General features: G+C 55.7%; 97 protein-coding genes, 2 tRNA genes and 1 pseudogene (1 of these 100 only partly in view). 39 read left to right on the top strand and 61 right to left on the bottom strand.

Features of this window, described 5'->3' with window-relative positions; translation table 11 throughout:
• The 4 genes from fliG to hemW all read left to right on the top strand — a co-directional run.
• A protein-coding gene (fliG, locus tag HG15A2_RS04715; protein ID WP_145058338.1) for a flagellar motor switch protein FliG crosses the window boundary here: on the top strand, window positions 1-978 show its 3' portion. Its footprint begins 12 nt before the window's first position; the window shows 978 of its 990 coding nt (coding positions 13-990); its start codon lies beyond the left edge, outside the window; the stop codon is at window positions 976-978.
• A 143-nt stretch (window positions 979-1121) separates the two neighbouring features.
• Window positions 1122-1194 (top strand) — tRNA-Ala (locus tag HG15A2_RS04720).
• A gap of 62 nt (window positions 1195-1256) precedes the next feature.
• The gene (locus HG15A2_RS04725) at window positions 1257-1442 is read left to right on the top strand and encodes a hypothetical protein (RefSeq protein ID WP_145058340.1); all 186 of its coding nucleotides are present in this window, start codon (window positions 1257-1259) and stop codon (window positions 1440-1442) included.
• An 85-nt stretch (window positions 1443-1527) separates the two neighbouring features.
• Complete coding sequence (gene hemW, locus HG15A2_RS04730; RefSeq protein ID WP_145058342.1) at window positions 1528-2664, top strand: radical SAM family heme chaperone HemW; 1137 nt, start codon at window positions 1528-1530, stop codon at window positions 2662-2664.
• Between the two features lie 139 nt (window positions 2665-2803).
• On the opposite strand, the gene HG15A2_RS04735 is transcribed toward hemW, so the two are convergent.
• Together HG15A2_RS04735 and HG15A2_RS04740 are read right to left on the bottom strand one after the other, a co-directional pair.
• Window positions 2804-3373: a hypothetical protein gene (locus HG15A2_RS04735; protein WP_218932328.1), complete on the bottom strand. Its 570-nt coding sequence runs from the start codon at window positions 3371-3373 to the stop codon at window positions 2804-2806.
• Window positions 3374-3821: 448 nt separating this feature from the next.
• Window positions 3822-4631 carry a uracil-DNA glycosylase gene (locus HG15A2_RS04740; RefSeq protein WP_246117881.1) on the bottom strand — a complete coding sequence of 270 codons (810 nt, stop codon included), beginning with the start codon at window positions 4629-4631 and terminating at the stop codon, window positions 3822-3824.
• Window positions 4632-4874: 243 nt separating this feature from the next.
• On the opposite strand from HG15A2_RS04740, the gene der reads away from it, so the two are divergent.
• Window positions 4875-6275 carry a ribosome biogenesis GTPase Der gene (gene der / locus HG15A2_RS04745; protein ID WP_145058344.1) on the top strand — a complete coding sequence of 467 codons (1401 nt, stop codon included), beginning with the start codon at window positions 4875-4877 and terminating at the stop codon, window positions 6273-6275.
• An 83-nt stretch (window positions 6276-6358) separates the two neighbouring features.
• Here the strand turns inward: der and HG15A2_RS04750 are convergent, their stop codons facing one another.
• Window positions 6359-6538 carry a hypothetical protein gene (locus tag HG15A2_RS04750; RefSeq protein WP_145058346.1) on the bottom strand — a complete coding sequence of 60 codons (180 nt, stop codon included), beginning with the start codon at window positions 6536-6538 and terminating at the stop codon, window positions 6359-6361.
• A gap of 293 nt (window positions 6539-6831) precedes the next feature.
• Here HG15A2_RS04750 and HG15A2_RS04755 point away from each other — a divergent pair.
• Window positions 6832-6905, top strand: a tRNA-Val gene (locus tag HG15A2_RS04755).
• A 517-nt stretch (window positions 6906-7422) separates the two neighbouring features.
• Here HG15A2_RS04755 and HG15A2_RS04760 read toward each other — a convergent pair.
• The 4 genes from HG15A2_RS04760 to HG15A2_RS04775 form a co-directional block, all read right to left on the bottom strand.
• Window positions 7423-7788, bottom strand: a complete 366-nt coding sequence (locus tag HG15A2_RS04760; protein ID WP_145058348.1) for a hypothetical protein — start codon at window positions 7786-7788, stop codon at window positions 7423-7425.
• A 94-nt stretch (window positions 7789-7882) separates the two neighbouring features.
• A complete protein-coding gene (locus tag HG15A2_RS04765; protein ID WP_145063925.1) occupies window positions 7883-8716 on the bottom strand; it encodes a carbohydrate ABC transporter permease in 834 nt (277 codons plus the stop codon).
• 4 nt (window positions 8717-8720) lie between these two features.
• On the bottom strand, window positions 8721-10124 hold the full coding sequence (locus HG15A2_RS04770; RefSeq protein ID WP_218932330.1) for an extracellular solute-binding protein: 1404 nt from the start codon (window positions 10122-10124) through the stop codon (window positions 8721-8723).
• Between the two features lie 107 nt (window positions 10125-10231).
• Complete coding sequence (locus HG15A2_RS04775; RefSeq protein ID WP_246117882.1) at window positions 10232-11170, bottom strand: carbohydrate ABC transporter permease; 939 nt, start codon at window positions 11168-11170, stop codon at window positions 10232-10234.
• 190 nt (window positions 11171-11360) lie between these two features.
• On the opposite strand from HG15A2_RS04775, the gene HG15A2_RS04780 reads away from it, so the two are divergent.
• The gene (locus HG15A2_RS04780) at window positions 11361-13679 is read left to right on the top strand and encodes a penicillin acylase family protein (RefSeq protein ID WP_145058352.1); all 2319 of its coding nucleotides are present in this window, start codon (window positions 11361-11363) and stop codon (window positions 13677-13679) included.
• Between the two features lie 10 nt (window positions 13680-13689).
• On the opposite strand, the gene HG15A2_RS04785 is transcribed toward HG15A2_RS04780, so the two are convergent.
• Window positions 13690-14475: a sugar phosphate isomerase/epimerase family protein gene (locus HG15A2_RS04785; RefSeq protein WP_145058354.1), complete on the bottom strand. Its 786-nt coding sequence runs from the start codon at window positions 14473-14475 to the stop codon at window positions 13690-13692.
• Window positions 14476-14617: 142 nt separating this feature from the next.
• On the opposite strand from HG15A2_RS04785, the gene HG15A2_RS04790 reads away from it, so the two are divergent.
• The 6 genes from HG15A2_RS04790 (at window position 14618) to HG15A2_RS04815 (ending at window position 23876) form a co-directional block, all read left to right on the top strand.
• On the top strand, window positions 14618-17239 hold the full coding sequence (locus tag HG15A2_RS04790; protein ID WP_218932331.1) for a hypothetical protein: 2622 nt from the start codon (window positions 14618-14620) through the stop codon (window positions 17237-17239).
• 252 nt (window positions 17240-17491) lie between these two features.
• A complete protein-coding gene (locus tag HG15A2_RS04795) occupies window positions 17492-18283 on the top strand; it encodes a Nif3-like dinuclear metal center hexameric protein (protein ID WP_145058358.1) in 792 nt (263 codons plus the stop codon).
• Window positions 18284-18416: 133 nt separating this feature from the next.
• On the top strand, window positions 18417-19238 hold the full coding sequence (locus HG15A2_RS04800) for a glycosyltransferase family 2 protein (protein WP_145058360.1): 822 nt from the start codon (window positions 18417-18419) through the stop codon (window positions 19236-19238).
• A gap of 64 nt (window positions 19239-19302) precedes the next feature.
• On the top strand, window positions 19303-20931 hold the full coding sequence (locus tag HG15A2_RS04805; protein WP_145058362.1) for a hypothetical protein: 1629 nt from the start codon (window positions 19303-19305) through the stop codon (window positions 20929-20931).
• Window positions 20932-21193: 262 nt separating this feature from the next.
• Complete coding sequence (locus HG15A2_RS04810; RefSeq protein ID WP_145058364.1) at window positions 21194-22675, top strand: hypothetical protein; 1482 nt, start codon at window positions 21194-21196, stop codon at window positions 22673-22675.
• Between the two features lie 43 nt (window positions 22676-22718).
• Complete coding sequence (locus tag HG15A2_RS04815; RefSeq protein WP_145058367.1) at window positions 22719-23876, top strand: rhomboid family intramembrane serine protease; 1158 nt, start codon at window positions 22719-22721, stop codon at window positions 23874-23876.
• Window positions 23877-24020: 144 nt separating this feature from the next.
• On the opposite strand, the gene HG15A2_RS04820 is transcribed toward HG15A2_RS04815, so the two are convergent.
• From HG15A2_RS04820 to HG15A2_RS04845, 6 genes are all read right to left on the bottom strand, one after another.
• Window positions 24021-24434, bottom strand: coding sequence for an anti-sigma factor (locus HG15A2_RS04820; RefSeq protein WP_145058369.1), 414 nt, complete (start codon window positions 24432-24434; stop codon window positions 24021-24023).
• A 14-nt stretch (window positions 24435-24448) separates the two neighbouring features.
• Window positions 24449-25090 carry an RNA polymerase sigma factor gene (locus HG15A2_RS04825; protein WP_145058371.1) on the bottom strand — a complete coding sequence of 214 codons (642 nt, stop codon included), beginning with the start codon at window positions 25088-25090 and terminating at the stop codon, window positions 24449-24451.
• Window positions 25091-25263: 173 nt separating this feature from the next.
• Window positions 25264-26718, bottom strand: a complete 1455-nt coding sequence (locus tag HG15A2_RS04830) for a hypothetical protein (protein WP_145058373.1) — start codon at window positions 26716-26718, stop codon at window positions 25264-25266.
• Window positions 26718-28937, bottom strand: a complete 2220-nt coding sequence (locus tag HG15A2_RS04835; RefSeq protein ID WP_145058375.1) for a serine/threonine-protein kinase — start codon at window positions 28935-28937, stop codon at window positions 26718-26720. Before HG15A2_RS04835 ends, HG15A2_RS04830 begins: the two co-directional genes overlap by 1 nt.
• 124 nt (window positions 28938-29061) lie before the next feature.
• Window positions 29062-30600 (bottom strand): FHA domain-containing protein, encoded by a 1539-nt coding sequence (locus HG15A2_RS04840; protein ID WP_145058377.1) that lies wholly within the window; start codon window positions 30598-30600, stop codon window positions 29062-29064.
• 203 nt (window positions 30601-30803) lie between these two features.
• The gene (locus HG15A2_RS04845) at window positions 30804-31619 is read right to left on the bottom strand and encodes a hypothetical protein (protein ID WP_145058379.1); all 816 of its coding nucleotides are present in this window, start codon (window positions 31617-31619) and stop codon (window positions 30804-30806) included.
• A 488-nt stretch (window positions 31620-32107) separates the two neighbouring features.
• Here HG15A2_RS04845 and HG15A2_RS04850 point away from each other — a divergent pair, with 488 nt between their 5' ends.
• The 7 genes from HG15A2_RS04850 (at window position 32108) to HG15A2_RS04880 (ending at window position 37906) form a co-directional block, all read left to right on the top strand.
• Entirely contained in the window at window positions 32108-32869 is a 762-nt protein-coding gene (locus HG15A2_RS04850; protein WP_145058381.1) for a hypothetical protein, read from the top strand.
• A 44-nt stretch (window positions 32870-32913) separates the two neighbouring features.
• Entirely contained in the window at window positions 32914-33468 is a 555-nt protein-coding gene (locus tag HG15A2_RS04855; protein WP_145058383.1) for a heavy-metal-associated domain-containing protein, read from the top strand.
• Between the two features lie 44 nt (window positions 33469-33512).
• On the top strand, window positions 33513-34007 hold the full coding sequence (locus HG15A2_RS04860; protein WP_218932332.1) for an SRPBCC family protein: 495 nt from the start codon (window positions 33513-33515) through the stop codon (window positions 34005-34007).
• 461 nt (window positions 34008-34468) lie between these two features.
• A complete protein-coding gene (locus HG15A2_RS04865; protein ID WP_218932333.1) occupies window positions 34469-35461 on the top strand; it encodes a GDP-L-fucose synthase family protein in 993 nt (330 codons plus the stop codon).
• Between the two features lie 82 nt (window positions 35462-35543).
• Window positions 35544-36635, top strand: a complete 1092-nt coding sequence (gene gmd, locus HG15A2_RS04870; protein WP_145058385.1) for a GDP-mannose 4,6-dehydratase — start codon at window positions 35544-35546, stop codon at window positions 36633-36635.
• 25 nt (window positions 36636-36660) lie between these two features.
• Window positions 36661-37473, top strand: coding sequence for an endonuclease/exonuclease/phosphatase family protein (locus HG15A2_RS04875; protein WP_145058387.1), 813 nt, complete (start codon window positions 36661-36663; stop codon window positions 37471-37473).
• 10 nt (window positions 37474-37483) lie between these two features.
• Window positions 37484-37906, top strand: a complete 423-nt coding sequence (locus HG15A2_RS04880; protein WP_145058389.1) for a secondary thiamine-phosphate synthase enzyme YjbQ — start codon at window positions 37484-37486, stop codon at window positions 37904-37906.
• 17 nt (window positions 37907-37923) lie between these two features.
• Here the strand turns inward: HG15A2_RS04880 and HG15A2_RS04885 are convergent, their stop codons facing one another.
• From HG15A2_RS04885 to HG15A2_RS04900, 4 genes are all read right to left on the bottom strand, one after another.
• Window positions 37924-38811 carry an Lnb N-terminal periplasmic domain-containing protein gene (locus HG15A2_RS04885; RefSeq protein WP_246117883.1) on the bottom strand — a complete coding sequence of 296 codons (888 nt, stop codon included), beginning with the start codon at window positions 38809-38811 and terminating at the stop codon, window positions 37924-37926.
• 346 nt (window positions 38812-39157) lie between these two features.
• Window positions 39158-40015, bottom strand: coding sequence for an ATP phosphoribosyltransferase (gene hisG / locus HG15A2_RS04890; protein ID WP_145058391.1), 858 nt, complete (start codon window positions 40013-40015; stop codon window positions 39158-39160).
• Window positions 40016-40070: 55 nt separating this feature from the next.
• Window positions 40071-40508, bottom strand: a complete 438-nt coding sequence (locus HG15A2_RS04895; protein WP_145058393.1) for a GxxExxY protein — start codon at window positions 40506-40508, stop codon at window positions 40071-40073.
• Window positions 40495-40827, bottom strand: coding sequence for a phosphoribosyl-ATP diphosphatase (locus HG15A2_RS04900; RefSeq protein ID WP_145058395.1), 333 nt, complete (start codon window positions 40825-40827; stop codon window positions 40495-40497). Before HG15A2_RS04900 ends, HG15A2_RS04895 begins: the two co-directional genes overlap by 14 nt.
• A gap of 179 nt (window positions 40828-41006) precedes the next feature.
• On the opposite strand from HG15A2_RS04900, the gene miaA reads away from it, so the two are divergent.
• Complete coding sequence (gene miaA, locus HG15A2_RS04905) at window positions 41007-41948, top strand: tRNA (adenosine(37)-N6)-dimethylallyltransferase MiaA (RefSeq protein WP_246117884.1); 942 nt, start codon at window positions 41007-41009, stop codon at window positions 41946-41948.
• Between the two features lies 1 nt (window position 41949).
• Here the strand turns inward: miaA and HG15A2_RS04910 are convergent, their stop codons facing one another.
• The 3 genes from HG15A2_RS04910 to HG15A2_RS04920 form a co-directional block, all read right to left on the bottom strand.
• Window positions 41950-42981, bottom strand: coding sequence for a polyprenyl synthetase family protein (locus HG15A2_RS04910; RefSeq protein ID WP_145058399.1), 1032 nt, complete (start codon window positions 42979-42981; stop codon window positions 41950-41952).
• A gap of 55 nt (window positions 42982-43036) precedes the next feature.
• Entirely contained in the window at window positions 43037-43537 is a 501-nt protein-coding gene (gene moaC / locus HG15A2_RS04915; protein WP_145058401.1) for a cyclic pyranopterin monophosphate synthase MoaC, read from the bottom strand.
• 138 nt (window positions 43538-43675) lie between these two features.
• Window positions 43676-44053 carry a putative signal transducing protein gene (locus HG15A2_RS04920; protein ID WP_145058403.1) on the bottom strand — a complete coding sequence of 126 codons (378 nt, stop codon included), beginning with the start codon at window positions 44051-44053 and terminating at the stop codon, window positions 43676-43678.
• 225 nt (window positions 44054-44278) lie between these two features.
• On the opposite strand from HG15A2_RS04920, the gene HG15A2_RS04925 reads away from it, so the two are divergent.
• The 5 genes from HG15A2_RS04925 to HG15A2_RS04945 all read left to right on the top strand — a co-directional run bounded on the left by HG15A2_RS04925 (window position 44279) and on the right by HG15A2_RS04945 (window position 49176).
• Window positions 44279-44707 carry a TadE/TadG family type IV pilus assembly protein gene (locus HG15A2_RS04925; protein WP_145058405.1) on the top strand — a complete coding sequence of 143 codons (429 nt, stop codon included), beginning with the start codon at window positions 44279-44281 and terminating at the stop codon, window positions 44705-44707.
• Window positions 44708-44750: 43 nt separating this feature from the next.
• Entirely contained in the window at window positions 44751-45899 is a 1149-nt protein-coding gene (locus HG15A2_RS04930; RefSeq protein ID WP_145058407.1) for a vWA domain-containing protein, read from the top strand.
• A gap of 6 nt (window positions 45900-45905) precedes the next feature.
• Window positions 45906-46787 (top strand): TadE/TadG family type IV pilus assembly protein, encoded by an 882-nt coding sequence (locus tag HG15A2_RS04935; protein WP_145058409.1) that lies wholly within the window; start codon window positions 45906-45908, stop codon window positions 46785-46787.
• Window positions 46788-47021: 234 nt separating this feature from the next.
• Window positions 47022-48617, top strand: a complete 1596-nt coding sequence (locus tag HG15A2_RS04940; RefSeq protein WP_145058411.1) for a prenyltransferase/squalene oxidase repeat-containing protein — start codon at window positions 47022-47024, stop codon at window positions 48615-48617.
• A gap of 358 nt (window positions 48618-48975) precedes the next feature.
• A complete protein-coding gene (locus tag HG15A2_RS04945) occupies window positions 48976-49176 on the top strand; it encodes a cold-shock protein (RefSeq protein WP_145058413.1) in 201 nt (66 codons plus the stop codon).
• Window positions 49177-49504: 328 nt separating this feature from the next.
• Here HG15A2_RS04945 and HG15A2_RS04950 read toward each other — a convergent pair whose 3' ends face one another.
• Window positions 49505-50077, bottom strand: coding sequence for a helix-turn-helix domain-containing protein (locus HG15A2_RS04950; protein ID WP_145058415.1), 573 nt, complete (start codon window positions 50075-50077; stop codon window positions 49505-49507).
• Between the two features lie 934 nt (window positions 50078-51011).
• On the opposite strand from HG15A2_RS04950, the gene HG15A2_RS04955 reads away from it, so the two are divergent.
• Window positions 51012-51392: an SMI1/KNR4 family protein gene (locus tag HG15A2_RS04955; protein ID WP_145058417.1), complete on the top strand. Its 381-nt coding sequence runs from the start codon at window positions 51012-51014 to the stop codon at window positions 51390-51392.
• Window positions 51393-51437: 45 nt separating this feature from the next.
• Here HG15A2_RS04955 and smc read toward each other — a convergent pair whose 3' ends face one another.
• The 8 genes and pseudogenes from smc to HG15A2_RS04995 all read right to left on the bottom strand — a co-directional run bounded on the left by smc (window position 51438) and on the right by HG15A2_RS04995 (window position 60716).
• Window positions 51438-55091 (bottom strand): chromosome segregation protein SMC, encoded by a 3654-nt coding sequence (gene smc / locus HG15A2_RS04960; RefSeq protein ID WP_145058419.1) that lies wholly within the window; start codon window positions 55089-55091, stop codon window positions 51438-51440.
• 128 nt (window positions 55092-55219) lie between these two features.
• Window positions 55220-56914 (bottom strand): flagellar basal body P-ring protein FlgI, encoded by a 1695-nt coding sequence (locus tag HG15A2_RS04965; RefSeq protein ID WP_145058421.1) that lies wholly within the window; start codon window positions 56912-56914, stop codon window positions 55220-55222.
• A 135-nt stretch (window positions 56915-57049) separates the two neighbouring features.
• Window positions 57050-57451 carry a hypothetical protein gene (locus HG15A2_RS04970; RefSeq protein WP_145058422.1) on the bottom strand — a complete coding sequence of 134 codons (402 nt, stop codon included), beginning with the start codon at window positions 57449-57451 and terminating at the stop codon, window positions 57050-57052.
• 309 nt (window positions 57452-57760) lie between these two features.
• Window positions 57761-57829 (bottom strand): annotated as a pseudogene (gene yidD, locus HG15A2_RS25045) (membrane protein insertion efficiency factor YidD); the annotation flags it as partial.
• 96 nt (window positions 57830-57925) lie between these two features.
• Window positions 57926-58744: a PEP-CTERM sorting domain-containing protein gene (locus tag HG15A2_RS04980; RefSeq protein ID WP_218932334.1), complete on the bottom strand. Its 819-nt coding sequence runs from the start codon at window positions 58742-58744 to the stop codon at window positions 57926-57928.
• A 262-nt stretch (window positions 58745-59006) separates the two neighbouring features.
• Window positions 59007-59252: a membrane protein insertion efficiency factor YidD gene (gene yidD / locus HG15A2_RS04985; RefSeq protein ID WP_145058426.1), complete on the bottom strand. Its 246-nt coding sequence runs from the start codon at window positions 59250-59252 to the stop codon at window positions 59007-59009.
• Entirely contained in the window at window positions 59249-59602 is a 354-nt protein-coding gene (gene rnpA, locus HG15A2_RS04990; RefSeq protein WP_145058428.1) for a ribonuclease P protein component, read from the bottom strand. The genes yidD (HG15A2_RS04985) and rnpA overlap by 4 nt, the downstream gene beginning before the upstream one ends.
• 118 nt (window positions 59603-59720) lie before the next feature.
• Window positions 59721-60716, bottom strand: a complete 996-nt coding sequence (locus tag HG15A2_RS04995; protein ID WP_145058430.1) for a DnaJ C-terminal domain-containing protein — start codon at window positions 60714-60716, stop codon at window positions 59721-59723.
• 164 nt (window positions 60717-60880) lie between these two features.
• Here HG15A2_RS04995 and HG15A2_RS05000 point away from each other — a divergent pair, with 164 nt between their 5' ends.
• Entirely contained in the window at window positions 60881-62428 is a 1548-nt protein-coding gene (locus HG15A2_RS05000) for a CehA/McbA family metallohydrolase domain-containing protein (protein ID WP_145058432.1), read from the top strand.
• 169 nt (window positions 62429-62597) lie between these two features.
• Window positions 62598-63527, top strand: a complete 930-nt coding sequence (locus tag HG15A2_RS05005) for a lipase family protein (protein WP_145058434.1) — start codon at window positions 62598-62600, stop codon at window positions 63525-63527.
• 372 nt (window positions 63528-63899) lie between these two features.
• Here the strand turns inward: HG15A2_RS05005 and HG15A2_RS25050 are convergent, their stop codons facing one another.
• The 10 genes from HG15A2_RS25050 to HG15A2_RS05055 all read right to left on the bottom strand — a co-directional run bounded on the left by HG15A2_RS25050 (window position 63900) and on the right by HG15A2_RS05055 (window position 71167).
• Complete coding sequence (locus HG15A2_RS25050) at window positions 63900-64325, bottom strand: HAD family hydrolase (RefSeq protein ID WP_246117885.1); 426 nt, start codon at window positions 64323-64325, stop codon at window positions 63900-63902.
• Window positions 64326-64471: 146 nt separating this feature from the next.
• Window positions 64472-66067 (bottom strand): arylsulfatase, encoded by a 1596-nt coding sequence (locus HG15A2_RS05015; protein ID WP_145058436.1) that lies wholly within the window; start codon window positions 66065-66067, stop codon window positions 64472-64474.
• Between the two features lie 203 nt (window positions 66068-66270).
• Window positions 66271-66690 carry a hypothetical protein gene (locus HG15A2_RS05020; RefSeq protein WP_145058438.1) on the bottom strand — a complete coding sequence of 140 codons (420 nt, stop codon included), beginning with the start codon at window positions 66688-66690 and terminating at the stop codon, window positions 66271-66273.
• 166 nt (window positions 66691-66856) lie between these two features.
• The gene (locus HG15A2_RS05025) at window positions 66857-67168 is read right to left on the bottom strand and encodes an immunity 53 family protein (protein WP_145058440.1); all 312 of its coding nucleotides are present in this window, start codon (window positions 67166-67168) and stop codon (window positions 66857-66859) included.
• 26 nt (window positions 67169-67194) lie between these two features.
• Window positions 67195-67965 (bottom strand): DJ-1/PfpI family protein, encoded by a 771-nt coding sequence (locus HG15A2_RS05030; RefSeq protein ID WP_246117886.1) that lies wholly within the window; start codon window positions 67963-67965, stop codon window positions 67195-67197.
• A gap of 148 nt (window positions 67966-68113) precedes the next feature.
• Window positions 68114-68569, bottom strand: coding sequence for a hypothetical protein (locus HG15A2_RS05035; RefSeq protein ID WP_145058444.1), 456 nt, complete (start codon window positions 68567-68569; stop codon window positions 68114-68116).
• A gap of 193 nt (window positions 68570-68762) precedes the next feature.
• Complete coding sequence (locus HG15A2_RS05040) at window positions 68763-69281, bottom strand: GNAT family N-acetyltransferase (protein WP_145058446.1); 519 nt, start codon at window positions 69279-69281, stop codon at window positions 68763-68765.
• Between the two features lie 112 nt (window positions 69282-69393).
• Window positions 69394-69792, bottom strand: coding sequence for a hypothetical protein (locus HG15A2_RS05045; protein WP_145058448.1), 399 nt, complete (start codon window positions 69790-69792; stop codon window positions 69394-69396).
• Window positions 69793-69963: 171 nt separating this feature from the next.
• Window positions 69964-70563: a hypothetical protein gene (locus HG15A2_RS05050; protein WP_145058450.1), complete on the bottom strand. Its 600-nt coding sequence runs from the start codon at window positions 70561-70563 to the stop codon at window positions 69964-69966.
• Window positions 70564-70660: 97 nt separating this feature from the next.
• Window positions 70661-71167: a hypothetical protein gene (locus tag HG15A2_RS05055; RefSeq protein ID WP_145058452.1), complete on the bottom strand. Its 507-nt coding sequence runs from the start codon at window positions 71165-71167 to the stop codon at window positions 70661-70663.
• 188 nt (window positions 71168-71355) lie between these two features.
• Here HG15A2_RS05055 and HG15A2_RS05060 point away from each other — a divergent pair, with 188 nt between their 5' ends.
• Together HG15A2_RS05060 and HG15A2_RS05065 are read left to right on the top strand one after the other, a co-directional pair.
• Window positions 71356-71559, top strand: coding sequence for a phage integrase N-terminal SAM-like domain-containing protein (locus HG15A2_RS05060; RefSeq protein WP_145058454.1), 204 nt, complete (start codon window positions 71356-71358; stop codon window positions 71557-71559).
• A gap of 58 nt (window positions 71560-71617) precedes the next feature.
• Entirely contained in the window at window positions 71618-71887 is a 270-nt protein-coding gene (locus HG15A2_RS05065; protein WP_145058456.1) for a transposase, read from the top strand.
• Here the strand turns inward: HG15A2_RS05065 and ppk1 are convergent.
• The 5 genes from ppk1 to leuS all read right to left on the bottom strand — a co-directional run bounded on the left by ppk1 (window position 71827) and on the right by leuS (window position 79573).
• On the bottom strand, window positions 71827-74013 hold the full coding sequence (ppk1, locus tag HG15A2_RS05070; RefSeq protein WP_145058458.1) for a polyphosphate kinase 1: 2187 nt from the start codon (window positions 74011-74013) through the stop codon (window positions 71827-71829). The two genes, HG15A2_RS05065 and ppk1, sit on opposite strands and share 61 nt — an antisense overlap.
• Before the next feature lie 212 nt (window positions 74014-74225).
• A complete protein-coding gene (locus HG15A2_RS05075) occupies window positions 74226-74549 on the bottom strand; it encodes a Dabb family protein (protein ID WP_145058460.1) in 324 nt (107 codons plus the stop codon).
• Window positions 74550-74603: 54 nt separating this feature from the next.
• Window positions 74604-75344, bottom strand: a complete 741-nt coding sequence (locus HG15A2_RS05080) for a toxin-antitoxin system YwqK family antitoxin (RefSeq protein ID WP_145058462.1) — start codon at window positions 75342-75344, stop codon at window positions 74604-74606.
• Window positions 75345-75607: 263 nt separating this feature from the next.
• Window positions 75608-76897 (bottom strand): glucose-1-phosphate adenylyltransferase, encoded by a 1290-nt coding sequence (locus HG15A2_RS05085; RefSeq protein ID WP_145058465.1) that lies wholly within the window; start codon window positions 76895-76897, stop codon window positions 75608-75610.
• Window positions 76898-76939: 42 nt separating this feature from the next.
• Entirely contained in the window at window positions 76940-79573 is a 2634-nt protein-coding gene (gene leuS, locus HG15A2_RS05090) for a leucine--tRNA ligase (protein ID WP_145058467.1), read from the bottom strand.
• A 251-nt stretch (window positions 79574-79824) separates the two neighbouring features.
• Here leuS and HG15A2_RS05095 point away from each other — a divergent pair, with 251 nt between their 5' ends.
• From HG15A2_RS05095 to HG15A2_RS05105, 3 genes are all read left to right on the top strand, one after another.
• Complete coding sequence (locus HG15A2_RS05095) at window positions 79825-81123, top strand: homoserine dehydrogenase (RefSeq protein ID WP_145058469.1); 1299 nt, start codon at window positions 79825-79827, stop codon at window positions 81121-81123.
• A gap of 229 nt (window positions 81124-81352) precedes the next feature.
• Window positions 81353-82573: a cofactor-independent phosphoglycerate mutase gene (locus HG15A2_RS05100; protein ID WP_145058471.1), complete on the top strand. Its 1221-nt coding sequence runs from the start codon at window positions 81353-81355 to the stop codon at window positions 82571-82573.
• Between the two features lie 143 nt (window positions 82574-82716).
• Window positions 82717-84498: an aspartate kinase gene (locus HG15A2_RS05105; protein WP_145058473.1), complete on the top strand. Its 1782-nt coding sequence runs from the start codon at window positions 82717-82719 to the stop codon at window positions 84496-84498.
• A gap of 69 nt (window positions 84499-84567) precedes the next feature.
• On the opposite strand, the gene HG15A2_RS05110 is transcribed toward HG15A2_RS05105, so the two are convergent.
• The 14 genes from HG15A2_RS05110 to truB form a co-directional block, all read right to left on the bottom strand.
• Window positions 84568-84993, bottom strand: coding sequence for a clan AA aspartic protease (locus HG15A2_RS05110; protein WP_145058475.1), 426 nt, complete (start codon window positions 84991-84993; stop codon window positions 84568-84570).
• A 114-nt stretch (window positions 84994-85107) separates the two neighbouring features.
• Window positions 85108-85512, bottom strand: a complete 405-nt coding sequence (locus HG15A2_RS05115; RefSeq protein WP_145058477.1) for a bifunctional nuclease family protein — start codon at window positions 85510-85512, stop codon at window positions 85108-85110.
• A 226-nt stretch (window positions 85513-85738) separates the two neighbouring features.
• Complete coding sequence (locus HG15A2_RS05120; protein ID WP_246117887.1) at window positions 85739-87403, bottom strand: flotillin family protein; 1665 nt, start codon at window positions 87401-87403, stop codon at window positions 85739-85741.
• Window positions 87404-87516: 113 nt separating this feature from the next.
• Window positions 87517-88209, bottom strand: a complete 693-nt coding sequence (locus tag HG15A2_RS05125; protein WP_145058479.1) for an NfeD family protein — start codon at window positions 88207-88209, stop codon at window positions 87517-87519.
• 281 nt (window positions 88210-88490) lie between these two features.
• Window positions 88491-90863, bottom strand: coding sequence for an SHD1 domain-containing protein (locus HG15A2_RS05130; RefSeq protein WP_145058481.1), 2373 nt, complete (start codon window positions 90861-90863; stop codon window positions 88491-88493).
• A 255-nt stretch (window positions 90864-91118) separates the two neighbouring features.
• Complete coding sequence (locus HG15A2_RS05135) at window positions 91119-94310, bottom strand: valine--tRNA ligase (protein ID WP_145058483.1); 3192 nt, start codon at window positions 94308-94310, stop codon at window positions 91119-91121.
• 195 nt (window positions 94311-94505) lie between these two features.
• A complete protein-coding gene (gene cimA, locus HG15A2_RS05140; RefSeq protein ID WP_145058485.1) occupies window positions 94506-96089 on the bottom strand; it encodes a citramalate synthase in 1584 nt (527 codons plus the stop codon).
• A 632-nt stretch (window positions 96090-96721) separates the two neighbouring features.
• Window positions 96722-96877, bottom strand: coding sequence for a hypothetical protein (locus tag HG15A2_RS23800; RefSeq protein ID WP_218932335.1), 156 nt, complete (start codon window positions 96875-96877; stop codon window positions 96722-96724).
• A 68-nt stretch (window positions 96878-96945) separates the two neighbouring features.
• Entirely contained in the window at window positions 96946-98565 is a 1620-nt protein-coding gene (locus tag HG15A2_RS05150; RefSeq protein ID WP_449186644.1) for a DUF7453 family protein, read from the bottom strand.
• A gap of 326 nt (window positions 98566-98891) precedes the next feature.
• The gene (gene amaB, locus HG15A2_RS05155) at window positions 98892-100427 is read right to left on the bottom strand and encodes an L-piperidine-6-carboxylate dehydrogenase (protein WP_145058488.1); all 1536 of its coding nucleotides are present in this window, start codon (window positions 100425-100427) and stop codon (window positions 98892-98894) included.
• Window positions 100424-101599: a saccharopine dehydrogenase family protein gene (locus HG15A2_RS05160; protein ID WP_145058490.1), complete on the bottom strand. Its 1176-nt coding sequence runs from the start codon at window positions 101597-101599 to the stop codon at window positions 100424-100426. The genes amaB and HG15A2_RS05160 overlap by 4 nt, the downstream gene beginning before the upstream one ends.
• Complete coding sequence (locus HG15A2_RS05165) at window positions 101596-102423, bottom strand: DUF1338 domain-containing protein (RefSeq protein WP_145058492.1); 828 nt, start codon at window positions 102421-102423, stop codon at window positions 101596-101598. The genes HG15A2_RS05160 and HG15A2_RS05165 overlap by 4 nt, the downstream gene beginning before the upstream one ends.
• Window positions 102424-102602: 179 nt before the next feature.
• The gene (locus HG15A2_RS05170; protein WP_145058494.1) at window positions 102603-106277 is read right to left on the bottom strand and encodes a DNA translocase FtsK; all 3675 of its coding nucleotides are present in this window, start codon (window positions 106275-106277) and stop codon (window positions 102603-102605) included.
• A gap of 440 nt (window positions 106278-106717) precedes the next feature.
• Window positions 106718-107644, bottom strand: a complete 927-nt coding sequence (truB, locus tag HG15A2_RS05175; protein ID WP_145058496.1) for a tRNA pseudouridine(55) synthase TruB — start codon at window positions 107642-107644, stop codon at window positions 106718-106720.
• Window positions 107645-107866: 222 nt separating this feature from the next.
• On the opposite strand from truB, the gene rsmG reads away from it, so the two are divergent.
• The 3 genes from rsmG (at window position 107867) to HG15A2_RS05190 (ending at window position 110153) form a co-directional block, all read left to right on the top strand.
• Window positions 107867-108553, top strand: a complete 687-nt coding sequence (gene rsmG, locus HG15A2_RS05180; RefSeq protein ID WP_145058498.1) for a 16S rRNA (guanine(527)-N(7))-methyltransferase RsmG — start codon at window positions 107867-107869, stop codon at window positions 108551-108553.
• A 170-nt stretch (window positions 108554-108723) separates the two neighbouring features.
• Window positions 108724-109083: a DUF3467 domain-containing protein gene (locus HG15A2_RS05185; protein ID WP_145058500.1), complete on the top strand. Its 360-nt coding sequence runs from the start codon at window positions 108724-108726 to the stop codon at window positions 109081-109083.
• A gap of 131 nt (window positions 109084-109214) precedes the next feature.
• The gene (locus HG15A2_RS05190) at window positions 109215-110153 is read left to right on the top strand and encodes a FliH/SctL family protein (protein WP_145058501.1); all 939 of its coding nucleotides are present in this window, start codon (window positions 109215-109217) and stop codon (window positions 110151-110153) included.
• Window positions 110154-110285: 132 nt separating this feature from the next.
• Here HG15A2_RS05190 and HG15A2_RS05195 read toward each other — a convergent pair whose 3' ends face one another.
• Entirely contained in the window at window positions 110286-110636 is a 351-nt protein-coding gene (locus tag HG15A2_RS05195) for a tetratricopeptide repeat protein (protein ID WP_145058503.1), read from the bottom strand.
• A gap of 299 nt (window positions 110637-110935) precedes the next feature.
• Window positions 110936-111694: a hypothetical protein gene (locus HG15A2_RS05200; protein ID WP_145058505.1), complete on the bottom strand. Its 759-nt coding sequence runs from the start codon at window positions 111692-111694 to the stop codon at window positions 110936-110938.
• A gap of 378 nt (window positions 111695-112072) precedes the next feature.
• Between HG15A2_RS05200 and lpxA the strand changes: the two genes are divergently transcribed.
• Window positions 112073-112924, top strand: a complete 852-nt coding sequence (gene lpxA, locus HG15A2_RS05205) for an acyl-ACP--UDP-N-acetylglucosamine O-acyltransferase (protein ID WP_145058507.1) — start codon at window positions 112073-112075, stop codon at window positions 112922-112924.
• Window positions 112925-113162: 238 nt separating this feature from the next.
• Window positions 113163-115121 (top strand): RecQ family ATP-dependent DNA helicase, encoded by a 1959-nt coding sequence (locus HG15A2_RS05210; RefSeq protein ID WP_145058510.1) that lies wholly within the window; start codon window positions 113163-113165, stop codon window positions 115119-115121.
• Window positions 115122-115343: the final 222 nt, after the last annotated feature.

Here is a 115343-nt window from a genome sequence, read left to right on the forward strand (position 1 = left end):
CACCGCGCTGCGATTCTACTGACGACGCTTCCCGATGAGGAAGCTGCGGCGATCATGGCGCGCCTGGAGCCCAAGCAAGTCGAGGACGTTTCGATCGAAATCGCCCGACTGAAGAACGTGTCGGGTGTGGAGCAAGAGCAGGTGATTCGCACTTTTGCCGATTCGAACCCGGCGATGGGCTCCGACTCCGGCGGCATGGATCGTGCTCGCTCGCTGATGACGAAAGCGCTGGGCCAGAACGCTAGTGCGGCAATTGATAATGTGCGGCAATCGATTGAGGCCGTGCCGTTTTCGTTTCTGCGGACGGTCGATAACCAGAACATTCTTACGTATATCATCGACGAGCATCCGCAAACCATTGCGTTGATCCTCTCCCATTTGCCGCCGGCAACCAGCTCGCTAATCCTCGCCGGGTTGGAACCGGAGCGTCAACTCGCGGTCGTGCAGCGCATTGCTAATATGCAGCAGACCAACCCGGACATTATTGCCGAAGTTGAGAAGGGGCTTGAGCGCCGCATGTCGAGCGTCATGAGTCAAAGCTTCGAAAACGCCGGTGGCGTCGACGCTGTGGCTGAAATTCTTAACGTGAGTGATCGATCGACCGAGAAGGCGATCCTCGAGAGCATGTCCCAGGAAGACCCTGATTTGGTCGAAGAGATTCGCCGTCTCATGTTCATCTTCGAAGACATTGGCAAATTCGGCGACAAAGAGATTCAAACGGTGCTCAAACACATCGAGAACTCGCAATGGTCGCTCGCACTCAAGTCGGCCAGCGTGGAGCTGCGAGAGAAGGTCTTCAAGAACATGTCGCAGCGGGCAGCCGACATGTTACGCGAAGAGATGGAGTTCATGGGGGCGGTGAAACTCTCGGCTGTGGAATCGAAGCAGCAGGAAATCGTCGACGTAGTGCGGCGCTTGGAAGATACCGGAGAAATCGAGATCAACACCTCGGGCGAAGCGGAGCAGTTGGTCTCCTAGCGCTGGCTAGTAGCTCGGTGCCTCTGGCTTGTTTGGTGTTTGCGATACCCTACAGACTTCCGTCTACTCAGCCAGGATGGCCGAGCTACTCTCCCTGTGGTAGACACTCTCCATGCAGGGCTTATAATTCGCTTTAACCGCTTGGGGCGGTAGCTCAGTTGGGAGAGCGCTGCGTTCGCAATGCAGAGGTCGGGAGTTCGAATCTCCTTCGCTCCACTAGGCTCATGACAACTAGGTTTCTATCTTCCTTCAATGCGTATTCCTCGGAGACACCACGGATGAACCTCAATCAGTTTTACAACGAAGTTTCCCGCAAAGCTGATACCAAAGGGACTTCGATTACCGTCGCTGAAACCAAGCGGGTACTCTCGGAGATGTTTCTGTTGCTGGCGAAAATGGATGCTGCTGATGCGACCTCCATTCTTGCTAAGGGGCTCGCCTCCGCGAAGAAAAAAGGCAAGTAGGTGCTTATAGTTCCCCGGCTCAAGCCGGCTGGTCGGCGCGAGTTCCTGCTGCTGCAAATGCCGATTCATGCGGAACTGCTAACTCATGGCGCAACCTAGCTCTTGGCCCCGCGCCGCTTACCTGCATATTCCCTTCTGCCGTCATCATTGCGGCTATTGCAATTTCACGGTCGTCGCTGGTCGGGACGACTTGGTGGGGGATTTCCTGCGCGCAGTTGAGTTGGAACTGCAAAGCCTGGAATCGCCACGGGAAGTCGATACGCTCTATTTCGGCGGCGGAACGCCTACGCACCTGCCTGCGGCGCAGTTAGAGCAGCTGTGTGAACTGGCCAAGCGCTGGCATCCACTGGCCGACGGCTACGAGTGGACCGTTGAAGCCAACCCGGGCGATTTGGATGTGGAACGCATTGAGGTGCTCGCTCAGCAAGGTGTCAATCGCGTGAGCCTTGGCGTGCAGTCGCTCAACAATGGGAAGCTGGCGAAGCTCGAACGGGATCACACGGCAGAGGATGTCCGGCGTGTGATCGCTCAACTTGAAGAAGCAGGCATCGGCGTTTCGATTGATCTCATTTTCGCGGCTCCGGGCGAAACATTAGTCCAGTGGCAAGCGGACGTCGAAGCGGCACTTTCTTTCGCTCCCAACCACTTGTCCGTTTACGGACTGACTTACGAACAGGGCACGACGTTTTGGAATCGACGGTTGCGGGGGGATCTCTCGGAAGTCGAGGAGGAGAGCCAGCGAGAGATGTATCTGTGGTCAATCGACCGGCTCGCAGCGGAGGGCATCCTACAGTATGAAGTGTCGAACTTCGCGCGGCCCGGATTCCGCAGTCGCCACAACCAGGTTTATTGGGCAGCGAAAGAATACTACGCCGCCGGTCCAGGCGCTGCCCGTTACGTGGACGGCGCTCGTGAGACGAACCACCGCAGCACGACGGCCTACTTGAAACGCGTGCTTGCCGGCGAATCACCCGTTGCCGAACGAGAAGTCTTGGACGAAGTGCAACGTAACCGGGAGCGAATCGTCCTGGGTTTGCGTCGAAATGAAGGCATCAATCGCGAAAACTACCTAGCAGCCACCGGCCGGTCTCTCGATGAAGTGGCCGGAGTGGAATTGGCGAAGTTCATCGAACTGGGATTGCTAGCCGACGATGGGAACGCCGTGCGGCTCACAAGAGAGGGGCTACTGGTGAGCGACAGCATTTGGCCGGAGTTGCTGTAGATAAGTGCCTCCGACCTTGGTGCTTGCAGTAGATCGTAGGGTATCGCCGAGTGGAGCGAGGCGTACCGTGCACGAGGGCTCGGTATGCCTCGCTCAACTCGGCAGTACCCTACAAGGAACTCAGCCAGGATGGCCAAGCTTACATCGGCGCTCGCGGTAACTCGCGAGGGTAGGGCGGGTCGAGCATTTCAGGCGGCAGCTCGTCCATCTCGTCCGCCCAGACTTGGCGTTCTTCACTACTTGCGTAGTAGGTGAGCCACACCTCGGGGTCGCCGCCAGTGTTCGCACAGTCCCAGTGTAGATAGTTGTTTCTGCGTTGCAGCATCTTCTCTGGCGAGGGAAGAATGTCGCGATAGACCAAGCAGTATAGCTGACGATCGGTCAGGTGGTCGGTAAAGTCGAGCACTACGTGCTTCTCATAGAGCTGACCAATTGTGCGATACAGCACCTGACGAAGCGACTGGTCTTCGAGATCATCCGGATGGGGGAGCTTTAGCTTCGGTTCGAACCAATCACTGATTGGCAAGATTGGTGCTCGTTCCCATTCCAGCATCGACTCAAGAAACTCGTTCTCGCTGGTGGTACTCATCACACCTGCGTTCACGCGGCCGATTGATTCGTCGAAGAGTGGTTCGAGTGCATCACGGAGTTGCGCGTTTCGCAATAAGTGATCGACTTCATCGGAGCGTGGCGAATTTGGGTAAATCATAGCGGCTAAAATTGCTACCTGAGGGTTGCCGGTTTTTGTTGATTCCGGCTTGTGTTTAGTTCTCAATTCGATGGCCTGCCCTAGCCACCGCAGATTCACAACCGCGTAAGTACGTCCGCTACGCGGTGTCAACGTCGGCCCTTCGCTGCCAACATGTCAAACATTCCATGTTGCAAAAAGTCATCGTCAAGATCGACTCTATCAAGCCCACAGCCCGCTGGAAACACTTTTGCGCCCCTTGGAGGCAGAGTTACGGAAATGCCCAAATCAGGATCGTTACGACCGGCAATCTCCACCCAGGCTGCCGCAATACAGCTGGCAATGACGGCAAAGTCGTGGGGAGAGGTCGATGCTTCAGGTCCGAGCTTGCAGGGGAATGCTCCTTGAGCACTCCGACTCTTCTGGCCCGGGGCGCTGAAGCCCCCCGGATTTGATGGTCCCACCTGAGTTACTCCACCGGCGTGCCCATCTCTCGCATTAGCAGCTGCATGTCTTCCCAGCAGTCTTTCTTCGCGCCAGGGTTCCTCAGTAGATATGCCGGGTGATAAGTACACAGCACCTTGATTCCACGATAGTCGTGTAGCTGCCCCCGCAGGCGGCCAATTGAGGTGGTAGTTTCTAAGAGATTCTGAGCAGCAACCGCGCCGAGGCAGCAGATGAATTCAGGTTCGATCAGCTGCAACTGTCGAATGAGGAATTGTCGGCAGTTCTCGGATTCTTGCGGCGCTGGATTCCGATTACCCGGCGGGCGGCATTTCAGAATGTTAAGAATGTAAACATCCTCACGCTCTAGGCCGCAGGCGGAGAGTATTTTCGTGAGTAATTGTCCCGAACGTCCGACGAACGGCTCGCCCTGGGCATCCTCATCGGCACCGGGTGCTTCGCCCAGCAGGCACAGGCGGGCAGCCGGGTTGCCAACCCCGAATACGGTTTGCGTGCGAGTGGTGGCCAAGTCGCCACATAACGTGCAAGCAGCGACCTCCTCGGCGAGTACTGGCAAAGTTGTCGCCCTCGAAATCGCGACTCCGGAGGGTGCAATCGGAACCGATTGCGTTGACGGTAACGCCTGCGGTTTCGCCGCTTGCGGCTTAGCAGGAGTTGGAGCAGGAGTTGGGGCAACCGTTTCCTTGGGTGCCGCTAAGCCGCGAGCGGCTGGATCGGGCACGTACTCGACGTGCGGCAATTGACCAACGCCTGCGGCCGCTAGGGAGGCTAATTGCTGCTCTAGGGCTCGTTTCACGTTCATTGAGTCTGGCATCGAGTCTAGCATCGGGTCCGGGGATGAGTTTTCATGCATAACCCACAGAGTTTAAGCTCCTGGCCCGGGCCAGTCGAGCAAGCGTGCCGGCGAATTCCTCCTTTGGCTTCCCTCCTTGTGGTCCGGGTGACTATGATGGAGTACCCCCCGGAGCTGGTCTTAGCTCTGTCCAGAGCTTGCTAAAGTTCTAACCTTGAGCTTGCAGCTGTCCCTTGAGTTTCAAAGAAGTGTCCGGATTCCCCCATGGCTGTCCCCAAAGTAGTTATCGTCGGTCGCCCTAATGTGGGCAAAAGCAGCCTGTTTAACTGGCTTGCGGGAATACGTGTGGCCATTGTGGAAGATCGTCCTGGAGTGACGCGCGACCGGGTGTCCTACCTAATGGAGCATGATGATCGGTTCTTTGAGATGATCGATACTGGCGGCATGGGTATCGTGGACGAGGATGACCTCACCCAGCACATTGAAGACCAAATCAACACCGCCGTCCACTCGGCCGACATCATCCTGTTCGTGGTGGACGTGAAAGAGGGACTCACGACGCTCGACGAGGAGGTGGGTAGCCGACTACGGAACCTCGACGTCCCTGTGCTCTGCCTTGCCAATAAGGCAGATGCGGAGAAGCACGACGATCTCGCAGCCGACTTCTACCGGCTGGGTCGTGGCAAGATTGTGCCCGTGAGCACCAAGGAGAATCGCAATCGAGGTGTGCTGCTTAATTTGATTGTCGATCGCCTGCCTGCCGAAGAGGCCGACGAGGAGCACGCCGGCGACGAGCCTGAAATGAAAGTGGCCATCGTAGGCCGTCGCAATGTGGGCAAGAGCACGTTTGTGAATACGCTTACGCAGACGAAGCGCATGATCGTGAGCGAAATTCCCGGCACTACGCGTGACAGCGTCGATGTGCGATTCGAACTCGATGGCAAAGCATTCGTGGCGATCGACACACCCGGGCTGCGTCGCAAGGCAAGCCGCGGCGCGTCGATCGACTTCTACGGAGCCCATCGCGCCGAACGCAGTGTCCGCCGGGCCGATGTGGTGTTGTTGTTCCTTGATCCCACCCAGCGCGTGAGCAAGGTTGACAAGCAGCTGTGCGACTACATCAGTAAAGAATACAAGCCCTGCATCTTCGTAGTCAACAAGTGGGACCTGATGGTGGGTTCCATGCCGACGGAAAAGTGGGTTCGTTACCTGTACGACACTTTCCGCACCATGCGCTACGCGCCTATTGCCTTTATCACTGGTGAGACCGGCAAAAATGTGAAGGCACTGCTCAACCACTCCCAAAACTTGTTCAAGCAGTCGCGGCTCCGTGTGCCCACGGGGCAGTTGAACCGCCTACTGCGTGATGCCGTGAGCCGTAATCCACCGCCGATGTACCAGAATCGTCGCCCGAAGATTTACTACGGTACGCAGGTTGGTATCCAGCCGCCCACGATTGTGCTGTTCTGCAACGAGCCGGCAGCCATCCCGCGACCGTACCAGCGCTACTTGCTCGGCGCAGTCCGCGATCAGCTGCACTTCGAGGAAGTGCCCATCAAGCTCTACCTGCGTAAGAGGCAGCAGAGCGACCAGCGTGATGATGTGGCCGTCGAAGACGAGCCCCAGACTGAGGGCACTACTAAGGAAGCTTCAGCAGAGTCGTAGGGCTTTTCGGCATTCAATCCGTGGCGCGAGCCTGGGGTTGAAGCTTATAGCAGCCGACCGATGACAGCAAAGCGGTGAGTGGATTACTCGTAGGAAATTTCGCCTGCCGGATCGGCAGGTGATACCGCGGCAGGCGACACCGCCGCGCTGCGAGCATCTTCCGGCGCAGCACTGTCGTTGCTACCCACGGTAGCAAGCAGTCCGGCCGTCCATGCTGCTAGAAAACAAAGCAGCTCGCCATAAGCGAGTAATTGGCGTCTCATCGTAACAATCGCCCAAAAAAATTTGCTGTCGCGTGCCTTCATTAGGAGCTTTGGCACAACCATGTGCACGGGGGGAGAGAACCGACCTGTAGCTCGCAACGGCATTTCGGCAATAGACCCCAATGATTGAAACGTTTCAATCCCGTTTAGCTGCTATCTCCAGAGATTTATGGGTTCATGAGGAGGACTTTAAGGGGCAATTTCCCGGCTGCTAGCACTACCAGCTACCGCGAAGAGGGGGTATACTGGCGGGTCTGCTGGAGGAATCTTAACGGATCCCTCGGCAGAAGCGAGGGCGATTAGCTCAGTTGGCTAGAGCACCAGCTCGACAAGCTGGGGGTCACAGGTTCGAGCCCTGTATCGCCCACTCAATTAATGAGCCAAGCCTGAATTTCCTGTTGGCGGTAGCGTCTGAGAGTGGCGTTTCGTTTTCCGGTGCCACCAGGAAATATCAGTTTGGCCGCAGTTTTGTTGGGGCAAGCCTGACTTTCCAGATGGCCGCGACGTCCAGTGGCGAAGTGCTACCGAGTGGGGCCATCAGGAAAAACCAGTTTGCCCGCGTTCGCGATGCGGTTGGTTTGCCGTATTGCTCAATCCGTATTCACCCTTTTTGATAGGTCGAATGACGCACGACAAGCGTGCATGACTTAACAACTCAACTTTTGGAGCATTTCCCTTGGGAACAAAAAAATCAGGAAAAGGTCGCCGTAAACAAGGTCGCAAGAAACGGCGCATGCGAGCGAAGATTCGCCATCGCAAGAAATGATAACGTTCCCAGGACGTTGCTTTAATGAGATAGACAACTCAGCCGGGCGGTTCGTAAGAACCGTGCCGGCTGTATTCATGGCTCCGGTGTTTATGCGAGCTGGCTTTGACTTCCGGTGTTAATCAATTTCAGCGTTTGGCGTTCTTGGTCTGCGGCGAGCAATTGTTTTCTCAATGATTTTCCGGATGAACTCAGTAACCTGGGCGCACGCAACCGCTGGGAAAAGCACGACCATCGCAAATCCCACGATCTCCGTCAGTAGTGTTGGCTGCCAGCCTCGATTCACGGCAAGTACCTTATCTGGTGACTGCCACTCAAGCACTAGGTAGGTCACAAGCGTGAATGCCGACGCTACAAGAAATGATCTTATCGAGCGGTTGTTCTCTGGTCGCCTTAATAGTGCGCCGTAGACGGTACCAACTACTGCGCCAGCGAATGCGATGGGTATGTAGTAATATCCTGCGAGTACCAAAGAGACTGTCAACGCGATTAGGCAGCATGCTAATGTAAAGACTGCTAGCGTACTTCGCAGGCTAAATCGCAATGGCTTCTTCGATGGTTTTTTACTTGGCGTGACTCTATCCCTTCAGCCCCGTAGTCGCAATCCCTCGCAAGAACAACCGTTGCGCCAGGAAAAACGCCGCCACAATCGGCAAAGTGAACAGCACTGCTGCCGCCATGAGCAGATGCGTTTGTGTGGAGTGCGAGCTCACGAAGCGCTCCAAGCCATAGGCAAGCGGGAAGTGCTGCGGATCGTTCAGGTACAGCAGGGGCCCGCCGTAGTTGTTCCAGGCGGCGACAAATTGCAGCAGTGCAACAGTTGCCAGTGCCGGACGGGCCAAGGGTAGGGCGATGCGCCAGAGGATGCCTAACTCGCTTGCGCCGTCCATGCGGGCCGCTTCGATCATGTCTTGCGGGATGGTTAAGAAGAACTGCCGCAGTAGAAAAATGTAGAAGGCGTTCCCTAAGAAGGTCGGCGCGATGAGTGCGCCCAAGCTGTCGTAGAGCCCCAACTCACGAATGAGCAGGAATCGCGGAGCCATCGTCACCTGCCAAGGCAGCAGCATTGTGGCGATCAGCACGGCAAACAACAGGTTGCGTCCCGGGAAGCGAAGCCTGGCGAAGGCGTAGGCGGCCAGCGTGCAGGAAAATAGTGTGCCCGCGACGCTGCCCAGACATAGCACGAGCGTGTTCACGAGGTACCGCAAGAACGGCATCGCGCTGACGGCTTCGCGATAATTCTCCCAACGTAGCGGGCTAGGCCACCAGGAATACGGTGCATTGGCTATTTGCTCAGGCGTTTTTAGTGACGTGAGAACCATCCACACCAACGGTATTGCAAACAGCGCCGTTGCGAGCACGACGAGCACCTTGCCCGCGATGTTGCTGGAGGTTTCATGGTTGTCATTCATCGCGTTACTCTTCATGAAGCACCTCCTCAAGCCGCAGTCGAACCCGCTCAGCCGCACCATGCAACACCGCCTCCGGCGTAGCCGTTCCCTCACGAAACATCACGTTTTGAGCCGCCCGTTTCACTTGCTGCAAATAGTAAGCGGCTACCGGCAAGGGCGGGGTAGGATGCTGGTTTTCACTGCTGGCAAGTTCGACAAATACGTTAAGTAGCGGTTCGTCGCGCAGTGCCTGCTGATAGGCGGGCTGGTTGACCACTTCATGCGAAACGGGGATCCAACCGCCATCGGCACACGCCTGCGCGGCCCGTGCTTCATTATCCAGACCAGACCAAAACTTCATAAACTCCCAGGCGCCTTGCGGGCACTTCGAATTCTTGGGCACGATGAAGGAGTTGCCGTTGACCCAGCCGGCGTTTTTAACGCCGCCGGGTGGTGGGGGGAGCGGGACGACGGTGAACTTGTCTTGGGGGGTGTCCTCTTCCCCTTGGACTGCTAAGCCGCCAGCGCCGGTGTCGCGGGCGGCGGCGAGGTCACGGAGCCTCCATTGGCCGTCCATCATGACGGCGTAGCGCCGGTCGGCGAGCATTAGGAATGACGTGCCGGTGAGCGCCTGTTCGCCGGAGCGGAAGGATGATACCACGCTCGGTCCGTAGCGTTGGCTGTAGCCGGCCATCCACTCTAGTGCTGCGACGTTCTTGGGGTCGTCCGCGGTGATCATGCTTCTCGTTTCAGAAGCTGCGGGATTCCAAAACGTGCCGCCAAATACCACGCCCCATGCCCACAGTCGGTCGGGATTGGGTAAGAAACCCATGCGCTGGTATTCCTGTTGCCCCGGTGGAGCAATCGTCTCGGCGATCCGGTCGAGATCCGCAATCGTACGTGGAAGCGGCAGGCTGTGTTCTTCGAGCATTGTCTGGTTGCAATACAAGGCGCGAATGTCGAGCCCGTTGGCCAGTGCGTACAGTTTTCCGTCGTAGCTGCCCAGTTGCTTGGCGGCCGGGAAGAGCCAATCGTTGAGGCGGTCAAGTTCCTCGGGCGTGGCCATTTCACCGAGCGGTAGCAGCACATCGCGATGCGCCCAGTCGGCAATTACAGGCTCGTCGTGATTCAGCAAATCGGGCGGATCGCCGCCGGCTACGCTCAAGAAAAACTTCAAGTCGAGGTTATTCCCCGGCATAGCAATCGCACGCACGCGGTACTGTTGCTGCGACGCGTTGAAGTCGACAACGATCTGCTCGACGATGGGCCGATCTTCCCCGCCCCAGAAGTGCCAGAAGATGACTTCCTCAGGTTGAGATGCAGTTTCGCTGACCGGCTGACAACCGAACAGCAGCAATGAGAGCGTGAACAGCAGGGCAAGGCGACCTCGGGCCTCAGGCTTCGGACTTCGAGGCTCGACAGTTGACATTGCTAGACCTGAAGCCCGAAGCCTGAAGTCTGAGGACTTCACAACTGCCTTCGAGCAAACTTGGTGGCACATTTCTGCTGATTGCCGACTGTCTACTGACCATTTCTTCATTGATGCACCCACTTTCGCGAGGTGCGGAACAACCACCACGTGGCCATCGCCACGATCACAAACAGCAGCCACGCCATCGCTGACGCGTAGCCCATGTCGAGGTCTTTGAATGCGGTGAGAAATAGGTAGAGCGACACCGTCATCGTGGCCCCTGCCGGGTCGCCTTGACCATCGCTCACGAGGTACACATCCGTGAAGGCTTGCACAGATTGAATAAGTCCCATGACCACGTTGAAGAAGATGACCGGCGTGAGCATGGGAAGCGTAACGTGCAAGAACTTGCGCCACGGGCTTGCGCCGTCGATCTCTGCCGCTTCGTACAACGCGCGAGGCACGTCACCGATCGCTGCTAGATAGATGACCAGCAAATTGCCGATGCCCCACACGCTCATCAACACCAAGCCATCTTTGGAACCGAACACACGCCCGCCTGCGTCGGTAGGCCAGCTCGTGGGCCAAGCGGCGGCACTCGTGCCGCGGAACCAATTCTGGGCAGGCAGCTCGAGCGTGGTGAGCGCCTTGTTCACGAGGCCCGCTTGCGGATCGAGCAGCCACATCCACAGCACGGCAGCCGCGACTGTGGGCACGACCGCCGGCAGAAAGCAGAGCGTCCGCATCAGCGTGCGCCCGCGAATAGTCTGGGAGAGCAAGGTGGCCAGCGAGACTCCGACGAGGACCGACAGCAGAACACTAGCGACTGCATAGTAAGCGGTATTGCCCAACGCTTGCCAGAATTGGCCGCCGGTGGAGATGTCCCTCGCAAGCCGGGCATAGTTGCTACCACCTACCCAACGTGGCTGGCCCAGTAGGTCGTACTCACAAAAGCTCCACCACAGCGAAGCAGCAAATGGGTAAAGGGTGAGTGTTAGTAGGCCAAGTACCCACGGCCCGGTCATAGTGAGACCAGCGATTAGTTCTTGGCGTTTTAGTGACATGAATGGGACGTTAGGAATGGAACGTTAGCCGTCGAGCTTGCTCGCCGCGAGGTTGACGGGAGGTAAAGACTTCCGACCTCGGGCTTCGGGCTTCAGGTTAGTTCGGTTAACATAGCACAAATAACAAGCCTGAATCAGCATCTCACCTCCGCGTCGACAAAGGTCGGCGGCTAACTCGTTACTGTGATAAATGGAACCGATTTCGACAAAAGCCGCCAAGTGCGAGTTCACCGCCGTTCGCGACGAACACGGCACGCCGCACGTAACGGCCCCCACGTGGCAAGAGGCGATTTACGCACTAGGTTTCTTGCATGCCACGGATCGACCGACGCAGATTTTCTTTTCACGCACCATTGCCAGTGGCCAAGCGGCCGAACGCATTGCGGACAAGCCGGAACTTGTCGAGACGGACCGCTTTTTTCGTCGAGCCGGTTTGCACCTGGGAATTGAGTCGGACGCGGACTTGCTGCGTCCCGACATCCGCCAGCAGTTGGATTGGTACTGCGAAGGAGTCAACGATGCCCTACAGGACGCCAGCCGTTCGCTGCCGATGCTGGTTACGGGTTTTCACCCTCGGCCTTGGAACCCTAGTTCCGTGCTACTGATTGGCAACCTACTGAGTTTCGCCGGGTTAGCCGTCGGAGAGCAGGAGAACGAGCGGCTGCTCGTGGATCTTGTCCAAACGGGCGTCAAGCCGGAACTCCTACGCGAGCTGTTCGGTCCGTACCTAGATGATGTTGACTTAGAGGTTCTCAAAGAAGTGAACATGGAGCGACGGCTCTCTGACGACGCGCTGGAAATGCTTGTCGATCTCCCTCGCCTCGCAGGCAGCAATGCCTGGGCCGTGAGTCCGCGCCGCAGCGCGACCGACCATGCCCTATTGGCTTCTGACCCCCACCTGGAGATCAATCGCTTGCCGGCCATCTGGTACGAGGTTGCACTCCATTGGGGCAACGAGAAAGAGGGCACAGCACAGTACGCCATGGGTGCGACACTGCCTGGCTGCCCGCTGATGGCTGTGGGGCGCACGGAGAAACTTGCGTGGGGCGTCACGTATTTGCACGCGGACACGAGCGACTTTTTCATCGAGGACTGTCGGCGCAAAGACGGAAGGGGGAAGGCGAAAGGGGGAGAGGATTCCTTGATTGGGTCTCATGGAGAATCCGAGGAGAGCCATCCCGATAAGACTGATCCAAGCGAAATATGGCAGTACCGGCGCACTGACGCCGCGGGCGACGACCAGTGGCACGACTTCCGAGTGCGCGATGAGCCGATTCATCGCAAAGGGGACGAGACGCTCCACTACCAAGTCTTTGAGAACGACCAAGGCACGCTCGGTCGCGATCTCACAGGCGGCGAGCCAGGCAAGTATCTTTCGGCAAGTTGGATTGGCAGTGCCGAGGGGGCCGGCAAGTCGATCGGTTGTTGGCTGGACGTAATTCATTCCGAGAGCACCCGCGAAGCGATGGAAGTCGTGAAGGAGAATCCCCACCCGTCGCTGGTGTGGGTGCTTGCTGACAAACAGGGGCACATCGGACGTCAAGCCAGCGGTTGGCTCCCCCAACGCGCCGCCAGACATACCGGCGTGGTACCTGTTCCGGCCTGGAACGCAGAGAACCACTGGCGTGGCATTCAGCCGAGTGACCACCTGCCGAGCCTCTTCGATCCGCCCGAAGGTTACGTGGTCAGCGCGAACGAAGATCTCAACCGTGCCGGCGAGTGGCACATCAATACGCATCGCCTAGCCGATTATCGCAAGCGGCGTATTGTGGAAGTGCTCCATGAGAATCGTGCCGTCACGGTCGAGGACATGCAAGCGTTGCAGTACGACATTCTTAGTTTGCAGGCGCGAGATCTGCTGCCTGTACTCTTGCCGCACGTGCCTGAAGGAAATCTGAAAGAATCGTTAGTCAATTGGGACCTGCGCTACACGCCTGAGAGTACAGCTGCCACGCGGTTTCAGCATTTGTACCGCCATGTCCTGCTAGAAATCTTCGGCCATGAGACAGGCATCGGCTGGCGACGGATGTTTTATTTGGCAACGCGCATTGGATACTCATCGATGGTCCTAACCGCGATTGACGGCCTGCTCAAACGGCAGGATTCTCTCTGGTGGGACGGTCGAGACAAGCACGAGTTAATCCGTTGCGCTGCAGAAGCGGCCAGTGCGGAAGAAGCTCATCCCTGGGGCGAAGTGAATTCCTTTCACTTTGCCAATCGCTACTTCGAGAAGAGCCGCGTGGGTCGCATGTTAGGGTTCCACACCGACCGTATGCCGATGCCCGGTTGTCAGGCGACTCCGTTCCAAGGTCACTTGATGCAAACTGCGACACGCGAGTCAAGCTTTGCACCTAGCTACCACTTCGTTGCGGAGCTAGGCACCGACGAGGCCTGGACAAATCTGCCGGGTGGAGCGAGCGAAAGCCGTTTTAGCAAATGGTATAAGAATGACATTGAGCGTTGGGCAGCCGGGGAGTATCGCAGATTGAAAGCAATTGCCAGCGAATAATTCCTCTTGCTCAGAGCGATCGCAGGAACTTCACCGCGTTGGTGCAGTCCTCGATTAGATTCTCAGACCCACTTCGCTCGACCGTGATCCAACCCCGATAGTTGTGCTCTTCCATTGCACCAAGTAGCGCCGGCAGATCCGCGCTACCACGGCCCAGTTCGACACTTGTTGAACTTGTCTCGCCGAAGCCGCGTACCGCGTCGTTCGCGAAGACATGGCAAACGTGTTGGCCGACGCTTTTCAGAAACGCACTTGGCGAATCGCCACGAGCGATAAGTGCAGCCGGGTTCAAGTCGAGGCCCAACGTACCTGCAGGCAACGCTTCAAGAAGCGCGGTGAGTTGCTCGATCTCTGCCTCCGGGGCATGAGCAGCTAGGCTGACACCTAGTCGATTTCCATGCACTCCGAGCGTACCAAGCACATCCAACAGTGTCGTGTAGCTGGAATCTTCGCTCTCGGGGATGCTACCCAGCGTGAAGACCATCGTGCGGGCGGAAAGCTCGCTAGCCAGTCGCATCGAGGCTATTGCGGCGTCCATACGGCGTTGGAGATCGTCAGCGTCCGCGTAGCCGCGTCGGGTGGGAAAGGCGACTGATCCAACCCGCAAATTTAGATCATCCAGCATTTTCCGAAATTGACGCAGGCCAGTTTCGGATAATTCGGACGGGTGGACTTCGCGGCGCGTATCGATTTGCACACCGTCGTACTCCAAGCGGGCAGCCGTGTGCAATGCTTTCTTAATGGGTTGAGATAGGCTCAATGTCTTAAGTGCAATTGGGTTCTGGAGCATTGGCATAGAGTTCTCAGTTGTCAGAGTTCAGTTTTCAGTACCCGGCAAAAATCTCGCTCAATATAGCACTACCTACCTACCATTCTCCCCCGCAGTGAAGTGTTCGATCAAGCACTGAAAACTGCCAACTTACAACTCGTCTCCCCTGATGCTCTGGCTTGCCAAACTTCTGATATTGTCCGCTCTCGCAGCGCCAACGGCGAGTAATGCTCGTCAGACCGACGCGGTGCCGATCTTCTATTGTGACTTTGGCGACCAGTGGGACGTGAATTTCGACCACTGGCCGGACCGCTGGACACGTGTCACCGGCCCCGATCTGCCCCACTACATTGAAGCGGCCCTTGTCAAAGAACAGACGGCCAAGGGGGGACGGACGCTTACTATTCGTGCCAACGGCGGAAATGCCCGTGCAGAAAGTCCGCTCGTGGCAGTCTCGTCTAAGTTCGGATACGTGGCAGAAGCTCGCATACGTGTCGAGGGGATGCAATATGCACGTGCCCGCGTCAATCTGGAGTTTTGTGATGATCAGCAGCAGGTGATCCAGACGGCCTATGGAGAGTGGTTGCGGCGTACCGATGATTGGCTAGTTGCGAGGATCGACCGTGTGAATCCCGACGATCAGCAAATTCAATACGCGCGATTCGTACTGCAACTTGAAGAAGGACCTCGTGCAGACTTGCAGGGGACCGTCTCGCTCGACGACGTATGGCTGGCCCGTCAGCCTAAGATGGTGGTCAGCACCAACAGTCCCTCGAATGTCTACACCGGCCTTAACAATGTTGAGATTACCTGCGAACTCTCGGGCATTCGCGAACAAGACCCTGAGATTCTCTTCGAACTCCTTGACGCTAGTAGCCTTAGCTTGTCGAACGATCGCATCCAGCTTGAAGGTCGTCTGATTACCAATGAGGTCCACAAAGCTTCCGATTTCTTTCATCCTGGTACGGATACGGAAGCTAGCTACATAGGCAAGACGACCTGGCGACCTGAGATCACTGACTACGGTTTTTATCGAGTGCGCGTCACGATGAGAACCAAGAAGGGGCGGCTGGACGAACACATGGTCACGTTGGCAATTGCTCCCCCGCTCGAGCGCCCAGATGTGGGTGAGTTTGGTTGGTCGTTGGCGAACGGACCGACGCCCTTAGATTTCGAGGAGCTTGGGGTTCTCCTGCCCCAGGTAGCAGTCAACTGGGTGAAGCTGCCCGTTTGGCTCAGCGCCAACGACCCCAGTGCACTGGATGAGTTGGTGATTTTCACCGAACAGCTCTCGGCGAAAGATATCGAAACGGTAGCAGTCCTCGATCGACCATCCCGGAACGTCACACTGCCGAGTGAGTTGTCTGAGACAGTATCCATCGCCGATGCGCTTTCTGGCGAGTCCTCTTCCTGGTTGCCCACGCTCGATCCTATCCTTACACGGCTTTCGTTGCGTGTGCGCTGGTGGCAGTTGGGCAACGATCACGACTGGAGCTTTTCCGGCTTGCCGGACCTCGAAGCAGAGCTTGCCATCCTACGTGAATCGCTCTTTCGGTTCGGTCAGGATGTGAAGTTGGGGATTGGCTGGAAATGGATGATTGCTCAAAGCAGCTCGAAGCTGGCCACCTGGGAATTTCAGCAGTACTCAGCAAGTCCGGCACTCACCGGTCAAGAAATTGGCGAATATCTCTCGCTTCCGAAGCGTACAGGAGTAAATCGCTGGGTACTTATAGAGCCGCTACCGGAGCAGGAGTACGACTTAGAAACCCGGGTCCGCGATCTGGTCGAGCAAATGCTTGCCGCCAAGATTCATGGTGCCCAAGCGGCCTTCGTCGCCTACCCGTTCGACAAGCATCGTGGCCTGATGACCCCGCAAGGTACGCCGGGAGAGCTGCTGCTGCCTTGGCGCACGACAGCGTCATTGCTTTCAGGTGCTCAGTTCTTAGGGAGCTTGCAGTTGCCCGGTGGCAGCGAAAATCGCATCTTCATGACTCCACAGAACGATGTTGTGATGGTCGTCTGGAGCGAGCATCCAACGCAAGAAGTGATTCACCTGGGAGACGAGGTACGAGAAGTCGATGTTTGGGGGCGAGAACATGTCCCCGCCCAGCAGGGACATCGGCAAGTCTTGGAAGTAAGCACGCTGCCTAAATTCGTACGCGGGCTCAATTCAGCAATCGCCCGCTGGCGTATGTCCGTGAAATTTACTGAGATCCATGTTCCGAGTGTGTTTGGAAAAGCCCATGAGAATCGCGTCGAATTTCGCAACTACTTTCGACAGGGTGTGGGAGGTTCGTTGACGCTCGCGACGCCCAAAGGCTGGAAAGTTGGCCCGCACGAGTTAGACTACAAGGTCGGCGCCGGTAGCCTTGAGCGCAAGCAGTTCGACTTAACCTTGCCTTTTGACGCCAATAGCGGCAGTTCCGACGTGCGGTTGGACTTCCAGCTTTCTTCTGACAAGGACTACCAATTCAGTGTGTATCGGCAGCTGGCCGTTGGCGATGGTAGCATTTCACTGGACGTCGCTAGTCGACTCGATCGCGACGGACATCTCATCATCGAGCAACGCATGGCAAACGATTCTGAGAAACTCGTTGACTTCAAGTGCTTGCTGTTCGCTCCGGGACATCGACGCCAGCGGATCCACGTATTCCAATTGGGGGCGTCCGAGGATCTGCAAGTCTATCGTTTGAAGGATGGGGCGAACCTGATCGGTAAAGAGATTTGGCTGCGAGCAGAGGAAGTTGATGGATCGCGAGTACTGAATCACCGATTTGTTGCCGAGCCGTAGCTCAATAGATCGCAACCCGAAGCGTAAGCGAGGGAGAGACTGTGTTGGCGCTGCCCCTCGCTTACGCTTCGGGTTGTGATTGTCGGGGGGCTCTCCTGCGGCACTATTCGGCGCAGGAGAGCCTGAATAGTCGAAGTCCCTCGCTTACGCTTCGGGTTGTCAGGGACAAACTTAACCGGGTGAATCAAGATAGAAGTCGTGCTATGATAACCGTTTCGGCTTTCTCCCTCCGCCACACACGCTCCCACACTCATGCCAAAGATCAGCGAACTAACTGCAATTCTCGAGACGTTTGCACCGGTGGAGCTCGCAGAGGATTGGGACAATGTGGGGCTGTTGGTCGGAGATGAAGATACGTCTGTCGATCGGGTCATGACTTGCCTGACCATCACGCCAGCCACCGTTCAGGAAGCGATCGAAGGCAAGGCGGGCCTCATTGTGTCTCATCACCCGCTACCTTTCCAACCGCTCAGAGCCATCACTTCGCAAACCACATCGGGCCGATTGTTGCTAGAGCTCATCGCTCATCGCATCGCTGTCTACAGTCCACACACGGCTTTTGATTCGGCGCAAACGGGCATCAATCAGCATTTGGCAATTGGGTTAGGGTTGGAAGAGATTCAGCCGCTTATTCCCTCCAGCGATACCGAGCCGGATGTTGGTGCTGGCCGGTGTGGCATCGCGGGTGAGCCGCTAACCCTACGCGACTTAGCTGAGCGATCGCAAAGCTTCCTTGATACCGACCGTGTCCAGCTAGTCGGCTACGATGAACAAGAAGTCGCCCGCGTGGCTATTGCCTGCGGCAGTGGTGGCAGCTTTCTAGAAGCGGCAGTCAAGGCAGACTGCCAGGCGTTAGTTACCGGGGAAGCTAACTTCCACGCCTGCTTAGAGGCTGAAGCCCGAGGCGTGGGCTTGGTTCTCGCTGGGCACTTTGCTAGCGAACGTTTCGCGCTGCTCACACTTGCGGACTATCTGTCAGATCAGCTCGCAGGTGTCGAAACCTGGGCCAGCCGATCGGAACGGGACCCGGTGCGTAGACTGTAGTACGGAGCTACTACTTCGCCCTTTTCGGCTTAAATTTGACCCCGCTGGCGTGAGGACCAATAATGTTCTCTCTATGTCCCCCCAAGACATAGAAACTTTTGTAGGCACCACAGGAGCATTGCGAAGTATCATCATGTCCTCCCCACAACCCACCAATTTCACGGCTGCTGGCCTCCGCTTCCTTACCGCTTTGCCTGTCTTCAATGAAGAGAAGCACGTTGATCGCGTGCTCGATGAGGTTCGCAAGTACGCGACCGACATTCTCGTTGTCGATGACGGCTCTACTGATGGCACGGGGGCGTGTCTTGCGGAGCGAGATGATATTTCGGTCGTGACTCACGAGCAGAACCAAGGCTACGGTGCTGCACTGAAAACGGCTTTCGAGTACGCGATCGTCCATCGCTACGACGTACTCGTCACGATCGACTGTGATGGTCAGCACGAGCCCCAACGAATTCTTGCGTTGGTGAATGCTTGCGATCCCAACTCGAACTACCCGGCGGACATCGTGTCAGGGAGCCGCTATCTTGATCCAGATGCAGAGGTGAATAAAGCGCCCATGGATCGCCGGCGGATCAATTTGCAAATCACCGAAGAACTCAATTGTCGGTTCGGACTGAATCTCACTGATGCGTTCTGCGGTTTCAAGGCCTATCGGGTGCAGGCACTCGCCGTGCTGCACCCGCAGGAAACGGGCTATGCGATGCCATTGGAGCTGTGGGTGCAAGCAGCCGCGCACCGCTTGCGAATTATTGAACGCTCGGTGCCGTTGGTGTATCTGGAAGAGGAACGCACCTTCGGCGGCGCTCTGGACGATGGCGATACGCGGCTACGCTACTACCATCGCGTGATCGATCGTGCGATGGAGGCTTGCCAAAAGGCGTTTGCACTGCAAGACGAATCAAAATCTGGCTCAGGCGCTTTCCAAGGGACTTTTCCCGAAGCTTGCCTGTAGGTGCGTTACTGTGGATATGTCCCGATCTCTAGATGACCGTAGCTCTGTCACGTTATAGTCAAGTATGGCCAAAGCGAGCGACAAGCCCCGGGCGTATCCTAAGTATCAAGCGCCGCGGCAAAACGGCCAAATCTTGGTAGTGCCGCAGTGGGAGCAATTGCCGGTTGAGATTCAGAAGAATCGAGAACGGCTTTCGCAACCAGATCTGAATGTCTTTGGCGCCACGCTGTCGATCCTGCGCGAGCAGGCTCATTCCGAATGCTTCGCTGCTGCATATCAGCATGTAGCGTGTTACACAGAAATTCCTGAACTAAGTTCGGAAGCACCTCTGGTCGTAACCGGTCACCAACCGACGCTCATGCATCCGGGGGTGTGGTTGAAGAACTTTGCAGCGGGTCGGTTAGCGAAGAGAGTGCAAGGCACTGCACTGAATCTGATTATCGATAACGACCTCTGCCCTGCCCCGTCGTTTCGCGTGCCGACCGGAACCGTCGATTCGCCCCGAGTTTCGCAAGTACCATGGGATTCGCCCATGGCAGGGGTGCCCTTCGAGGAACGCTTTGTTTCCGATCGATCTATTTGGGAATCGTTTGGAAAGCGCGCGACCGAAACCATCCGCCCTCTAGTCGCGAAACCAATGCTGGAGACTTGGTGGCCACAAGTGCTGAAAGAGACAGCAGGGGGCCTTCCGGCCGGGCTGCGCTTGGCTCAAGCTCGTCACCAAACCGAACAAGAGTGGGGTCTACGCAATTTGGAGCTACCCCAAAGTCGCGTGTGCAATACGCGTGCTTTTCGATTCTTTCTGAGCGGTATCCTGCAAGACCTGTCTCACTTCTTGGCTGCCTACAACAGGGCTCTCTCTGACTATCGCCGCGCTCACAAGCTGCGAAACCACGCGCAGCCTTTGCCCAATCTCGATGAGGACGGCGACTGGATGGAAGCACCGTTTTGGGTGTGGACGAAGGAGAACCCTCAGCGTCATCCATTGTATGCCCGTCCGCAGCCTGATTGCGTTGAGCTCACGGACCGTCAGGGCTGGAGGGCAAACCTGCCGCTCGCGGGCAACTCTGAATTTGACATAGCGGTTGAGGCACTGGAAGCTCTTGAGATCGCGGGTACGAAGATTCGCTCGCGAGCATTGACAACCACGCTGTTTGCCCGAGTGTTTCTAGCAGACCTATTCATCCACGGTATTGGTGGCGGCAAATACGATCAAGTGACTGATTCCCTCTGCCGCGATTTCTTCGGTTTCGAGCCGCCAAGCTACGCCGTCATTTCCGGGACTCTGCAACTGCCAATCGATCACCCCTCAGGCAACGCCGTTGAAGTGCGACAGCAGCGCAATCAGTTGCGTGAGTACAAGTTCCATGGGGAGAAGCACATTCGTGCGTCTGAGCTCAGCGAGGTTGAGCGCGAAAGTTTTGAAAAAGCGTTTAACCAAAAGCGAGCTGCCATTGAATTAAGGAAGACGCCTGAGAATGCAGCAGAACGACACCGAATAATCGAGTCTGCGAATTCGGTAATGCGCAGACTGCTCGAAACACGACGTGTAGAGGCGGAAAACTGCCTTGAACAACTGACAGGCCGAGTGCGGGTAAATCGCATCCTTGATTCGCGAGAGTACGCCTTTTGCCTATTTCCTCAGACTGGACTTCGAGAGTTTTTACTAGATTTTCACTCTTCAATATCTTAGGCTCACCATTGTGCGGCAGCCGCGTTGTTCCACGTGAGGTGCCGGCAGTTGATTTCAGCATTGTAGGCACGCAGCTTGGATACTTATGAGTTCGACAAGCCTCGAAAGAACTTATTCCATCTACGAGCTTTGCACAGTATCGCCCGCTTGGGGAGAGCGACGATGCACGACGCTGGTGATGCATAACGGCTTACCTGAATCGTAACTATTCGACGCACAATGAAGCGACGAACCTCCCCACACCCCGTGCGAGTACTCACCGATGCCGACGCCAGCCGATTCGAGAGGGCAGGTTGAAGCTGCTAACTTCGCCAGCGTGATCAACTTCCCTAGCCAAGTCCAAAATTGCAGCGCCAGCGGAAGCAATTGTGTGCTTCAGTTGGACGGTTCCACGAGCATCCTAACCGGCAGCACGGGCGATCATCCGTTGGTGTTGAATTTCCTCACACAAACGCAGCAGTTGCCCTTGGCGGAGGAATTCCAGAGCAGACTGGATCACCCCACTTACCAATCCCACGATCGACTCATCGTTTGGCGAGACAAGGCGATTGTTGCCCACCTGATGGCGAGTCATCAGACCGCCTGGTTTGCCGGTGAGCGTTTACCCATCGTTAGTTTCTGTGATTTCGAGTCGCTGCCCGAATTCGACCCCAACGGTTACGACCGTCAGCTACTTGCCACGGCTGAATCAATCGCAACCCAAGGGGGAGCTGTCGTCGCTTTCATGCGCACGCGTCGTGTTGATTGGTTCGAGCAACAAGGTTGGACGCAGTTCCGCAATCAGGGACATACCCGCGCGAACACACTGGCGGTACTCTCTCATATCGAGGCCAACGAACAATCGCAGCAACGCCGTCGTCGCGGACCCCGATTGGAAGTGACCAGTTGGCGGCATTTCCAGCTTGATGCCATTCGCGATCTGTACGACAGCCTCGCGTCCGACATGTGGGGCGTCCTACAACGCAGCGAGCCCCACTGGCAATGGCTCACCAATCGTAAGGCACATGATCAGATTCTGACGGTCTGTGAAACACGCAAGTCGCCACGCCCATCCAGTGAACCAACGAGAGATCCGTCAAGCGACCAGGGAAGCAGTGCTGGACCAGATTTTCAGGCTTCGAAAACCGTGGCCTATGCCGTGGTTCGCGATTCGTGCATCGTCGAATTATTGGTTCTGCCAGGCTACGAGGCGGCGCGCACCATGTTGTTAAAACGTGCCTGCCAAGATGCCATTGATCGCGATCATCACTTTGTGGCGTTGCACACGTCGCCCGACGATCCGCTGCATGAATTCCTCGTCACTGCCGGAGGGCAGTGGATAGCAGATGCCACGACGCCCGCGGGGGCCTGGATGGCCAAGTTGCTTTCGCCCACCAAATGGGTGGAAAAACTCTACTCTTTTCTTCATCAACGTGCTCGTGCGTACGGCATTGAACGTCCCGTGCAGATCGACTTTCAAGGATGTGCTCTATCAGGCAATGAACCGCAGAGTGAGCCAAAGCATGCGCTGCCTTCACAAAGGTTCATCCTCACTCGCCGTAGCGCCCGCCTGGAGCCCACGTCCGAAATGGCCGTGCAAGCTCTTCCTGCCGACTGGCAAGCAGTGCAAGAGTTACTGCTCCTTAACCACCGTCCAACGGTTGAGCTACAAGCATCAATCAGCACCGAACTGCTGAGTGTCCTCAATGCGCTGTTTCCCAATCAGCTTTTCTGGCGGTCGCCCTTCGAGTCGATTAAGCTGTGAACATTGGAGACTCCCGCTTCTCAGTTGGACCCTCGGCTAGGTCATGCTTCCGTACTCATGTGATGCCCCGCTCTACCACTTTCCCTTCGCGACAATCGCGTTGATTGTACTGAACACGGCATTGTACATCTGCTCCGCCACGGGCGTCATTTCCATTGAGGACGGCTGGCTTTTGGAGTACGGCACTGGGGTTCATCCGGTGCAGTGGCTCACCTCTCGTTTCATGCATTTCAATTTCGAGCACCTACTGGGAAACATGTTTTTCTTGTGGGCGTTTGGGCTCGTCGTAGAAGGGAAGCTTGGCTGGTTCCGGTTCTTGTGTGCCTATCTAGCAATCGCCACCGGCCAGGCGGCGCTCGAACAACTGGTCATGAGCGGCTACCAAGGAATGACACCTGGCTCCTTGGGTGCTTCGGCGGCTATCTTCGGCATCATGGCAATGGCTTGTCTGTGGGCACCGGTCAATAATTTGTCCGTGTTTTTCTTTTTCTACTTCATCATCTTTACATTCGAGGTAAGCGTCGGAGTCTTTGCCGCAATCTTCGTCGGCATCGACATTGTCATGTGGTTGTTGTTGGGCAGCTACGCGGGCAGCTCTATCTTGCACCTCATGGGAGGGATGATGGGCGCTGCGCTTGGTTTCGTCATGCTCAAGCGCGAAATGGTCAATTGCGAAGATTACGATTTACTCTCAGTCATGAGCGGCGATTACGGCTCGGACAAGAAAAAGAGACGTGAAGCAAAAATTGATAACGATCCGACGAGAATTGCCGCAGCACGACACGAGAAGATGCTAGAAGGCAAGCGCCGCTTCGACGCTTACTTACAAATTGGTCAGCCGGAGCAAGCCATTGAGGTGCGTAAGCGCATGATCGATCTCGGCATGCCCCTGGAGACCAGTCGTGAGCAACTACTAGCGATCATCGTGGGACTGCATAAACAGAACCAATGGGCAGCCTCAGCTCCCGTGATGGCCGAGTTCTTAGATCGGTTCCCTGATGATTCGCAGGGTGTGCGATTGAAACTCTCACAGATCTGCCTGATGGAATTGGACAAGCCGAACCGCGCCCTAGATCTACTGGAGCCACTTCAACCGAGTGACTTGGGTGATGCTCACCGCAGGTTGCATCAGAAAATCACCATCGCCGCGAATCACCAGATCGAGCAGGGCGTGCTGGAAGTCGATGATGGTGGTTGGTAGGTCGGTGCCTGTGGGCCGATTGGGGTACCCAGTAAATCAGTCGTAGGGTACCGCCGAGTGGAGCGAGGCGTACCATCAACCAGGGTTCGGTATGCCTTGCGCCACTCGGCAGTACCCTACAAGCACTCAGCCAGGATGGCCGAGCTACTTTCCCCGACCCAAGTACCCAGCACTCGTCTCGAAATACTTACTGCGGCGTTGTTGAGTCGCTTCCTGATCGGCCGCGGCTAGCTGGTCTTTCAAGTCGGCAAGGCTCGCTTGGCATTTCCGACAGCCAATCGTTTCGACATGAAACTGTAAGTACTTGGCCTCTTCGGAAGGCAGGACGCCCATCAGATGGCTGCCCAGTTGCTCGCGAGTGGGGCAGGTTAGCCGATGACGTCGCCAGATCGCCCCCAGGGTATGCAACCCCGCGTCGCGTCGCCCGACGGCTTGTGCGATACGCTCTGCAAGCGCAGCATTACTGCCAATGGCCGATTCGATGGCGTCCATGCGTTCAGCCGAAAGCCCCTCGTCGAGAAAGGCATCAAGTTCAGCGTCTGTCGGAGGTGTTTTCATGCCAGTGATCGAAATTAGGAACTTGCTAATTCAGGAAACACATCGAGATTCAATCGCTGTGTACGAACGAACTTTTGCAACCGCTCGATGAAGTCGTACTTGAAGTTGGCGACTTGCTGTTCAGTGAGCCCCAGTTTCTCTGCTGCTTCTTTGTTACCAGCACCAGTGACAAACAGCAGCTCCATGCATTTGACTTTGTCCCAGTCGCCCTTTTCCCGCCATTTGTTGAGCTGTGCCTCGACGCCTTCCGCGAGGGCTTCGTCCTCAAGTCGGCGACGTTCGCCGCTGCGTGCGATACTGCTCGCGCCGCGGGCATGCCCGGCGGGTTCCCAGTTGCCGCTAGAGCCGTCGGCTGAGGAAAACGGTACTGCAGGCCTACGTCCCTCGCGACGGAGGTAGTCGGTAAGCTTGTGGGCGGCGATCGTGAACAGCCAACTCTCCAGCGGGCGGCGGACATCGTAGTTAGGCAGGCTGGTGAGAAAGCCGATGAATGTTTCCTGTACCACATCCTCGCTGGCTGCTCGGCGGCGTAGGCGGCTCTGAACGAACGAGAGCAACCGGCCTTCGTATTGACCAATCAGGTTGGTCCAAGCGTCCGGCTTGCCCGCGCGGATCGCTTCCACCAACAAGGCATCAGGATTCGCGGGAATGGTCATAGTTTGGAGAAGGTGCCGAGAAAGTTGATTAGCAGGAAAGGTATCGTTAGCCGTCGAGCTTGCTCGCCGCGAGGTTTGCTGGGGGGAACAGTGAGGTATCTAGGAAAAGCGAACCATGCGAGCCAAATATCCCCGCGCCGAGCAAGTTCACGCGGCGAAACGGTGCTAGCGGATCACATACTCTCAGCGATAAATGCGATGACGCCAAGACCTGCGATTATCGCCGCTGGAACGCCGACAAACAACCACTTGGTGTAATAGCCTCGCGTCCACGTGTCGAACCAGAGCAGGCCCCACACGAAGGCAAACGTGCCCAACACGAGTGTCGCCGTGACTAGAACAACCGCGATCCGCTCGTCACGCTCATAGCGGCGCCACTGGTTGAGGAGATAGCGATCTTGCTCGGGGCCGAACTCCATAAGCACGTGTAGTTTCTTCATTTCACCAACGCTGGGAGATTCAACCCGCTCAATGTACTCCTCGGAACAGAACTCCCTAAGAATGGTCTCAGGGCCAATATTGTAGCGCCTAATGCTCAAGTGGGAGCGGGACATCCCAGCTTGGGATTGCACAACTTGATTAAATCGCTCCTCGGTAGCTTCCTCCAATCCACTTTCGATGCCGAAGTAGCACTCACGTAATGTCTTGTAGGGGCCGGAGGAAACGGAGCGGCGATTCACGTTGCCTACTCGCTTCGGAGGGTTCGAGACCCAAGCAGGCCTCGGTTTCAATTCGGTTTCCTTACTTGCTTGCGTCTTTGACGTAGTTGTGGTTTCGGACTCTTTCGCTTCGACAGATGTTTCTACTAAGTCCGGGTCATCAACTTTCGGTGGATTATCTGCTGGTGGGGTTTCTATTGATGGATTGTCGCCTTGAGGTGACTCCTCCAGCTTGATCTTCGGCTCGGTTAATTGTTCGTGCAGTTCTTGAATGGTCGTTTCGCTCGCAACGGCAGGCCCCCTGGCAGTGCTAGTTCCCGCACTTTCCACTGTGGCATACTCAACTGTTCGCGAAGCACTCACCCAGAAAAACATCATTCCTAAAAATAGGAGCCCAATTGTCGTAGCAACTGCTGTCCAAGGGGTGGAGTGCTGCTCCTCGTTTTCGCTCTTTCCGAGGTGTCGCCAGAGAGCGAATAGCACGATGAGAGCCAGTGGGAACGCGAGAATCACGACATTCAATCTTGAGGTTGATGAGCTAGAGTACGATTCTCCGTGAGCATACGCGGGTTCGGGGCTAGCACTGTCGTAGCGTGCAGGTCGTTGGTCACGGAATCGCACTGTCGAAACAGTGCCGTCGATCTCGTTATGAACCCTCAACTTCTTGACGGGGCCATAGCCGTGGTCTTCGAAAGCCTCGTCATAGACTTGCGCAAGTTCCGCTGAATACTCGAGTGGAGTTGTTTGCTCAATGACGGGCGCAACTCTGCTCTGCGGAACCAACGATGCCCACCCGGTGAAAACGACCATTAACAAGACGCCGGCTATTGCTGCTAGTACTAGCACTGCACCGAAAGCATTCATTCCTGTCCGCTCTTTGTAGTCGGCGTTCAGGAATCGGGAAACCAGGAATAAGCCTAGGGAGGCAAAGCAAACTCCTAGGACAACTAGCGCTAACAAAGCAATCATCACACCACCTCCCCAGCCAGCTCTCTACGGCGACTAGGCGGCAGCCAGTGCGAAGTGAGTTGCACGGCAAATGCCACGGTCATCACCACAATCATGCCCACCGGTTGGGGGAACCAAGTGATGAGACTTAAGCCCCAACTGGCGGCTCCGCAGACGGCAATCGTCCAGAGGCTCACGCGACTGCTGCGTGTGTAATCGGCCTGCCGCCACCAGCGGAGTCCCACGAGCAGCATCGTGAAGTAAGAGGCGTACATCGTGAGCGGCAACGAAACGGCACCGTTTAGGTAGCCATCGCTCACCCCACCCCCTCGCCACCTGAACAGTTCACCGAAAAGCGTATCATTGGGACCGGGGACAAATTCACGTGCGACAGGCAGGTCCACCATCAGGATTTGACTCAGCCCCCAGGCCACCAATCCGACCGCCGCACCGGAGAGTAGCATGATGAATCGCATCGGTGCTTGATCTTCAAAGCGACCTTCGGCGATCTTCGCCGGCGCGATAACCGCCCAGCTTGTCATCGTGGCGGTCAAGGCCATCCAGATGGAAAGCTCGGGCGAGGCGTTCGATTGCGCAACAAACATACTGGCGACAATCGCAGTCGCCGAAGCGACCACTGCCGAGAGGAGCAGCGTGCCAAGCAAGCTGCTAGCTCGCTCTTTGATTGTGCGGTCGGCTAGTTCGCGATAGGCGGCCTGCCGCCAGCTGGGGTTCTTGCGTTTTCGCCAAGGCGATTGCGTGTAGACTTTCGATTTTTTTGGCGATAGCTGCGGGGTCGGCTTCTCGTTTTGCGGAGCACTCGGCGACAAGTCCACAGGATTATTTAGTGGCGTGAGCACCGGTTCAGCGGCCAGCTCATCCGCTACGGATTGGTCTGCGGTGCTGCGCGAGGGGGCGTTTACCAGCGACCAGAAAATCCAATAAAAACCGTACAAGCAAACGGGAATGGCGGCAACTAGCCACAAACCACTTACAGTCGCCAAGGCGATCAACAAACCCGCAGCACCGTAGCGTTGGTAGGGCTGCCATTGATCGATTTGAAGTGCATATCGAATATGATCTACTCTTTGCCAAAACCAGGCGGCGATGGGCTCTTCTGGCCACTGTGTTCCTTCAAACGCTGTACCGTTGGAAGCAACCGAGTGCGATGCTTCATATTTAGGGATCTTGATCTCTGGCCGCGGCGCCGTGGACTCGGGCGATGTTGTCTGGTTGTACTCATCTCCCCGTACGCTTGCTGCTGCACCCATGCCAGCAGCTGGCGAGCTAGTTGCAGCCGTAGCGGCAGTGAACGCAGTGGCGGCTGCGGCACTTTTCAACGGGCCGTCCTCTAGCGTGCCGTTGGCTCGCAAAATTGCCAGCATATCTGCTACGCTCTTGATGCGCACGTCGGGATCTTTAGCCATGGCGCCTTCAATAATCTTGCGATAGGGCTGCTCGATAACGCTGAAGTCTGGCTCAGCCGTCAGGTGCTTCATGAGCACTTCGCCTACGCTCTCGCCTTCAAACGGCACATGACCGGTGAGCATCTCGTAGAAGATGATGCCCAGTGCATAAGTATCGATCTCGCGACCGTAGCGACCGTTGGCGATCTCTGGGGCCATGTAGTGGACCGTGCCGACACTCTCGGTTTGTCCGCTGCGTCGACTGCACGAAATGAACTTCGACAGACCGTAGTCGCCAATCTTTACGCCGCCTTCATCAATAAAGATGTTAGCCGGTTTGAGATCGCGATGCACGATGCCATGATCGTGGAGATACGCAACGGCTGAGGCGATCCCCTCGAACCACTCCAGCGCCATGTCTTTGGGCATGCCTGCAGGATGGCGTTCGATCATATCTTCGAGCGAGGCGCCGGAGACGTACTCCATGACGACCCATTGATCGTCGAGATCGTCAGTGCGAATGTCGAACAGCGATACGAGATTAGGGTGCTTGAGATTCAAGCACTGTTTGACGCCGCGTAGTTCGACTTCCAGATTGCGGCGGATGAGCTTCAGGGCCACCTCTTTGCCCGCGTCGCTCACCGCGAAGTAGACCTCACCGAAGCCGCCGCTACCTACACCCCGCTTGATGGTGTAGCCATCCAAGGGCCGTGTACCGCTGGCGTACGTGAAGCGCGTAGGCTTCCTGGGCCCGTCGTTGGGCGGATCGCCGATTGGTACGGCTGTTGGCTCAGATTGGGCATCGGGCGGGTTCATCGTAAGCATTTCGAGCATGAGAAGTTGCGGTTTGTAGCCACCGTCCTATTGTAACCTCTTTGCACGTGTGATTTTAGTTCGATCACTCGCTCCATTTAGCCGTGGAGCTTGCTCCGCAATTGACAGCTAAAAGGTGGTCTTCTCAGAGTGATTCGAAACTCAGGGCAAAATCTTCCCCCTCAATGCGGGAATTCTCCGCAATTTCTGCTCTTTCGATGCCGGGCTCGTCGTCGACAGTCAGGGGCGTGTTCGAGCGGCAATATAGCTCCTCCCCTTCGCGAACCAGTACCAACTCGCTCGACCAACCTCGGCAACGCACGTGGCTGTGCGATTGCGGGCCGAACACGCAGGTTTGCGACATTAGTACGATTCCGTCTACGGCTGGTTGAATCTTGTTGTGTGTTCTTGGTTCGAGGATGGCAGTAGCGCTCAGCACATGGGGCCGTCGGAACACCAATTCCACGGCATCGGTCAGGTGCAAGATGTCGCCATCACTGAGAACCGCGGGGCTGGTGAGCGGTAAGCCATTCACCTTGACTGTCTGCTGCGATATCAAGTGCTGGGGCTCCAGGACATAGTCACCGCCGTCGCGCCGTAGCACCACGTGCCGTCGCGAGAGATCCGCCAGGATTGGCACATCCACACCACCTGCGGGATCGGGGCGACCCAGCACGATTTCATCCCCCAAACACACTAGGTAGCCGCCCACAGCGTCGATCCAGGCGACCAGTCTGCGGCCAGAATGCTGGTTAGAACTCACGTCGCGAACCTGCTTGGTATCAGAGAGTGAAGTGTGATGGTGCGTGGTGGCGGTGAAGCGATCGGGATGGCCCAGTTTCAACGAGGCGACTTTTTCCGGAGCAGCCTTTTCCGAAGTCGCATCCGATGGTTGACGCCTGTCGGCTCGTTGTTGAGTTGGTGGCTGGTAAGCCCGTGTGACTTCGAGGCCGACATCTTTCCAGGCACGGCGTCTAGCCCGACGAGCAGCCGGATGGGTTGGAGCTAATTCTAGCAGCGCATCGGCCGTCGTGAGCGCCCCCGACCAGTCGCATGCGGCGATTTGCTGGTGAAGTTGGGGCTCCAATTGCTTCACCTGTTGGGCGATCTGCTCGCAACTAGCCAGCTTTTCTTTGAGAACAGTCGCCAATTGAAGCAGAGGAATCTCGCTAGGCAGCGAAGTTTCATCTGCTTGGTGTGCGAGCCGCTCGGCCGCAGCCCTATAAAGGTTCGCCGCGGCAGACACTTCACCCTTAGTGATACGTTGGTTGGCAGTGTGAACTTTGCGGGCAACTTCTTCGAGTATCAAGCCACTCGGCCCCGCGATGCCGCGACGCTTCATCCGAGACAGCTCGTCCAATGCGGCTTGGGTTTCTCCGAGGGCGATCCAACGACACACGCGATCCATTCGTCTCGCTTGCTCTGATTCACGAAAATCGCGGATCGCTTGGGCATCGCCACCAAGTTCCACCGCACGATTCACATCACGCCAGCCGGCGCTGCTGGCTCCCTGGTCGAAGCGCTCACGGGCCCGACCGAGTAACCGGCCTGCGAGGTTCTGCGACAGCTTTTTGGCGGGCAGGAACTCACGCAGCTCTTTGTCGGTCAGTGCTTCGGCAGCCTCGTCCCAGCGCCCTTCAGCCACTGCCATCCGTACCGTGCGAAGTTGTAGTCGCCAAAACATAGGGGGGAGGCCAGAGGCTAGGGGCGAGAGGGGATAGGCGAGGGGGGACTTCAATTAGTGTCATTCCGAAGGAGCCTAGGCGACGAGGAAGCAATGTCATTCCGACGGGAGGTTAGCCGACCGAGGAATCCATTCTCAACCTGAGTTCAGTCCGGATTCCTCAGTCGCTCGGCTCCTATCGGAATGACATGATTGCTTCGTTATTAGTCCTCTACTTGAAGACTTACCGTGGCGAGCGAATTCTCCGCTGGTCCTTCGACCATGAAATACTCAGCCACCTGATCGGTGATGTTTTCAGGAGCAGCTTCATTCAACGGAATTTCTTCGACGAAGTTCACATCTGCGTTGGCGAGCTTGGCAGCTACGTCTAGGCGAGTGCGAATGTCGCTCATCAGGCCTTTGGCACGGGCGAGCTGGCTATCGTCGAATTGCAGGTCGCTGGAGGCTTCGGCAACTTCTACGAGCTTAAGCTTCGCTTCCAGGTTCTCGACTTCCACTTGCAGCTGACGCTGCGAAGTCATCATAGCGGCGAGCTTTGCTTGGGCGGCTTCCAGATTCCGCTGGCGAGCGTCGCGCATCTGCTGGAGGCTGCCAAGAGTGGCATCGCAGGTCTTGAAGCGATTGAAGCGTCGCGACAGGTCCTGCTTCACTTCACCGGCCGTGTAGGTGTTGCTGGCGTAGCGGAACGTGCTCTTGCCGGTTTCCAGATCTGCCTGCAATCGCATGATGTCGGCCTTGTCTTTGTCTGCCTTGGTTTGAGCCTTTTCGATGCGACGGTCAAGTTCGGTGACTTCCACCTCCTCCTTGGCGATCACATGCATGGAGCGGCGGATTTCTGGCTCCAGATCGCGGACCATGTTGCGGGCCCGATCGATTTCAAATTCCATGGGCACGCTCTCTTTGACCGATGTGGTCACACGCTCGTACCCAGTCGAGACGTAGCTTCCCAGGTTGCTACCTAGTAGCAGCCCTCCAAGGATTCCGAATGCTAGCGTGCCGTAAACGAGTTTCTTAATCATGGCTTTCGCCTCCAAAAACAGTGCCGCTTGAGAGTGGCCGATTTTCTTGGTCTCTCAAGCAAAGCGGGTAAATAGTGTGGCAAAGGGTAGCGATCGACAGTTCCGTTCGCTGGCCGTCTAGTAGGGGTTTCGCGGGCTAGAACGCGATCTTGGGGATTTATTTGGAATTTTTTTGAGGCCGCTTGGGGGCTGCATTGGAATGAAACCTGCCTGTCATACACACCTCTCGTTCCCACGCTCCCGCGGTGGAAATACACTTGATAGACGCTCTCGCGCCAACCAATTGCCGTTTGGAGTTCTTAGCGAGTTAGGCAGACCAAACGAAATGTCACAGGAGCGTGGGAACGAGGGAGAGCTTCGCGCCTCTACGTGGGCCTAGCCTTTAGGTAGACTGGCGAGACTTGCGTTGTCACTTCTCGTGAAATGCCTAGAATGTAGGCTGTGAAGCGTCATTTCCCTCCTTAGCCCCCCTCCACAGAAGTTATCCCATGTTGAAAGCTCCCTATTCCCGGCTGAGTTGCTTAGCCCTCCTCTTGGCTTGCTTCCCGTTGCTCGTCGGCTGCGGTCAGACCCCCGGGCTCAGCACAGCCGATCTCGACAAGTACCGCACCAGTTTCACGCTGACTGAAGAACCAACCGGGGCCCAGTCGGTCTTGGATGTGCGCGAAATGCTCACGGGAGAAACCTCAGAAGATGCTCACGAGGGGCACGATCACGGCGAAGAAGCGCATCACGAGGACAACGACGAGAGCCACCACGAAGATCACGATGAAAGCCACCACGAAGACAGCGAAGACGATGATCCTAGCGATCACTCGGGACATGCTCACGAAGGACATGCACACGAAGGGCACGCAGAGGGCGAAGCGACACCACAGGAAGTGGTACTCGTTGGCTCAGTCGGTGGCGTCGCCAACCCTTGGCAAGAAACAGAGCCCGCCTTTCCGTTCTCTGAGAAGCACGCCGTACTGTACGTCGTAGACTCGGCCGAACTGCTGGAACTCGATGCCCACGCCCACAACCACGCTCCAGGCGAAGAGTGCGCATTTTGTGCTGCCCACGCCGGCGACCAATCGAAGCTATTGGCTCGCGTTGAATTCAACAACGAAGACGGAAAACTTCTCTCAGTTGGCAGTCGCAAGCTGTTTGACCTCAAAGAGAAGGAAACCGTCGTCATCCGCGGCAAGGCTCGCCTCGTCCCCGGCGGCACCATGATTGTCGAGGCCGACGGGCTGTACGTTCGCCGCTAGAAGTCATCTCCATTCATTTCTCCAGCAAAAAAACAGAGAACCCCATGCGCATACTTTCCACCCTCTCACTCATCGTCTCGCTATCTGTAACGCTTGCGGTTTCGCCGCTAGCGACCGCCAAGGCTACGACCTCTTCAAAAGAACAAGCCACGGCGAAACCACCAGCGGTGAGGACCCTCGCCACGAAAGAGCAGCTAAAGAATACACTGGAACTGAAAGTAGCGCCCAAGGTTATTAAGCTCGCCCCAAGCCAAACAGCCGTTTACGTGGAGAGTATTCACTGTGCGCACTGCGCGAAGAAGATTGTTCGCAAGGTGATCACGCTCAAAGGCGTGCAAGGCATCTCAACCGACGTGAAGGGTAACTTCGCGATCATCACGGCCCAGAAGAAAAAACAGGTGAAAGCCGATGATCTTTGGAAAGCGTTCCAATCAGCCGGCTATCAGCCCTTGAAGCTCATTGGGCCTGAGGGCACGTTCGCTGCCGACAAGAAGACGAAATCGCCGCTGTTGGTCGCTTTGCCAAAGCAACTCAAGGAAGGGTCGGCTAAGACCGCTCCCGTTAAGAGTGCGGCAAAGCCAAGCGCCACCAAGAGCTAGTCAGCTGTTACTCATGGGCGGCTGATCGCGGTTCTGCCGAGACTATGGCAGACATCAAGATCGAGAAAAACCCCGAGCGCGGCGGCTACGTGCTGCGTGCCAATTGCGTGGTGCCCGAGCGAATCGAGCGTGTGTTCGATTATTTCGCGAACGCTTTTAATCTGGAGGAACTCACGCCTCGCTGGTTGAATTTCACGGTTGCCACACCTCCTCCGATCGTCATGCGCGAGGGAGTGTTGATCGACTATAGGCTGACACTGCACGGCATCCCCGTTCGCTGGCAGTCGGAAATCTCCGCCTGGGAGCCCCACCGCCGGTTTGTCGATCAAGCACTTCGTAGCCCCTACCGCTGGTGGCACCACGAGCATCTATTCGAAGAAGTGGAGGGTGGAACTCGCGTCACAGATATCGTTCAGTACGGCGTTCCCGGCGGGGCTCTTATCCATTTCTTAGCGGTAAAGCGAGATGTTCAGCGAATCTTCGAATATCGCCAGCAGCAGCTTGCCGCAGTATTTCCGAATTCTGGGCCTGGCGAGTAGCCAGGAGTCTATCCCTGTCAGCTAAACATGAGTCGAGGACGCTTTCAAAAACCATGAGATCGGTTAGCCGCGACACTTCGTCCGGCTTGAGGGCTGCCTATTTTAGCGGCTTGCTCGGACAAGTGTCGGGGCCGCTTGCGGCAAGAGGCCTTAAAACCCTTGTACTCGACCCCCTTAGCCTCTTGTGCTGCGCACACCGACACTTCTCCCTTGCAACAATACGAGTAAAACAAAGCGAAATGAGGAGAAAGTGTCGGTGCTACCCAAATATTGGACTTGTGTATAACTGACAGAATCTATCCCTGAGCCCTTAATTTCGCCACAGTACTCCCACTGCGACACGGGGAAGAACAATTCAGGCTTTTCCCGCGGGACTTCTCCCTGCTCTCTTCGGCACGGGGGGGTATTAGAGGTATAATTCGCGGTTGGCTTCCTCCATCGCTTCGCATAAAACATTTCGCATGTCTCCCACCCCCAAGTCAACTAGCTCCCTGCCGACTGACGCACCTGTCTACGTGACGGGCCATCGCGGCATGGTGGGTTCGGCAATGGTGCGATGCCTGGAGGCCGCCGGCTTCTCCAAAATACTTACGGCCACACGTCAAGAAGTCGATCTGCGGGATCAGCGGGCGGTCAACGATTGGTTCGCGACGAACAAGCCGGCTTACGTATTTCACGCAGCTGGCACGGTGGGTGGCATTCACGCGAATAGCTCTCGCCCGGCCGATTTTCTGTACGACAACCTGATGATGCACGCGACTGTGTTGCATGCGTCTTGGCAGATAGGCGTCGAGAAGCTGCTCTATTTGGGTAGCTCTTGCATATACCCTCGCAATTGTCCGCAGCCGATCAAAGAGGAGTACCTGCTTACCGGGCCGTTGGAAGTCACCAACGATGCCTATGCCATTGCAAAGATCGCGGGGCTCAAGTCGTGCGAAGCGTATCGCCGCCAGCACGATTGCAATTTTATCTCGGCCATGCCAACGAATCTGTACGGTACAAACGACAACTTCGACTTGAAGACTTCACACGTGTTGCCCGCGCTGATCCGAAAGTTTCACGATTGTCGTGAGGCCGGCGGCGGCGAAGTTTCTATCTGGGGAACCGGCAGTCCCATGCGAGAGTTTCTCCACGTAGACGATCTGGCCGATGCTTGCCTGTTTCTCATGAATAACTACAACGAAGCCGGAATTGTCAATGTGGGCACTGGCACGGATGTCACCATCCGCGAGCTGGCCGAGTTGATCCAAGAAATCGTCTGCCCAGAGGCTCAACTGACCTTCGATACCAGCATGCCTGACGGCACGCCACGAAAGCTGCTCGATGTGAGCAAGCTGCACAATTTGGGTTGGCACCACAAGATTGAGCTACGCGAAGGCATCGCCCGCACGTATGATTGGTTTCAAGAGAATCTGGCCGCCGGAGCGGAGATCCGCGGCACTGCAGTTAGATAAAATCCTTAACACCGAATAGCACTACCATCCTTCAGGGGCCACTTTTTATTGCGAAAGTGAGCCCAACGAGCGTTTGAAAACTATGGCATCTACAGCAGCACTTCCCAAACTCAACGGCAAGACCGCGCTAATCACGGGCATCACCGGTCAAGATGGCTCGTACTTGTCGGAACTCTTACTCAGTAAGGGCTACAAGGTCTGGGGCATCATCCGCCGCAGTTCGTCGTTCAACACCGAGCGGATCGATCATCTCTACCAAGACCCGCACGAGTCGGACGTACGATTGCGACTCTGCTATGGCGATCTCAACGACGCGAGTAGCATCAACCGCATTCTAAAAGTCGTACGCCCCGACGAAGTCTATAACCTGGGTGCCCAGTCGCACGTGAAAGTTTCGTTTGAAATCCCCGAGTACACGGCGGATGTCACGGGGCTAGGCACGGTGCGAATCCTGGAAGCAATGCGTGAACTGGATTTAGATGCACGCTTCTACCAAGCTTCCTCCTCAGAGTTGTACGGCAAAGTGGTCGAGTCGCCCCAGAAGGAAACCACACCGTTTTATCCACGCAGCCCCTACGCCGCAGCCAAAGCGTATGCGTTTCATATCACGCGCAACTATCGCGAGTCGTACGGCATGTTTGCCGTCAACGGCATCCTGTTCAATCACGAATCGCCCCGCCGCGGCGAGACGTTCGTAACACGCAAGATCAGCCGCGCAGCGGCCCGCATCAAGCTCGGCCAGCAAGAGTGCGTGTACCTCGGCAATCTCGACGCCCGTCGCGACTGGGGATTTGCTGGGGACTACGTGGATGCCATGTGGCGCATGCTGCAAGTCGACACCCCAGACGACTACGTGATCGCCACCGGCGAGACGCACACCGTGCGTAGCTTCTGCGAGCTCTGCTTTGCCGAAGTCGGTTTGCCTTTGGAATGGTCTGGCAGCGAGACCAACGAGATTGGCAAAGACCCAGCCGGGAATACCGTTATCAAGATCGATCCCCGCTACTTCCGTCCCGCTGAGGTCGACTTGCTCCTTGGCGACGCCACCAGAGCGAAAGAGGAACTCGGCTGGGAGCCTACCGTGTCGCTCGCCGAGCTGGCCAAGATGATGGTGCAAAACGATCTCCAACTAGCCACCTCCCAAGCTGGTAACATGGTTGGCAACGAAGTTTAACGAATCAATTTATTCAAGGTACACCATGAAATACTTAGCCGCATTGCTGATCGCACTCACACTCTCCGCCCATGCCCAGGCGTTGGACATCATCTCTTGGAACGTCGAGTCCGGCGGAGCGGACCCCGAGATCATCGCCCAGCAGTTGGCAGAACTCCCCAGGGCAGATGCGTATCTATTACAGGAAGTCGATGCTCGCGATATCGGTCGCTACGCCTTCGCCGTGCGAGAGAAGCATGGTAAAGGCTATAAGTATTTCGTTACCTCGTTGGGTGGCAGAGACCGACTGGCAATTATCGTGGATGGAACGAAGTTCCACATCCGCTCGTTTTCTGAACTGATGAGCTACAAGAAGTATCGTCTCAACGATTTCGGCCATCGCTCGCCCTTGGTGACTCACTTGGAAAGAAAATCCGATGGGCAAGAGCTATTGTTAGTCACCGTGCATCTGGCTCGCGGCAATGAAGACTTACGAAAAGAGCAAGCCACCGGTCTAAGCGAATGGGCCAAGGCGCAGTCGTTTCCCGTAATCTTGGCAGGCGATTGCAACTTCGACCTCGATATCATCAACAAGCGAGGCAACGCCTCGTACGATGCCTTCCTGGCGACCAAGGTGTGGCAGATGGCAGCTCTCGACGAAGAGATCGATACCAACTGGGACGACCGCGATGGAGATGGAGTCGACAACTACCCGAACTCTCGCCTTGATTTCGCTGCCGTGAAGGCGAACGGCAAGCCACTCACCACCAAGAGCTACGTGATCGTCCGCCCCGGCGACTTCCCAGATACCGAAGCCACCAGCGACCACCGCCCGTTGTTTCTGAACGTTTCGCCGTAGTAATCGCTCGATGAAATCTTTTCGCAAAGAACTGTGGTTCAATCTGCCCGAGCGCATGGCGCTGGAGAACATCACACCCCAGGTAGAACAGTGCCTGGCAGAGAGCGGCATCAGGGAGGGCCTGCTCCTGTGCAACGCGATGCACATCACGTCGAGCGTGTTCATCAACGATGATGAGCCGGGCCTGCACCGCGACTACAAGAAATGGCTAGAGGAACTGGCCCCGTTCGATGCTTCGCCTGAGCGTTATCACCACAACCGCACCGGCGAAGACAACGCCGACGCCCATCACAAGCGCCAGATCATGGGACGTGAAGTGGTCGTCGCTGTGACCGAGGGCCAGCTGGACTTCGGCCCCTGGGAGCAAGTCTTCTACGGCGAATTCGATGGCCGGCGAAAGAAGCGTGTGCTGGTGAAGATTATTGGGGAGTAAAGGGTAGCCAACTGACTCTACCGCCGAATCGCCTCGGAGAAGTCACGCCCGTCGGCCATGCTCCAGGCTTTCGCGTTGATGTACGCTTTTGCCTTGGTTTCCGCAAACGAGCCCTCCTTCTCAATGAGCCCTTCCTTGTAGGCGAGTTCGTCGGAGTAGCCGGGCAGTAGCACGTGGTAGTCGTACTTGATGCGTTTGGGGTGAATTCGGTTGATGTGGCGTACGAGATTGGTTGTGCAGTTGTTGGTGACTGTGTTATAGAACTCGGGGTGCACGGCTAACTCGTTCGCTCTGCCCATGACGTCCACAAACAGGCGTTGAGCTTGCTCGGGCGTGGCTTTGGTGCGATACAGGTACACATTCTCGTTGCGGAAATGCGTGCGCACGCGGATCACATCGCGCTCGTCCGCCACGACGTACATCAATTCATATTGGCGAGCGCTCCCTTTCCAGGCAGCGTAAGATTCGCCAACCTCTTTGCGAGTCTCTACGCTTACCGTCAAATGCTCGGGCGGGCCATCGTCGTTGGCAAATTCGAAGCTCAGCATCGTATGAGCGAGACTCGGCATCCCCTCGAAGGGGACCATGAAGAAGTCGACGCCGCGTAAGTCGCTCAAGCGATAGGTGCGATCATCGTGATTGACGACAAACTCTTCGCCGGTTGCATCTTCCTCAGTGCCCAGTTCGGCGCCTGCTACGGTGTCTACTCCTGGGGCGAGATCGGTGCCGCCAAAGTATTGGCAGTGGCGCACGTTGTGTACTTTAACTTCGTCGCCGGAGATTTCCGCGTAGGGTAGCACGGCTTGCTCGGGTGCCCAGTTGCGCGCGTTGGACGGCGCCATGACCTTTGCGGCACTTTGGCAACCAAGCAGCAAGGAAACAGCGATGAGAAGAAAGGCACGCATAAGCGGCGAACCGTAGCAAACCGCTAGCAGGGGCTCAATGGCAACTTTGGTCTGGCAATTCCGCCGCTTGCGGCTTAGCCGAAATTGCTCGCTATGTCGGAACTGCCTGCCATGAGCTTGGCAATATTTTCTGGCAAGACTACTTTTTTAACCACTAAGAACACTAAGAACGAAAGAGAAATGAGTTTCTCACGATTCTGGAAATCTAGGCATGTTTAGCGTGGATAGGAGGTTCTATAAGGCCAAGTCTTGGTGATCTTCGTGTTCTTTGTGGTTCTCAACGTTTCGCCCCATAGATTTGACACACCCTCTGCCGTGCTGGAATTGCCTGCTAAGCCGCAAGCGGCTAGAGGCGGCAATTCGCGATTTTCGTCTCGAGGATCGCTGCGGCGCCCAATTCTTCGAGCTGCTCCATGATGTCGATCACCTCACCACGTTTGACCATAGCCCGCACGCTGAACCAGCCCGCTTCTTCCAAGCGATTGACGGTTGGTGAAGAGAAGCCGGGGGTTACCTTTTCCGCAGCGGCGAGATTCTTCTCCTCGATATTGTATTCCAACAGCGAATAGGCCCGCGCGATGACGACGCCTTCGATCCGGCGAGTGATCCGGTCTGCCAGTGCTGTGTGCTTGGTGGCTGGATTCTGTACGAGGGCCGTTTCGTAACGGCCAATTTCCTCCAGAATCCGCAGGCGATTTGCCGCCAGCGTGCTACCCGTTTCGACGAGGTCAACAATCGCGTCGGCTACACCCAGGGCGATCATGACTTCCACTGAACCGGTTAGCTCTACGACGTGCGGATCAACGCCATGTTCTGCAAGGAACGTGCGTGTGACGTGCGGAAAGCTTGTGGCGATACGTTTGCCGGCGAGGTCCGCGGGGGTTTTTGCGGAGCTGTCTTCGGGCACGCAAATCGCCAGCCCGCAATTGCCTACGCCAAGATTCAATCGCGTGGTGAGGGTGGCGCCGCTCTCAGCAACCAAGTCGCTGCCGGTAATGCCGAGATCGATTGCGCCTTCCGCACACAGAATCGGAATATCGTCGGTGCGCAGAAAAGTCACATCGATCGGCATATCGCGCACGCGGGCAAACAGACTGCGATCTTGTCGTCGGAAACGCAGGCCAGCGTCTTTAAGAAGCTGCCCCGCCAGATCAGCCAGCCGGCCTTTACTGGGGATGCCAATACGTAGGTTGTTTGAGTTCATTTTATTAACCGCAAAGAGCGCTAAGGGCGCAAAGAGTTGTTTGGTAATTCGTCATCTAAGAGAGAGCGATGCGTTTGATGCCGCCATCTTTTAATAGGTTTGTATTGAAGTTTAGTAGCAAACCCAGCCGTTTGTTTGTTGCTTTAAGGTAGTTAATAACTTGAGCTTCGTGAATCGGGTGAAACGACTCTACGGCCTTGAGTTCAACGATCAAATCGCTGCCTACTAGGAAATCGAGGCGAGCTTCTCCGACCGGCTTGCCTTTGTAGTTCAGCGAAATCGGTTTCTCTTGTTCAAAGGAAATCCCACGTTCAGCAAACTCAATTGCCAAAGCCTCTTGGTAGACGCTTTCCAAAAAGCCGGCACCTAACTCGCGATGCACTTCGATCGCTGCTCCAATCACCTCATTCGATAGTCGGTTAGTCCTGTCGGAAGGCTCTGCCAGCAAGCTCTTCGCGTCCTTGGCGCTCTTTGCGGTTCTAGTTTCCCCCATCACGGCTCGCTTTTTCTTCCAAGCCGGACATGCCGAAGCGTCGGGCGATCTCGGCTTCGACTTCTTCCAGCGTAATCTCTCGATGGGCCAAGAGCACCATCAGGTGATAGATCACGTCGCCAGCCTCAGCGATGGTATGCTGTCGACCCGCCTCGCCTGCTTCGTCTGCGGCTTCCACTACTTCGGCGGCTTCCTCGGTGATCTTGCTGCCGATCTTCGCGACGCCAGCGGCTAGCAGCTTTGCGGTGTAGGAACTGTCTGCGTCGCCAGCCTGTTTTCGCTCGGCGATGGTCTGTTCAAGTTGATCGAGCGGTCGCATGACGGTTGGGAGGTTAGCCGTGACAGATGGCGGGGAGCGGCGCCTAGGAGCACTGCTGGGTTGCAGGTAAGCTCTTTAGTGTAAGCAGGTAGGGGTGAACTGGCAATTGTGCTCCTCCGCCCAGTAGATCAAATACATAGGTTACTCGAATATCAAGCCGTATGACGCAAGTACCAGCCATGAAGAATCACCTCCCTGTGGAAGACTGTTGGTTTCTGACCGGCGCTACTGCCGTGGGAAAGACGAGCGTGGCAATTGCGTTGGCCGAGCGGCTTGACGCGGAAATCATCTCGCTGGATTCCATGGCCATCTACCGAGGCATGGACATTGGCACCGCAAAACCGAGCCCTGAGGAGCAGCGGCGAGTCCCGCATCACTTGCTGGATATTGTAGACCCCACCGATGAATACAGCGTGGCGGAGTACCTCTCAGCTGCTGAAGAAGTGGTCGAAGGGATTCGCAAGCGCGGCCATCAACCGCTGTTCGTGGGGGGCACGCCACTTTATCTCAAGGCATTGCTGCGTGGCTTGTTCGAGGGGCCTCCCGCTGATTGGGAGATGCGGGAACAGATCGAGAAGGAACTTGAAGAAGTCGGGCAAGAGGCACTACACAAGTTGCTGGAACAAGTCGACCCGCTCGCAGCCGATGCAATACATCCCAATGATACCAGACGGCTCGTGCGGGCCTTGGAAGTCTATCGTGCCACTGGCGAGCCGATCAGCCATCAGCAGATGCAGTTTGATGATTCACGCACGGCAGAACAATGCCGAGTGTTCGTTTTGCGCCGAGCGCGAGAACTTCAGCGAGAGCGCATCAACGATCGTGTTGACGACATGATTGAGCGTGGCTTGATCGAGGAAGTCCGTGCTCTTACTTCTGATGGCAAGCAGCTAGGAAGAACCGCTTCGCAGGCGGTTGGCTATCGCGAGGTGATCGATCACCTCAACGACGATCTTTCTGAGGAAGAAATGATTGAAAAGATCAAAGCCCGTACCCGACGCTTTTCGAAAAGGCAGGGCACGTGGTTCCGCGGTCTGAGCGAGTGCCGTTTCCTCGACATCGAGCCTGAGGAGCAGGCCGAGGAAATCGCCGAGCGCATTGCGTCGGTGGCGACTGAATAGCTTAGGCGCTACGATTGATCACAAAATTTGCGAGCTCTACCAGCGATTGGTGCGCCTGGTGACGTTGTGCTGTGCCGTTGTCTCCGGTCGACGGGCACAGGTCCTTGATTTGCTCCACTGCTTGCCCAGCGTAGTCGATGGCTGTCTGTCGAGCTCTTGCCAGCGAGCCGGAGTCTTCCAGCCAATCTCTGATTCTTACCAGGTTTTCCTGCGTCGGCTGCTCACAAAGTGTTTGGAGCTCATTGCGCTCAGAAGGGGCAAGACGATCTCGCAGCTCGATCAGTGGGAGGGTCATCTTGCAGTGAGTGAGATCTGTGCCGAGTGACTTGCCGGCAGCCTGTTCTTCGCCCACGATGTCCAGCAGATCATCGGCAATCTGAAATGCGATGCCAAGATTTGTGCCGTACGCCTCAAAGGCGGCGACGGTCTTGTTGTCGACATCGGCAAACTGAGCGCCCAGCTCGCAGGCACAGGCGCACAACGCGGCTGTTTTTGCGTCGATGATGTGCAAGTAGGAATCGCGGCTTAAGTGGAAATCGCCACTACTGGCGGTTTGCAATAACTCCCCTTCGCACACCCTATTCGTGGCTCGCCCAATGATGCGACAACCGAGCGGCGTATCGAGCGAACTGGCAAGGTAAAACGCGTGTGTGAACAGATAGTCACCCAACAGCACGCTCGTTTGGTTGTCCCAGCGAGCGTTCACGGTGTCCGCATGTCGTCGCACGACTGCCTCGTCGAGGATGTCGTCATGTACCAGCGTGGCCGTGTGTACCATCTCGACAACCGGCGCCAGCGTACGATGAGCCTCATTCACTTCGCCACAAGCGCTCGCAGAGAGAAGCAGCAATGCCGGACGCAATCGCTTGCCGCTCATGCGAAACGAGTGCTGAGCGAGCTCGTTGATGAACGGTTCGCGATGCTGTAGTTCGCTACGCAGGCGAGACTCTGCGGTTGCGAGTTCCGTTGCAATAGGTGCGAACAGTTTCGCAAGCCGATCATTCAAAACCGCCGGTGGGCATTGAGTAGTCATGGGAAGTGGCAAGGCCAAGAGGTCTGGTTGATGATCGGTGTTGTTGGAAACTTGATTAGCTATCGCTGTTTTTGCTATCGGCCGTCGAGCGATCAAACTCGCCACTTGCTCCGCCCGATTTTCGTTCGAGACGCACCTGCTCGATGGTCATATCGCGATCAACCGCTTTGCACATGTCGTAAACGGTTAGCGCGGCAACGCTCACAGCAGTCAGTGCTTCCATCTCGACGCCAGTTTTCGCGGTGATCGAGGCGGTTGCGGTGATCGTGAGGATCCCCTCGTCGTGCGGCTGGAGCGATAGGGAAATCGAATCCAGGGGAAGCGGATGGCACAGCGGAATGAGATCGGCTGTTTTTTTAGCAGCCATGATCCCTGCCAGGCGAGCCACTTCCAACACGTCGCCCTTGGCGTGTTGCCGATTCATGATCAGCGAGAGCGTTTCTGGCTTCATGCATACTTTTCCACTGGCAGTGGCAGTTCGCTCAGTCGCCGACTTGCCGCCGACATCCACCATGCGGCTGGCGCCCTGTTCGTCAAAATGGGATAGCGGCAACATGGGCCTACCTAGTGGGTGCGGAGCAGTAAGAACGAAGAGCCCGCATTGTAAGCATTGCCGGCTCGAGGTCGAGTTCTGCTTCAAAGAGAACCGCGAAGAAAGTGCGGTATTAACCCAGCCTGAACAGTCTGTCTCGTGTTACCAATCCATTGCCAGCAAGCAAAGAATGATCACGGTAATCACTACGGAAATGAGCAACCAGCTCGAGAAAACCGGCTCGCGAGGGGGAGAGGCTGACTGGCGGTCTAGCTCGGTGTCCTCAGCGGAATCAGACTGCGAACGAGCCTTGTTCAACAAATCCTGAGCTACTGGCAAGTCAGCGGCGTAGATGTGAACTCTCACCTCACCTGGTGCTTCAGCACGGAAACCAGCTGTGAATTCACCAGTAGTAGTCGCTTCGATGCCATGATCGGCCAGCATGGCGACGATCATGCGAGCCTCAAATTCGTCGTTTGCTTCGCACAGGGCAACCAATTGTTGATTGTGCGTGATACTCTCGCCCGTTTCACTGCTCATGTTCAATGCTCCCGCCAGAATGCACTTTTCCAAGTGCCCCTATCATACTCATTGGCGGTGTTAAAAGTACAACACGGATTAACGGCAGAACAGGCGTTTTCGCTGCAAATCGTCTGGTTTGGGCAGCATTAGTTGCTGTTCCACGCAGTTCCAAATGGCCGCAACGGACGAATCGGCGTAAGTTTTTCATGCAACGCCAAAGTTATTCTTTCCCCGCGCATAGCCATGCCACGCCACTCCCGAAATCGCCGCTCAATATCCAGTCTCCACCATTCACGTCGTGGACTCGCCGTCACGGAATTGGCCGTTTGTTTGCCGGTGCTCACAATTATTTTGCTCGCCACGATTGAAGCGTGCACGATGATTTTCTTGCAGCAGTCGCTGAGTATTGCGACTTACGAGGGGGCTCGTGTGGCGCTCGTGCAAGGAGCCAACGCAGGCAATGTGGAAGCGCAGTGCGACTTGATTCTCAACAATCGCGAAGTCAGCTCAGCAACGGTCACCGTAACGCCCGACGACTTTGCCTCCACACCCCCAGGTGAGTGGATCGCCGTGGAGGCGTCAGCACCTTTCAGCTCGAACTCACTGGTTGGCGGTTGGTTATTTAACGGTCGCACGATTACTGCTCGCACAGAAATGATGAAGGAACGCTAGACTCCGCGAGCACTTTCGCTCTTCCTTTCCAGAGGTTCTCCGAATGCCGAATCAATTGATCAGTCGTCGTCAAGATTGCAGCAGCCCTCGCGGCGCGATCATGCCGCTGATTGCGATCATGCTGCCGATCTTGCTGATCCTCTCTAGCTTTGCCGTGAACCTAGCGTATATGGAGCTTACTCGTACTGAACTACGAATTGCGTCGGACGCCGCCACACGCGCCGCCGGCTACACGCTCAATGCTACCGGCGATGAGAGCGATGCTCGTTTCGTGGCCCGTGAGGCGTCGACCCGCAATCTCGTTGCTGGCGAGGCCACAGTTCTCAAGAATGGCGACATTGTGTTTGGCACCGCAACGCGGAGCGGCGTTGGATCGAGATACAACTTTACAACCGGCGGTAGCAAATCGAACGCCGTGCAAGTTCTCGCTCGTAGAGATAGTGGCTCCGGCACAGGAGCCGTAAAAATGCTGCTACCAGGATTCGGTGCAGTCACTGAGTTCGAACCTAACCAACTTGCCATTTCCTCGCAGGTGGAGCTCGACATCGCGCTTGTGCTCGATCGCTCAGGATCCATGGCCTACGGTGACTACGAAGACTCTGCCTATCGGGCGAGTCAATATTTGGGTCCTGAGGTAGCTCCAGAGGGCTGGTGGTTTGGCGATGCTGCCCCAGCGCAATCTCGTTGGCGTGGACTCGTGTCGGGTGTGCACGTGTTTTTAGACATGATGGATCAGTCGCCGCAGATAGAGCACCTTTCCCTCACGACGTATGCCACCTCTGCAACCCGAGAGTCAGAGTTGGGTAGCGACTACGCCAGCATTGCCAGCGCCTTGGATGGGTATTCGAATAACCTGGAGGCGGGCGGCACGAACGTAGGGGATGGAATCTACGAGGCCATTAATGCGCTTAGCGCCGCCGCTCACAATCGCCCCTGGGCCGTAAAAGTAATCGTGCTTATGTCCGATGGCCAGCATAACCTGGGCACGGACCCCGTGTATGCCGCTCAAGATGCAGCTGATCAAGGTATCACCGTCTACACAGTCACTTTCTCGCAAGAGGCGGACCAAGGCCGCATGCAAACAGTAGCGAGCGAGGGTAGCGGATTGCACTTTCATGCAGAGACAGATGCAGATCTGAGAGATGCGTTTCGAGAAATTGCTAAAAGTCTCCCGACCCTACTCGTCCAGTAAGTGAATATGAACTCTTTCAGAATACGAAGATTGAAGAAGCTGCCCGGCGGGAGCAATTTACGTCGCGGCGTCACGGTCGTTGAATTCGCGCTCACGCTGCCGATTCTAATAACGATTGTCATCGGCATGATTGAATTCACGCGGATGAACAATCTGCGCCACGCTGCCGACAACGCAGCCTACGAAGCAGCCCGCCACGTCGTGGTGCCCGGGGCGACCAAGGCGGAAGCCGAAGCCGAGGCTCAAAACCTGCTCGCCCGGGCTGGTGTGAAAAACGCCACCATCACGGTAACTCCTTCGATTATTGGTGAAGATACCGAAAACGTAACCGTCACGGTCAACGTGCCGATGATGACTAACTCCTGGCTGCCAGCCGGTTTGACTCGTGACCGACTGGTAAGCCGCGAGTGCACACTCATGACCGAGCGCGTACCCGTCATCCAAGTCGCCGGATTACCAGAACCCGAACCCGAACCAGAACCCGAACCAGAACCAGAACCCGAACCAGAACCCGAACCAGAACCAGAACCCGAACCAGAACCCGAACCAGAACCCGAACCAGATCCAGATCCAGACGACGATGACGATGACGATGACGATGATGACGATGACGACGACGATGATGACGATGACGATGACGATGACGATGACGATGACGATGACGATGACGATGACGATGACGACGACGATGATGATGACGATGATGACGATGATGACGATGATGACGATGATGACGATGATGACGATGATGACGATGATGACGATGATGACGATGATGATGATCCCGAACCCGAACCCGAACCAGAGCCAGAGCCGGAGCCCGATCCGGAGCCGGAGCCGGAGCCGGAGCCGGAGCCCGATCCGCAACCACCACCACCGATGATCTGATCAGTGGAGGTACGACCAAACGCGTCGCCAAGCTTATTGGCGACGCGTTTTTCAATGGATTCCAGCTAAAGACTTCAGCTGAGGGGGGGGGCTGCAACGTGGCCAATCGCTTTCTGATGTTTGAGCTTTGGTCTAGAATGGAGAGTAGGCCACGAGTGGGCCGTCACTCTTCTCTCGGATCCAATGCTTGCAGCCAAATCCATGAATTCTCCACCTCCCCTAGGTACCCCCGAAGTGTCGTCCAAGCCTGCAGGCAAAGCGACGAAGAAGAAGCTGAGGGTCGAAGATCAAGTCGATCTGGATGAGAACGAACCGCTACTCTCTCAGATCACAGGCGGAATGCCGAGCTGGCTAGCCAGTTTGATGTTGCATCTGGCTGCCATCCTTGCCCTCGCACTGTGGACCTTGCCGCTCACTTCGCGTGAACCTACTGCGCTGAGTTCGGCGGAAGTCGATACGGAGATTGTCGAACTCAATGAAGAGATTCTCGATATCGAGTTTCAGACAGAAGATACCGATCTGGAGGAGACTAGCGAGCTTGATGTCGAAGTGGACCTCGATACAGAAATTGAAATCGAAAGCCTCGAATCGAGCGAGGCGATGACGTTTGAAGACACCTCGCTCGACCTAGTCGATTTCTCTGCAGACATCGGCATGATGGAAGCCACCCCCAGTAGTGGTAGCGGAATGGGAGTTGAGGGGCTCTCGGGTCGCTCTGCAGCAGGCCGCCGGCGGATGGTTCGCAAAGCAGGCGGCAGCCGCGAAAGCGAGCAGGCCGTCGACGCCGCCCTTCTGTGGCTTGCTAGGCATCAGCTGCCGGACGGTTCGTGGAGCTTCGACCACCGTTACGGAGAGTGCAACGGCCAATGCTCTCACCCAGGCGAGAAAGCAAAGCTGCGGGCAGGTGCTACAGGCTTGGCTCTCTTGCCGTTTTTGGGGGCCGGCAACACGCATCGCGAGGGCAAATACCACGACATAGTTGAGCGAGGCGGCGCCGCCCTAGTTCAAATGCTCAAGATGACGCCCGACGGCGCAACCGTCATCGACAAAGACGTCAAAGGTGGTCCTTGGATGTACAGCCACGGTATTGCCTCAATGGCGTTAAGTGAGGCCTTCGCGATGACGGGAGACGAAACCCTGCGAGCCCCGGCCCAATCCTTATTGGCCTTCACCTGCAATGCTCAAGACCCTAAAGGTGGCGGCTGGCGTTATCAGCCACGCCAAAAAGGTGATACCTCGGTCATGGGCTGGCACGTAGGGGCGCTCAAGAGCGGTTACATGGCTTCGTTACAAGTCCCACCCATTGTCGTTCAGCGCGCGAGCTATTACCTCGATACCGCTGAAGTCGATGGTGGCGTAGGCTACTGTTACAACCCCTACAGTCCAGAGCCTCCGAAGTACAGTTCTACCTGCTCATCAATTGGTCTGCTTTGCCGCATGTACATGGGAATGGATCAAACGAATCCCGTACTCCAGCGAGGCGTTGAGCGACTACTAAAATATGGCCCTTCCAAAAACAACGCCTACTACAATTACTATGCAGCTCAAGTGATTTACCAGTTTACTGGGGGTGAGGGGCCACTCTGGAAAAAATGGAACGACAAGTTGCGCGACCAGCTGGTCGCCACCCAAGAAACCGAAGGCCATCAAGCAGGTAGTTGGACACCACCTCATAAGAGTCATGCGCAGAAAAGTGGCGGTCGTCTCTACGTCACGGCGATGAGCGCCATGACCCTCGAAGTCTACTACCGCCTTATGCCCATCTACCAGAAGCAGGCGACCGAAGGCTTCGACGCCCAAGAGGAAGAAGCTGACGATAAGGAAAAATAGTGGTTTCTATCCGCACTTTGAGGCTTGCCGGCTAGTAGCAATGCCAATTTGAGCCCTCCGTCACTGGGCGTCACTCTAGTATTTCTCTTCGTACTCCCCTACTCTGATTGGCGTCGTGATTGTTCACGATGAGCAAGTGATAAAGAGGATTAGAAGCAGGTCGCAGCGCCTCCAGTAGGTCACAGTGCCTCTCGAAAGGTTCTTTCTGTCAGCCGTAGTGGCGTAGCTGGGTTCTCTGTAAGAAGAACCCAACTCGATACCAGGGCATGCTCTTTTTTTTCGGGCCTCGATTTGCACTAGTTGAATCGATTAGCGCAAATCGTCTTTCGTGCCCAGCAATGTAGTCGAGGAAGTAGTCATGCCAGAAGGTAAGATTAAGAAGATCATGTCCGAAAAGGGTTTTGGATTCATCGAAGGTGAGCGGGACGACTTGTTCTTCCATCACTCCGAAGTTCAAGGCACCACCATCGAACAACTCGCAGAAGGCCAAACCGTCGAGTATCAAGTCGGCCAGGGCAAAAAAGGCCCATGTGCAGTTTCGGTACAGTTGGTTTCGTAGAACTGATGTCCCTTGCCATTGAGCAAGTGACAACGTCAAACGCAAACGCCCCTGGGTCGCAAGACCTGGGGGCGTTTTGTATTTTCCAACATAGCGCAGCAAGAAGCCCTCGCTAGTTTCCTAGCGAGGGCTTTTCGTTGATCGCGGGGTGTCGCAAACAGCGGGCCTCGGGAGTTGCCTTAGTGCTGCTTGCGTCCGGTCGAATCCATCGGCCGTCCCACGTTATGTTTGCCGTCGACAGACCCCTCCGATCGACGGTGGATACTTCTCTGTCGTGCGACCAGCGAACGGTCGCTTTCCTATCGGCAGAGCCATCAATTCACCATGGCTAGACCAATTCTTTCTTGGCTCCGATCAAGGTTCGCAAGCGTTCGGCCAGCAGGGCGGCATCGAACGGTTTCTTGAACGTCTCGTTGATCGTCGAGCGATCGAAGTTGGCCGTGGTGCCGTCGTCTGGCAGTAGGGCGATCAGGATCGTCTCGGCAAAGTCGCTGGAGCGACGCAGATTCTGACAAATCTGCAGGGCTTCAAGCTGACCGATCGAGAAGTCAACGATTATGCAGTCGGGGTGGAAACTCTCGGCTTGAATGCCGGCTTCAAAGCCACTGGCTGCGGTAGCATTGCGGAAAGAACGTTCGGCAGGCAATTCGCGTTTCAGGTTCTCGATCAAAACTTGATCTTGAGCCACGATCAGCACCTTCGCCATCGCTTCGTCTTCCAGATCACCCAAAGGCATGCCATGCTCTTTGAGGAACTTGATCAGGTATTCGCGGGGGATGCGGCGATCTTGGGAACCGGGGATACGATAGCCTTTGAGCCGACCGGAGTCGAACCACTTGCTAACCGTGCGCGGGGCCACTTTGCAGATCTTGGCGACCTGTCCAGTAGTAAAGACCTTCATCACGGGTACTCCAAACTTGTCTTATGTTGTTCGCTGGTCTGTCTAACTCAATAATAGAGCCAGACGTTAAGCCCTCAATGAATTACTTTCGCACCGCGGCCACAGTCTTACTCCCTCAGACTGAATGTGGATTGCCGTGTGTGTAAGTCACCTGGGTCGGGGCACTAATCAAATGTTGCAAATCGGACTCTTTAGATACTCTGGTACTCTTTTGGGTTCAGATCCTTCTGAATCCACTTCGGGTTACTCATCACCATCGGCAATGCAAGCACTCGGAGATTGGTGAAAACTGGTTAAATTGGAGTGTTTGGGTCTAAACGCTCCAATCCAACCCTTTTGCGAACGACGCACTAATAGCATCGACACTTCACCGATCTCGTCGCGCACCACCGGGTGTGGATGCAACGGGAAGTTGCGCAGTTAGAGAGCATGACTGTAGCTCGACGATTGCTAGGCAATCGACAGGTGGCACGCTTTCACAGCAGCAAACCGTGTGAAACACGCACCAAGTTAGGCAGGCTCCCCCCTGCAGAAAGAAGGTCTCTCTTACGTGGCTCTTGCGAGCGGTGCGAGAGAAACAATCCTTCCAAGAGTAAGTGTCGAAACAATGGGCCCCCTAACTTTAGGAACATTCCCTTATTGCACGGGTAGAACCAGTGGTAAGGGTTATCCGGGGGGGATTTCGAAAAAAGTAGCTCGGCCATCCTGGCTGAGAGTGTGGGTTGCTCGAATTCTCACCCGCGTTGGCACTGCCAACGGTATAGAATTGGATGCCTAACCTGGATCAGGCCAGAGGCACCGATCTACGGCGACACGCCCAAAAACTACCGAGCACCGCAGCAACTTCCGAATACAAAAACTTGCGGTCTCGGGAGGATTTGTTAGGGTCATGGGTTTGATGGGTCTGAAATCAACCCACGTATCGAAATCAGCCGTGTATCCTTCCATACCTACTCAATACAAAGTGTTCGTGAATGAGAGAGGGCTTTTCGAAGGCTTTACGAGCGGTCGGCCAGGATACATACGTCTGTGGGCTCTCGAGAACATAATGGAGTTCAACGCTGATCTAAGCGTTGACGAACTTGCACCAGGTTACATAGCGTTCGCAGGTAATGGGGCAGGCGAAGTAGCAGCATTTGATGGCACTGGTGCTGTTTTTATGCTGCCAATGATCGGAATGGAAGCACAATACGCAGACCCTATAGCAAGTTCGTTTTCTGAGCTTGCAGGCCGATTCAAGTATTCCAGGAGACCGAGTGTAGTGATGAGGGTCTGGAGACAGTTCAAGTTCCTGTTCCACCCGCTTCGGAAGTGACTGCTGGATCGAACCTAAAGGATTTGAACAGCGCTATTGGAATTGCTAAGCAGCCCGCTTCAGCGCTGCCGGCTTGATATGCCCATCGTTGGTCACATCCTCAAATCGCACTGACACCCGTTTCGATATGCCCGATTCTTGCATTGTCACACCGTACAGCGTGTCGGAGCAGGTCATGGTGCGTTTGGAGTGCGTGATGACGATGAACTGGGTGCTGCCCATGAACTCTTTGAGCACTTCCACGAAGCGGTCGATGTTCGCTTCGTCCAGCGCCGCGTCGACTTCGTCGAGAATGCAGAACGGGCTGGGGCGGCTCTTGAAGATCGCTAGTAGTAGCGCCACACAGGTCAGCGTGCGCTCACCGCCCGAAAGCAGTGAAATGCTGCGCGGCTGTTTGCCGGGTGGGCGAGCCACGATTTCGATGCCGCATTCGAGCACATCTTCGCCCGATTCGCTTTCGACAAGAATATCTGCTTCGCCACCGCCGAACAGGTTGGCGAATAGTTCCTTGAAGTGGGTGCGCACCTCGTCGATGGTATCTAAGAACAACTGACGGCTCTCGGTATTAATCTGCGAAACGATCTGCTCCAGCCGTACCCGAGCCGTTTGCAGGTCGTCGTGCTGCTCTGCGAGCGTGCGAAAGCGTTCTTCCAGGGCATCGAGCTCTTCGACCGCTTCTAAGTTTACCGGGCCACTGGCTTGCATTTTGGATTGCAGCGCGGCGATCTCTCGGTCGATCTCAGCTCGCTCGGTTTTGGCAATGTTGCCCGACTTGGTGTCCGATTCCCCGGCAGAGCCGTGGGCTAAGTGTTGCTTGGCAACCACGGCTAATTCCAAACGATGCTGCTCCCGCAAACGATCAGACAGGGTGCGCCGCTGGTTCTCGAGTTGTTGAATGGCCAGTTCTTGCTTTTGTGAGTTCTGCTGCACTTCCAGGAGCTGCTTGCGGACTTGCTCAGCGGTATCGGCAGCTTCGCGTCGGCCTGATTGTAACTGATATTGTTTCCCGTGCAGTCCTTGGAGCAGCGCTTCCAGGCCTTCAAGCCTCACATAGTGCTCGGCGATATCGGAAGTTTGTTCCAATACCTTCAGATTCAGCTCTAGGGTTTGTTCTCTAGATTTCGCCAGTCGCTCGTTCGTTTCCGCGCGAATTTGAGCTCGTTCCAGACCATCCCGCTTGAGCTGTTCCAATTGCCGTACCAAACCATCGCGACGCTGCTCTGCCCCGGCTAGCTTTACCTGTTGCTCAGTCGATTGACTTCTCTCGGCAGAGAGTGACTCCTTGAACTCCGTGCGTTTGGTGCGGAGCTCCTCAACAGTTACCTGCAATTGTTCCGCTGCCCTGCCCTGCTCTTCAATGCGTTGTTGGCATGCTTGCAGTTGCGTTTGAAGGTCCTGCAGCTGATTGGTCGAATCTTGCCTTTCACTTCGCATTGCTTTCAGCTTCGTTTCCAGCCGTCCGTGGCGCTCAGCCAGTGCTGCAAAGGTCAGCTCTGCTTTGTGAAGATTGCTGCGAGTCTGTTCGTGAACGTCCGCATGTTTCTGCAAAGCTAGGTCATCGGCAGTGATTTTCTCTTCCATTGCTGCACAGCGTAGCTGAACCTGGGCGAGCTCCTCCTGCATTGTGCGAACTTGCTCTTCGAGCGCCCGAAGCTCGTTGCGTCGTGAGAGCATGCCGCCAGATTGCTTTCGTGGGCCGACTGCTACGATGCCCTCAGCGCCAACAATCTCCCCTCCGACCGTGATGAAACTCAACCCGCGACCAATTCCTAGTGAAAGACTGAGGGCCGTTTCCAGCGAATCCACGAACCAATGCCGACCCAGCAACCTTCGCACTAGGCCTTGCAGATCGTCGTCGGTCTCCACAAATTGGTCTGCGCGACCCATGACACCGGGTTCGGCTGAGAGATCGATTCGATCAACCGCGTTGGTCGGCAGAGGGGTATCAAGCCGCAAGAAAACGGTCCGTGCGGGTAGCTTGTGCGCCGGATCGATGAGCGTTTCCGCCAGTCGCTGGGCGTCAGTCACCACCAGTTGATGTGCTCGTTCCCCGAGGGCCAGCTCGATCATCTGCGCGGAGTCCGCATCCACTCGTAGCAGGTCAGCGACGACGCCGCGAACCGAACCGTAAGGCCCGTTGGGGTCGTCACTTGCTCGGCGGAGCACTTCCTTCGCACCAGCGCTAAGGCCATCAAGTCTTTTCTCAAGTTCTGCCAGCACCACCGAACGCTCGCGTGCGCCGGTAAGTTTTCCTTGCAACTCGGCCTGCTGCTTGTGCAATTGGGCGAGCGAGCGTCGATCTTCTCGGAGTTGTGTTTGTGACTGCTTGAATACACTGGCAGCGGTGTCATGTTCAGTTTGAGCCGCTTTCTGCACTTTCTGTGAGGCGGCGAACTCGGTGCTCAGCCTTTGCAGTGTGGCCGCCAGCTCAGCGAGTTTCTGGCTTCCGCTCTGCGATTGTGTTTGGATCGTCTCGCACTTGGCTGCCAACAACTCTACATGGTTCTGATCTTGGGCGAGCGAACGCTCAGTCTCACTTAACTGCTGTTCAGCAGCTTGCTGTCCGCTCTTGAGTTGCTCAAGTTGTGCTTCCTTTTCTGCAAAACGGGCTTGGCTTTGCTCAGTCGAGGCCTGCAGTTCCCGGTAGCTCGCATCGGCCTTGGCCAATTCCGTCTGTGCGTCGAGTAGGTTTCGTTGCGAATTATCGGCTCGTGTTGTGAGTGTCAGCAACTGCCGGGCTACGCGCTCGGCTTCTAGGGCTAGTTCTGTGATCCGTGCTTGCTGGCCGCGACGATTGGTCTGGCAATGGTTGATGCGCTCCCGAGTCGAAGCCTGTTCGACCGTTGCCTCGCGCACACGCGATTGCAGTTCGTCGACGCGTTGCTCGTGAATGCGCGATTGTGAGGTACATGTCTCAAGCTCTTGTTCCAGACTCGCGATCTTCTCCCGGAATGCAGCACTTGCTTGCTGCAGTTGGCTTAGCCGCTCGGTTGCCTCATGCCAATCGGCAACGGCTACCTGAATTTGCAGTTCTCGCAACCGCGTGTGGACATCCTTGTACTGACGCGCACGTCCCGCTTGAGAACGCACTTTGGTGAGTTGCGATTGGAGTTCTTCGACAATGTCGGTGAGGCGTAGCAAGTTTTGCTGCACACGCTCTAATCGACGAGCCGCGTCTTGTCGTTTGAGCTTGAACCGACTGATGCCGGCCGCTTCTTCAAAGATTTGTCGTCGATCAGCAGGCGACGATTGCAGCAGGGCGTCAACTTTGCCCTGCTCGATAATGCTGTAGGCACCACCTGCCATGCCCGTGCCAGAGAGCACATCGCGCAGATCGCGTAGGCGGCACTGCTTGCGATTGAGAAGATACTCGCTCTCGCCACTACGATACACGCGGCGCGTGATTTCGACTTGCTCGGCGTCGTGCCCTAGAATGCTGCCACGGTTGTCGAACACCAGCGACACCTCAGCCGCGCCCGAAGCACGCCGCTTGGGGGTACCGCTGAAGATGACGTCGGCCATCTCCTTGCCACGCAAGGCCTTAACGCTTTGAGCGCCTAATACCCACTTAACGGCATCAACGACATTCGACTTGCCAGAGCCATTGGGCCCCACAACCACAGTGATTCCCTTAGGGAAATCAAAGCGAGTCCGCTCAGCGAAACTCTTGAATCCGTTGAGTTCCAGAGCCTGCAGCATGAGTATTCAAGAAGGGCGAGGCTATCGGAGTTGGGATTTCTTATTTACCACGGAGACACGGAGAGCACGGAGGAAGGATTGCTAAAGAGCTAGACTCTCCGTGTCCTCTGTGACTCCGTGGTTCAATATTACACGTTCTCTTGCTTCTTAAGCTTGCCGGTTTCGACAGTCGTTTCGGTATTCTCGGTTTCCCGTGCATGCCGACGCCCACCTTCGGGTAGTGCGTTCACTTTGAAGCGACTAGGGAGCACTCCGGTTTCTTTGGCTTGTTGCAACATTTGCACCACGTCTGGGTAGTCGCCGCCCAGGTCGACGATGGCACGGATGACCGCGTCGAGGTCCGTCGAGACGGTACGCTGCTGTGTTGGTTCATTCACACCAAAACGGCTGATCTTTATTTCATCGCCGTCGCCGTTGATCATGATTCGCGGCCCAGCATCCAATACCAATGGCGTTTGCAGGCGATGATGCTTGCCAAACAGTACGACTTCTGGCCGATGGCTACGTGTCACATGAACCATGGCTGGCCCTTTCACATCCAAGATGTGATACCCAAATTTGTCAGTGATTGCTTGACTGCGAATCAACGGATCCCCAGGAGCCATGTGCCAGATAGATCGGAACGCACCGTAGCGAGTCTCCGCACTTTTCGTGCTGAGTAGTTCGGTAAGTTCTTCGTAGGCTACGCCGTCGTCCATGGCGCTCAGAGCCAGAAACGCCTCAGCCCGAAATGCCGGTTCGTCGCGTGCCACGTTCGCTAGGGTTTCAACCGCTTCGGTCACGTCGAGATAAGCCAACGCTTCAGCCGCACGAAAACGTACTTCCGCGTCCTCTGACTTGACACCCTCTTGGAGGACAGTGATGGCCTGTTCGTCACCCATCGCTTCCAGACGCAAGGCGGCAGTCGAGGTAGTAACCGGGTCCAACAATTGATCTCGCAGCTGTCCCAGACGGGTTTGACGTTGGCTGGGAGATTCACGCAGCGGGATACTACGTACGACTCGCATAAAGCGAGACACGTTGTCTTTGTAACGAGGATGCAAGCGAAGCTCTACATATTCATCCGTCTTGGGCGTAGCAACACCTTCGCGTTGACCCTCGTCGTAGGAATGGAATCGATTGTTGATCGACTTGCCAATCGCCTGACTAAGCCGAATCGACTGGTGCTGGTGATCGATAATCAATCCCAGTCCGCGCGACTTCTTGGCAACGCCGCCGCCAAGAATGCGGCCGCGCGTGGTGTGCCCTTCTTCGCCGTCCTCTCCGGATGAGGGATCGACCATGATCGCTCCTTCAGCAAGGCCCATCGGATGGCCTTTGCGTACCTGTCCGCCTAGCACGGCAGTTTCCGTGAGTCGTGTATCCATGAGCCAGCCGCCGCGTAGACTGCTGGTTTCGCTGCGTGCCATCGTGGCGACTTCGATATCAAACTTGTCACCCTCTTGTATGCCGGGGTGCAGCAGCCCACGAATCATCACCATAGCGGTCTGCGGCGAAGCTAGCACGGCATTGGGGTCTTCAATATCCATGCGATTCATCTCAGCGAGTAACCCAGCACGCTGCCCGGAAAGTGGCGGATCGCCACCGGTGCTGTTCAACCCGGTGACCAGCCCGATAGCCTCGACCTTCATGTAGCCCATGCCATGCGGGTGCGCAACGCCGCCCACGAGTTGGTTGTCTTGCGCAGCTGCCTCGGTGAGCTCCGCATCGGGACTCTGCTGCCGCAGAATTGGCCCCATGCAACCAGTGAGCGCTAGCAGCGCGCACCCAAGCCCAGCAATAGCCAGGCGAATGCCAGAGTGTTGGTGATAAGAATGCCCCATGCTTCGGTGCTCCGCGAACGACCATCTTGTGAGAATCGCCGGGAACTGTAGAAAGACCGCGCCGGGCGGTCAATAGGAGGGCAGGGCAGTGCTAGCACGAGGCCGCTCGCGGCTTAGCTGCCATCATCATAACGCTCAATTAACTTCAGGTTCACTGATCGATTTTAAATCAGCTCCCATAAGACCAACTTTGACTCCGTACTTCTTCAAAATCTTAGTTGACCGATGATTCATCCAGAGCAGCACAATGAGTCCCACGACGGGTACAAACATCAAACCTGCGTACAAGAATCCAATGCCTTGCTCCGCCTTGAGCATTCCCGCGAGTTTGTACACAGCGAAGAGCGCGAAAACCAAAAATGCCAGTACGTATATTGTAGTGATGTGATCTCCCACCTCAGCAGGCTGGCCCTTCTCTGCCATCAGCCCGGCTGATTTAAAACCCAGAAGCACCGGCATGTAAAGAAAATAGAGCAACACAGCGAGAATTACTCTTCGATGAGCTATAGCCAGCTTCCGAAGTTGATCGGCAGTCACAGGGGGCCGCGATGGTCTTGTCTCGTCGCTGGTTCTGTTTGCTGAATCAGGCATTTATCAGATCTCGCAATGAGTAGAATAAAAAATAGGTAATACTTCAGCCGTCTGAAGTAGCCTAAGAGCGATCATGAAAAAGTAGCCGACTGGCGCTTGCCACGGTTCATTCAAGCAACCGTGGCTAGCGCCAAAACGGCTAATAGGATGTGCTCACTTCGGACGGCTGAAGTGTTACAAAAATAGTTGGTTGAAGAAAAACATAATATCACACACAATAGTCATCTCCCACATGCGACGCACAGGATACGCAAATCACAACGGCGGATCGTACCCGCTCCCACCCCAAGGATTGCAACGCAGTATCCGCCGCACACCGCGCCAGCTGTCTCACAAACTGACCCCACAAACAAAACAAGCCTGGGCGACACGCTTGCCGCCCAGGCTTGTTGATGGGAATTGTAATTAGTTTCAGAAGGTTTAGCGTACTCTTCGCCTACCTGTGCCAACAAGACCAACGAGACAAGCAAGAACTAGGCTGGAGGGCTCAGGGACGATCTCGTCCGGGACCAAGTCGCCAACGGGGATGATCTTGAAATCTTTCTTGGCAATTGCCGCTTGGTTGCCTGGGGTCGAAGCTGTGCTGAGTTGATTGTTGATCGCCACTTCTACCTTGGTTGCGAGGGAACCCGATGGCAGAGCCGAGGCGAGGTCAACAAAGGTGACAAGTGACCACGGCAACAAGCCCGTTGAAGGGGCACCACCGGTTGTTGGGTAATCGGTAACAAAGATGTCCGAAGCAAAGACAGGGATGGGGCTTAACAGAGCAGCGCCATCCACTTCGGTAATGCTAACTGTTGCTCCAGCGGAAGCCGAAACAAAGGTGCTAGGCGTGGGAGTTACTCCAGAGAAGCTAAAATCGCCCCCTTCGACAATTGAGAAGGCGGTCAGGCCAGCTCCAGGCAGGGCATCGATAGTGAAATTGAGTTGGCCATCAACCAAGTTGGAAGCTCCACCTGAGGAGGAGACTCCGAAGGCCGTTGGATCGAAATCCAGCAGGTTACCGGTAACTGTGGGGGCTCCGTAGAGCACTGGAGGTACCGGGTTGGAAAAAGAACTTTCCGTGACATCAAGATACATGACGCCCCCAGGTGGGACGTCGCTGAAGTCGCCGTGCAAAATTGCGGCTTCAGCGCTCGTAGCAGATCCAACGAGAGCAGCTAGCAGTAAAGCTGAGGCTAGAGACTTCGCGAAAGCGCGTACCAGTGCCTGAGGCAACTGGGAATATGAACAATGCATTAGAACCCTCCAAAAATGATGATTTCGGCCAATTAAGTCAACCATGACTCGGTTGGCTACCGCCCCAGCCTCTTATCCTAGCAAGAAATTCATGATTTAGTGCGGGTTCTTGCCGAATTTTCTTGTATTTCTCGCAGCTCTTCAAGGCTAGTGGGTGTATGTCTGTAAGTGCAGTGTACAACTAGGGTTGCGATATTTTCTGGGAGTCAAAAGTAGTCGATTGTCTCAGGAAACGCAGGCTCCGCTATTGGCAGTGCTTTGGTCATTGAGGGGGATCATAGCCACTTCCACCCCAGGGATGGCACCGTGAAATACGCCGTAGCCCTCGCCAGCAGCCCAGCAACACGCCGTGCTTGCGGATCGAGCGAATCGTATATTCACTACAAGTTGGCTGGAATCGGCAACTGGGCCCCAGCCAAGGGCTGATGGTATACTGATAGCCGCGAATCAATCCAACAGCAATACCGCGAGAAATCCTCAAGAGCGGGTTGCCAGGCCGGGCGCTCATGGGCTGAGCTTCTTTCCCAGCTTCGCCGCCAAGTGGGTGAGCGATGCTTGCAACTTAGCTGTTGCTGGCTCACTCCTCGACTTGGGAAGGACAACCAGATCGAGATTCTGAGGCAACTCATGCTGCGCGAGCCGGAAAGCTTCCCGGAGGCAACGCTTCCAGCGATTTCGCACGACTGCGTTGCCTACTTTCTTGGACACGACCAAGCCTAAGCGTGGAGTGCCAAGCGTATTCTCAGCGGCGTACACAACCAGGCAGCCATCCGACTTGCTACACCGCGCGCTGAACACGCGATCAAACTCCGCGGAAGTCAGCAAGTGCAGGTGTTTAGGGAAGGTTGAGTCAGGCATGGAATTATCGAACTTGAGACGCTTCGTTCTCCCTACATGCCCACATGCTACGCCTCACACAAAGAGATACCGCGCGAGGCGTCGCTCGCGGGCTGGGGGAAAGCGTGTCGGAGTTGCATCACCATTTCAATTCGTCGCGTGGCGACTGGTCGTACTTCCCAAGCACTTCGGCAACCGTCTTGCGATCTTCTTCACTGATGTCTTCGGGCAGTACGATCTGCAGCTCAGCATACAAGTCTCCCGGATCGCCATTAGTTGGTTGTACGCCTTGTCCCTTGGCACGCAATTTTTGGCCGCTGGAACTTCCTGGTGGCACGGTAAGAGTGAGTGTGCCGTGAGGGCTGGGTACATCGATTTTCCCACCGGCGACGGCTTCAGCAAGCGTGATCGGCACGCGCACTTCTAAGCGTTTGCCGGAACGGCGAAACACGGGATGCGGTGCCACGTTTACTTTAATGAGAATGTCCCCATTCGTGCCTCCAGCAATGCCGGGGTCGCCCTGTCCACGCAGTCGGATCTTCTTGCCGTGTTCGATGCCGGCTGGGATTTTTACTTGGATCGTTTCGCCCAACTTGTCAGTCGTTGGTCCATCGGCTCGTCGGACCGAGATTTGTGCCTCGCCACCGGTGACAGCTGTTGCGAAAGGAACCGTCAATTCGTGCTCGATGTCTGCCCCGCGCACGTTGGTGCGTTGCTGACGACCAGGACGGCTTCTTCCGCCACCGCCAAACTGTTTGAACAAATCAGCAAAGCCGCCCGCACCTCCTCCGCCCGCGGCACCAGCGCCGAACAAGTCCTCGAAGTTGACGTTCGCCCCGCCGGCGCCACCGTTGAAGCCACCACCAAATGGCCCACTTCCCGGTCCTGGGCCACCGCCAGGGCCGCCCCCCATCTGGTCGTAAGCGCTGCCGTAGCGGTCGTACATCTCCCGCTTCTTCGAGTCGTTGAGCGTATCAAAAGCGGTTTGGACTTCTTGGAATCGCTGCTTCGCGGACGGGTCGTCCTGATTGTGATCGGGGTGGTACTTGCGCGCAAGTTCGCGATACGCCTTGCGGATTTCAGAGTCCGAGGCAGTGCGGCCCAAGCCTAGCGTTTTGTAATAATCGTCAGCCACGTATTAGGAATTTCGAGAGCTGGAGGTGCGGAGGAAGGTTGAACCTTCCATTTTAGCCAACTTGAGCAAGAAGGGTAGCGCTGAACGCAAATCGCTTCGGCAAACTTCGCAGTGAGCAAGTTCGACGGCTAACGGACCCTTGCTCCTCAGGTTAGAATCGAAGGATGGAAGCGATCTCAATAGCCAATGTGCTCCGTCCACAGATGTCGTCCGTCCTCGGGGCGTGCCATTTTGCCGTTCTACTTCTGCTCTCGCTGCCCACCCCAGCCCAGGCCGCCAAGTACGATGGCGAACTCACCCTCACGGTCCTCGACGAGAAGACGGGCAAACCGCTGGCCGCCAGAATTGAGCTCCGCGACGCGCGGGGCCGCCTCGTGCGAACACGCGCCAAAGGGGCTGTGCCGACCGATGCGGGGCTCTATTTCGATGGCGAAGTACCCCTGCGCCTCCGTCGTGGGGACTACCAATTCCTCATCGAAGCGGGCCCCGAATATCGCACGCGGCCAGGGACGTTCAAGATCGATCGACGGGCCGAAGATGCCAAAACGGTTACGCTACTGCGCCGCATCGACATGCAAGCCGAAGGCTGGTGGGCGGGTGACTTGGATGTGCGCGAGCAACTCGAACACGTACCGCTCTTGATGCGTGCCCGCGGCGTCGATTACGTGCCAGTTACCATGAAGTGGACTGAGCGCGGACGGAAGAAGGAGCAGAAGATAGCTAAAGGTTTTGAAGCAGTCACCACCCAATCGCCCGCCTACGGGCCCTGGGCAATAAGCGCCCCTGAGGGAGACACGGGATTGATTGCAATTCGCGACGATGACATTCACGATGCCATTCCCGATGCCATTCCCGATGCCATTCCCGATACAGAGCCCGAAGTGGAACCGTTTGTCGTTGGTGATGCCACTGCCTGGCTGCTGCCAGTTTGGATTGCCAATGATCGTCTCGACGCGATCATGGTTCTCGACCGCTTCTCGCAAGGTTTTGGCAAGCAACAGAGGGGATTTGAAGGCCGACTACCGGATCGTAAATTTTTTCCGGGTAAGCTCGGTTACGGGCGCTGGTGCGAGCATATCTATCATCACGTACTCAACTGTGGGATCGAGATTGCTCCCTCGGCAGGTAGCGGCAGTGGCCTCACCGCGAATGCCATCGGGGCGAATCGAGCCTACGTGCAATGCGGGGATCAGTTCACGCGCGACGACTGGCAAGCAGGTCTTGCTGCGGGTGAAGTTTTCGTGACCAACGGGCCGCTCCTGCGAACACGTGTGGAGGAGCGTCCGCCAGGACATGTGTTTGTACTTTCGCAGGGAGAACGGCGAGATTTTCAAATCGGCCTCGACCTCGCATTCTACGAAGAAACCCAAGTTGAGTATCTGGAGATCATCAAGAATGGCGAGTCGCTCCACCAAATCCGTCTCGACGAAATGGCCAGCAAAGGGGGGCGTCTGCCGAAAGTGCCCTTCGACGCCAGCGGCTGGTTTGCCGTTCGCGCGGTGACGAACAACACGGAGTTCTACCAATACGCCACCACAGGACCGTACTATGTGGAGCAAGGCTCTCAGAAGCACGTGGATTCAAAGAGCGTGCAATTCTTCCTCGATTGGCTCGACGCAGCCAAGGAACACTTTGCGGATAACGAAGCGGTGCTAGCTGAGATCAAAGCGGCTCGTCCGTTTTGGGAGGCACTGCAGGCACACGCTAAGTAATTCTACCGGGATCAGCAGGATGGGTAGGATTGAAAGATAGTGAAATCCTGTTTCTCCCATCATTTAGACCCCCCGAACTATTCTAGGTTGCGAACGGATTCTCAAATATCGCGCATCATCCTATAATCCAGGTCGATAATATTGACTTGGCAGAGATAGGAGCTTACCGATGGAATTGACCTCCCCGACAGCCACGGTGGAAGAGACTGAAGCGTTGGCCGAGGCCGCTGCTGAGCTACCGCACATCTGGAAGTCACAGCCACTCTCTGATCCGCTCGAAAGTCTGTCGCTACTCCAGAAGTCGCTCTTCTTTGCTGAGCTTTCGGACATCGCCTACTACACGAACGATGTCGTCGTGAAGCTAGCTGAACTGATCGGGATGCCGCGGGTGCGCTACTTCGAGTCAGACGGGTCGCAGGCGTATCTCTTTTCCAACGAGTGCGACGCCGTTATCGTTTTCCGAGGCACCGAAGCTGACGATTGGAACGACATCAAAGCCGACTTGAATGCGCTGTCCGCGGTAGCTGAGACCGTCGGTCGCGTGCATCGGGGCTTTAAGCAGGAAGTGGACGACCTCTGGCCGCAGCTTGAAGAGGAATTGGTCAACAATGCGAAGACATTGTGGATGACCGGGCATTCGCTTGGTGGCGCGATGGCAACCATTTGTGCTGGGCGCTGCAAGCTTTCACACATTGAGTCAGAGCCGGCGGGGCTGTTTACCTACGGGTCGCCCCGTGTGGGTAACAAGCGCTACGTGAACTACTACAAGCTCGATCACTATCGCTGGGTGAACAACAACGATATCGTCACACGCACTCCGCCGCCATGGTTCGGCTACCGTCACACAGGCAAGCTAATGTACTTCAACGCTCGCGGCAATTTGAAACGCTTGAACGGCTGGGCACTGACGGCCGATCGCTGGCGTGGCACGTTCCGTGGGTTACTCAAGTTGCGCCTCGATCCGCTGACAGATCATTTGCAAACCGCCTACATTGATCAGATCAACGAGCTGGTCGAAGCGGAGAAGGAGGGTGAGGATGTGCTCGCCAAGGCCGATCCCTTGCTCAAGCGTGTCATCCACCGTGTGAAGAGTCGCTAGTACGCATCGACTTCGCTGTCGTATTAGTTAGGCAGAAGTAGCCGCGAGCTGCGCCTTGCACGGTTTCTTAACTACTAGAGGGGGTGTGGCGACCAACGGAATAGGGTTATGCGCTAAGCGAGTTTTGGGACTGAACTTTCCCGAAAATGATGCTTGGCGATACTGTCACACCCATAAGAAACGCCGAAAATATTAGTCCTCGATGTTTAAACTTTCCGGAAACGGGTCAGAAGCGGGGGAGTTTTCTTGCCTAACGTTCGAGGTAACCGGGTTGGTGGACCAACGGAATACTCGTTGACAAGCCCGAAATCGAAATCAAAGGAATCAACGTTGAAAAACTGAAAGGCGAGTCAACTCCGGTTCACCGATTTGTTAGCTGGCCTTCAGTACAGTGTGGCTCTCGCTATTTCGTGTCGCCTGAGTAGATCCGCTTACAGTCTTGCTTCGAATCGACGACGGTCCAATCTCGCCGGGCGTGTCGTCGATAAAATCAATTTCCGGCAACGGGACGATGACCGCCTTGCCGTCACGGACTTCGTATCGTGTCTTAACGCTGCTGCCGATGACCGGCTCCGGCGGAATTCCGTAGGTCGCCTCGGTCCAGGGTCGCATGAACTCGATTCCGCCACCGGAGATGCTGAACGTTTTGAACCCGTTCGCCCGCAAATAGGCCAGCAGCTCGAGCAACGGCTGATAGACCAATTCCTTGTAGAGTCTTGACGCGATCCAGCACGAAGGCGAGTTGGAAGTGCTTTGGCTGCGGTATCGGTCCACGGAGGTAAAGGCTCGGCGGCACATGCGGGGACCACAATGAATGCGAGTGTGAAAACGCTCAACAGCTAAATTGATCGTGTTTTCACAGTCTCTTTTCTACTTTTTCAATATTCATTGCGAAGACTGGCGGGTCGCCCCCTAAGAGACGCCCGCCAGATGATCCAATCCGCTCACTTTCCGCCCGGGTTCATGTCCTTGATCTGCTCTTCGAGCGTGGAGAGGCTCCAGTCTCCGGGCGTCTGGCTCGGCGGATAATCCTTCATGGTCATGAGAAATTTGGAAGCGACAACCTGCATCGGAGCCAGCAGGTAGACTTTGTCCATGAACCAGTCTTCGTAGGTGTTTGAGCCGGCCTGGGCCTTTTCGAAAGGATCGCGGCGCAGATGGTAGAGATGCGGTGTGCGCAATTTGATGAACGGCTCGCGCCAGATCTGCAGACGAGTGGCCCGCTCTTCTAGGTAAGTGGCCTTCCAGTCTTTAACGCGAATGGCGCAAACTTCGCCACCGTCGGTTGTATAAATGAACTCCTGTCGCGGGCAGGCCTCGAGGTCGGCGTCGATGGTCTCAAAGCTTCCCGCCTTCTTGAGGTAGTCGAGCATGTTGTAGCCATCGATGTAGTTCTTGTAGGTGCGTCCGATCAACTCGACACCCTCGCGCAGTTGCTCCTTGATGTCCGGGTTGCCGGCTGCTGCGGCAAATGTAGGAAGCCAGTCCTCGTGCGATACGATACCATTGACCGTTGCGCCGGCGGGAAATTTTCCGGGCCAACGAACATAGCAGGGGACGCGGAAGGCGCCCTCCCAGTTGGAATTCTTCTCGCCGTGGAATGGGGTGGTTCCCGCGTCTGGCCAGGTGTTGTAGTGGACACCGTTGTCGGTGCTGTACTGGACGATCGTGTCGTCGGCAATGCCAAGTTCATCGATCAGGGCCAGAAGTTCCCCGACATGCAGGTCGTGCTCGACCATGCCGTCGTGGTATTCGTCTCCGGTCTTACCGGCGATCCCGGTGTGCTCCTCCTTGACGTGGGTGCGGAAGTGCATCCGGGTGCCGTTCCACCAGCACATCCAGGGTTTGCCCGACTTGTGCTGTCGCTGGATGAAGTCCTTGGCGGCGGCGAGGGTTTCCTCGTCGACGGTTTCCATCCGCTTTTTGGTCAGTGGACCGGTATCCTCGGTCTTGCCGTCGGCAGAGGAACGGATAACGCCACGGGGACCGAATTTCTCGCGGAAAGTCGAGCCGTCAGCGAGCTTCATGTCGGCGGGATAGTCGCGGTCTTCCGGCTCCTCTTCCGCATTCAGGTGATAGAGGTTGCCCAGGAATTCGTCGAAGCCGTGATTGGTCGGCAGATGTTCGTCCCTGTCCCCCTGGTGGTTCTTGCCGAACTGGCCGGTAGCGTAGCCCTGGCCCTTGAGGACTGCTGCGAAGGTGACGTCGGATTCCTGCCAGCCTTGCGGCGCTGCAGGAAGGCCGACCTTAGTCATGCCGGTACGGACGGGAACACTGCCATTGAGGAAGGCCGCGCGTCCTGCAGTGCAGGATTGTTGACCGTAGTAGTCGGTAAAGGAAATCCCTTCCTTGGCGATTCTGTCGATGTTTGGCGTCTTGTAGCCCATCATGCCGCGGTTCATGTGGCTGATATTCCAAACCCCGATGTCGTCTCCCCAGATGACGAGGATGTTCGGTTTTTTCTGTTGAGCGTGGGCTGCAATCGGTGCGAGCACCAGGACAGCGAACAAGACACCTAACGCGGTGACCATTCGTTTCATGTTGTATCTCCAATGGTAAATGGAATGGTTACTTGAGCCATCTAACGGCGAAGATCACCGAGCCGACGAGCGACGTTGCCCACGATCGATGTCATAAAGATGTCGATTAGACAGATAGATTCTCGATTTGTCAAAGATATTTCATTCGAATAAATCTTCAAAGCCAATCGTTCGGCGTGACCGGATTCGCGTGCATCACATTATTATCCCGCGTTCTCGTGAGAGTTGAATTCAGCAATGGCCTGGGCGGTCTGCAAAAGAAAAACTGGGACAGCGAGAATGCAAACTATGATGCCCAATGGCACCAAGACATGCGTCAATGTTGGATGTTCGATTTCGTAAAAAATGCGAATGGAGAAACTACTCGCGCCAAAGAGCATTGCGTACGCGCCCATAAAGGCTACACCAGAAAGAAGGAATATGCAAAAACCAATGACCCAGCGTCTGGCAATGCTGTTACGGCGAACGAGGCAGCTACCGCCCCACCAAGTAAGGACGCACGAAGGGTCCATATTGAGACGGTCGAACAAGAGTAAGCCAATTCCCATCGAAACAATTTGAATAACCGAAATCACCTGAAAATAGCGACCGGCAAAGACGTGGATTGGCCAGGGAAGCCACACACGTGCGGGCTTACCAGAAGCGTGCCTCGGCGATTGATATGGATTCGCCATCTAACTGCCCGAGCGTGATAACGTAAAAGGCTCAGCTGCCGGCCGCCCGCAGGAGACGACGCTGAGCCAGGATTATAGAACATCGCGGGCGTAGCCGGTCAACTGCAGCCGCTGGTTAGCTGCCGTCGCTTTCGGCCCACGAGAGGAACGTCTTAAGTAACCGCTCTAGCTTTGTCTCGTCACCGAAGCCTATCCAAACCTTGTTGGCCACACGGCAATGCATCCAGCGATCTGACTGCTGGCAGTCATCATCGTCCAAATTCTCGCGTAGCTCAGCAAACGGCTTAGTTTCCAACGATGTGCCGATCAGATCGATGTTCACTGACCAGCCAGGATTGTCGAGCGTATCGATCTTGACGCCGTACTGGTGCTCCCAGTCTTCGTCGCATTGATCGTGATACCAGCGTTGGAGTCGGTCGAGCACCATGAGGCAGCTAACTTGTTATTATGCGGCTATTCGGGTTCGCGTTTTGATTTGTCCCAGTCGGTTAACCGTTCAATGTAAAGGTATGATTCAACAAATTCGCGATGTTTTTTGTCGCTCATTTTTTCCAGCAGTTCAAGCGCGGAGATGTAGCTTGCAAGATTGCCATTAGATGAAAGGAATTTCCCATCCTCGACGAAACTGATTGCTTGGTCGTCCTGAACCTCTAACGCGGGGTATTTTTCTTTGAGTTCCTTGCCACCACCGATATACGTGACAATCTTGTGACCGTCTGCAACTCCTGATTCGCCAATCAATTGAGAGCCTGCACAATTGCTCATCGTGAATTCAGAATTGACGTTCTGTTTTTTGATAAAACGAACGATCTCGCCATTGCGGACAGTTTCGGTCATGTCATAGGCGCTCGGCACAACCAAAACGGTGAGTTTCGGGCAATCCGCGAATGTGTAGTCGGGAAGCATCCGTAAACCGCTCTCGGTTGCAACGGGTTGCAATGTTTCGGCAACGGTCACGACATTGAACAATTTCGTTCCGTTTTCGCGTGGTTTCGAAAAGACGTCGATTGGTGCAGTGACCTCAGTCATTAAGACGTCATCGAAAAGGATGACGCCAATCGTTGGTAGATTTTTGTCGAACACGTTTCGGTGCGTGTCCAAGTGAATGACGCAAGTTTCGCTTTGCACGGGGGAGGACGCGCCCTTTGCCGGAGGAGTTGCGTTCGTGGCCTGTTGTATCTCGCCCGATTCGCAGCCAGAAGAGGCGATGAGCAGCGGAATCAATAGTATGGCGATTGTTTTCATTGTTGATTTGAGTTTGTGTATCTTTGCCGCATAACGTCAGGGTTCACCGAGCCGGAACGGAAGATCTTCCATTTCAAAAGCAAGCGCAAGTCCGGCTGCGCGTGCATCACATTGTGATGCGGCGATGTCAGCCCCGTTTTCGATTGGCAAGGCCCCAAAATGGTCTTCTGAATAGTGATCGAAACGAAAATGATGTCGAACCGACCCAGCGGTCTGGCAGTTCGTCCTGTTCGACCAGTTTGATTCTACAGTATCCGCTTCCGTCGACGGACATCCAATCTGATTGTGAATTTAGTTTCGCTCGTAGTTTGAACGTGATCATTCCGTCTTGCGTCGGTTGCATCATTATGGGTTGCGAAAACTCAAAAATCGAGTCGCCATCCGCGTAACCCCACATTGGGTTCGGTCGTTTCCACTCCAGTTCATTTGTGCCGATCTCAATCCCGTTCATTTCAGCTGTTAAATGGGTGGATTCCACGAAATCATTCTCATTTGCCGATTTGACCAGTACAGCAAAATAGAAGGTTAGCCAGTAGTCTTGGTAGTCAGTTATGTGACGGTCGACATTGACTTGCGAGAACACCCAGCCACCTCGGCCATCGGCGCATAGTTTGCGCTCCGCGTCGAATCGTTTCCCAGGAGCCCAGGCTATCAGTTTTAGATTCACTGGATTCCTTGTAGCCGTATGACGCTAAAGATCAGCTGCGATTGCAAAAGACGCGAAGCTTGACGTAGCCAAACGAGCGGCTTTTGCAATTGTCAGCTGCATCTTTTTGTTAGGCGGCGCCAGAGTACACCCACTCTTTTTGATGCACCGCCCACCTTTCGTGGTCTTTCCATTTCCCATCAATTTTTAAATAGCGTTCAGAGAAGCCCTCTCGTCGAAATCCAAGACTCCGCACCAAGCCGATAGATCTCAAATTCTCTGGCTGAATATTTGCTTCAACTCGGTTTAGGCCATGTTTTAGAAAAACACGAGATATTGCCTGTATTAGCCCACGCTTCATGCTTCCAGTACCTGAGAAAGGATCAAACACATAATAACCCAAGTAACTTGAACAAAAGTTGCCCAAAACGATTTCACTGAAATTCGCGACACCGACCAGACTACTTCCCTGAATTATTAAATACGCTAGGTGATTCGTCGAGGAGTATTTGACAACATACGAATCAAACTCAGCAGGGGTTTGAGGGGGCCGCACCCACCCGCTGTGAAGGCTTTTGCTCGCTTGCACAGCCTCCAAAAAGGCATGCTGGTGATTGGAATTTGGACGAACCAAGGAAATGTCGGACATCGCTCGAATCCAGCCGCCTAACGCCCAAAATCACTCGGTCGCGACAAGTGATTTTCCATTTGATTGCGCCCGGCTTCGCGACTCCGGTTCACCGCATGGTTCTGTCGTATTCTTAGTCCCACCAGTTGAATGCAAGCTCTCCAACGGTAACTGGTTTCCAGTATTTTACTTGTTCGATTTCCGCACGATCAAGTAGTTCAAGCTCTGTTTTGGTAACGGGCCTTGAAAGTTCTTCCACCGTTGCAATGGTCACATCAGGAAACATCTGCCTCAATGCTTCTGCAATAACAGGTAGGTCACGAAACGACAATTCGCACGAATAGTCTTCGCGAGGATTAGCAAAGGCAATAATTCGATAACTTGAATGGCCAAGCAAGTGAACCCGATCATTGCCGTTTTCTAGGGCAGCGGTATGAAAGTTCGGTGTCAATCCGCGTTCAGTCAAGGCTGTGACGGCGTAGCCGCATGGAGTCGCGCAGCCGTACGCGATACGTTTGAAATCGTCGAACAAGAATTCCGGAAGCGGTCTCCGCCCGTAGAAGCTAGTGATTCCGGTTCGTACCATCATGAGTCTTTACGACATAACGACCGTGATCACCGAGCCGGAACGATAATCTATCCATTTCAAAAGCACGCGCAAGTCCGGCTTCACGTGCATCACATTGTTATGTTGCGATTTGCGTTAGTGGTCAAACCAAAAGATAAATCTTACCATGTCTAGGTTTTCGTAAGGAACCAGCATTTCGCGAAACCATTTGAATCCAGCAGATTCGGCGTTCGTAGCGCGCCATCGGGCATTGCCAGTGTCAGTCGGAGATACTGAATAGGAAACTTGAAGACCGCTAGGCCATTTGTCGAATGGGAAACCAAGTGGATTGTTCTCAAAGAGATGCGCGGCCCGAGAATCGACATTTCCGTATTGCTGGGTGACGCGATTCCAATTGAAATTGTCGATTTCGTTTAATGTCAACCAACTTGCCGCGAAGGCACTCTCCCATGCGCTGAACCATGCTCTAGTTTCACTAGTTGCGTCATCTGGTATGCCACGCGGCTGCGCGATTGATTCGTAGGGCTCTGCGGTTCTGGAGTTGTTGACGTTCGCCAGAATTGCAAACAACGGCGAGCAACGTGGAATGTCGAGAGAAGGTGGAACCAGCTCTGGTTCGTTTGCGGAATCGGGATCGTCCGGGAAATAGTCAGCGTTTGAGACGAGTTCGCCAACGATGGCCCATTCGCCACTCGGCAAGCATTGTTCCGCAAAGAATGTGATATCAACGCCCATTTGAGTTCAGCGACATAACGACCGCGATAACCGAGCGACGGCATTAGTCTCAGCCATTCGTATGCACGTGCCACCGTCGCTTCGGTTCATCGCTTTGTTATCCGCCGGTTGATTGAGTTTGGATGTTGAGGTAATTGAATAATCGGGCTTCGAGTTCGTGTAGCGGTGAGAGATTCCCGTGCTTGCGATCTAGGAACGCCCGCCAGAACCGGAAAGTTTTTGGCAACCGAAACGGTCGTAGCACGATCACAAACGGATTGTATTCGCGATGGCCAGCAAAGTAGCGGAAAACAGCAACAGGTAGCGTCAGTGAACGCCATTTCCGACGTTCAGACCAGTTAAGTATTATTGATCGGCCTTGAAGTCGAGGAATCATGGATTTAGTCATGTAGTCGTGCCAATTCGGGCTGTCAGAGTAAACGACCAATGTGTCAATTCCCCGTGAACACCAGACCAGCCATACAATCGCAGTCAACGAGATTCCATAAACCAGCAGTCCAAAAAGCATCGCGAGAGCAAACGGAATGATTAGGACAACAACCGGAGCAAGCAGCACCATGAAGATGATTTTCGTAATGGTGTTCGTTTCTCGTGTCTTGGTCATTGCAGTTCGCGAAAGTTTAGGCGGCTAACTTGTTATTAGACACAAACAATGTGTGTAAGCACTACTTATACACATTATTTGTGCATAAGACTATTGACCGGGAAAGACAGGGTACGTATACATAGGTACACTCTCGCTTTATTAGCCCTGCCTGGGGGTTTATCCAACCCGATCCGGAAGGCATAGCAATGACTTTGCCTACAAAGCCACCCAAGTTGCTCGATCAGTTGCGAAATGTGCTACGCACCAAGCATTATTCTTACCGCACCGAACAGGCTTACGTCGATTGGTGCAGGCGATACATTCTGTTTCATAACAAGCGACATCCGCGTGAGATGGGCGCGAGGCAGATCGAGTCGTTTTTGACTCACTTTGAGGTGGCTCAGGCTTGACGGGCGCGTGAACCTCTAAGATGGTAGGCCTTGAAGCCCCATTTTTAGGAGGGCCACGATGGCCAAGAAGAAACGCTCAGCCGAGAAGCGGACCCGTCGCACGTTTACCCGTGGGTTCAAACAGCAAGCCGTCCAGATGATGGTCGATGGTTACTCGGCCAGTTCGGTTTCTGACAATCTGGGCATTGGCAATACGAACTTGCTCTATCGCTGGAAAGCAGAGTTGGTCAGCGAAAGCGGCCCCGTGACCGAGACTCACGACTTGTGCTATCGCGACTTGCGAGCCGGCTTTCTTTTCGATCGCTTCTTCGATTTGTCACTGAGTTGACCGTTGGTGTGCCCTGCTTGGCTTGAGTTACCGAGAGTGGCATTAAGCAATAAATCGCGTTGGGCACGGTACTCGGGTTCTTTTCCCTTAGGCTTTGCGCGCTGGTAGCTTCCATCGGGCATCAGTTCTCGTGCTTTGGAATTGTCTCGCAAGTAAGCGGGGATGATTTCTTCGATGACTCGCTTGCATAGTTGGGGGTCTTCGATCGGGAACATGACTTCCACGCGACGCTCGAAGTTCCTGGGCATCCAGTCGGCGCTGGTCATGTAGACTTCACTTTTTGAGCCTTCTCCAAACACGAAGATACGACTGTGTTCCAGGAAGCGATCGACGATGCTGCGTACACGGATATTCTCTGAAATGCCCGGTAGTCCTGGCCGGAGTGAACAGATGCCACGGACAACCAGATCGATCTGCGTGCCCGCTTCGCTCGCCCGATAGAGCGCCTCGATGGTCCGTCGATCTACCAGCGAGTTGAGCTTGGCAAAAATACGAGACGACTTTCCCTCGCGGGCCCGCTCGGCTTGGGCGTCGATCAGTTCCAGCGTACGCTGATGCAGCTTTTGCGGTGCGACGACCAATTTCTCCCATTTGTGCCCTTGCGAGTACCCAGTTAGGAAATTGAACAGCGCCGTCGCATCGTCTGCCATTAGCTTGTCGGAAGTAAAGAGTCCCGTGTCCGTGTAGAGGGCGGCCGTCGAAGGGTTGTAGTTGCCGGTGCTTAGGTGCACGTAGCGTCTCACCTTGTTGTTCTCCTGGCGGACGACCATGGAGAGCTTGCTGTGCGTCTTCAGATCCATGAAGCCGTACACCACGTGAACGCCAGCTCGCTCCATGATTCTCGACCAACTAATGTTGTTCGCTTCGTCGAAACGAGCCTTCAGTTCCACCAAAGCTGTCACATGCTTCCCGTTCTCAGCTGCCTGAATCAACGCCCGCACGATGGGGCTGTCGCCACTGGTGCGATACAAGGTTTGTTTAATCGCAAGAACGTGAGGATCGTCGGCCGCCTGTTGCACGAATTGCACTACCGGATCGAACGAATCGAACGGATGATGCAGCAGAATATCGTGATCGGCGATCTCAGCGAATAGATCTTCGCCCAGGTGGAGGCCCAGCGGAATGCGTGCTACGAAAGGAGCTTCGCGAAGGTCGGCTTTGCCGGGCAGGCGTACCAATTCCCAGAGGCTGGTCATGTCCAGCAGGGCATCGACTGGGTAAATCTCGTCGTACATTTGCCCTTCGACCGGAATGTCCTGGTGCAGCTTCTCCTGCCCGGTGATCATGGCTAGCAAGTTGCTCGCCACTCCCTTTTCCACTTCCAATCTGACAGCCTCGCTATGCTGACGTTCACGCAGCCTCGTCTCAATGGCGCGCAACATGTCGTCGCCTTCTTCGTCTAGGAGGTCGACATCCATATCGCGTGTGATACGGAATGTCGTGTGGCGAGCGATCTTGTACCCGCCGAATAGCTCGGGCAATTTCGAAGCGAGCACATCTTCCAAAAGTACAAAAGTGGTCTCCCCGGGCTCGCCCACCGGCACGAACCTTGGTAGAACTTGGGGCAATTGAACCACCGCCGACAGGTCGGCCGGTCCCAGGCCGCTCACGCGCTGCAGCGAAGCGGCCAGGTAGACGCCCCGGTTGTGAAACCTTGGGCTAGGGTGGCTGGGGTCGATCGCCATCGGTGTAAGGATGGGAAAAGCGCGTTTCTGGAAGAAATCGCTAACGAGCTTACTCTGCTTCTTGTTCAATTCATCGACCTGAAGAATGCGAATTCCTTCTTTGGCCAAGCTAGGTAAAATATCCTCATTCCAACAAGCGCATTGATCGCTAATGAGTTGCTTCGTTCGTTGTGATATCTGCAGTAGCTGCTCGATCGGTGCCATGTCGTCGGGAGTCTTGTCTTGAGCTACTACCCCACCAAACGCCTGCTCGCGTAAGCCGGCCACGCGAACCATGAAGAATTCATCTAAGTTGGAACTGAAGATCGCGAGGAACTTTAGGCGGTCGAGCAGCGGGTTCGAAGCATCCTGCGCCTCTTCCAGCACACGCGTATTGAATTCCAGCCAACTCAACTCGCGGTTGATAAAGTGTTCAGGTTTGTAGGTGGGGATTTGAGACATAAAGAAGTGTTTCGCTGAAGCCACATTAGCAGCTCAAAGGATTGTGCGGTTTGGGAGAGCTGGGCCGCCTGGACTCAAGTATAGCCTAAGCGGAGCCCTCACTCAGAAGGGTCGCGGGAGAACCGCGTCCGACGAATGCACCATGTGAGCGCATGGCTGGATAGGTGCGATTATAAGGCCCAGATTGAGCCAGATGAGGACACCGCAGATGCTTAGCCTACAGCGTCGAAAACGCGTACCTGCGACCAGTTCTCAGCCTGCTCTGCCAGGAATTGATTGTGGCGATCTGAAACCTGATAGGCGTCGTGAGCAGCCGCATTCTCAAACACGCCGACGACCGCCACATGAAACTCGCGATCGTTCACGGGTCGATCGTACTGATCCGCCAAATAGCCTGCGCTGAAATGCACGCTGCCTGGATGGCCGGCAAGGTACTTTCTGCATGCGGCACGAAACTTTTCGCAACTCTCAGCAGAAGAGTCCTTAAGCGTGAAATAGACCGAGTGAACCAGCGGAAGTGAGTCGGAATTTTTCATAGTGAGTCTTTGAAGCGTTCAATAGTGAAGGGCTGCGGCGTTACTACTGGAGCGTTACTGTGTGAGCTTGCCCGCTGCGTACTGGCGCGTAGTGGGCTCGCCACTTTCATTCCAGTAAGTCATAGTTCCGTCGCGTTTTCCATCCTTAAATTGAATTTCCACCAGCTTACGACCCGACTCATCCCACTCGGTGGTTGTGCCGTTGAGTTCTCCGTCAACGTAGATGCTTTCTTGCCGCATTTGGCCATTCTTGTAGTAGGAAACCCGCCGCCCAGAGGGTTGGCCCTCTTTCACTTCGAACTCAAGTCGCAGTTGCTTTCCACCAGGAAAGTAATATGCCCACTTACCATCTCGTAGGCCGTTCTTATACGACTTTCTGGCCGTGAGGTTGCCCTCTTCGCCAAAAACATCCCAGCTGCCATTTGGCTGGCCTTTCTTGAACGCCACTTTTTTGCAAAGCTCGCCATTCTCATGCCAAAAGGTCCACTTGCCGCTATGGATGCCCATCGAGAAAGTACCCTCAGAGAACTTGTTCCCGTTGCGGTAGTATTCCGTGTAGTTTCCATCGTTGATGAGCTCGTCATTGGACATTTTTATGATGTCGCTTTCCGAGTGGACAGAACCGTCCGAGTACTTCAACGGATGCTTCTTATATCGCCGGACTTCCTTAGGTGGCGGTTCGGGGCTAGCCACTTTTAGATAAATATCATCTTCCTGGGCTCTCACGGTAGGCGTGAATAAGGCAATAGCCATCGGAAAGAGAAATGCCAGCAGCGAGAGGCGGATAAAGTTCATGGCAGTGGGGTGTTGCAAGGAAATATCGAAGGCGGAATCTTAAACGTTAAGCCTAAACTCTAGTATCGCCGGTTGAGCGTTCCTGACAAGCCGTCGTGGAGGTCACATCAGCAGAACGGCCAAGTCCACTCGGGTGTCATTCCGAGCCAACAAATCTAGATTGGCAATCAACCCAGGGTTTCAACTGGGTTTCTCGGTCGCTGGCGCTTGGTCGTAATGGCATGAAATGCCATTCTACTTGGAAACCCCGCGCCACACCCGCCCTAGGCTCTCCAGCCTTCCTCGAAGGACGCATCCTTGTAGGCGACCAGAATGCCGTCGCGGATTGCACAGTGCTTGTCTGCCTCACCTTCGTCGATATTCTTGTGATTCACCAGGTGAGCACCACGCCCAATGCGACAGTTTTTGTCGATAATGGCGTTGTCGATAACCGCCCCATCGCCAATACCAATCGGCGGTAGGTTGTTGGCGTTGTTGTCTGCCAATCGCTCAGGCGTTTCGTACAAGTCAGCACCCATGAGGATGGAATTACGAATGACCACATCGCGACCAATCCGGCAACGCAAGCCGATGACGCTATTCTCAATCTTCGCGCCAGGCTCGATGACGCAACCATCTGCAATAAGACTGTTGCTGATTGACGCACCGTCGACACGTGTTGGGGGTAAGAAGCGAGCTCGCGTATAGATAGGGGCCAGCGCGCTAGTCAGGTCGAAAGGCGGATCCTTATGACAAAGTTGGAGATTCGCTTCGTAAAAGGAGCGGATGGTGCCGATGTCTTCCCAGTAACCATCGAAGGGGTGTAATTGGACCTTTCGCTTACCAATGGCAGTAGGGAAGACCTCTTTGCCAAAGTCTGTATGGTCGGTCTCCTCAAGTGCTTGAATAAGCGTATCGCGGTTGAATAGGTAGATGCCCATGCTGGCTAGGCAATCGCGACCGTGGCTTTGGATGCCTTGCTGCTCGATCCAGCCGGAATCCATGCGGACTTGGTCGATCTCTTCGGGCGTCTGGGGCTTTTCCACGAAACCGGTAACTTGGCCCGTCCCATCGACTTTCATAACACCCAGGCCTTGTGCTTCGTGATCGTGAACCGGCTTCGCTGCGATGGTCACGTCGGCGCCTGAGTCTTTGTGAGTTTGCAGCATCTTGGCAAAGTCCATCCGATACAGTTGATCGCCCGAGAGGATCAACACATGCTCGATGCCGGGCTGTGTCAGATAGCGCATGTTCTTGCGTACTGCGTCGGCGGTGCCTTGGAACCAGTCGGTTCCTTCGGTCATGGTCTGTTGGGCAGCTAGCGTATCGATAAAGCCACCGCTGAAGTTGTCGAACTGATACGTTCGGCGAATGTGCCGATGCAAGCTCACGGATAGGAACTGCGTTAGCACATACACGCGGTTCAGACCGCTGTTGATGCAATTGGAAAGCGGTATGTCGATCAATCGGTACTTACCCGCCAGCGGCACAGCAGGTTTCGAACGGAACTCGGTGAGCGGCCGCAGTCGCGAGCCTTGCCCACCGCCAAGTACCACAGCGACCACGTTACGCATATCCAGAGTTCCTTGATTCGATAGCAGAAAAGAGTGAGGTACTTAGCTCTTGATCACAATATTAACCATCCGGCCCGGTACTACCACCGTTTTCACAATATTTTTTCCAGCGATGAATTCCTGCACCTTGGGTTCGGCCATGGCAGCGGCCTCAATGGTTTCTCGATCGGCGTCGGCGGCGACCTTGATCTTTGCGCGGACTTTGCCGCCAATCTGCACGGGGATTTCCACCGTGGACTCCACCAAAACGCTTTCGTCATGCTGTGGCCAAGGCTCATAGGCGAGCGTTTCCTTGTGGCCAAGCAAATACCACAATTCCTCACATAGGTGCGGCGCGTATGGCGAGAGCAACAGTACGAACGGCTCGATGCACGCCCGTGGTCGAGTCTTTTCTTTCGTGAAGAAGTTCACAAATTCCATCATCCGCGCGATCGCCGTATTAAACGAAAGCTTCGTGATGTCCTCGCTCACGGCTTTGATGGTCTTGTGGAGGGTCTTGAGCTGCTCTTCAGTGGGTTCTGCGTCAGTGAGTTGCTCACTGAGTTGCAACTCTTCAGCCCGCTCGTCCACAATCATCCGCCATGCCCGGCCTAGGAAGTTGAACACACCGTTCACGCCTTCCATGTTCCACGGCTTGCTATCGGTGAGCGGGCCCATGAACATTTCGTAAAGCCTAAGCGAATCCGCGCCGTATTCGCTCACGACATCGTCAGGGTTCACGACGTTGCCGCGGCTTTTTGACATCTTCTCGTTATTCTCGCCGAGAATCATGCCCTGATTCACCAACTTCTGAAACGGCTCGGGCGTGCTTACGACTCCTCGATCGTAGAGTACCTTGTGCCAGAAACGTGCGTAGAGCAAATGCAATACGGCATGCTCTGCGCCGCCGATGTACAGATCAACCGGCATCCACGCTTTTTCGATTTCTGGATCGATCGGCGCTTGGTCGTTCTTGGGATCGAGGAAACGCAAGTAGTACCAGCAGCTACCCGCCCACTGGGGCATGGTGTTGGTCTCGCGCTTGTAACGCTTGCCGTCGATCTCTTGATAGAGCCACTCGTCAGGCGCTTTGTCCAGTGGCGGCTCCGCACGACCGTGCGGCTTGAAGTCTTCCAGGTGCGGAAGGTCTACCGGCAATTGGTCTTCAGGCACACTGATCACGTGGCCGGTTTTGTCTCCTGCGTCGTCAAGCTCGTGCAAGATCGGGAATGGCTCTCCCCAGAACCTTTGCCGACTGAATAACCAGTCACGGAGTTTGTAGTTCACGGCTTGTTTTGCTAAGCCGCGAGCGGCTAGGGACTCGGTGATCTTTTCCTTGAACTGGGCGGTTTCGAGACCGTCGAATTCGCCCGAGTTGATTGCGACACCTTCTGCCACGTACACTTGCTCGCCAGCGAGAATCTTCGCCGCTTCCTCGGCCGGAACATCGTCTGCCGGTTTCACGACCGCCTTGATGGGGATATTGAACTGCTGAGCGAACTCAAAGTCCCGCTCATCGTGAGCCGGCACGGCCATAATGGCCCCGGTGCCGTACGTGGCGAGCACATAATCGGCAATCCAGATAGGCACTTTCTCGCCATTGACCGGATTCAGCGCGTAGCTGCCGGTGAACACGCCAGTTTTTTCCTTGGCCAACTCCGTGCGGTCGAGGTCGCTCTTCATCCCCGCCTGTTGAATGTAGGCTGTGACTGCCTCGGCGTTCTCAGGCTTCGTGAGTTCCTCGACCAATGAATGCTCTGGCGCGATGACCATGTAAGTCGCACCGTAGAGTGTATCGGGTCGCGTCGTATAGACACGAATGAAGTCAGGGCCAGGCTTCGTTGGAAATGCTCCCGCTTCTCTCGCTTCTCGCCCCTCAATCTTGAAGTCGACTTCCGCACCGGTACTACGCCCAATCCAATTGCGTTGGAGCGCCTTCACGCCGTGGGACCAATCAAGGTCTTCCAGGTCGTTCTCCAAACGATCGCCATAGGCAGTGATTCGCATCATCCACTGACGCAATGCGCGGCGTTCCACCGGATGCCCGCCGCGCTCACTTTTGCCATCGATCACTTCTTCATTGGCGAGCACTGTCCCCAGGGCAGGGCACCAGTTCACCGGGGCGTCGCTTTGGTAAGCTAGGCGTTGTTCGTCGACCCATTGCCGCGCAAAGTCTTCGCCTAGTTCCTTCACGTCGTCGGGAATCACCAACTCAGCAATAGGACGGCCCCGTTGTTGCTCGTGATCGAACCACGTGTCGAAGATTTGCAAGAAAATCCACTGAGTCCAGCGGAAGTAGTCCACATCGGTCGTGGCGATCTCGCGTGACCAATCGTAGCTGAAGCCCAAAGACTTCAACTGGCGGCGGAACGTATCGATATTCTGCTCGGTCTGCACCCGGGGATGCTCACCGGTCTTGATGGCATGCTCTTCAGCGGGCAGCCCGAAAGCGTCGAACCCCATCGGATGCACCACCGCTTTGCCCTGCATACGCGCGGCTCGGCAGACGATATCGGTCGCCGTATAGCCCTCAGGATGCCCCACGTGCAGCCCATCGCCGCTGGGATAGGGGAACATGTCCAACGCGTAGAGCTTCTCTCCTTCCGGCTTGGCGGTCACTTGCTGAGCAAATGTCGCGTTTTCCTCCCAATAGCGTTGCCAGCGAGGCTCGATTTCTGCAGGGTTGTAGCGTGGCATATTGGAGAGATTGAGAGGCGAAAGTGGAAAGGGGGGAGTATCAAGCGTTAGCCGCAGGCGTCCCGCCCGCGATACGCAGCTTTGACACGATTCTATCGCCCTCAGTTCGCAGCGCAAACCACCGTGGGCGTTGACGTTCCGACTCCTGGCTAATTACGATGGTAGGTTCGCCGTTGCTCGGGAAAGTCCATCGTGGCGCGGCAGTCGTCCTTACCACTCAGCCGCATCGCCCGCAGATACCCAGACTCACTATGGAAAAAACCAAAGTCGCCATCATTGGACTCGGCACCGTCGGAAGCGGCGTAGCAAGGCTCCTGCTCGATCACGGCGACCGTACTGCCCGCCACGCGGGCCGGATTCTCTGGCTTGAAAAGGCCGTGGTGCGCGATCTAGCGAAACCTCGCGATTGTGAGCTGCCCGAGTCGGTCACCCTGACAGACGATATCGAAGCAGTCATCGCCGATCCAGAAATTAAGGTCGTTGCGCAGCTGATTGGCGGCTTGGAGCCAGCCCGTACGATCATGCTCAAGCTGCTCGAGAGCGGTAAGGACATTGTCACGGCGAATAAGGCGCTACTCGCCGAGCACGGTGCTGAGTTGTTCGACCGCGCACGCGAATTGGGCCGCTCCATCGCGTTCGAGGCGTCGGTTGCCGGCGGCATCCCCATCATCGCCAACGTGAGCCAATGCCTTTCGGCAAATCAAATCACTTCCTTGCACGGCATCCTCAACGGCACAAGCAATTTTATTCTCAGCAAGATGCACGAGGACGGTGCCAGCTACGAGGAAGTTCTCCCTGAAGCCCAACGACTCGGCTATGCCGAGGCCGATCCTGCGATGGATGTGGATGGATCGGACGCAGCGCAAAAGCTGGCAATCCTGGCACATTTGGCGTTCGGCGCCCGCGTGCATTGGAAGGATATCCCACGCACAGGAATTGACACGCTTGACCTTGCCGATGTGCGCTACGCCGAAGAGATGGGCTATAAAATCAAGCTGCTCGCCGTGGCCGACCTCGTGGACGCCGGCTTGGAATTGCATGTGTCGCCCACGCTTGTACGCGCCGGCAGCCCGCTGGCTGAAGTCGGCGGGCCGATGAACGCCGTGCGAGTCGATGGCGATGCCGTCGGCCGCGTGATGTTCTATGGCCCCGGCGCAGGCCAGATGCCCACCGCATCAGCCGTGGTGGCCGACCTCATCGACACGGCTGTGGGGCGCACGGAGCTCACCTTCAAGACGCTTGAACTCTGGTCCGACCGCCAAGCAAGGGTCGCCTCTAGCGATTACGCCAACGCCCGCGGCAGGTTCTACTTGCGAGCTACGGTGGAAGATCACCCGGGCGTACTCTCGCAAGTCACATCGGCCCTAGGGGCAGAGGATATTTCCATCGCCTCCGTGTTGCAGCACGAACCCCTACCCGGCGAGGATGTCATTCCTTTAGTGATCATGACCCACGAAACCACAGAAGGTGCTGCCGCAAAGGCATGTGAAGAGATCAACAAGCTGAAGGCTAGTCAAGGTCCAACCGTGCGTATGTGGGTGCGTGATTAACGTAGTTTTCCCTAGATTGAACCACAAAGAGCACAAAGGACACGAAGAAATAGCGGGTTGTATGCATGTGTAGGGACTAAGAAAATTCCAATGATCATGAAGCGATGCTCGACCCTATCGATGCCTGACCTGACGTAACCCTACTGCGTTCGGTGAAATTTGCCTGTGAGCTCTTTGTGCCCTTCGTGTTCTTTGTGGTTGATAATGTTTTGTCTCGAAAGCTAAAGATATGAAATACGTAATCATCATCCCCGACGGTGCTGCTGACGAGCCGCAAGAGTCGCTCAATGGCAGAACTCCCTTGGAAGCTGCCAAAACGCCGGCTATGGACGCGTTGGTCGCAGAAGGCGTTATCGCTCGTGCGTGTCACACGCCGCATTCGCTCCCCGCTGGCTCGGAAGTGGGCAACATGAGCCTGTTGGGCTACGACCCGCTGAAGAACTTCACAGGCCGCGCGCCCATTGAGGCGGCTGCCCAGGGGATCGAGCTAGGCCCGAATGATTGGGCAGTGCGTTGCAACTTGGTCACCGTCGAAGATCAGAGGATGCGTGACTTCACCGCCGATCACATTGATACCGATGCGGCCACGGCGTTATTGGCCAGCTTGCAAGAAGTCGTTGCCGCCGACGATAAGTATGCGGGCGCTCTGGAGTTTATCCCCGGCGTGAGTTATCGAAATTTACTCATTTGGCGTGGGGAGAAGCTTGCCCCGCCGTTCACGATGGACATGCAGCACACGCCGCCGCATGACTTGACCGACAAGTCCGTCATGAACGACTTTCCCCGCGGCCCTGGCAGCGACGTACTCGTGGAACTCATGGAAGCCTCGAGTAAGGTCTTCGAGAACCATCCCGCCAATGCTGCACGAGTGGCTGCTGGTCAGCTTCCCGCAACCAACGTGTGGCTGTGGGGCATAGGTCTTGCTCCCAAGTTGCAACCCTTCGCAGAGGCTTACGGCCCGCGTGGAGCGATGATCACCGCCGTTGACTTGTTGCGTGGGCTGGCAAATCTCATCGACTGGCAGAATCTCGATGTGCCGGGCGCTACTGGTTATCTTGACACGGACTATGCCGCGAAGGGGAAGTACGCGATTGACGCTCTCGACGAATACGATCTTGTTTGCGTCCACGTCGAAGCTCCCGACGAAGCCTCGCACGAAGGCAATTGCGAGGAAAAGGTCAAAGCTATCCAAGAGATCGATACCCACGTCGTCGGGCCCTTGGTCGAGAAGCTGAAATCAGGTGGCGACTGGCGCGTGATGATCTCGCCCGATCACCCAACGTTTCTCAATACCAAAACCCACACCCACGGCAACGTGCCTGTCGCGCTGGCCGGTACAGGAATCCAGCCGGACAAGTTCGATTCTTACGGCGATACGAATGCGGCCAACTCTGGATTGGCCTTCGACGAGGGGTGGCGTGCTATGGAGCGGTTTATCGGGAAGGATTGAACCGCCAAGAACGCAAAGAAATTCAGTTTTGTCATCGAGGTGAGAAGTTAAATTCAACGAGTACCCCTACGGTTTTCTGAAGAGATTGCACCCGTGCCTTGGCGCTCTTAGCGTCCTTGGCGGTTCAAAAGAGAAGTGAATAGATGCCCATCATTGTTCAAAAATTCGGTGGCACGAGCGTTGCCACGAGCGAAAAAATTGTCGAAGCGGCCCGCAAAGCGGTGCGTGCTCAGCAGCAGGGCCACCAGGTGGTCATGGTGGTGAGCGCCATGGGCAAGAATACCGATATGCTGGTAGATCTTGCTGGACAGATCACCGATAGGCCCGCCGCGCGGGAGATGGACATGCTCCTCTCCACGGGCGAGCAAGTGAGTGTTGCGCTCATGGCGATGGCTATTCATGAGCTGGGCAGCGAAGCGGTGAGCCTCACCGGTGGGCAGATCGGCATTAAGACTGACAGCTCGCACACCCGGGCACGCATCCAATCGATCTCGACTGAGCGCATGCAGAAGCACCTTGATGCGGGCAAAATTGTCATTGCTGCGGGATTCCAGGGAATCGACGACGATCTGAACATTACTACCCTCGGTCGTGGCGGCAGCGATACCACGGCTGTCGCGTTGGCCGCCGTATTGGGTGCGGAAGCCTGCGAAATTTACACTGATGTCGATGGCGTATTCACAACCGACCCCCGCGTGGTAGCCCAGGCGCGAAAAATGGGACGCGTGAGCCACGATGAAATGTTGGAAATGGCCAGTCTCGGTGCCGGTGTCATGCATAGCCGTTCCATTGAGTTTGGCAAGAAATTCTCCGTACCGATCCACGTGCGCAATAGCGGCAGCTTTAGCGACGAGCCGGGCACAGTCATAGGTCCGCTCCCTGAGAATGCCGATCGCGCCGTCAGCGGTGCTGCTCTCACCAAGGACGAAGCTCGCATTACCGTGACTGGCGTTCCAGATCGCCCTGGTGCGATGCACCAGCTGATCGCCGCTATTGCTGAGGAAAGCATTGCGATCGATATGGTCGTTCAAGACGTAGGGACCGACGGTCGCGCGGACATCGCCTTTACGGTTCTTGAGGGAGAACTCCCGGCAACCTTGAAAGCGGCGAAAGAGTTTGCGGAAGCGTTTCCCGGTGCTGAAGTTTCTCACGAAGCCAATCTATCGAAGGTGTCCGTCGTAGGATTGGGAATGGCCACACAAACGGGCGTGGCCGATCGCATGTTTCGGGCGCTGGCCGATGCAGAAATTAATATTAAGGCGATCACCACCAGCCAAATAAAGATTTCAGCATTGGTCGAACGCACTCAGGGGCTCGACGCCCTTCGTGCGGTGCATAGTGAATTCCAGCTCGATAAGGCTCCCGAACCCTCTTCGGCCAATGGGAACACGGTTGAGCCATCGGAAAAGGCTGATGCTGTTGATATCGTATCGCGCCTTCGTCGCATGGAAGATCTTACGATCGAGGACGTGCAGCTCGATGCTACCCAGGGCCGCGTCACCATCACTCGTGTGCCCGACGCCCCGGGCATCGCTGCTAGGGTATTCGAAGCCATTGCCGCGGAGTCGTTGCTGGTGGACATGATCGTACAAGGCACCGGCCGCGACGGGTTGGCGAACATCAGCTTTACGGTTCCCAGCGAGTCGGTCCAGAAAGCGGTCGAGGTTGCTTCAGCAACTGCCAAGCAGCACGGTTGCGGCCCGGTCGGTAGCGAAAAAGAGATCGCCATTCTCAGTGTCTTCGGCATTGGAGTTCGCACACACGTGGGCGTGGGCGTGCGAATGTTCAAGGCGCTCGACGACGCCGGTATCAATGTCGAGATGATCAACACCAGCGAAGTGCGCGTCAACGTAGTAGTCAATGCGGCCAAGGGCGAAGCGGGACTCAAGGCGCTCGAAGCGGCGTTTGCCGATGTGATCTGCTAGGTGGTCAGCCGTTAGTAACATGCCTGAGGCGACAGTCTTAAGCAGCCGGGTAGAAGTGCCTAATCAGCCTCATCGCCTCGGATGCCGCAAACCCACCAACGGCAACAGCGGCTTATCGGGCGATTTCGGATTCGGCAATAATTTTTGTTCGTTGGGCGAGATGTGCCAATCCATGTGCTCAAGAGGTACCGCTCCGAGAAGTGGTTGTGACCCACGTGGAAGTTCGATTGCCTGAACGCGAGACGTGCGACCCTTGACCTCTACCTCAACCATGCCAACGTATCTCAAGTGGTGTTCCGCTCCATCGGCGGTCACTACATCGACAGTGTCCAATTGCTCTAACTTGAGCTGCTCGACGATCTCAACGGGAAGGCACAAATCAATTGCACCGGAATCAACGAGGGCATCACACTCAACATCTTTGCCTTGTTTTTCTTTAGGCAAGTAGCGATTCTGCCAGTTTTTCAACTTGATCGGCACAGTGAAAACGCCCATTGATCTCTCGTCTGGTTAATTTCGTTAGGAACTTCCGTTGGAGGCGTAGCTCCGCGGAAAATAATTAGTCACTCAAAACTTGCCTTTCCCCTCTTGCCTCTCCACCTTCTCATATCACTCTCCAATCACATCGTGGAGCACATCTTCGCTCACATAGATCGGCAACGGCGGATCGCACGTCACGGCCACGGCTATGGCATCGCTGGGGCGGGCATCGATCTCCATGAGCTCCCCTTCGTGACGGATGCGCAACACTGCGTAGTAAGTGTGCTCTTTCAGTTCGCTGATTACGACATCTTGAAACTCGCCGCCCATCGCTTCGACCGTGCCGACTAGCAGGTCGTGTGTTAGCGGGCGAGCGCTTTCTACTTGCTTTACGCGGCGATCGATGCTCGTAGCTTCGAACACGCCGATCAGGATCGGGAATGTCCGCTCGCCGTCGATCTCGCGAAGGTAGATGACTTGCTCGGGGTTGATCTCGCTAATGATAATGCGAGCAAGTTCCATGGCGACGGGCATGGGAGGGTGTCCTTGATGTTGCGAATGTGTGTCGGATACTGCCCCTTCATTATAGCCGAACGACGTCGCAGCAGTGCAGTGGGCAACAAGAGAAGAGCCCACAAACATGTCATTCCGACAGCCGTCTCCGCGGCGGAGGAATCCGGCTTGAATTAGGTTTTGCCGAAGCCCAAGCCGGATTCCTCAGTCGTTCGACTCCTATCGGAATGACATTGTGGGGAACCGACTAGACTTCTTGCACAGGGTTCTCGCTCCCCGGTACTTCCGAAGCGGGCGATCCATTGCTGTCCGCTTTTAGCACGCGATCGCTGGTAGCGGGCGACTCTTCGCCGGCCAGCTTGGCGAGACTTTCAGGAATCTCGATCCCGCCGATGTCTTTCATGACTTGCATCATTGGGGGCAACGTGCCGGCCATTTTGTTCAGGAAGTCGCCGGTATTGCTGCGGCCGTCCTTGCCGCCATTTTCCCACACGACCACCTTATCGAACTTGATATTGCTGATTGCCTTCGCGCTGCTCTCAGCCAAGCTGTCGAGATGCTCGAGCATCATCAACTGGAACGCTTCCTTGGCACCACCACACGCTTCGACGATTTGCTTGAGGCCTTCGCCCTTCTTAGCGAGGATTTCGTACTGGCCGCGGGCTTCCGCTTCCAGCTTAGCGTAGATTGCCTTCGCTTGGCCCTCTGCCTCTAATTGGCGTTTACCGGCTTCGGCTTCCGCATCGACAAGAATTTTAGCTCTTAAAGCCTTCGCCGGTGCTTCCACCTTCGCACGTTGCTCCGCTTCGATACGCTCTGCGTCCGCCAAAGCGGCCTTGGCCATCGCACGGTTTTGGATTTCGATAACCGACGCTTCCGCTTCACGTTTACGAGCTTCACCCTTCTCGTAGGCTTCGGCACGCTCGACAAGTAGGGTGGCTTGCGAAGCGGCAATTCTGGCTTCGGCTATGTTTTCGCCGTCGACCGCTTTCGCATTGGCATCGGCTACAGAAATACGCATCGCCTGCTCGGCCTCTTTGACCTGCATTTCACGCTGGAAGGCGGCCTGTTGCTCACCAACGATTTGTTCCTTTTCGAGCTCCGCGATTCGAACCGCTTGCTCTCGGGAAGCTAGTCGTGTGCCGATTTCTCGAGTTCTGGTGGCATTGGCCACTTCAACGACGCGCTCACGTTCGGCTTCCGCAACGCGAATTTCACCCATCCGCTCTTGGTCGGCCACATCACCGCGGGCCTGCTGAATCGCTTGCGAGGCAGCCTTCTGCCCGATGGCGTCGATGTAGCCGCTCTCGTCGGTAATATCCGTGATGTTCACGTTGATCAGCACCAGGCCAATCTTCGTGAGCTCCACTTCCACCGAGCTTTGAATGTGCTGCAGGAACGCGTCGCGGTCGCGGTTGATATCCTCAATGCCCATCGAAGCGACCACTTGTCGCAATTGACCGAAGATGATTTCCTCAGCCTGCTGACGAATCTCCTGAGTGGATAGATCCAGCAATCGAATAGCTGCGTTGGTCATTACGTCCGGCTGCGTGCCAATTGCAACAGTAAACACACTGGGCACATTCACACGAATGTTCTCAATCGACAGAGCACCCCGCAGCGGAATTTCGATCTGAATCGGTTCCAAGCTCAGGTAGCGATAGTCCTGGATCAACGGCCAGATAAATGCGGCACCACCGTGGACAGTCTTTGCAGCCTGCCCTTTGGTCGTCTTACCGAAGATCACTAGCACTTGGTTGCTGGAGCAACGTTTGTAGTTCTTGACGAGCAAGATTACGAACGAAAGCAGCAGGATTGCCGTGGCGACAATAATTCCAACGACGAGAACAGGCGTGGGAATTCCGAAAAAGTCGGCTAGCAGTAGCGAATTCATTTGGATAGGGAGGTTCATTGTGCAATCTCTCCAAGTAAGAGTGATCTGTAGGGTCCGCTGTGCGGACCATTATTGGTAGAGTATTGGTCCGCACAGCGGACCCTACTTGTCGTCTCGAAGTGACATCCAAGTCAAACAGCAGCCATGCTCTCAGCACGGCGAACTTCCAGAGTGTCGCCACTCGTGACGGCAACCACTACGACCGCTTCGCCGGTTTTCAGTGGGTCGTCTTCGGCGGTAACTGCCTTGAACTCCACAATCCGGTTTTGCATGGATAACTGTACCTTACCCATACCGCCCTGGGCGGCCGGAATTGGCACATAAACCGTGGCCGCTTGGCCTATGGCGTTGGTGATGTCCTCGTTGCCTGAGCTATCGAGCTTCGTGATCGACTGCATCAGGTAATAAGTGCCATACATGGCGGCAAAACCGCCCGCCAGTGCGATGAGAACGGAAGGTGCGTTGCCAATCTCAGCCGAACGCGCCGCGGCGCCGGTCATGCCGAAAAAAGCGATTGCAGCGACCATCGTCCGGAACGATACGATCTTAAACATGCCCGAGCTATCAGGATGCGAGACATCCGGATCGTCGGCCTCAGACCAGTGACTTTGGTGGTCGCCCTCTACGCCGTCTCCAGAGGCAACATCACCGCCGTCTGCACCGCCAATGTCGCCGCTGACATCACCATCGAAGTCTGCGTCGGCAGAGAAGTCGCCCGCCCCATCCACTTCGTCCCCCGCCAAACCCATCACAGTCAGCGCAAACTGGCAAAGCATGACAGTTCCGCCCACAAGAGCAGTGATCAGAAAGATGGTATCAAGCATGGTAGGCAATCCTCAAAGGCCGAGCGGAATTAGGAAAGACACTCCAGTGAACAACGTCCAAGGCAAATTCTACCCCAGAATTCGCCCGTTGCTTGCGAGTAATTCGCCGCAAGAATCGAGATATTGCGAGAATTCTGTGGGATTTGCGACCAATACGCAGGGGGAATGCTCCCCGGAGAGAAGATGTTTGGGTCCCGAGGAAGGTTTGAAGCTGAGTACCGCTTCGGGGTAACTTATTCGCCACGCTTGCTGAATTGACGACGTGCCGACTCACTTACCCATTACCGGATCCCGCTCGAAGTAATCTCCGATTGCCGCTGCTCCATCTTCTCCGCCGGGAGGATGCGACTGGGGATGCCGGTGCCGAAGTACCCGGCTGAGGGTTCCATGGCCCGGGCTACGGCTTGTTGGGTGCTTTCCCCTTTATTCATGTGCAGCATATGCGGGGGACCTTGGGTGCGTTTGCGTGTCCAGACGGTCTTGCCGTCGATTTGTAATTCCAGCGTGTAGATCCGCTCCGGCACAGACACTTTATCTGGCGCGCCCCGACGAAAGCCGAACTCCTGGTACTGCATCTCGCGCTGCTCGCCCGTCTCCGCGCGAACGACGAGTACTGCTGGCGCGTTCTCTGCGATCACGTAGCCGGCAGCTTCCAAATGCGTGGTGAGACTTTTCTTCGCTTCGTCGAGAATGCTCTTGCCGCCGCGTGCGAGATTGCTCATGAGCTCGAATTCCAGTGCGATCGCGTCGCCCGAGCGAAGGACCACTTCTGAGTCGGAAATGCTCTTCACCCCGGCATGTGGCAAACGCAGCGGCAGCAGCACGCGCGCACCCCCTGAATCGAGCAAGTACCAATTGATGCCCGCGGCACTGGTAGTCTTGTTTGCGTTGTGTTTGTAATTCCAGATGACCATTTGGCTGGGCACATGCACCAAGCTCGATCCGCCCACCAGCAGGTGTTCAGAGTCGGCCCACGAGATCGTGCTTCCGCTGCTAGGCAGGTAGAGCGTATCGAACAACTCGCCTGTCTCTAGGTTGATGAGATCGACTTGGCTGCCGTCGGTGCCTGCGAGCAGCTTGCCGGACGGATCGAAGGCGATGGCTTGGTGCCTGCGGCCCTGTGGGAGGGCGACCTGCTGCAAGGGTTCGCCCGTGGCGGCATCCAGGACATTGATTGCTTTGGAATCGGCCAGCGCCAATTGCTTCATCCCGGGGCTCACCACCCCGCAACTCAGGCCGTTGAGCTCCAACGTGTAGATGGCCTGTGCCGTTTCAACGTCCCAGATAGTGATATTCTTCATGCCGACGGTTGCGAGCCGGGAGTCGCCAAGCCATGTGAGCCCTTTGACATCTTTGAAGAACGCGTCCTTAAAGGGTTTCCAACTCAGGGAATGTTGCAGTCCGTTGGGGCCGACGTTGTAGATGTCCAAAGTCTCGCTATCGTGATGGGCTTTGCCACTGGTGGCAGCAATGCGGAGCCCGGACGGCGATATCGCTGCCGACTTCAGGCCCTTGGGTACGTCATCAATTTGCCGTACTTTGCCCGTCGTGAGATCGCATAGTTCCAGGCGTGACTCCTCCGAGCTGGGATCCGCACCACCCGAGTGGGCCAGCAGAGCAAACCTGCCGTTGGGTGAAATGGCGAAACTCTCCAGGTCTTCAAAGAAGCCCCGCTTCGGGCCTACGCGAAGCGCACGCAATCGTGTCTTGGTGGCTACCAAAGGATCAGGAGTGAACGCTCCCGGTGAGTGTGTGCCGAGCATGACTTGCTCAACACCTGAATAGTCGGCGCCTGAGAGTGCGTTCCCGCTGGCACCCCGGGCGACCGCGTTGGGGTTTGCCTTGATCATCCGGATCTTTCCACTGCGAATGAATACTCGATCTGTGTCCGATTCGCCATCGAATAGTATCGTCAGCAAACGATCATCCACTCCTGTGACGGTGCCCCGTTTGATCTCGCCGAAGGAGGTCGCCTCGACGATGTCGCCGGGTAGGTAAACCCCCTCCTCGCGCTTGGGGGCGCCGCTTCCATAGGTGCTATCGATCGACGCATCGCCGAACGGATCGTTTGGGTCGGAACTGTTGGGCGCAATACCACTGGCCAGACGTTTGGCTGCCTCCTGATCTTTCTCACTCAGCTTATTGAGGGGCAACAATAGCACCTTGCCATCTTCGCGACGCAAACGCACCTTGTCGTCGACCAACTCCATGAACGTCGCCTCGATATTGTGCTTGCCCGTGGCATCGGTCCAGGTGCGACGTTTGGGTTTGTCCGCTTTCGCTGCGTTGCCTGTGCTGTGGGAAAAGCTGCGCTCGATGATTGTATTGCCATCGCGCGTTCGCTCGCTGTAGTTAAACGTGCTGCCATTGCCGCGGCCTTTATCACTGGAGTTTGTCCCGCCGCCAGAGCTTCCACTAGCCTGTCCCTTCACGATGTCGCGAATATGCCGCTGATCGTCCTTGCTGAGTTTCGCCAGAGGTATGGTAATGACTTTACCGTCGGGCTTCTTGAGTTTCGCGTTTCCGCCAGTCGCCTCGACAAACTCCGCCTCGATCTTGTGTTTGCCACTCTTGTCGCTCCACGTGCGAGCGTGGGACGAGGAGGCAAACAAGAGCAGGCAGCAGAGAACGGAGAAGAGATGAAACGAGCGCATGAGAATCTCAGAGCTTGAAGAGAAGGCGAATAAGCGACCCCTACAGGATAACCGCTCACTAGGGGCCAAATCAAGAATTAGCTGCCGAGCTTGCTCGGTGATGGTCCTTGCTGCGATTTTCAAACCATATTTCTCAACAACCACAAAGAGCACAAAGAACACGAAGAGAAATCTAGCTAAAAAAACGCTATGTGGAACCAATGTTTTTTTTTGTGACCTTTGCGTCCTTCGTGGTAAAAGGGTTGGTTTCTTGGACTACAGTTTCGCCAACGAACTCTCGACCGCGGCCAATTGCTGTTCCACTTCGGCCAGCTTTTCACGCTGCTGCTGGACCACATCGGCTGGGGCGCGGCTTACGAAGTTCTCGTTATTGAGCTTGCCGGAGAGGCTACTCACGAACTTCGCCAGTTTGTCTCGTTCGCCTGAAAGTCGCACTTTCTCCGCTTCGACATCGATGAACGCACTGACGTCCACGTAAACCTGAACGCCTGCCTGCTTGTCAGAGAGGGCGACACTGGCGGAAGTTTCCGGTGGAGTGGCACCTGGGCCAAGTTCAGTAGAAGTCGCGCGGGCCATCTGTACGAAGTAAGGTTGCATCGACTGTAAGCGAGCGGCACGCTCTGCATCGCACTTCACGCTGAATTCAATCGCTTCCTTCTGCGGCACATTTTGCCGCGTGCGAATTTCGCGAATGGCTCCCAGCACTGCTTGAAAGTCAGAAAACTGCTCTTCGATTTTCGTATCGATCCGCGCGGTGTCAGCTTCGGGCCAACTCGCCACACAAACGCTTTCGGAAGTTTCTTGCGCTAGATCACTATCTGTCAGTCCCCGCGTCGGAGCTACTTCACCCAGCAGCTGCCAAACCTCCTCGGTCACAAAAGGAATCATTGGGTGCAGCAATCGCAGCAGCGAATCAAGCACGTACGCCAACACGCGCTGCGCCACAGGCCGTTGCTCAGGCACGCTGAATCGCGCCTTGGTCATTTCCAGGTAGAAGCTGCAGAACTCGTCCCAGGCAAAGTCGTACAACGCCCGTGCCGCATCGGCAAAGCGGTAGGCTGCTAGGTGGTTATCCACTTGTTGCGTCACCGTTGCTAGGCGCGAGAGCAACCAGCGATCTTCCAACAGCAACTGATCGTCTGGAACTGAAGCAGACGTATACTTGCCGAGCTCCTCATCGCCGAGGTTAATCAGTGCGAAACGCGAAGCATTCCACAGCTTGTTGCAGAAGTTGCGGCCCAGCTCGAACCGCTCGCTGGTAACCGCCCCACGCTTATGAGCCTTCTCTTCGTCCGTTTGCGCCCATTGGGTGCTAAACGGCTTCTTGCATTTCTCGCATTCAACGACCGGCAGGGTGCGGTTCTTCTTGGTTTGCTTAAAGTTCCCCTGGCAGTGCGGGCACTCAAACTCCACCGGCATCCGCACGTCCTGCGTTTCGGTCGTGAGGTACGCAATACCAAACCGTAGTGCATCGGCCCCAAACTTCTCGATGACATCCAACGGGTCGACGCCATTGCCCTTGGATTTGGACATCGTCTCCCCGTAGCCATCCAGCACCTTCGGGTGGATATACACCTCAGGGAACGGCACTCCGCCCCCCTCTTCGTTATTTGGATTCAGGTATTCACCCATCAACACCATCCGCGCTACCCACAGCGTGATAATGTCGCGCGACGTGCTCAGCGTGCTTGTGGGATAGAACGCTTTAAGGGCATCGGTGTCATCCGGCCAACCGAGCGTAGAGAAGGGCCAGAGAGCGCTGGAGAACCAAGTGTCGAGGACGTCTTCTTCTTGGACGAAGCCAAGTTTTTTGGCAGCTTCTTCCCCTAAGGGATTCGGTTCCCGCAAGCAAAGGTACGCGACCCCATTAGCGCCATCAGGATCATGGCTCATTGTGAACTCCGTGCCATCACCGCTTCCGATCGCATCATCGACCTGACCAACTTTGGCAACAATTGCATCTCTTGCATCTATGCCGGCAAAACTCTTTGACCAAACTGGAACCCGATGCCCCCACCACAGTTGCCGCCCGATGGGCCAGTCGCGTTTCTCGCTGAGCCAGTCGAGATAACTCTTGCCATAACGTTCGGGGATGATTTTCACTTTGCCATCGCTGACGGCATCCATGGCGGACTGCGCTAGCTCGTCCATTTTCACGAACCACTGGTCCGCCAAGTACGGTTCGATGGGCGTCTTGCTTCTATCGCTGTGGGCGAGGTCGATTTCTCGGTCTTCAACGTCGGTCTCTGGGTCGTGGAAGCCTCCTTCGGCAAGTGCTTCTAGGACGGCAGCTCGAGCCTTTCTCATCGTCAGCCCCTGGAATGGCCCCGGCACGGAGCTAGCCAAAGTACCATCAGCGTTCATGATGTTGAGCGTGCCGATGTGCTCGTTGCGTTGCCATACTTCGTAGTCGTTCGCATCGTGCGCTGGCGTGATTTTCACGCAGCCAGAGCCAAGTTCTGGCTTCGCCCACACGTCGGTAATCAAGGGAATTTCACGATCCGTCAGTGGCAATTTCAACTTCACGCCACGCTGGGCCATGTCGCGCAGGGTTTCGAGTTCAGGCAGCTTGTTCTTGCGACGCTCGGCGATTGCTTCGATTTGGGCTTCAATCGCTGGTTTGTCTTTATCATTGGCTGCTGCGAGCTTTTCTTTGAGTTCTGCTTCCACCTTGTCGAGCTGCTTGGCCGGATCGGGATGCACCGCGACTGCCGTATCGCCGAGCATCGTCTCGGGACGCGTCGTCGCAATAGTGACATGCGTCGGCTCGCCCGGTTTCGGATCAACCACAGGATAACGAAAATGCCAGAAGTGGCCTTTGATCTGGGTGTGATAAACCTCGTCGTCGCTCACCGCCGTTTGCAGGAACGGGTCCCAGTTCACCAGACGTTTGCCACGATAAATTTTGCCATCAGCAAACAGCTTGAAAAACGTTTCGCGCACGGCACGGGCGCACTGGTCGTCGAGCGTAAACCGCGTGCGCGACCAATCGCAACTGGCGCCCAGTTGCTTGAGCTGCCCAAGAATGCGTTTCTCGTACTGCTCTTTCCACTTCCAAATACGATCAACTAGCCCCTCACGCCCCAGATCGTGCCGCGTGAGCGGTTCTCCTTTTTCATTCTTCTCCTCTTCCGCCAGTCGCCGCTCCACAACCGCCTGCGTGGCGATGCCCGCGTGATCGGTGCCCGGTTGCCAAAGCACTTCAAACCCCTGCATGCGTTTTCGCCGCACGAGAATGTCTTGCAAGGTGTTGTTGAGGGCATGCCCCAGATGCAACGCCCCGGTCACGTTGGGGGGCGGGATGACTACCGAGAAAGGCTGCTTCTCGCCGGAGAGTACCTTCTGCGGATCGGCCTGGAAGTATTCTTGCTTTTCCCAATAGGCGTACCACTTCTCTTGAGCGGCGCTATGGTCGTACTGCGAGGGGAGTGCTTGAAAGTCAGTCATTGTGGGTTGTTGGCTATTGGGCGCTAGTTGTTTTACTTTGGAAGTTTCTTGTTCAAACGGGAAATAGCCTCTGTCGGCAGGATTTCGAGTGATTGGCGAGGGGTTGGGAGGTAACCGTTGCAGGCCGTGCAAACCACACGGCGACCAAGGTCGACGGTTAACGTAATTTTCCCCGAGGCTCTCGACCCTAGTCTCTCAACTCTCACTCCTGCAAAGCTTGTACTCAAGCGAATCCACCAGCGCCATCCAGCTGGCTTCGATCACGTTCTCGTGAACGCCCACGGTGCCCCAGGACTCGATTTCGTCGCGGCTTTCGATCACCACGCGCACGCTGGCGGCGGTGGCGGCTTCGCTGTTGATGACGCGCACTTTGTAATCGACTAAGTGCATCTTTGCTAGCTCGGGGAAGTGCCCTGCTAAGGCTTTTCGCAATGCTCCGTCCAAGGCGTTCACCGGGCCATCGCCCTCGGCCACTTCATGGCGGACTTCCTCGCCTACTTGCAGCTTGACGGTTGCTTCAGTGATTGGCGTGCCATCGGGTAAGCGATCGACATCGATGTGGTACTTGATTAGCTCGAAGTGCGGTTGGAACGTGCCGGCCAGCTTCTTGAGTAAGATTTCGAACGACGCCTCGGCCGCTTCGAACTGGTAGCCTTGATTCTCCAACTCAACGACTTCCTTGAGCACGCGGCCCATGAGGTCTTTGTCTTTATCGAGTTCTAGTTTCGTCGCGAGAGCCAGGATGTTGGAGCGGCCGGACAGTTCGCTGACCAGGATGCGACGCTCGTTGCCCACCTCAGTCGGGTCGATGTGCTCGTAGCTGTGTGCTGCCTTGGCAACGGCATGAACGTGCATGCCGCCTTTGTGGGCGAAAGCACTTTGCCCCACGAACGGTTGCCCGTTGCGAGGCAGCATATTGGCGATTTCATACACGTAACGCGACAGCTCCGTGAGGCGTTCGGCGCCCCCTCCGGAATTGGAACCGTCGCCTCCAAGCACTTGATAGCCTTGTTTCTTGAGAGCCAGATTCGCGACGACGGAAATTAAGTCTGCGTTGCCACATCGCTCGCCCAAGCCGTTGATTGTGCCTTGTACGTGCGTAGCGCCGGCATCGATCGCTGAGAGCGAATTCGCTACAGCCAGTTCGCTATCGTTATGCGTGTGAATACCCAGTGGGATGTCTACCGCTGAGGAAGCTTCCTTGGTGATTTGGGCGATTTCCTCGGGCAGGCTGCCACCGTTGGTGTCGCACATCACAATGATCGACGCACCCGCTTCGGCTGCCGCTTTGATCGTTTGCGGCGCGTAATCGGCATTCGCTTTCCAGCCGTCGAAGAAGTGCTCAGCATCGTAGATGACTTCTTTGCCCTCACTGACGAAGAACTCAACCGTATCGCGGATCATGGCGAGGTTTTCTTCCAGCGATACTCCAAGGACTTCTTTCGCATGAAAGTCGGACGTTTTGCCAACGATCGTGACGACTGGTGTTTCCGCTTTGATCAGGGCGATCATGCCAGGATCGTCCTTCGCTACTACGCCTTTCCGGCGTGTCATGCCGAATGCGCAAAGCTTCGCGTTATTCTCCAACGGCTTCTCGTGCAGGCGTTGAAAAAACTCCGCATCCTTGGGGTTTGAGAGCGGGTAGCCCCCTTCGATGAAATCGAACCCGAGTTTGTCGAGCTTTCGCGCGATAAGCACCTTGTCTTCGAGCGAAAAGCTCACCCCCTCGCCCTGGGCACCATCGCGAAGTGTCGTATCGTAGATTTGGATAGTTTTCATAGGTGGAGCAAAAGTTGGAGAACTGGTTGGTCACCTGACTCGTCATTCCGGCCGAGCTTTAGCGACCGAGAAATCAGGATAGGAGTTCTATTCGGTGTGCAAAGCGAACTAGAGTCCAAGCCAGATTCCTCAGTCGTTCGACTCTTTTCGGAATGACATTCATCCGGGCGATCTACTGTTTTAGTTGGAAAAGCTCTGGAATTGAAGGCGAGCCACCAAGATAGCCGCTCGCGGCTTAGCGGGCCCTGCCAGAAAGGAACCCCGGAAGAGCCCACAGGTTCGCTGGGAAGGCCAACCAACAGTAGATCAGTGCTCTACCTGTCGATTACACGCAAGTCCCAGAATTGGGTAGCACCGACGCTTTCTCCTCATTTTGCTTGGCCACCTCGCAAAGAGTGCAAGGGAGAGGTGTCGGTGTGCGCAGCACAAGAGGTCTTCCGCCTAATGAATGCCACCATTCTAAGCCTCTTGTCGCAAGCGACCCCGACACATTTCCGACAGAGCGATAGAAGCAGCAAAGCTTATTGCGGAAGAAGTGTCGGGGCTACCCAACCCAAAGGCATGGGAATTAGGGACTCATGTGCAACTGACAGCCTCCGATGGCCGAGCTACTTAATCAATCCTCCCCAAACTTAATCCCCTGCGCCAGCGGCATCGCGGTGCCGTAGTTGATCGTCGCCGTGGAGCGGCGCATGTACTGCTTCCAGTAACTTATTGAGATATGCGCGACGAAAGCGACGTGCTAGCAACTTAGGCTCTGTGATTGCAGGCCTTTTAAGAATGAGCATGTAAACTTCAGTGCGCAGGTATCAATAGATAAGAGGCACACCGTTAAGACTTAGTTACTCAGAGGAGTCTAATTCAGAAGTAAGCGGCTCCGTCGTGAAATTACAACAGGAATCGCAAGAATAGCCAGGATTGCAGTATACGGTTCGGGAACGCCTGCTTTAAGCGACCACAGTGCGATGCCCTCTCGGCCATCTGCAAGTTGAAAGGCAAAAGTAACCTGCCCCTGGTTGTTCAAACTTACGTGAGAGTTGTCACTGAGAGCGAGGGTACTACCCATGAAAGGATCGCCCTCGCGCGCGATTGTTACCTGACCCAAGTCGTCGTCGTAAAAATAGATACCCCTATCGTTCACGTTACTTGGAAAAGTATCTCGTAAAGAGGCTTGGAAAACTGCTTGGCCATTGTCGTTGAAGTCGAAACCGCCAAAAAACCGGAATGCACCGTTGCCTTCAGGCACGCTCTGTCCATCAATTGCAACGGTAGTCAGGCCCGTTTCGTCTCCCTTGAAGATGCCTGCCAATGCCGTGGGAGAGTCCAGGGTTGCAGAAAAGCCGATCTCTCCTGCGTTATTGAAGACTGTTTTACCGAAGCTGTAGAATCGTACACTACCAGCTGGACCGAGGAAAATTTGCTGTGATCGGGCTATTTCAGTGTTAGTCGTGCCATCATTCAGAATAAGTCGGTTATCAGAAAAGTGCCCTACCATATTGTTGGGGTAGCCGGCAATAAACGCCGTTTGACCGAGGTCGTTTACCACAGGTCGGGTAACGTTTTCGAAATTCTCAGAACCACCAGGAGCAGATTGTCCCCCTCGAACGATTTGAGTCAACCCTACCTCATGACCACCGCGGTAGATCGCAAGCTGATCGTTAGGGGTACTAATCGTGTCCAGATGCCTTGCAGTAAATACTACATTGCCAGCATTGTCTAAAACTGGCGTACTGAGCGTAGAGAGAGTCCCATTTCCATCGGGGGCAGCTTGGCCTGATCTTGCGATTTGCCTCAGTATGCCACTCTCGCCACGAAAGATTGCCATGCCGTCTGAAGACGACGAGCTTGAGTCCGTGATATCCGTCAGAATCACTGATTGACCAGCGTCGTTGAAAAGTGGCGCTTGTAGGTCACTGATAATTCCATCACCACCAGGAGCGGCTTGGCCTTTTCGAGCTATGGGAGCTAGGCTTTCTCCATCCCAAAAATAGGCTCCTTGGTTGTCGGTTGCTCCACCGTCGGTTGTCGACAAGCTGGCACCAAACGCGATCTCACCGTTGGTATTCAAAGTGAAATCGGCTGGAAAAAAGGTTGAAGTAGAAAAGCCAAATCTTTCATACTGACCATTGCTCTCGGGAACAGCATCACCCTTGCGAGCGGCCAACTTGAGTTGTGCGCCATCAATGAGGAACAATCCTAAGTCATCGACAGGGCCTCCACTGGTGCCTACCATCTGGGCCATGAAAGCTACTTGTCCAGCCTCGTTGATTTGAGGCTTGTAAAAAGTCGCGTGATGCGTGGCCGATCCAAAAGTACCGTTCCCATCGGGGGAAGCTTCACCTGACATTATCAATATATTGAGGCTCGGTTCGGCACGAGCAATCGTTATCAAGGCCAACCAAAACCCAATGGACAGAACAAATGATTTACAATGAGAGTTCGCTGCTCTGTTTCGAATAGCGTAGTAAAATTTCATTCTGGATTAGTTCCTGTTAAACAATCGACACAAAAAAGCCGGAACTCACGCCCCTTGAGCATGAAGTCCGGCTACATTGTGGCGATGGATTAGGCTGCTCTTTGCTGAATGATCTTCGCTAATTTGAGAGAGGCTGCAGTCGGAGATTTATGGTGCTAAATCTCCTTGACCTACCACCTTCACCAGTCTAGCCTGGGTCTTGTGCTGCGGCAAGGTTTCAGGCAATAAGTTACCGCTTGCCGCAGATTACGCTCTCCGTTGCCCGGGCATGAATGAGTTGCGGGGAATTGGAGAGATGACGCGACTCAGCTGTCACGTAGCGATAGCTACTCCCCAAACTTAATCCCCTGCGCCAGCGGCAGCGCGGTGCCGTAGTTGATTGTCGCCGTGGAACGGCGCATGTACTGCTTCCAGGAATCGGAGCCACTCTCGCGACCGCCGCCTGTTTCTTTCTCGCCGCCGAACGCGCCACCAATTTCGGCGCCGCTGGTGCCAATATTTACACCCACCAGGCCGCAGTCGCTGCCGGTAGCGCTCATGAAGCGGTGCGCCTCGCGTACGTCGGTAGTGAAGATCGAAGAGGACAGACCTTGCGGCACACCGTTGTGCATGGCGATGGCTTCGTCCAACGTATCGTAAGGCACCACGTAGGTAAGTGGCGCGAAGGTCTCTTCCCGCATCACCTCGGTTTGCTCGGGCATGAGCACTAGGGCCGGCTCGACATACACGCCGCCGGCGGGAACGCCTTCGCTGCGAGCCTCACCGCCACACAATAGCGTGCCGCCCTGCTCTTTCGCTGCTTCGATGCTCGCTTGCATACGTTCAAACGCCGCTTCGTTCACCAGCGGGCCAACGAGTGTCCCTTCTTCGCGTGGATCTCCGATCGGGAGCGATGCATACGAACTTTGTAACTGTTTGCTTAACTTGTGGACATGATCGCGATGCACGATCAAGCGTCGCAAGCTCGTGCAACGTTGGCCGCAGGTGCCCACTGCGGCGAACACGATGGCGCGCACGGCGAGGTCTAAGTCGGCACTGGGAGCGACGATCATGGCGTTATTGCCGCCGAGTTCCAGTAGGCTACGTCCCAAGCGAGCGCCAACGACTTCCGCTACGGCGCGGCCCATGCGCGTCGAGCCCGTGGCTGAAATGAGCGGCAGCCGTTCATCGGCAACCAAACTCTTGCCGACTTCAGCATCGCCAATGATGACGCTCGACAAGGCTTCCGGCGCCCCTTCGAAATTGGCTGCAACACGCGTGACCATTTCATGGCAGGCAAGAGCCGTGAGCGACGTTTGTTCGGAGGGTTTCCAAACAATGGTGTCGCCACACACTAGGGCCACCATGGCATTCCAAGCCCAGACGGCCGCTGGGAAGTTAAATGCGGAAATGACGCCGATGGGCCCCAGTGGCTGCCATTGTTCGATCAGGTGATGTTCAGGTCGTTCGCTGGCGATCGAGTTACCGTAGAGTTGGCGAGACAAACCGACGGCGAACTCGCAGACGTCGATCCACTCTTGAATTTCGCCCTCGGCTTCCGCGCGTATTTTCCCTGCTTCCCAACAGACCAACTCGGCCAACTCAGCCTTGTTTTTTCGTACGAGATCGCCAACTTGGCGAACTAATTCGCCGCGTCTTGGGGCGGGAACCAACCGCCAAGAGTTGAAAGACCCGGTGGCCGCGACGATCGCCAAGCCAACCTGTGCAGTCGAGCAGCTCGAAACGGGCAGCGTCGGCTGGCCATTGATCGGCGACTTCGGATTCATCACCGGTCCCGCACCGGCAATCGATTTAGCACCGATAACACAGCCCGGGGCGGCACCATCGATGAGATTCGGGAGTAATAAGGTCGAAATGTTCATGTTGTAGTCCCCAGGCCTGTGGTTAAGTCGGCGGCCAGTTTCCGGGCAGCGGCAATGGGTGCGCGGACCTGCGTTGCCGACTCGTAAGGCTTGCCGAACTCGTTTGCCAAGAAGTCAGACAGCGCAACGTCTTCTTGTCGGACGAAACCCTTGTTGGGAAGTTGGCCATTCACATGCATGTCGAGCACGGCACATAGGCTAGTCGCGGTGGTGATTTGGATGGAACTGGCCGGTTTGCCGCATAGCTCGCCATGATAAATCTTACGCGCGTCGGCCACTTGTTCGTACCGTCCATCTCGCCAACCAGTCACGGTACAGAAGGTCAGCACGACATCTTGGTCGGTCAGTGGCACCGCTTCTTCTAACAGTTCCTTGAGCAGGTCGCGACGATTGTCCAGCCGCAGGCCTTGTAGCAAGAAGGTCATCAAGTATTGATGACCGATGTAGCGGACAGTCTTGTAGTCGAGATCATTCACTGAGCCGGCAAGCGTTTCGGTCAGCGTGCCCAGTCCGCCGGAAGTATTGAATGCTTCGTAGTCCACGCCATCGAGGGCGAAATGTTCGAGCCCTTCCATCGGCTGCAGGGCGACCATCTCGCCGTTGCGTATGGCATCGCAAAGATTGCAGTACTCGTTGATCAGCCCGTCGGTACTCCAGGTGAGATTGTACTTCAGCAAATTCGTCGGATAGAGCGGTAGTGCGCCGACTCGCATCTTCACACGATCCAGTTTCTCAAACCCTTGGCATAGGTCGTTGGCCAGGATGCCGATGAACCCGGGTGCCAGCCCACACTGCGGCATGAAGATCTGGCCTTCGACGGCTTGCTTCGCAATCCCTCGGACGGCTTTCGTCGTGGCGACATCTTCAGTGAGATCGAAGTAGCTTACCTTCGCAGTCAGTGCCGCGGCAGCGATGCCTTCGTTTTGATCAAACGGGCACGCGGAGAGCACCGCCCGGCAACCGCTGATTGCCTTCACCACGCCATCGTGATCGGTTACATCGACCTTGGCCGTTTTTACTTCGACATCGCGGGAGAGGCGCTCTAGTGCGTCCTCTGAGAAGTCGCCCACGAGCACATCGTACCGGCCGGAGTGATGCAGAATGCGCGCGACCGCTCCGCCGATTTTTCCGGCACCAAGGATTGCGACTTTGGTTTTTTCTGCTGTGCTCAAGAGTCTGCTCCACTGGGTTTCACTTCCTTGGCGTCTGTCGACTCGAATATCTTGTCAGCACTAGCCGCGACGAACCCTTGGAACAGTTTGCCGTCAGGCTGCGGGTAGCGTTTGGCAAACTCGTAATAGCAAGTCGGCACGTGCCTCTCCTTGCCGTCTGCGAACGGCATCGCAAGTTGGTCGGCCATGGTGGAGCCTTGCTCCAGCAGTACGTCCGGCGAACCCTTCACCCGCCCGCCTGAATCGTTCACCGTGAAGCCAAGTTCTTCCACGACGCCAAGGACCGCCTCGACGCTGGTATATTTTTCCAAAGCGTTCACGCCAATCGTAAAATGATTCGGTCGAATGCCCACGGTCGAGAGCCAAGCCGCATATTCGCTTTCCGCTTGCAGGGTTTGGTACTCTTCCCAGCCGATGGGCTCCCACAGCCGTCCTGCCCATAGGACATCGCTGGTGGCAACTCGCTTGGCGTCGACTTGCTCTGCACAACGTCGAAGAATCTCTTGGGCTGGTTCTGTGAGTTGATCGACCAGTAACTCAGAAAGGAAAATCCGCGGCAAATCGTCTCGCGGCGGCAGATAGCCAAACGCGCGGAGTTTTTTCGCTGGGAACGCGTACGGCTCGAAACGCTCGTACCCCAGCGCGAGCACGTGCGGTTCCAGCTTCTCCAGCCCAATGGGCTCGAGCGCCAAAGTGCGAAACGCCACGTGGTCGTTCACTACCGTCTCGCCCCGTTCCTCAAAAGCGGCCTTTATTTTGGCCGCCTGAGGTGTCATTGCCACATAGTCGGCCCAAAGTTTGGCACAGAATTCATCGACGTTCATAGTGATTTCTCCCTCTAAGACTCGTTCACACTGCGCAATATCATGTCATTCCGACAGCCGTCTCAGCGGCGGAGGAATCCGGATTGAGTACCAAAATAGTAACAAACCGGATTTCTCCGGTGCTGAGACACCTGTCGAAATGACACAAGGGCGACCTTGAAATTCGTTGCTTAATCAACTCACTCTGCAGCCTCATCATCGTCCTCGTATTCCCACTCTTCATCCTCTGCCAGCTCGTCGTCCTCAGCTTCTGCCTCTTCATCCTCGTCTTCATACTCCCATTCTTCATCATCCGCGAGAGCCTCTTCTTCACTGGCTTCGGTCTCTCCGTCTTCCTCTTCGTATTCCCACTCTTCATCGTCGGCAAGAGCTTCATCCTCGCTGTCTGCTGACGCGTCGTCCTCTCCTTCGTCTTCTAGCTCATCGTCCTCGTATTCCCATTCTTCATCTTCAGCTAGCTCATCGGATGCCAGCTCTTCAGGCGACGGTTCCTCTGCTGACTCGTCGTCGGCTGCCTCCTCGCCGGCCTCTTCCGCTAGCTCATCAGCTTCGGACGCATCCTCTTCCGTGGCAGCGTTGTCTACTACGGCTGGATCTTCTTCGGCTGTCTCATCATCGCTGTACTCATCATCATCGAGGTCGTCCTGCTCGTCGAGTTCGTTTTGCTGCGGAGTTTCTTCTTCTTGCGCAACTGTGTCGTTGGCTACCACGCCAGTACTCTCTTCAGCCTGCACCACATCGTCGCTTGCTAGCTCCTCTGCGATCGCCGACATGGCGGTGTCGATTTCCTCCTCCCACGGGGCAACGATGCTCTCGGCGCTCTCTGCAACGGTGTTGGCAGCTTTGGTTTTCGACAGGCCCATGATGGCTGACGCGCCTGCGCTCGGTGCTTTTTTCTCTAGCAGGTCCATCATGCTTCTGCCGCTTGTACTAGATTTCGGAGCGGCAGCGGGCACGCCGGCAAAGCTCTTCTGCGTGTCCGCTCCGTCCAGGCGAATCCGCCGGCCGCTAGTCTTCACTGGCGGGCCAACGTCCTCCTCTTCGTCGTCTTCTTCGAGGTCGTCTTGCTCCTCATCGGGCTCGTCTATTTCGTTTGCGGAATCGTCCTCGGCTTCGTCAGCCTCCTCCTGGTATACATTTTCTTCTTCGTGCTCGTCTCTCAACTCATCGTTGTCTTCTTCATCGTCCTCAGCGCTTGCGTCTTCCCCGTCTAGCTCTTCATCCTCGCTGTCTAGTTCATCTTCCAAGGCACTGGAGTCTTCCACCGGTGGTTTAATTGTATTCGGCCTCACAGGCTTCGCTGGCACTGTGACCGCGGTAACCGGCTCATCGGGGTCGATCTCCGGTTCCGCCTCACCGTTGCTAGCCAGCCAGTCCGCCATGGTCATGGTGACTTCGCGAGCTTTCGCACCGTTGTAAGCGGCGACGATGCCATCCTCCGCCATGAAGTCAATGAGCCGGGCTGCACGTCCGTAGCCAATACTCAAGCAGCGTTGGAGTAGTGACACACTGCCTCGTTGCTCGCGGATCACAACCTCGACAGCATCGTTGTACAGATCGTCGCGGTCGTCCGGCTTGCCGGCTCCCGCAGAGGCTTCTTGTTCCTCCTTGGTTTTCAGCTCGATCAGTTCCTTAGCGAACTGCGGCGCATCGGTGCCCACAAAGTCTGTGATATCGGTGATCTCATCGTCAGACAAGAACGTGCCTTGCCCACGCAGCAGCGTGCTTGTGCCGGGCGACAGAAACAGCATATCGCCATTGCCAAGGAGCTTGTCCGCACCGTTGGCGTCGAGTACCACTTGGCTGTCAGTACGGCTGGCGACTTGGAACGCAATACGGGCCGGCAAGTTACTTTTGATAAGACCGGTGATCACGTCGACTGTTGGTTTTTGTGTGGCGAGTATCAGATGGATACCAACAGCACGGCTCTTTTGCGCTAGCCGAATGATGTGGTCCTGTACCTCTTTGCCGCAGGTCATGATCAAGTCGGCCATTTCGTCGGCCACGATCACGATGTAAGGCAGGCTTTTGGGTACCTCTTCCCATTCCGCATCACTGCGAGGTTGCATGCGGTCGCGCAGTTCTTCTTCACTGAGTTCGTTGTAGACGGAAATTTGCCGTACTCCCGCTTTTGCCAGCAGTTCGTAGCGCTCTTCCATCTTGTCCACGCTCCAGGCGAGGATTGCCTCAGCTTTGCGCATATCTGTTACAACCGGGTGCATCAGGTGCGGCAGCTTCTTATAGCCGGAGAGCTCGACCATCTTGGGGTCGATCATTAGCATGCGCACCTCATCAGGCCCGCGGCTCATGAGCATCGACACGATGATCGAGTTCAAACACACACTCTTACCCGTGCCCGTACGACCAGCGATCAGCAAGTGAGGCAGCTTCGCCAGGTCCACGACCATCGGGTTGCCGGTGACATCTTTGCCTAGATAGATCGGGATTTTCATCCGCTTTGCTTTGCCGTTGGTCTCTTCGATGACCTCTCGCATCCGTACGACCTGGCGGGTCTCGTTGGGCACTTCGATACCCACGGAGTTCTTGCCCGGAAGGGGGGCCACGATTCGTACACCCGGCACGCGCAGGGCGACCGCGATGTCGTCCGCAAGATTCATGATCTTGGAGAGCCGCAAGCCGGCTTCGAGTTCTAGCTCGTACTGGGCGATGACCGGCCCCGTTTCGATCTCTACGACCTTCACATTGAAGCCGAAGTTCTTGAACGTCTTCTCCAGCACTTTCGCCCGACGGCGGACTTCTTTCTCGTGATCTTCGTAACAAACGTCCTCTGCTTCGAGTAACAAATCGAGCGGCGGCAGCTGATAGTCGAGATCATCCACGCCCTGGTGGTCGGCAGCTTCCAGTTGCTCGATGATCTCTTCGCGCTCGTTCCGCTTCGTGTTCGGATTCTTGATCCGCAATGCATTTGCGAGCTTGCCCTTCAGCCCCGTCGCCACAGTCGTTGCTCCAGCAACCAGTGCAGTCCCCTCGACGGCCGCTGCCGCTTCAGCAGCGGGGAGTTCATTCTTCTTGACACTGTCTTTTTTAACCGGTGTGCGAACTGCTAAGGGCTCGGGCTCTTCATCTTCCTCCTCCTCGTACTCGTCCTCTTCTTCCCACTCGGCGTCCTCCTCGGCTTCATCTTCCTCTTCATACTCGTACTCCTCATCGCCCTCAGCTTCTTCCTCGTATTCGTACTCGTCTTCATCTGCGTCTAGCTGGCCTTCATCAAATTGGCCTTCCAGGTCGGTCTTCACACGCCCCGAACCTAGCGAGGCAACTCGCCCACCAAGCCGCCCAACTTTCACGAGGCCGGCACCCGAGGCCACAGTGGTTGCCGTAGCGAAACGCAACAGAAAGTAATCGGTGCACAGCAAGATACCTGCCAGCAACACGGCGAATGCCAGGACGTAGGCTCCGAACATGGCGAAGTGAGATTCCAGTAGTGCAAAGCCCATCGCACCCACATAGCCACCGGCGCCGATTTCAGGTCCAGGGGTAGCCCGTGGGAAGGCTAACGTGGCGAGCGTGGCTATTGCCGTGAGCGACGCGGCCCAGCCGAAGCTGCGCAGCATGGGTTGATCGATCTCACGACGGAAGATCAACATCATCGCGGTCACTACCAACGATCCCACGACATATACGGCCGCAAAGCCAACACTACTGAATAGGTAGTGGGCTACGTACGCGCCAGCCCAACCGCAAGCGTTGGTCACCGTTTCGCGGGCCGGAAACACCAACGTGCTGGGCGGATCCGCGGCGTTGTAAGTCCACATCGCGGTTCCCATGAGTCCCGCGACGACCAGCAACACCAACGAAAAGAGATCGAGCTTCAAGCTGCGATTTTCGAACATAGGCGACAATAGTGGGCTAATGAATGCGCAATTGGAAACGAACCTGAAGCACCGGCAGCAATCCTCTGCTGCTGTGCTTATCTTTGAAGGGCGCATCCGTGCCCGCTGTATCTATCCCTCAATGGGAAGTGTCCCTAGAGGCTACACAAGGCACTTCATCCAGAAGCGCATCGACAGCCCTTTAGAGTTCATCGACAGAATCGGAACGGCGAGTCGAGTATAGCGCGAGCGTGTGCTAGCGTTTGCCGAAGTATAAGAACAGTACCAGTCGCTACTTTGGGAACAACGTGACCAACCCTAGCCGGCGAGCACAGTACGACTCAACTTATGGCTCGCCCGGTCGATTGAGACTTAGCTTCTTCTAGCGAGACGTAGCTCGTGGGCTAGTGGTTCGTCCCAAAGAAGCAGTGGCACCAAGAAGAGCCCCAATAGCGTACCGATTATGACGGCTTGAGAAAGTTGCGCGTCGCGCGAAACTTTCCGAGAGAAGTTCGCTTGAGCAGTGCGATGAGTTCGCCTTGCTCATTGACTGCCGCATTAGCCGCTTGCGGCTTAGCGGCCATGGCGCTGTCCGTTTCAATGTCGTCGCCCATTTCCTCCTCTTCCGCTAAGCCGCAAGCGGCGATTTCCCGCCCGTGGGAGATCTCCTCCCACTGCGCTGCAGTGAGCGTAAGCGTGGGCAATTGCTCAACCGCCAGTCGAGCCGGTTGCAGGTTTTGCTCAATCGTAGCGAGCTGGAGACCTTCCAGCGACAGCCCGTCCGCCACTGCAAATCGCCCAATGGCGGTTCTTGCTAGTTGCGACATCACAGCGCAAGTGCCCAGAGATTTCGCCAAGTCGCGTCCCAAACTGCGCACGTAGGTGCCGCTTCCGCAATGGATGGTGAGTTCCAGTTCCGGATAATCGTAACGCTCGATAGCAAGGGAATGAATCGTTACCGGTCGGGCAGCCAGTTCGACCTGTTTCCCTTCGCGGGCCAGCTTGTAGGCACGTTGCCCTTGTTGCTTGATCGCGGAGTAGGCTGGTGGGCGTTGCTGGATTGTGCCCAGGAACTGTGGGAGTGCCGCCCCAATTTCCGCCAGCGTAGGCCGCGGAGCGTTCTCCTGCTGCGTGATTTCCGTTTCCACATCGTCGCTCGGGCTCGATTGGCCCAGCAGAAACGTGCCCCGGTAGGTCTTCGGCATTTGCTGAACGTATTCGATCAGCCGAGTCGCCCCTCCTAGGCATACCACGAGTACGCCGGTGGCCAGCGGATCTAGCGTACCCGCATGGCCGCACTTCACCGGTTTCACGAGTCGCTGCACGCGATTCACCACGTCACGCGAGGTACAGCCAGCCGGCTTGTTGATATTGAGGATGCCAAACATGCTATTCAATGCGATCTAAGAAATCAGGCAGGATCAACAGGATTTACGGGATAACGACTTCTTGCCCCCCCCATCCTGTAAATCCTGTCGATCCTGTCTAGTATTTCAGTGGGGAATTGTGACATTCGCGCTCAAAACCCGTTCAGAGGAGCTAGCGGCAAGCGGGCACTTCTTAGACAATCAAGAGCAACAGAATTCGAATTTAACCTGAGAGCTGCGATCTTGTCAGAACCGTCACCTACAGAACAGCCGCCCGTCGATCCAGAGTTCGGTACGCTCAACGAGGCGCTTGCGCACTTTGAGATCGAGCTTGAGCAACCACAAGTGGAGCTGCTCGACCGCTATCGCGAGGTCCTCTGGCGCTTCAACGAACAGATTAACCTAACGCGGCACACCACGCTCGCCAAGTTCGTGGGCCGTGATGTGGTGGATAGCCTCGAACTGGCCAAGCACATCGCCCAGGGCAACCGCGTGCTGGATGTTGGCTCTGGTGGTGGGGTTCCGGGATTGGTGATTGCCATCTGCCGGCCCGATCTCAAAGTGAGCGTTTGCGAGTCGACACAGAAGAAGGCGAAAGTGCTGTTCGCCATGGTCGAAGAATTGGGCCTCTCGGTTCCCGTGCTAGCCTGCCGAGCCGAAGAAGCCTTGGAGCTTTCCACGTACGACACGCTCACCGCCCGCGCGGTAGCACCCCTCGCGAAACTGCTTTATTGGTTCAACTTGCATTGGGATGCATTTGACGAGCTACTACTTATCAAGGGCAAGAGCTGGGTCGAAGAACGGGCCGAAGCGCGTCACCGCGGTTTCATGAAGCCACTGGAGCTGCGCAAGCTAGGCGACTATCCCATGCTCGGCGGCGGCGAAAGCGTCATCCTGCGACTATGGCGAAAAGAGACCGACGAACCCTGAGAGCCGGGTCGTCCCCGACCCCGGTCCAACTCCTGACCGATACCCCACCGTTCCAGTATTCGAGGTTTCCCCTCCCCGTCAGACTGATTCCCGCTAAACTAAACCTTCAGCAAACCACTGAAATCTAGCGTACTAGTCGCTCAGAAAACCATCGAACAGAGGATCTCCCCATGGCAGACGATAAGAAAAAAGCAGACGCACCCGCTGAGGCCGGCAAGCAACAAGAACAACAGCGCGTCCAAGTAGACGACTCCGGCGCCACCTGTTCCTACGCTAACTTCTGCCGTGTCACAGGTACGCCTGAAGAGCTCATCGTCGATTTTGGTCTCAACAGCCAGCCCTTTGGCGTGCCTACTGAGCCTGTGCAGATCACGCAGCGGATTGTCACCAACTACTACACCGCCAAACGCATGCTGCACGCCTTGCATCTTTCGGTACAAAGGCACGAACAAGCCTTCGGCAAGCTAGAAACTGACGTGCAGAAGCGCGTAGTCGCCCAACCAGGTTCCCCAGGCGCCCAAGAAGGCTAGGGGTGCGGAGAACCGCCCGAAATCAGGGGGGGGAATCGGCAGTCGGAAAAGCTTGCCGCTCGGATAGTCCCATGGTAGGGTGGGGCTCCCGGTAATTTCATGTGATTGTCCGCATTGCCCCTGAGGTTCGTATGCTTACGACTTTTCGTTGTCTCTTTTCATCTGCCATTGCCCTAGTCCTCGTGTTGAGTGTCTCGACTGCCCTGGCGAGTAGTCCTCCCTCGCAGTTTCAGATTAACTACGATCAGGGATACGACTTCGGCTACACCCTCGGCCACGAACTTGGGTTTGAAGTGGGCTTAGGCGAAGGCGCAACCGCGGGCAGCGAAGCCGGCCAAGTCGATGGCTACGACTCTGGGTGGGAAGCAGCTTATCAGCCTGCTTACGATGCTGTTTACGACGATGCCTACGATGCGGGGGCAATCGATAGCTACGACCTCCACTTTGCGACCAGCTTTATAGAAGGTTTTCGCGACGGTGAGGAGTATACACAGTCTCTATCATCCTCTGGCATCGATCTAAGCTCTGGCCTCTTTCTATCCAACGAGTTTCCAAGTGGTGTGATACTAACTAGCGGCGGATACAATCCGAGCTTAGGTTGGGGGTGGCCAACGGGCACCAGTAGTAACATCACCATTACCAGTAGCTACTCTCCTCCCCAAGACGGTCCGTACTGGTACGACCAGGGTAAGAGTGCTGGACTCACCGAAGGACGCGAAGTTGGTGAGCAGGAAGGTTACAACCAGGCCTATCAGCCGGCCTACGCAGAAGCCTTCGACGCGGCTTTTGTTGATGGCGAGTCTGAAGGCGCCACCCTGGGCGAACTCGACGGCTTGGAACAAGGCTACGACGATGGCTGGGAGTATGCCACTGAATTTGGCGAAGCAGACGGCTACAATTTTGGCTTCGCCTTCCAACAATCGGGCGGTACACTTGCCGACCTCGGCGTCACTGAGCAGCAAGCACAAGCCTTGGCTAGCTTCCGCACCAGCACACAAATCCCCGAGCCCAGCTCGTTGCTACTGGCTTTTGGCACCATAGGCCTACTTTGCGTCTCGTGCAAGAGATAAGCCGTTAGCCGTCGACCTTGGTCGCCGCGGAGTTGCAAGGCCGAGTGGTTGTGACTCTGGGACCGAGCGCCGACCAAGTTCGGCGGCTTACTTCTTCTGCAGGTCATGTGCAGTAGGGTAACCGCGTTTGCCCTACCGCTGGCTAAGAATCCGACTTTTTTCCATGGCATCCTCAGCCTTTTGGATATAAGCCTGGTCGTTCGTGCCGGCGTAGGCACGCTGGTACGTCACGCTCATCGCCGTAAAGCTAAACGGATCTTCGGGAGCAAGCTCCGTGACTTTCTCGGCGTGGGTAATCGCCTCGTCGTGCTTGCCTTGCCGCTGCAGGATCACCGCCAGTGCCGAGTGGGCCAGCGTGTACCCCGGGTCGAGTTCCAACGCTTCGTTCAACTTACCCACGGCCCCATCGAGATCGCCCGCCATTTTCAGGCTATCCGCCTCGTCGTAGAGTTGGGTCAAGGCATCAGTATTTGCTTCGCTCATGGCTACTCTGCAGCAGTGTTTGGGAAATGTTCAGTTACTCGCTATGCCTCCATCTTAGGGTATGGTTACTTGTTGCGGCTAGACGCTACCTCCGATGAGATCACCTGGGAAGTATTAGACAGGATCAACAGGATTGTGACAGCAGTGGGTCTTTTCAGGAAATCCTGTCCATCCTGTTGATCCCGTCTAGTTTCTTCATTTCCAAGATAGGGATTGCTGGCATTGACACGCGGCGCATAAAAAAACAACCAGCCGGATGAAGGGCTGGTTGTTTTTTGGGTTTATCGTGAGCCAGGAAATCAGGCTTTGGCTTGTTTGTTCTTGCGGTAGTAGTTCGCACCCAAGACGCTGCAGACCAACCCGCCGAACAGGAAGGCGGAAGGTTCAGGGACGGCAGTGACTACGATGCTGGTTGAAGCAACAACGGTAGCACCATCGAAGGCACTCAGCACGATCTCGTACTCACCAGCTGCAGTCGTATCAAGTCCGGCCCACACAGTTGCCCAGGAATTCTGCGCGACGTTATAGGTAGTAAGAGCAGTGTTGTAGCTCGCGACATCACTCGCTACTACTCCTGCTCCATTACCAGTGCTATTCAATCCAAAAGCATGATCGAAGAAACCATCGGTGTGGTTGCTACCATCCATCGGATCGAATGAGGTGAAACTGGCAGAGCCCACAGCAGGATCGCTATCGATATCGAGCCTATATGTGAGATCAGCAAGCTTTTGACTGCCGGTTGCTGTGTCGGTATTGATCGACCACTCATAGTTCCAAAGAGCACGGCCTGATCCGGGGGAAGACTCGCCAGCGTCAAAAGTATATCCGCCAGCCCCGTCGCTGTTAAAGACATTTGCTGCCGGAAAGCGTTGCTTCGCGCGAAGACCCAGTTCAACGACTCCGACTGTGTCGGTTGTGAAACCTCCGTTCGCATTACCACTACCAAAAATCACTTCAGGCGTGACATTCTGATCGTAGGCAATAACCGCCTCAGCAGGGCGAGTCGTGAGAGCGAAACAAAAAAGTAGTGCGGCCGAGAAGGCGATTAGATGTTTCATGCGTATTTCCAAGAGGTAGTAGTGCACGGGTGCGATAACGATGAACAGACCACACGGTATCCTGAGTATTCACACCAAACAAGACATTCCCCCCAATATACCAGGCAGAAACGCAAATGCGACAATGTTTTGCGTAAATGAGATATGGTGGTGCTTTTTCCACAATATCCAGCCTTCGCCACGTTCGCGCAGCTGCACCCGGCGACTCTGCTAGCAATCGAGTAACAGAGTTCCCCACACTCTTTCCCAGAACCGCTGGCATTGGCTAACCCCGCATAACCCAACCAGCCGATACCACCGTTAGCAAGACAGTTGCCATCCCCGCGGCAACCGTCTCCCGATGCTGCCGCAGCAACTGCTAGACGAAGGACCCAGATTGTGTCGATTCACCCAATGGCATTAGTGAGCCCGCATGCCCAAGTGCATAACGGCGTAGAGATTGGCCCGTTCTCGATCGTCGAAGCGGGAGCCACCCTCGGACAAGATTGCCAGATAGCAGCCAACGTCGTCATCAAGTCTGGCGTCACGCTGGGTCGCGAGTGCGTTGTGCATGAGAACACCGTTATCGGCGGGCTCGCCCAGCACACAAGCCCCACCGAAGAGCCGGGCAATGTGATCGTAGGTGAGCGCTGCACCTTGCGAGAGAACGTCACGATCCACCGGCCGTTGCACTCGGTAAGCGAGACTCGGCTTGGCAACGATTGCTTTCTGATGGCCGGTGCTCACGTTGCTCACGACTGCTTTGTAGGGAACAACGTCATTCTTACCAACAATGTTTTGCTCGGCGGTCATGTCCACGTGGGAGATCGCGCTTGCCTGGGCGGTAGCGTTGCCGTGCATCAGTTTTGCCGCATTGGTCGCCTCGCCATGATCGGCGGTTGTGCTCGTGTCGTGCAAGACGTGCCACCTTTCGTGCTCGCCGATGGCGAGTCGGCTCTGATCGTCGGGCTCAATCGCATCGGCCTCCGCCGAGCCGGCTTTGATCGTGCTCAAGTGAAAAGCCTCAAAGAGGCCTACCGCCTCGTCTATCGCGAAGGCTTACCGTTTGATGAGATGATCGCCGCGGTCGAGACGCAGTTTGCAGGTACTCCAGCCGCCGAATTCGCCGAATTCTTCAGCACAGGTCGCCGCGGATTCGTCCAAGAACGCCGCAGCCCAGTCCGCGGCGCCATCCGTCTGCATCCAGCCGCTGAGAAAGAATCAGTCGAAGGTCGACGCATGGCAGGCTAAGGCTGATCAGGTCGTCGACCCCTCTTTGGCTCTCGTTAGTCGTCGACCTTGGTCGGCGCGTGATTTATGCCCGTGATCTGCGTCGCGTAAGCTCGGCGGCTAAACTTTTCCACAAGTTTCTGCTTGCAAAACGTCGCCCCTTCGCTAAATTGCCTAAGTGAACGGACGTTCACTGTTCTGCAAGCGATGGAATTGCGACCCTTCCACGAGCCCAGTTGTCAAGAAAGAGCCCCCTCTCATGTCGGCCACTCTAGAAGCAGCTCCCGTGTCAAATAGTACCCAACTTCCCGCCGCCGCCCAGTCTCAACTCGAGGAAGTCTTCGGCTTCTCCGAAGTCCGTCCCGGCCAAGCAGAGGTCATCGCCGCGTTGTTAGAAGGGCGTTCCTCACTTGCGATTTTCCCGACCGGGGGCGGTAAAAGCCTTTGTTACCAACTGCCGGCCTTGCTGCTCGACGGTCTCACGCTGGTGGTTTCGCCGTTGATCGCGCTGATGAAGGATCAAATCGATTTCCTTCAAGCCAAGGGCATTGCCGCTGCTCGCTTGGATTCCAGTCTCACACGCGAAGAAAACTTGCAAGTGTTCAGCGATCTACAGTCCGGCAAGACTCGCCTGTTATACGTGTCTCCGGAGCGACTGGGCAACGAGCGATTCATGGCCATGCTCGGCCGATTAAAGCTCGCCCTGTTGGCCGTGGACGAAGCCCACTGCATCAGTGCCTGGGGCCACAACTTTCGGCCCGACTATTTGCGTATCGCATCGCTCGCGAAGAAGCTGGAAATTCCCCGCGTATTAGCGCTCACCGCTACAGCAACACCCGAGGTGGCAGCCGACATCGTCGAGGCATTTGGCATTGCGCAAGCGGACGCTGTGAAGACCGGCTTCTACCGACCCAATCTGAGCCTGCATGCAGCGCCCTGCGAAGACGAGAAGCGTAAGCGAACCCTCGTCGAACGTCTCAAGGAGCGCCCCGCAGAGCCGGCTATCGTCTACGTGACGCTCCAGAAAACGGCTGAGCAGACTGCTGCCTACTTAACAAGCGCAGGCTTGAATGCCCGTGCCTATCACGCTGGCATGAAATCAGAGAAACGAAACGAGATCCAAGAAGAGTTCATGGCGGCTGAGGACATGATTGTTGTCGCCACGATTGCCTTTGGCATGGGCATCGACAAGGCGAATATCCGCGCGGTGTATCACTACAACTTGCCCAAAGGCCTGGAAAGCTACATGCAAGAGATCGGCCGAGCCGGTCGCGATGGCCAACCCGCCCACTGCGAACTGCTCGCCTGTGCGGACGATGTCATTACCCTGGAAAACTTCAGCTATGGCGATACGCCCACTGCGGAGGCAGTTGCCTCGCTAGTGGATGCCGTGCTCGACCAAGGTGAGACGATTGAACTCTCGCTCTATCGCCTTTCACGCGAGCACGATGTTCGCGATCTCGTGATCAAGACGCTGCTCACGTATCTAGAGCTGGAAGGTATCCTTCAACCGACCGGTGCCATCTACACGGAATACAAATTCAAGCCGCAGCGCAGTTCGGCAGAAATCCTTGAGCAGTTCGACGAAGGTCGCGCGAAATTCATCGCAGACATTTTTCGGCAATCCCGCAAGGCGTCAACCTGGCTCACTATTGATGTGGCCCAGGCCTCTGTGAATCTCAACCAACCCCGCGAGCGCATCGTTGCCGCTCTTGACTACCTTGACGGTCGGGGCGATCTCATTCTGCAAACCGCTGGCGTCCGGCACGGTTTCCGCCTGCTCAAACACCCTGATGATCGCCGGGAACTCATCGAAACGCTGAACGAGCGTTTCCTTCAGCGCGAGGAACAGGACATCACCCGTATTCGCACCGTCATCGACTTGGTGGAATCGGCCGGTTGCCTCACACAAACGCTGCTGGACTACTTCGGCGAAGAACGTGGCCCCTGCGGGCACTGCGATCGCTGCCTGGGTGCTGTCGCCCAACCGCTTCCCGCTACGGCCGTTACGCTCTCGGGTTCTGATCGGCAAGTCATAGCCCGCGTTGCCAAAGAGCGTCACGATGCACTCCGGAGCCCTCGCCAACTCACTCGCTTCCTGTGCGGCGTCGCCTCCCCCGCTGCCAGCCAAGCAAAGCTCCGCAGCCACAAGGACTTCGCAGCGCTGGAGCGAGTGCCCTTCGGCGAAGTCCTCGCCGCTGCTGAGCAGCAGGTTTAGGAGGCCGGGTCAAAAAACAACTGCCAAACTCAAACACGGATTGCACAGTGCATCTTATGGCCGCAACCAAACCATTTCACGCAGAGTAAGAAACTGCGATACCCTACGGTTGAAAGAGAACTTGCGCACGCGGCAAGACTTGTAACCATTAGTAGCACGGATATCACATATCACGGGTAGGTTTGAACAGAAGGAAACAGTGAGAACAGAGAATTGCAAACT

It is taken from the genome of Adhaeretor mobilis (assembly GCF_007741515.1).
Taxonomy (GTDB): domain Bacteria; phylum Planctomycetota; class Planctomycetia; order Pirellulales; family Lacipirellulaceae; genus Adhaeretor; species Adhaeretor mobilis.

Excerpts from the sequence above, each read along its gene's own strand:
- HG15A2_RS04725 (WP_145058340.1), top strand. The coding sequence starts at position 1,257 with ATGAACCTCAATCAGTTTTACAACGAAGTTTCCCGCAAAGCTGATACC.
- hemW (WP_145058342.1), top strand. The coding sequence starts at position 1,528 with ATGGCGCAACCTAGCTCTTGGCCCCGCGCCGCTTACCTGCATATTCCC.
- HG15A2_RS04735 (WP_218932328.1), bottom strand. The coding sequence starts at position 3,373 with ATGATTTACCCAAATTCGCCACGCTCCGATGAAGTCGATCACTTATTG.
- HG15A2_RS04740 (WP_246117881.1), bottom strand. The coding sequence starts at position 4,631 with ATGCCAGACTCAATGAACGTGAAACGAGCCCTAGAGCAGCAATTAGCC.
- der (WP_145058344.1), top strand. The coding sequence starts at position 4,875 with ATGGCTGTCCCCAAAGTAGTTATCGTCGGTCGCCCTAATGTGGGCAAA.
- HG15A2_RS04750 (WP_145058346.1), bottom strand. The coding sequence starts at position 6,538 with ATGAGACGCCAATTACTCGCTTATGGCGAGCTGCTTTGTTTTCTAGCA.
- HG15A2_RS04765 (WP_145063925.1), bottom strand. The coding sequence starts at position 8,716 with ATGAATGACAACCATGAAACCTCCAGCAACATCGCGGGCAAGGTGCTC.
- HG15A2_RS04770 (WP_218932330.1), bottom strand. The coding sequence starts at position 10,124 with ATGTCAACTGTCGAGCCTCGAAGTCCGAAGCCTGAGGCCCGAGGTCGC.
- HG15A2_RS04775 (WP_246117882.1), bottom strand. The coding sequence starts at position 11,170 with ATGTCACTAAAACGCCAAGAACTAATCGCTGGTCTCACTATGACCGGG.
- HG15A2_RS04780 (WP_145058352.1), top strand. The coding sequence starts at position 11,361 with ATGGAACCGATTTCGACAAAAGCCGCCAAGTGCGAGTTCACCGCCGTT.
- HG15A2_RS04785 (WP_145058354.1), bottom strand. The coding sequence starts at position 14,475 with ATGCCAATGCTCCAGAACCCAATTGCACTTAAGACATTGAGCCTATCT.
- HG15A2_RS04790 (WP_218932331.1), top strand. The coding sequence starts at position 14,618 with ATGCTCTGGCTTGCCAAACTTCTGATATTGTCCGCTCTCGCAGCGCCA.
- HG15A2_RS04795 (WP_145058358.1), top strand. The coding sequence starts at position 17,492 with ATGCCAAAGATCAGCGAACTAACTGCAATTCTCGAGACGTTTGCACCG.
- HG15A2_RS04800 (WP_145058360.1), top strand. The coding sequence starts at position 18,417 with ATGTCCTCCCCACAACCCACCAATTTCACGGCTGCTGGCCTCCGCTTC.
- HG15A2_RS04805 (WP_145058362.1), top strand. The coding sequence starts at position 19,303 with ATGGCCAAAGCGAGCGACAAGCCCCGGGCGTATCCTAAGTATCAAGCG.
- HG15A2_RS04810 (WP_145058364.1), top strand. The coding sequence starts at position 21,194 with ATGCCGACGCCAGCCGATTCGAGAGGGCAGGTTGAAGCTGCTAACTTC.
- HG15A2_RS04815 (WP_145058367.1), top strand. The coding sequence starts at position 22,719 with ATGCTTCCGTACTCATGTGATGCCCCGCTCTACCACTTTCCCTTCGCG.
- HG15A2_RS04820 (WP_145058369.1), bottom strand. The coding sequence starts at position 24,434 with ATGAAAACACCTCCGACAGACGCTGAACTTGATGCCTTTCTCGACGAG.
- HG15A2_RS04825 (WP_145058371.1), bottom strand. The coding sequence starts at position 25,090 with ATGACCATTCCCGCGAATCCTGATGCCTTGTTGGTGGAAGCGATCCGC.
- HG15A2_RS04830 (WP_145058373.1), bottom strand. The coding sequence starts at position 26,718 with ATGATTGCTTTGTTAGCGCTAGTTGTCCTAGGAGTTTGCTTTGCCTCC.
- HG15A2_RS04835 (WP_145058375.1), bottom strand. The coding sequence starts at position 28,937 with ATGCTCGAAATGCTTACGATGAACCCGCCCGATGCCCAATCTGAGCCA.
- HG15A2_RS04840 (WP_145058377.1), bottom strand. The coding sequence starts at position 30,600 with ATGTTTTGGCGACTACAACTTCGCACGGTACGGATGGCAGTGGCTGAA.
- HG15A2_RS04845 (WP_145058379.1), bottom strand. The coding sequence starts at position 31,619 with ATGATTAAGAAACTCGTTTACGGCACGCTAGCATTCGGAATCCTTGGA.
- HG15A2_RS04850 (WP_145058381.1), top strand. The coding sequence starts at position 32,108 with ATGTTGAAAGCTCCCTATTCCCGGCTGAGTTGCTTAGCCCTCCTCTTG.
- HG15A2_RS04855 (WP_145058383.1), top strand. The coding sequence starts at position 32,914 with ATGCGCATACTTTCCACCCTCTCACTCATCGTCTCGCTATCTGTAACG.
- HG15A2_RS04860 (WP_218932332.1), top strand. The coding sequence starts at position 33,513 with ATGGCAGACATCAAGATCGAGAAAAACCCCGAGCGCGGCGGCTACGTG.
- HG15A2_RS04865 (WP_218932333.1), top strand. The coding sequence starts at position 34,469 with ATGTCTCCCACCCCCAAGTCAACTAGCTCCCTGCCGACTGACGCACCT.
- gmd (WP_145058385.1), top strand. The coding sequence starts at position 35,544 with ATGGCATCTACAGCAGCACTTCCCAAACTCAACGGCAAGACCGCGCTA.
- HG15A2_RS04875 (WP_145058387.1), top strand. The coding sequence starts at position 36,661 with ATGAAATACTTAGCCGCATTGCTGATCGCACTCACACTCTCCGCCCAT.
- HG15A2_RS04880 (WP_145058389.1), top strand. The coding sequence starts at position 37,484 with ATGAAATCTTTTCGCAAAGAACTGTGGTTCAATCTGCCCGAGCGCATG.
- HG15A2_RS04885 (WP_246117883.1), bottom strand. The coding sequence starts at position 38,811 with ATGCGTGCCTTTCTTCTCATCGCTGTTTCCTTGCTGCTTGGTTGCCAA.
- hisG (WP_145058391.1), bottom strand. The coding sequence starts at position 40,015 with ATGAACTCAAACAACCTACGTATTGGCATCCCCAGTAAAGGCCGGCTG.
- HG15A2_RS04895 (WP_145058393.1), bottom strand. The coding sequence starts at position 40,508 with ATGGGGGAAACTAGAACCGCAAAGAGCGCCAAGGACGCGAAGAGCTTG.
- HG15A2_RS04900 (WP_145058395.1), bottom strand. The coding sequence starts at position 40,827 with ATGCGACCGCTCGATCAACTTGAACAGACCATCGCCGAGCGAAAACAG.
- miaA (WP_246117884.1), top strand. The coding sequence starts at position 41,007 with ATGAAGAATCACCTCCCTGTGGAAGACTGTTGGTTTCTGACCGGCGCT.
- HG15A2_RS04910 (WP_145058399.1), bottom strand. The coding sequence starts at position 42,981 with ATGACTACTCAATGCCCACCGGCGGTTTTGAATGATCGGCTTGCGAAA.
- moaC (WP_145058401.1), bottom strand. The coding sequence starts at position 43,537 with ATGTTGCCGCTATCCCATTTTGACGAACAGGGCGCCAGCCGCATGGTG.
- HG15A2_RS04920 (WP_145058403.1), bottom strand. The coding sequence starts at position 44,053 with ATGAGCAGTGAAACGGGCGAGAGTATCACGCACAATCAACAATTGGTT.
- HG15A2_RS04925 (WP_145058405.1), top strand. The coding sequence starts at position 44,279 with ATGCCACGCCACTCCCGAAATCGCCGCTCAATATCCAGTCTCCACCAT.
- HG15A2_RS04930 (WP_145058407.1), top strand. The coding sequence starts at position 44,751 with ATGCCGAATCAATTGATCAGTCGTCGTCAAGATTGCAGCAGCCCTCGC.
- HG15A2_RS04935 (WP_145058409.1), top strand. The coding sequence starts at position 45,906 with ATGAACTCTTTCAGAATACGAAGATTGAAGAAGCTGCCCGGCGGGAGC.
- HG15A2_RS04945 (WP_145058413.1), top strand. The coding sequence starts at position 48,976 with ATGCCAGAAGGTAAGATTAAGAAGATCATGTCCGAAAAGGGTTTTGGA.
- HG15A2_RS04950 (WP_145058415.1), bottom strand. The coding sequence starts at position 50,077 with ATGAAGGTCTTTACTACTGGACAGGTCGCCAAGATCTGCAAAGTGGCC.
- smc (WP_145058419.1), bottom strand. The coding sequence starts at position 55,091 with ATGCTGCAGGCTCTGGAACTCAACGGATTCAAGAGTTTCGCTGAGCGG.
- HG15A2_RS04965 (WP_145058421.1), bottom strand. The coding sequence starts at position 56,914 with ATGGGGCATTCTTATCACCAACACTCTGGCATTCGCCTGGCTATTGCT.
- HG15A2_RS04980 (WP_218932334.1), bottom strand. The coding sequence starts at position 58,744 with ATGCATTGTTCATATTCCCAGTTGCCTCAGGCACTGGTACGCGCTTTC.
- yidD (WP_145058426.1), bottom strand. The coding sequence starts at position 59,252 with ATGAGCGCCCGGCCTGGCAACCCGCTCTTGAGGATTTCTCGCGGTATT.
- rnpA (WP_145058428.1), bottom strand. The coding sequence starts at position 59,602 with ATGCCTGACTCAACCTTCCCTAAACACCTGCACTTGCTGACTTCCGCG.
- HG15A2_RS05000 (WP_145058432.1), top strand. The coding sequence starts at position 60,881 with ATGGAAGCGATCTCAATAGCCAATGTGCTCCGTCCACAGATGTCGTCC.
- HG15A2_RS05005 (WP_145058434.1), top strand. The coding sequence starts at position 62,598 with ATGGAATTGACCTCCCCGACAGCCACGGTGGAAGAGACTGAAGCGTTG.
- HG15A2_RS25050 (WP_246117885.1), bottom strand. The coding sequence starts at position 64,325 with ATGTGCCGCCGAGCCTTTACCTCCGTGGACCGATACCGCAGCCAAAGC.
- HG15A2_RS05015 (WP_145058436.1), bottom strand. The coding sequence starts at position 66,067 with ATGAAACGAATGGTCACCGCGTTAGGTGTCTTGTTCGCTGTCCTGGTG.
- HG15A2_RS05025 (WP_145058440.1), bottom strand. The coding sequence starts at position 67,168 with ATGGTGCTCGACCGACTCCAACGCTGGTATCACGATCAATGCGACGAA.
- HG15A2_RS05040 (WP_145058446.1), bottom strand. The coding sequence starts at position 69,281 with ATGTCCGACATTTCCTTGGTTCGTCCAAATTCCAATCACCAGCATGCC.
- HG15A2_RS05050 (WP_145058450.1), bottom strand. The coding sequence starts at position 70,563 with ATGGGCGTTGATATCACATTCTTTGCGGAACAATGCTTGCCGAGTGGC.
- HG15A2_RS05055 (WP_145058452.1), bottom strand. The coding sequence starts at position 71,167 with ATGACCAAGACACGAGAAACGAACACCATTACGAAAATCATCTTCATG.
- HG15A2_RS05060 (WP_145058454.1), top strand. The coding sequence starts at position 71,356 with ATGACTTTGCCTACAAAGCCACCCAAGTTGCTCGATCAGTTGCGAAAT.
- HG15A2_RS05065 (WP_145058456.1), top strand. The coding sequence starts at position 71,618 with ATGGCCAAGAAGAAACGCTCAGCCGAGAAGCGGACCCGTCGCACGTTT.
- ppk1 (WP_145058458.1), bottom strand. The coding sequence starts at position 74,013 with ATGTCTCAAATCCCCACCTACAAACCTGAACACTTTATCAACCGCGAG.
- HG15A2_RS05075 (WP_145058460.1), bottom strand. The coding sequence starts at position 74,549 with ATGAAAAATTCCGACTCACTTCCGCTGGTTCACTCGGTCTATTTCACG.
- HG15A2_RS05080 (WP_145058462.1), bottom strand. The coding sequence starts at position 75,344 with ATGAACTTTATCCGCCTCTCGCTGCTGGCATTTCTCTTTCCGATGGCT.
- HG15A2_RS05085 (WP_145058465.1), bottom strand. The coding sequence starts at position 76,897 with ATGCGTAACGTGGTCGCTGTGGTACTTGGCGGTGGGCAAGGCTCGCGA.
- leuS (WP_145058467.1), bottom strand. The coding sequence starts at position 79,573 with ATGCCACGCTACAACCCTGCAGAAATCGAGCCTCGCTGGCAACGCTAT.
- HG15A2_RS05095 (WP_145058469.1), top strand. The coding sequence starts at position 79,825 with ATGGAAAAAACCAAAGTCGCCATCATTGGACTCGGCACCGTCGGAAGC.
- HG15A2_RS05100 (WP_145058471.1), top strand. The coding sequence starts at position 81,353 with ATGAAATACGTAATCATCATCCCCGACGGTGCTGCTGACGAGCCGCAA.
- HG15A2_RS05105 (WP_145058473.1), top strand. The coding sequence starts at position 82,717 with ATGCCCATCATTGTTCAAAAATTCGGTGGCACGAGCGTTGCCACGAGC.
- HG15A2_RS05110 (WP_145058475.1), bottom strand. The coding sequence starts at position 84,993 with ATGGGCGTTTTCACTGTGCCGATCAAGTTGAAAAACTGGCAGAATCGC.
- HG15A2_RS05115 (WP_145058477.1), bottom strand. The coding sequence starts at position 85,512 with ATGCCCGTCGCCATGGAACTTGCTCGCATTATCATTAGCGAGATCAAC.
- HG15A2_RS05120 (WP_246117887.1), bottom strand. The coding sequence starts at position 87,403 with ATGAACCTCCCTATCCAAATGAATTCGCTACTGCTAGCCGACTTTTTC.
- HG15A2_RS05125 (WP_145058479.1), bottom strand. The coding sequence starts at position 88,209 with ATGCTTGATACCATCTTTCTGATCACTGCTCTTGTGGGCGGAACTGTC.
- HG15A2_RS05130 (WP_145058481.1), bottom strand. The coding sequence starts at position 90,863 with ATGCGCTCGTTTCATCTCTTCTCCGTTCTCTGCTGCCTGCTCTTGTTT.
- HG15A2_RS05135 (WP_145058483.1), bottom strand. The coding sequence starts at position 94,310 with ATGACTGACTTTCAAGCACTCCCCTCGCAGTACGACCATAGCGCCGCT.
- cimA (WP_145058485.1), bottom strand. The coding sequence starts at position 96,089 with ATGAAAACTATCCAAATCTACGATACGACACTTCGCGATGGTGCCCAG.
- HG15A2_RS23800 (WP_218932335.1), bottom strand. The coding sequence starts at position 96,877 with ATGCTCATTCTTAAAAGGCCTGCAATCACAGAGCCTAAGTTGCTAGCA.
- HG15A2_RS05150 (WP_449186644.1), bottom strand. The coding sequence starts at position 98,565 with ATGAAATTTTACTACGCTATTCGAAACAGAGCAGCGAACTCTCATTGT.
- amaB (WP_145058488.1), bottom strand. The coding sequence starts at position 100,427 with ATGAACATTTCGACCTTATTACTCCCGAATCTCATCGATGGTGCCGCC.
- HG15A2_RS05165 (WP_145058492.1), bottom strand. The coding sequence starts at position 102,423 with ATGAACGTCGATGAATTCTGTGCCAAACTTTGGGCCGACTATGTGGCA.
- HG15A2_RS05170 (WP_145058494.1), bottom strand. The coding sequence starts at position 106,277 with ATGTTCGAAAATCGCAGCTTGAAGCTCGATCTCTTTTCGTTGGTGTTG.
- truB (WP_145058496.1), bottom strand. The coding sequence starts at position 107,644 with ATGTTTGGCATCCTCAATATCAACAAGCCGGCTGGCTGTACCTCGCGT.
- HG15A2_RS05185 (WP_145058500.1), top strand. The coding sequence starts at position 108,724 with ATGGCAGACGATAAGAAAAAAGCAGACGCACCCGCTGAGGCCGGCAAG.
- HG15A2_RS05190 (WP_145058501.1), top strand. The coding sequence starts at position 109,215 with ATGCTTACGACTTTTCGTTGTCTCTTTTCATCTGCCATTGCCCTAGTC.
- HG15A2_RS05195 (WP_145058503.1), bottom strand. The coding sequence starts at position 110,636 with ATGAGCGAAGCAAATACTGATGCCTTGACCCAACTCTACGACGAGGCG.
- HG15A2_RS05200 (WP_145058505.1), bottom strand. The coding sequence starts at position 111,694 with ATGAAACATCTAATCGCCTTCTCGGCCGCACTACTTTTTTGTTTCGCT.
- HG15A2_RS05210 (WP_145058510.1), top strand. The coding sequence starts at position 113,163 with ATGTCGGCCACTCTAGAAGCAGCTCCCGTGTCAAATAGTACCCAACTT.